This window comes from Acinetobacter towneri DSM 14962 = CIP 107472 (assembly GCF_000368785.1).
GTDB lineage: Bacteria > Pseudomonadota > Gammaproteobacteria > Pseudomonadales > Moraxellaceae > Acinetobacter > Acinetobacter towneri.
Genome location: NZ_KB849690.1, coordinates 400,198 through 488,851, shown reverse-complemented (window position 1 = coordinate 488,851; position 88,654 = coordinate 400,198). Strand labels below are relative to the sequence as shown.

Here is an 88,654-nt window from a genome sequence, read left to right as displayed (position 1 = left end):
TTCACTATGTGCGTATCAACTTTGCCAAAAGAATAAGCCTAAAATTCATGTGATTAAATCTTTGGCTTATCCGTAACTGGGGTTACTTATGTCCATACACAGCTTTATTATCAAAAGCTCCAAAACAGTGAAAATTTTCACCCAAACTCTGAACTAAATGTGTTAAAAATACTTCTCGATCAGGATCTTTATATACAGTACCAAAAAATATAAAATCCCTTAAAAAAAAATCTTTATTAAATTGCTGAAGCTCTTCAATAGATTTTTGAGCAATATTTGGAATATAACCAATTTTATTATTTGGTAATTTAAATTGTGTTAATAACCTCCCACCTGTTGTACAAAAAATAGCATCAACATAAGGAGCAAACTCTCTTATAAAATTTGCTTTGGATTGTTCACATAACCAATCTACAAACCAAAATCCAATCTTGATTGAGGGATAATTTTTGCGAATCGTTTGAAGAGTTTCTTTTTTTAGTAAATCACTATGACCGATCAAAACAAGCTCTGGACATAAATTTTCTACAATTTTTAAAACCTCATTATTAGCTACACCACTCCCTAACTTTTTTGTTTTGAAAATTGTTCCCATTCTTGCCATATCACGAAAACTATAATCATAAACAAAATGACCATTTTCTATTAAACCTGCAGAAATTTTTCGATCTATAGAATAATACCGCTCTCCCAACTTATTAAATGCAAAATTAGCTATATGTAAAATTTTCATAAAATCAAAGCTCTAACTAGATAATATAATTTTAGCAACTCTAGTTGCTTCATTTAGAAATGTATTAGACAATAATTTTTTTTCATTATCAAAAAAAGTTGAAGTTATTAGTTTATCTACGGAATGCGTAATCCGATCCTCTTTCACTCGATCTATCTGAATAAGCCCTACTTTACAACCTGCGGTGAGTCCCTCATATATCATAGACACACTATCTTCAGTCACCCAAACAGCTTCCGCTTTTTGCATTTCTTCAAAAATCCAGCCCTGCGGCGTTTGTTCAACTGGAAAAATTTGCAGTTGTGAAGCAAAACTTTGCTGAGCCAATGTCACTAAAAAATCAGCAGGTGTACGCCTAGAACTCGTCAAAATAATCTCACACTGCTTATTCTGCAGCACAATCTGTTCAATCGCAGACAATACCTTATCTGCATTCCAAAGATGCCGTTTAGATGAACCACCTAATGCAATCAAAATACGGTTTGGAATGTGTCGCTGCTCATTTTCAATTGGATTCAGCGCACCTTGTGTAACAATCACATTTGCCTGCTCTGGCACACCATCATGTTCAGGAATAACCACATGATCAAACCAAGATAATGGAAAATTGGGTTTCATTAAAATTACAGTTTTCGCTTGCGGAAAAACCTTGCCCATCAAAAAAACACGGAATTGTGTATGACTGCCTACCCCAACAATATAATCTGGTGGCTGCGATACTGCAGCATGTTTTTGTTTTTTATATGCAGTCAATAAACTCAACAGTGGTAAATGATCAATTGAAATTTCTTCAAAAGTCAGATCAATATTTGTTTGCTTTTGCATTGCCTTAAAAAGACCCAATGCTTGAGAGCGATGACCTGCCTTACCATCGCTCACATATAAAATATGCATATTCACCCACCAGATCTAAAGCACGAATAGCATCATTTTACTAGATCAAAGCATTTAAAGTAAGCAAAGCTACATATCCTCAATGACTCGAAATATAAACTTCATTGAACTGTCACAGGGCTTGAATCCGCCTTTTCAGATTCAATGAGTAATTGAACCGCTCTTTCTCTAATTTCGGGAGTATAGTTTGGTTTTTTCATCGGAATAGTCTCTCAGAATATTGAGTCTCCGACAAACCCAGTACGGTTCAAATTGCCTTATTGACATACTCCCCCCACTTTCGTTTTCACTCAAGTGGGGGATTCTAAAAGCAAAGCTCTTAGGCGACTTCCTCACGGATTTCGCTTGCTTTCTGCTTCTTAGGGCGACCTTTACCGCATCCACCCTCCACAGACAAAACGGCATGTCCTGCCGACAATATATTACGAGATGCGTTTAAATCCGCATTCGCAACATAACCGCATCCGACACACTCAAATTTAGCTTGAGTTTGTCGGTTTTCTTTTGCTACATGACCACATTCACAGCAGGTTTGACTTGTGTACTTCGGATCAACTTTTACAAGTAATCCACCTCGCCATTGTTGCTTATATTCCAACATACTAACGAGCATGCCCCAACCTTGATCTAGGATTGATTTGTTTAAGCCTGACTTAGCTTTTACATTCTTTCCTTGATTTTCGATTGTGCCACTTGCTGACTTCGACATATTTGCTACTTTTAAATCCTCAACAGCAATCATTGCGTGGTTTTTGCTGAGCGTTGTAGTGATTTTTTGCAAGTAGTCATGACGAATATTGGCAATGTGATGATGTAGTTTATTGATTTTAAAATTCAGTTTTTTCCAATTTTGACTAAATTTAACTTTCTTTCTCTGCTTCCGTTGAAGTCTAGCTAATTTAATCTGATTGGTTTTAAAGCTATTGATCGGGTCAAAGACCTGACCATTTGAGGTAGTGATTAATTTCTTAACACCAAGATCAACACCAATCGCTGATTTTGATGGGTGGATCGGCATTTCACTAAGTTCTGTTTCAGTACAGAATGAAACGTACCAACGTCCTGACACCTTACTGATCGTCACATTTTTTATTGTGCCTAGAATCTCTTGCGACTTCCTGAATTTAATAACACCTACGCCATTAGGGAGTTTGAGTTTATTTCCTTTAACCCAACAGTATTTATCGAATTGTACAAGGCGAATGGAATCATAACCGTCTGATTTTTTCTTAAATCTAGGCATAAGTGGGCGCAACTGAACCTCAGTACCATCAGCCAATTTAAAAAATTTAGGTTTCTTAGGTTTGCGCTTTTTTTCTTTTAGTCGAGCATGTTCTTTAGGGTTGAAAAACTTCCCCCATGCTGATGCAAGATCACGAACTTTTTGTTGAAGTGACACAGCATTTGAATTTCCATCTAAAAAGCTAAACTGAGGATTCTTTTTCAGTGCTGTTATCTTTTTTACTAGATTCACCGCATTAATGTGTTTATTTTGAGCAAACATTTCAAATGAAATTGCTAATATTTGATTCCAAACAAAGCGTGCAGAGCCAACGAGATTATTTAAAATAACCTCTTGCTCGACATTAGGCTCAAGCCTAAATTTATACGCTTTGTTGATTTTCATTAATGAGTGTGTATCTGTTAATATGGTGCTGATTCTAACATTTTAGGTATATTTTTTCAATGAGTGAGATATATAAAAACCGACATTCAGCCTTTAATCTTCATGTTCATTTAGTTTTTATAACGAAATATCGAAAAAAAATACTAGGTGAGTTGCATCATAAATATTTCAATGAGTGTGCAACTGAAATATGTAAAGATTTTGATGCTGAATTAAAGGAATGTAATGGTGAATCCGACCATGTTCACATGCTTATTCAGTATCCACCAACGGTACAGTTAAGCAAATTGGTTAATAATTTAAAGTCTGTAACAAGTAGAAGAATGCGAAATGAGTTTTTAGACTTGAGAGGGAATTATACAAAACCTGTTTTATGGTCAAGATCATATTTTGCAGGGTCTTGTGGTGGTGCGCCTTTGGAAATAATCAAACAATATATTCAGAATCAACAAGGTTGAAATTTGTGAAATTCACCTCCACCCTGACTGACGGGTGGAGTCCTCTTTCACTTGGAGAATAGGCATGGGGTTCAGCGGACGCTTACAGCGCAAGGAGTGAAAACACAGTTCTGAGCGAAGCGCAAGGCACGTAACATCCTTTACTTCACTCATAAAAAAACCCTTATATACAATAAGGGTTTTTTAAAGATTAAACTAAAACTTAGTTTTTCTCTTTGTCTACGATTTTGTTTGCTTGGATCCAAGGCATCATCGCACGTAACTTGTTACCCGTTACTTCAATACCGTGAGCCGCGTTTTGACGACGACGAGCAGTCATTGATGGGTAGTTCAACGCACCTTCTTGGATGAACATTTTCGCATATTCACCAGATTGAATACGTTTAAGTGCATTGCGCATTGCTTCACGAGACTGTTCGTTAATCACTTCAGTACCCGTTACATACTCGCCATATTCAGCGTTGTTAGATACTGAATAGTTCATGTCAGCGATACCGCCTTCGAACATCAAGTCAACGATCAATTTAAGCTCGTGTAAGCATTCGAAGTAAGCCATTTCTGGTGCATAACCAGCTTCAACAAGAGTTTCGAAGCCCATTTTAACCAATTCAACAGCACCACCACAAAGAACTGCTTGCTCACCAAATAAGTCAGTTTCAGTTTCTTCACGGAAAGAAGTTTCGATGATACCTGTACGACCACCACCTACACCTGAAGCGTAAGAAAGTGCAACGTTACGTGCATTACCAGAAGCATCTTGATGAATCGCGATAAGATCAGGAACACCTGAACCACGTTGGAATTCAGAACGTACAGTGTGACCAGGTGCTTTAGGTGCAACCATGATTACATCTAAGTCTGCACGTGGAACAACTTGGTTATAAAGTACAGAGAAGCCGTGAGCAAATGCTAAAGTTGCGCCTTGCTTGATGTTTGGCTCAATCACGTCACGATAAAGTTGTGATTGGAACTCATCTGGAGTCAAAATCATAACTAAGTCAGCTTGAGCAACAGCAGCAGGAACTTCAGAAACTTTAAGACCCGAATTTTCAGCTTTTTTCCAAGAAGCAGAACCAGCACGTAAACCTACAGTTACGTCTACGCCAGAATCTTTAAGGTTAAGCGCGTGCGCGTGACCTTGTGAACCGTAACCAATGATCGCTACTTTCTTAGATTGAATGATAGATAAGTCGCAGTCTTTATCGTAAAAAATTTGCATTGCTGTCTCCGCTAAAATGCTTAGGATTCCTATCTTACTCAAGTACTTGTCTATTCAGTACTTCAGTAAGCTCTCCATCCTTTGAGATGGAATGAATTCGATGAGTAAAATTAACTATGAAATTTAGTTAAATGGTTAAAACTTTTTCGCCGCGTGCGATACCTGACACACCTGAACGCACAACTTCTAAAATGGTGTTTTCAGCAATCGCGTCAATAAAACCATCTAGTTTTTCAGTTGTACCCGCAAGCTGCACCGTATAAGTCGTTGGTGTGACATCCACAATTTGACCACGGAAGATGTCTGCAGTACGTTTAATTTCAGCACGTGCAGCACCCGATGCTTTGACTTTAATCAGCATCAATTCGCGTTCAATATGCGGGCCTTCTGACAGGTCGACCACTTTAACCACTTCAACCAATTTATTCAGTTGTTTGGTGATTTGCTCAATTTTATGATCATCACCATAAGTTGTAAGCGTTAAACGTGAAAGTGTTGGGTCTTCGGTTGGTGCAACGTTTAAAGTCTCAATGTTATAACCACGTTGAGAGAATAAACCCACTAAACGAGAAAGCGCACCTGATTCGTTTTCAACGAGAACGGAAATAATGTGTCTCATTCTGTGCGCTCCCCTTTACCTAACCACATATCTTTCATAGATTGACCCGCAATTTGCATCGGATAAACGTGCTCTGTACGGTCAACCATTACGTTAATGAATACGCATTTGTCATTAATCGCCATCGCTTCTGCAAGCTTAGACTCAAGCTCATCGGCATGGTTAATTTGAATACCAACGTGACCATAAGCTTCCATCAATTTAGGGAAGTCAGGCAATGAGTCAACATAAGAACTTGAGTGACGACCTTCATAGTTCATATCTTGCCATTGTTTAACCATACCTAAAGCTTGGTTATTCAAGCATAAGATCTTAACATTTAAACCATATTGCTTACAGGTAGAAAGCTCTTGGATACACATCTGAATCGATGCTTCACCCGTGATACATACAACCTGTTGATCTGGATAAGCCAGTTTAGCCGCCATAGCATACGGTAAACCTACACCCATAGTTCCCAAACCACCAGAGTTCAACCATTGACGTGGACGCTTGTACTTATAGTAGTTCGCGCCAAACATTTGGTGCTGACCTACGTCAGAAGTAATGATCGCATCACCATTGGTCACTTTGTCTAATGCTTCAACTACTTGTTGTGGCTTCATGCTGCCATCAGTTGGCTTATCATATTTCAGACCATGGACTTTGCGCCATTCATTGATCTGATTCCACCACGCAGCAATCGCTTCAGGGTTTGGCTTGGACACATTTAACTGTTTCAACTGCACTAGCATTTCCTGAAGTACAGGTTCAACCGCACCTACAATTGGAATGTGCGCCATGATAGTTTTTGAAATGGTCGCAGGGTCAATGTCAATATGAATGACTTTGGCATTTGGACAGAATTTTGCAGGGTTATTGGTTACACGGTCATCAAAACGCGCACCAATACATAAAATCACATCAGCATTATGCATGGTCATGTTGGCTTCATAAGTACCATGCATACCCAACATACCAATAAACTGTGGATCATTACCTGGGAACGCGCCCAAGCCCATTAATGTATTGGTTACAGGGAAGCCCAAGATGTGTGCAAGTTCAGTCAATTGCTCAGAAGCATTGCCTTGTACAACACCACCGCCTGAATAAATCACAGGACGTTTGGCATTTAATAGCTCATCAATTGCTTTGCGAATTTGACCTGAGTGACCACGATGCGGCGGTTGATACGAACGCATCTTCACTTTTTCTGGGTATTCGTAAGCAAATTTTTCTGCTGGGTTGGTTGCATCCTTAGGAATATCAACCACCACAGGACCAGGACGACCTGAAGATGCAATATAGAATGCCTTCTTAATCACTGAAGGAATTTCGCTTGCATGACGCACTTGGAAACTGTGTTTTACAATCGGACGTGAAATACCCACCATATCGGTTTCTTGGAAGGCATCTTCACCAATTAAGTGTGTTGCAACCTGACCAGACAAAATCACCATTGGGATTGAGTCCATATAAGCCGTTGCAATTGGAGTTACTGTGTTGGTTGCACCAGGACCTGAAGTCACTAGCACCACACCAGTTTTACCTGTTACGCGCGAGTAGGCATCTGCCATATGACCAGCAGCTTGCTCATGGCGCACGAGGTAATGATTAATTTTGTCTTGTTGAAAGAACGCATCGTAAATATGAAGTACTGCGCCGCCTGGGTATCCAAAAACATGCTCAACGCCTTCGTCCGCCAATGCGCGAACGAGCATTTCACCACCAGATAAAAGTTCCAACGTGATTCACCCTAGTCTTATCACTGCAAAATGGGAGACACCTGCAGTGTTTTGTTCATTAATTCCTGCACTGTTATAGCACACATATTTCATAGTTTTCATGGCAATAGGAAAAATTTCTGATCTGATTACCGTATAAGCAATATGAGATCTAAAACGTGTTGGGGTAAACACATTTTATAAGCTTTGTTCAGCTTCTCGGCTAGAGAAGTTGCCCATTGCATGACATGACACTTATTCGAAGGGTGATCGATCTAAGGCACATAAAACTAAAGTGTGCATTTTTGTAGTTTACCCGACTAAAGTCAAGTTTAAAAATCGGCTTTTTCTGCTTTATTTATAAACTGGGTATTTTTTACGCTTTGTGTCATCCATCACAATTTAATCCCAAGTCCAATATTTCCATATAAAACAAATAACTTTCAGATATTTGCTGAATTTTTTATAATTTTTTCATATCACATACATAAAAATAAAGAATGAATTAAAAAATATATAAATCGCTTGGTTATGATTCACCAACGCATTTCAGCTTATTTTAACTTGCAAATAGACAAGTCAATGCTCCAGTTTTAAATAGGCGATATTGCAGATAAAAATCATCAATAAATTGTCAACAAACCCTAGCTTCATGGGGAATTATTGCTAAAATTTAGCCAACATGATTTTTTGTAATTGGTTTTCTGCCATTTACCCTTTTTGCTCAGGACTTCCAAACATGAAAACGCCAATGATCCGCTTGAGTTGTCTTTCTGCAAGCTTGATTTTAATTTTTGCCACTAGCTCAGTTTCTGCAAAACAATATTACAAGTGGGTCGATGCAAATGGTTCAACCCATTACACCACGACACCGCCGCCAAAAACTGCCAAGAAAAAAGGCAAAGTCGACACCTATGGCTGGAGAAATTCAGCACCAACCGTTGCCACTCCTGCAAATCCTACTGACAACCCTGCACCTACTGCTGCAAATACAACAAACCAACATGCGACACCAACCACAAATCATCCTGCAGGAAATCCAGCTATGGATCAGCAACAACGTGAAGCCAATGCAGCTTTAAATCAGGCACAACAAGAACGTGCCAACCCACAAGTTTTTTAAGTTTTAAGCCATAAAGTACGACTCGCTTAAATTTTCCTGCACAATCCAACGCGCAAAATTCAATTTAGCTGCATTTTGCGCTATGCTGTGTGACACACTTTTTTTAACCGTTTATTCCTGATTTAACCTTATGACTACTCACATTGACCCTGAATATCAAGCCAGTGCGATTGAACCCCAAGTCCAAAGCGACTGGGAATCTCGTAAAGCCTTTAAAGTTGCCGACACAGTCGAAGGTCCACATCGTTATATCCTCTCGATGTTCCCTTACCCAAGCGGCAAACTGCACATGGGTCACGTGCGTAACTACACCATTGGTGATGTAATTAGCCGTTTTCACCGTTTAAAAGGTGAAACAGTCTTACAACCTATGGGTTGGGATGCTTTTGGTTTACCTGCTGAAAACGCAGCGATTGCGCATCAGGTTGCCCCAGCTAAATGGACTTTTGAAAATATCGCCTACATGCGCGACCAATTGAAAAAACTAGGTTTGGCAGTAGATTGGGATCGTGAATTTGCCACTTGCACCCCAGAGTATTACCACTGGGAACAATGGTTATTCGTGCAACTGTATAAAAAAGGGTTAATTTATCGCAAACTCTCGACAGTCAACTGGGATCCTGTCGATCAAACAGTTTTGGCCAATGAACAGGTCGAAAATGGTCGTGGTTGGCGTTCAGGTGCATTGGTAGAAAAACGCGATATTCCAATGTACTACTTCCGCATTACCGATTATGCCCAAGAATTATTAGACGATTTAGAAACTTTAAAAGATGGTTGGCCACAGCAAGTCTTGACCATGCAGCGCAACTGGATTGGGCGTTCGCAAGGGATGGAAATCACATTCCCATCGGCAAATCCTGAAATTTATGCAGATGGTCTGACTGTATTTACAACGCGTGCTGACACGTTAATGGGTGCAACTTATGTGGCTGTTGCTGCAGAACATCCAATGGCGTTAAAAGCAGCAGAAAACAATGCACAATTAAAAGCCTTTATTGAAGAATGCCGCATGGGTTCTGTGGCAGAAGCTGACCTTGCCACTGCCGAGAAAAAAGGTATGGCGACTGGCTTATTTGTGAAGCATCCAGTAACGGGTAAAGAATTGCCAGTGTGGATTGCCAACTATGTATTGATGTCTTACGGTTCTGGTGCGGTGATGGCTGTACCTTCGCACGATGAGCGTGATTTTGAGTTTGCCAATAAATTCCAATTGCCAATTATTCAGGTGATTGATGCCAAAGGTGCAGACGATGCGGACTTTGACACAACCCAATGGCAAGAATGGTACGGTTCTAAAGAAGGTAAACTGGTCAATTCAGGCGAATTTGATGGTTTAGATTTCCAAGCGGCTTTTGATGCACTTTTAGCGAAATTAGAGCCACAAGGCTTAGCCAATGTAAAAGTACAATTCCGCTTACGTGACTGGGGTGTTTCACGCCAACGTTACTGGGGCTGTCCAATTCCGATGATCAACTGTGAAAAATGTGGACAAGTTCCAGTTCCAGAAGATCAGCTTCCTGTCATTTTACCTACCGATGTTGTGCCAGATGGCTCAGGCAACCCGTTAAATAAAATGCCTGAATTCTATCAAACTACTTGCCCATGCTGTGGTGGCGAAGCACGTCGTGAAACCGATACCTTAGATACTTTTGTAGAATCATCTTGGTATTATGCACGTTATGCATCTCCAGATTTTACAGGTGGTATGGTCAAGCCTGAAGCTGCGCAAACTTGGTTACCAGTTAATCAATATATTGGTGGTGTAGAACACGCCATCTTGCACTTATTGTACGCGCGTTTCTTTCACAAACTTATGCGTGATGAAGGCGTGGTACAAGGCAATGAGCCATTTACCAACTTGCTGACTCAAGGCATGGTCTTGGCTGACACCTTCTACCGCGAAGCAGAAAGCGGCAAGAAAACTTGGTTTAACCCTGCCGATATCGAGCTTGAAAAAGACGAAAAAGGTCGCGTTCTTTCGGCTAAATACATAGGCGATGGTCAAGCGGTGATTGTTGGTGGTCAGGAAAAAATGTCGAAATCGAAAAATAACGGTATCGACCCACAAGCCATTATTGACCAATACGGCGCAGATACTGCACGTGTATTTATGATGTTCGCTGCACCACCTGATCAGTCTTTAGAATGGTCAGATGCAGGCGTTGAAGGTGCGAACCGCTTCTTAAAACGTGTTTGGCGTTTGGCGGCAGGTTTCCTTGAAAAAGGCAGCAATGCAACTGCAATTGACAGTAGTAAACTTGCTACAGCAGCGCAGGACTTACGTCGCAAAACCCATGAAACCATTCAAAAAGTGGGCGATGATATCGAGCGTCGTCATGCATTCAACACTGCAATTGCAGCATTGATGGAACTCTTGAATGCTTGCAACAAGTTTGAAGCACAAGACGAGCAAGACCTTGCCGTTGAGCGTGAAGCGATTGTGACCTTATTAACCTTGCTTGCACCTTTTGCACCACACTTAAGCCAGACTTTATTGGCACAGTTCGGAATTGAGTTAACTTCAACCCTCTTCCCAACCGTAGATGAGTCTGCCTTAACCCGCAACACACAAACTATTGTGGTGCAAGTCAATGGTAAATTACGTGGCAAGCTAGATGTAGCTGTAGATGCATCTAAAGAGGACATCCTTGCACTTGCCAAAGCGTTACCAGAAGTACAACCATTCTTGACTGGGCCAACCAAGAAAGAAATTGTTGTACCGAATAAGCTAGTGAATTTGGTGGTTTAAGTGCTTTTAAGCCTCCCTTTTTAAATGGAGGTTTGGAGGGATTTTATAAAACAATCCCCCTAAACCCTCCTACAAAAAAGGAATTAAAACAATTTCCAAACAAAGCCCGTTGTCAGTCAATGGGCTTTGCACCTACAATCAAGATATTCTCAACTTCCGCTTTTAAACTTTCAAGAATATTACAGAGGACAGCACATGCACTTTAGCCAACGTCTAGCAGTCATTGTTTTAACTTGTGGACTCAGTGCTGGCTTAGTCGGCTGTGGTTTTCATCTTAAAGGCACCAATCCAAGCATTGCACCTGTGGCTTATTCAAAAATGAGTCTGGCTTTACCGAGCAATGCTGAAGAATTAGAAGAAAAACTTTCCATTCACATGGGTACAGCGGGCGTACAACTCAGCAATGACCCTAATGCCTATGTACTGCGTGTACTTGACTATACGCCACGTCGCTTGGAATTGAATGGCAAACTGGTAGAAACCTTATTACGTTTGAGTGTGACTTTCCGTATTGAAGATGCGCAAGGCAACCCGATCACCGAACCTCGTACCGTCATGGCAACGCGCAGTTATCAATACGATGTCGCAACTGTGAATACCGATGATCAGGAACAAAAATTCTTAAAAGAAGTCATTATTGATGATGTAGCACAGCAAATTGTGCGTCAAATTTCATCTAATCGTTTACCTTTGGTCAATCCACCTGTGTATTCAAACCCTAAATAAGTTTTCGAGTGCGATTTTTTTATGAAACTTGACTATCTACAAGCCCTCAAACGTGTCGATGAAGCACGCGGCGCATGGATTTTGCATGGTCAAGAACCCTTACTCGAACAAAACTTGTTGGATGCTTTTCGTGCCAGTTGGCAAAAACAGGATATTGAACGTCAGCGTTATGATTTAAATAGCGTTAGCGATTGGAAAAATGTATTCAATGCCTTAAACAGTCTGTCACTGTTTTCGAGTCAATTGGCGGTTGAAGTACACGGCAATATCAAGCCTGATGCCAGCACACTAAAACAACTGAAAAGTTATATTCAGCACAATGAACAAAACTTGCTGTTGGTGGTGATGCCAAAACAAGACAGCAATAGCCTGAAATCCAGTTTTTTTCAGTTGATTGATGCCAATGGGGTCAATGTTGCACTCACGGCGAATTATCCTAAAGATCGGCAGCAGATTTTAGGTTTGGAAGCAGAAAAGCTTGGCATCCAATTGGGACATGATGCGTGGCAATGGTTGGAACAACACCATGAACACAACCTTTTGGCTGCCAAAAACAGCTTGATGCGGGTCAGTGACACCTTTCCTGAAATTCAGCAGATTCAGATTGAACATTTACATGCCTGTTTACAAGATCAATCCCGTTATAGCACTTACGATTTAAATGATGCTTTACTGGCAGGAAATCTGGCGCAAGCTATGAAAATTTTTCAATACCTCATGGCTTCGGGTGAAGCCATGAGTTTAATTTTGTGGAGCATCAGCAAAGAAATGCGCCTGCTGATGCAATTATTTGAACAACCACAAAATGCTTTGCAACTGGGTATCTGGAAAAACAAAGTCAGTGTTTATCAGCAAGCTTTGCGACGTTTAAATCCAAATAGTTTCTTGCAATGGCCCGCCCTGTTATTGCGTATTGATGCCGCCATCAAAGGGATGTCCAAGGAAAACCCTGAACATCTGGTGCTACAAGCCATTACAGAACTCTGTGGTAAAACACTGTTCGCTTCTCACTCGGCTTAATTTAGCAGACTTCATCAAATAATTTTTAAAATCATCTGCTTTTCAGAGGATTAGCTAAAGAAACGTGCAAACCAACTTTTGCCTTTTTTCTGTTCCTGTGAACGCAAATAATGCAGCATATTGTCGCGTACCGCATCGACATAATCCTGATCATCATGCTGAATATGGTTAATCAACCATTTAGACAACAAACGATACAAATCATGTTCTACCGATTCGCCATTGGCAAAACGCTGACGGCAATCATTCAAACGCTTCACAAAGAGTTCGTGAATACCACGATGTGATGGTAAGTATTGATAATTGACCTGTGACAACAAGTTTTCTTCAAAGCTAAAATGCGATTGCGTATAGTCAATCAAGTCATCCAAGACTTCTTTGATTTGCTCCCGCGCACCTGTCGCCCGAATTTTTTCCAGCGCATTAATATAGTCCAGAATTTGTCGATGTTGATTGTCAATCACATCAATTCCGATATTAAATTTCTCACTCCACTCCATGATTTACCCCTCAGATTTTTTGCTTAAAGTCATGTTTTATTGCATCGTCCCGATGCCGTATTATCCTAATGATTAAATCCATAATTATTTTATGGAATTTGATACTAGCTGCTTTTAATTCTTAAATCCATATAGAAAATAAGGTTTTTTAAGCAACTTAGACCATAGTTGTATTTTTCAGCATTTATCATAAAAATTCATAAAATTATCATAGAGATGAAACAAACTACCCCACCTCGTTAACAGATGCTATTTTCACTTTTTTTATGGATGTAATACCGTACTCAGACTGTATTAAATCTAGCTCAAACCACTAATAAATAATTCTCATTTACAGTTTCTTCAAAAAATTCACGATTTATCCTTATTTCACTTCTATAATCCTTTTAATTTCTTTTTCTGTTTTTTGACTCATGCCAAAAATAAAATCGACCAAACTTATTGCGGGAATTATCATTGCGCTGATGCTGGCATTTGCCGCTTGGTATTTTTTAAAACCCAAAGAACAACAACCGCAATACATTACTGCCGAAGTGAGCCGTGGAGATATTGAAAGTGCGGTGTTGGCAACAGGCGTACTTGAAGCCACCAAAATGGTCAGTGTTGGTGCGCAAGTTTCAGGTCAAGTCAAAAAAATGTATGTTCAGTTAGGCGATCAAGTCAAACAAGGACAGTTGATTGCCCAAATTGACTCCGTACGACAGGAAAATGAGTTTAAAACAGCGCAGGCCAGTATTAAAAACCAACAGGCACAATTGGCGGTTCGACAAGCCAATCTCGCCAAAGTCGCAGCAGAATATCAGCGTCAACAAGCCATGTATGCGCAAGATGCGACCTCACGTGCCGAACTTGAAACTGCCTTAGCCAACTATAAAACTGCACAAGCAGAAATTGCTGCCATTAATGCTCAAATTGAACAGTCACGCCTAACTTTAGACACGTCTAAAGAAAATTTAGGTTATACCCGTATTCTTGCCCCAATGGATGGCACTGTCGTTGCAATTGTGACCGAAGAAGGTCAAACCGTGAACGCCAATCAAAGTGCGCCCACGATTATTAAATTAGCCAAACTTGACACCATGACTGTAAAAGCAGAAATTTCTGAAGCGGATGTAATGAAGGTCGAAGAGGGACAAACGGTCTATTTCACCACCTTGGGCAACAGTGAGAAAAAACATTACGCTACTTTACGTCAGGTAGAACCTGCACCCAAATCCATCAATACCGAAAGCAATAACAACACCTCATCATCTTCAAGTTCTGCCGTGTACTACAACGCTTTATTTGACGTACCAAATGAAGACGGCAAGCTACGCATCAATATGACCGCACAAGTGTCCATTGTATTGGCAGAGGCACGCAATGTGCTGACCATTCCTGCTGCTGCGGTACAAGGTGTAAACCGTTCACGCAGTCGTGGCAACAGCAATAATTCAGACAGCAACGTACGTGCTGAGCGCGACAATACCGATGCCAGTTCTAGCAAACGCCCTGCCCGCTTGGAATTGACTACCAATGAAAAAGCCTTGGTTGATCAAGGTAAAGCCTCTTTAGGCATGGTACGCGTGCTGCAAGCCGATGGTTCAGCTCGACCACAATCGGTATTGCTTGGCTTAAACAACCGCGCAACAGTACAAGTCATTCGTGGCCTAAAACTGGGCGATCAAGTCATTATTGCCGATGGTTCCGATACCTCAAACGATGCGGCGAAGCGTGGTGGTCGTGTTGGCCCATCAGTGAGAATGTAAGATGAGTCAGTCACAACCTCTGTTAGAGGTCACCAATCTGACCCGTGAATTCCCTGCGGGTGAATCTACAGTACAGATTCTCAAAGGTATTGATCTGAAGATTTACCCAGGTGAATTGGTTGCAATTGTGGGTCAGTCAGGTTCAGGAAAATCCACCCTCATGAATATTTTGGGCTGTCTGGATCAACCCACCACTGGCAGCTATAAAGTCAAAGGACGTGAAACCCGACAACTTGAAGCCGATGAACTGGCACAGCTACGTCGTGAATATTTTGGTTTTATTTTCCAGCGCTATCACTTATTGGGTGATTTAAGCGCTGCGAGCAACGTCGAAGTGCCTGCAATTTATGCAGGTGCCGATGTTGAAGAACGACAAACTCGCGCAACTGCGCTGCTCAGTGATTTAGGTCTAGCCGATAAAACCCAAAACCGCCCAAGTCAGCTTTCAGGTGGGCAACAACAACGTGTATCCATTGCACGTGCCTTGATGAATGGTGGCGATGTGATTCTTGCCGATGAACCCACAGGTGCACTCGACAAGAATAGCGGTATTGAAGTGATGCGGATTTTGCGTGAGCTGAATGCCAAAGGTCACACCATCATCTTGGTCACACATGACCATAATGTCGCTAAAAATGCCACACGGATTATTGAAATCAGTGATGGGCTTATTATTTCTGATCAGCCCAACACACCTGCCGATCAGGATGATATTACTCAACAAACCTTGCAACATCCGCCACAAAAAAGAACTTCAGCTTGGCGCTCTGTATTTGATCGTTTAGGTGAAGCCTTCCGCATGGCGCTACTGGCGATGAATGCACATCGCATGCGCACCTTTTTAACCATGCTCGGGATTATTATCGGGATCGCTTCGGTTGTATCTGTTGTGGCACTGGGCAATGGTTCACAGAAACAAATTTTAGAAAACATCAGCAGTTTAGGCACCAATACCATCACCGTGTTTCAAGGGCGTGGTTTTGGTGATACCTCGCGCTCATCTCAGCTTAAAACCCTAATTCCTGCCGATGCCGATGCTTTGGCAGAACAACCTTATGTGGATGGCGTCAGCCCATCAGTCAATAGCAACGTCACGGTACGCTTTAAAGACACCGAGGCTTCTGCCACAGTCAATGGGGTGAGTGAAGACTTTTTCTATGTACGCGGCATGAATTTCCAGTCGGGTCAGCCTTTTGACAAACACAGCGTGCTGGAACAAGCGCAAGATGTGGTGATTGATCACAACACCAAAAATACATTTTTTAGTGATGGCAGCAACCCTGTCGGGCAAGTAATTTTATTGGGCAGCGTACCCAGCCGTATTATTGGCGTGGTCGAAGAACAAAAAAGCATGATGGGCAATGCCGACAGCTTAAATGTGTATTTGCCCTACTCTACGGTAATGAGCCGCATGCTTGGCCAAAGCCATGTGCGCAGCATTATTGTACGAGTCAAAGATGAATATCCAAGTGCTGCAGCAGAAAATGCCATCCTAAGTCTGTTGGTACAGCGTCATGGTGCGCAGGATGTATTTACTCAAAATGCCGACAGTATCCGTGAAACCATCCAACAAACTACCGCCACCATGACCTTACTGGTTTCTGCTATTGCAGTGATTTCACTGGTGGTCGGTGGAATTGGCGTAATGAACATCATGTTGGTCTCTGTCACAGAACGCACCCAAGAAATTGGGGTACGCATGGCAGTCGGCGCACGACAAAGCGATATTTTGCAGCAATTTTTAATTGAAGCCATTTTAGTGTGTATTTTAGGCGGTGTACTTGGCGTCTTGCTCGCACTCGGAATTGGGCAATTGATTAATCATGTGGCAGGTGGAACCTTTCAAATGGCGTACTCCACCACCTCGATTGTAGCCGCTTTTGTCTGTTCAAGCCTGATTGGAATTGTGTTCGGTTTTATTCCTGCACGTAATGCTGCCCAACTGAACCCTGTCGATGCGCTATCTAGAGAATAAGGAATTAGAGTAAGGAATGATGATGCGATTTAACCAGAAGTCACGACAATTCAGCCAACTCGTCACTGCGCTTTTTCTTGGCAGCAGCTTAGTGGGTTGTGCAGCCGTAGTCAAAACACCTTATCAGGCACCTGCTGTAAATATTCCTCAACAGTTTGAGCAGCAGCAAAAAAGCCAGCAAGTCCTTGCACAACTAAATACAGACCGTTGGTGGACACTCTTTCACGATGCTGCTTTAAATCAATTGGTTGAACAAGTCTTGGCGCGTAACAGTGACCTCGCGGTTGCAGGACTGAATTTACAACAAGCCAGATTACAAGCAAAACAAAGCCAAAGTCAGCAAGGTGTCCGGATTGGCAATGCAGGTATTTCTACAGGGCATCAATTTAGTTTAGAGGGCAATGGTGATACAGCGCGTGGGATTTCGCTGAATTATCCCGGACTGAGCTATGAATTGGACTTATTCGGTAAACTTGCCAATCAGACTGAAGCTGCACGTTGGGAAGCCTTAGCCACCGAACAAGACTTACAAGCCACCGCACAAAGCCTGATTGCAACCACTGCCAATTTATATTGGCAATTGGGTTATTTAAATGAACGCTATGTTGTCGCACAACAAAACCTTGCCAGTACGCAAAAAACGTATCAATTGGTCAGTGCGCAATATCGCGCGGGTGCAGTTTCAGGATTGGATTTAAACCAAGCCGAACAAGCCCTGCAAAGTCAAAAATCAACCTTGAGCCAAATTGCACAGCAAAAAGTTGAAACACGCACCGCCTTGGCAGTTTTACTGCATCAACCTGTGCAAATGTTGAATATCAATGAACCACAGAGTTTAGCCGCTGTTCGTTTACCGAATATTACTGCTGGCTTACCTGCAGAACTGCTGTCACGTCGTCCCGACTTACGTGCAGCCGAATTACGTTTACGTAAAGCCTTGGCCAATAAAGATGCCAATCGAGCCAGTTATTACCCATCCATCAGTCTTACAGGCACACTCAGTACAGGTGTCGGTACAGGCGCGCATACCTCTTTAAGCGATGCCCTAAAAAACCCAATTGCCACTTTAGGTGCAGGTTTAACCCTGCCATTTTTGCAATGGAATGATATGCAGCGCGATCTAAAAGTGAATGCTTTGGAATATGAAAAAGCCATTGTGCAATATCGACAAACTTTATATAAAGCCTTTGCCGATGTCGAAAATGCACTGTCAGCACGAACCGCGCTGAATCAACAAGTCGCGCTGCAAAGCCGCAATTTAGCACTGGCAGAGAAAACTGAACGCTTAACTGAGGTGCGTTATCGGCATGGTGCGATTGCCTTAAAAAACCTGCTAGATGCACAAGAAACCACCCGCAATGCACGTTTAAGTTTATTGCAGACCAAGCAAAACCAATACAACGCCTATGTGACTTTATTGCAAGCGTTGGGTGGTAGTCCGATTCAAAACATTCAATAATGCAAGAGTTGATCTAAATTGATCACGATAAAAAAAGCCTGTGGATGATTTTAAACATCCACAGGCTTTTGCTTGCTTTGTATATAAACTTTGAAATTAAGTTTTCTCAGATAATAACGCTTCTTTACTTAATACTTGATGGCTACTGGTCGCAATTGGCAAACTGACTTTAAAAGTCGTTCCCACACCTTCTTTCGATTCCACCACAATTTGCCCGTGGTTCAAATCGACAAAACGCTTACACAACACCAAACCTAAACCAATACCCTTTTCACCTGCAGTGCCTTTAAAACTAACAGTAAGTTTAGGCTCGAACAGCGTTTCGAGTTGTTGTGCAGTCATGCCCAAACCCGTATCTTGAATATAAATATCCACACTGGTTTCTGTTTGCTCTGCACGTAAAATGACTTTGCCTGTGCCATCGGTAAAGGTAAATTTCAGCGCATTCGACACCAAATTTTGAATCACCGAGGTAATCATATTGATGTCGGCATAAACTTTAATGCCTTCTTCAACTTGATCAATCAGTTCAATATTTTTCTTGATTGCCAAACTTTTCAACACATCGCAAACAATTTTGGTCGATTGCTTTAACTCAAAATTAATTGGGTGATACACAAAGCGTCCACCCTCTGCCATCGCCCAATTCAATAAACTTTCTAGCAAGTTATAGGTCGATTGTGCTGTGTCGAATAAATAGTCGGCAATATTTTGAATACTAGAATCATCCAAAGTTTCGCGCTCTTGCGCTAAAACTTCCGAAAACCCCAATAAGCCATGAAATGGCGCGCGCAAATCATGCGCAATAATTTGGAAAAATTTGGTTTTACTAAAATTCAATGCAGACTGCTGTTCATACAGTTCTTTTAAGCTTGCATAATCAACTTTTAATTCAATATAACGCACCAAACCTGCAGCAAACTCCGCCACTGTCGGCAAAGCACCTAAACTAAACGCTTCTTCACGATGATCAAATAACAACAACTGCCCAATCGACTCGCCATCGGTTTTGAGTAAATCCAGTGCGATTAGGCGCGCGGCTTCTATCCCCAAACTTGCGATGTGCTGCACAAAATTTGCATATTGAGGATGTTGAGGTTCAATCAGTTGCTGACCTTGAAAGAAAGCGTCTAACCGTGCGTTTGGGTTGGCACGAAAGGCTTTAAAAACTTGATTGGTGGAATACCAGATGTACGGCTCATTTTTAAAAGTCAAAATGGCATGATCTACTTGCAGCATTTGACGGGCAAACTTCAAAAAACCATCAATTTGGTTACTTGGCGTATGTACACCCAATAATAACGAGAGTGTGCAAGCACTGAGTTGCTCCGTTTCAGGACCAATTTCCAGCAACTGTATTTTCATTTTTGCCTCGTTAATTAAAGTGTGCCGCGCCTATGAATTATTTTGTCTACAAAACTCATCCACTGAATTCAGAGTTAACCTACAAACTTTAACACAAAACACAAGCTTTCAAACTAATTTAAAAAACTGCGTAACAACTCGGCATTTCTTCTTTACTACTTGATTTTTTCATCTATGGATTAACAAGGGTTTAGCTCACGCTTGATTATGATTTTTGATGGATCAAACGGTGCTACAAACCCGCTAAAAAATACGCTTATTTTTGTAAAATTTGGACCATAAAATAGATCTAAACTTTTAAAATATAAATCAGGCTTTTTATCTGTAGATTTCCCTCCGTTTTTGAAGAAAATCTCAACTTCTATACAAGAGTTTACATTGCATCACACTGTAAAAAATAGAAGCAACATATTGATAAACATATAAAATAAATAGAATAAATATATCCACCTATCATTTTCATCGGTTATTTATCAAACATTCGACTTAAGTCGAACCCTCAACTGGTTAATTTATAATAAAATATACATATATTTTTGATGTCATATCTTCATCATACGATTTGATTAGTATTTCAACACTAAATACTCAAGGCGATTTTTAGGTTTAAATAGGCTCATTTTTACATTAAGCCGTGTCTTGACTCGCACAAATGCGACACATCATTTCGTAGCGAAATGGCGTCATCACTGTAATTACGTTGACTGAAATGCATTGAGAGTCGATACTCTCAAGGTTAAATTAGGCAAATCGGTTCGCAGGGGCTGAGTCATCATCTCGCTCCTAAAAAACTCAATCAAAGCAAGGGGCTATATATGGCTGGTGGAAAGTCAAAAATCATTTACACACTGACCGATGAGGCGCCATTGTTGGCGACCTACTCTCTACTGCCGATCATTGAGACCTTTACTAAGCCTGCTGGCATCGAGATTGTCAAGAGTGATATCTCTGTAGCAGCACGCGTACTCTCTGAATTCTCGGAATACCTAAGCGAAGAACAGAAGGTAGCCGACAACCTCGCAGAGCTTGGACGTCTCACGCAAGATCCAGATACCAATATCATCAAACTTCCGAACATCAGTGCTTCAGTTGCTCAGTTAATTGCATGTATCAAGGAATTACAAGCAAAAGGCTATGCAATTCCTGACTATCCTGAAAATGCGGATACTGAAGAAGAGAAAGCTTTACTCGCTCGTTTTGGTAAATGCTTAGGTTCAGCAGTAAACCCTGTATTACGTGAAGGTAACTCTGACCGTCGTGCACCTGCTGCAGTGAAAAACTATGCAAAAAAACACCCTCACTCTATGGGTGAATGGAAGCAATGGTCACAAACTCACGTTTCACACATGGATGAAGGTGACTTCTACCATGGCGAAAAATCAATGACGCTTGACCGCGCACGTAACGTAAAAATGGAACTCATCACTCATTCTGGTGAAACCATTGTATTGAAAGAAAAAGTAGCGTTACTTGATGGCGAAATCATCGATTCTATGTTCATGAGCAAGAAAGCGCTTTGCGACTTCTATGAAAAAGAATTGGATGATTGTAAAGAAGCAGGCATTTTGTTCTCTTTACACGTAAAAGCGACCATGATGAAAGTTTCACACCCGATTGTATTCGGTCACTGTGTGAAAATTTACTATAAAGAAGCGTTTGAAAAACACGGTAAATTGTTTGAAGAACTTGGCATTAACGTCAACAACGGTATGGCAGGTCTTTATGAAAAGATCGAAACCTTACCAACTTCTTTACGTGAAGAAATCATCGAAGATTTACACGCATGCCAAGAACACCGCCCTGCACTTGCAATGGTGGATTCTGCAAAAGGCATCACCAACTTCCACTCTCCAAACGACGTAATTGTAGATGCTTCTATGCCTGCAATGATTCGTGGTGGCGGTAAAATGTGGGGTGCTGACGGTAAACCTTACGACTGTAAAGCAGTAATGCCTGAATCTACTTTCGCGCGTATTTACCAAGAAATGATCAATTTCTGTAAGTGGAATGGTAACTTCGACCCACGTACGATGGGTACTGTGCCAAACGTAGGTTTGATGGCGCAAAAAGCTGAAGAATACGGCTCACACGACAAGACTTTTGAAGTTCCTGCTGCAGGTGTTGCAAACATCACCGACATTGACACGGGTGAAGTGTTGATGACTCAAAACGTAGAAGAAGGCGACATCTGGCGTATGTGTCAGGTGAAAGATGCACCTATTCGCGACTGGGTTAAACTTGCAGTAACACGTGCACGTAACTCTGGTATGCCAGCAATTTTCTGGTTAGACCCGTACCGTCCACACGAAAACGAAGTGATCAAGAAAGTTCAAAAATACTTAAAAGATCACGACACGACTGGTTTAGATATTCAAATCATGTCACAAGTTCGTGCCATGCGTTATACACTTGAGCGTGTTGCGCGTGGTTTAGACACCATTTCTGTAACAGGTAACATCTTACGTGACTACCTCACTGACTTGTTCCCAATTATGGAGCTTGGTACTTCTGCGAAAATGTTATCTATCGTTCCGTTAATGGCGGGTGGTGGTATGTACGAAACTGGTGCGGGTGGTTCTGCGCCTAAACACGTACAACAACTTGTTGAAGAAAACCACTTACGTTGGGATTCATTAGGTGAGTTCCTTGCGCTTGCTGCTTCTTTAGAAGAAATGGGTATTAAAGAAGATAATACTCGTGCGAAATTACTTGCATCAACTCTTGATCAAGCGACCAGCAAATTACTGGACAACGACAAGTCTCCATCACGTCGTACTGGCGAACTGGACAACCGTGGCAGCCACTTCTACTTGGCAAAATTCTGGGCAGAAGCACTTGCTGCTCAAGATGAAGATGCTGAGTTGAAAGCGAAGTTTGCACCACTTGCACAAGCTTTAGCTGCAAACGAAGACAAAATTGTTGCTGAACTTGCGGAAGTACAAGGTAAATCGGTTGATATCGGTGGTTACTACGCAGTAGATCAAGCTAAAGTGAATGCAGTAATGCGTCCAAGCGCAACATTCAATGCTGCACTTGAAACTATTTAATGCGATGACATCGCACTGATACGATTCAGTGCCTGTTCTACAAAAAACCAGTGTGAAAGCACTGGTTTTTTGTTGGCAGTAAATTGATAAAGACTGAATAGGTGAGCTATATCTTCACATATATCTTTATTTCTTATTCTGTATACCCATTCTTATCCATGAGTCCCAAAAGTTAAATTGAAGCAAACGACAATCTTCATATAAAAACTTAAGGATATTCAAATCATTGGATAAAGTTCAGACAATAAAAAAAGCCCCCAAGTCTTAATATGCTTGAGGGCTTTTCCTTTATATGGTCCCGAGGGTCGGACTCGAACCGACACGTCATCTCTGACAGCGGATTTTGAGTCCGCCGCGTCTACCAATTTCACCACCTCGGGTAGGTGTTGATGGGTATAATAAACTTTTTTGACAGCTTGTCAACGCAAGTTTTTTGCAATTGTTTAAAATTAAATCAGCTGTCATTTTTTTGATTTATAATCGACCAATTTCATCCATAAAACCTAAAAAAGCATATACTAGGCGCAGTTTTCCCAGTGTTCTAACTTGTTTTTATCATGCAGCTTTCTGACTTTAATTTTAATCTCCCCGATGAACTCATTGCTCGTTACCCACTAGCAAGTCGTAGCGCCTCTCGTCTGCTGCATCTTGATGCTCAAGGTCAGTATCATGACCATCAATTTACCGACTTACTGAATTTACTCGAAGCGGGCGATTTACTGGTACTTAACGATACCAAAGTCATGAAAGCGCGTCTTAAAGGTAAACGTGCCACAGGCGGTGCAGTGGAAGTCTTGGTAGAACGTCTGCAAGATCAATTTATTGCCCATTGCCATATTAAAGCCAGCAACTCACCAAAAGCAGGTGCAGAACTGTTTATTGGGCCTGATGCTGTAAAAGTGACCGTACAAGGTCGCCATGAAAACTTATTTATTGTCGAGTTTTCGCAGCCTATTTTAGACGTATTGGATGCCTACGGTCAGTTGCCGATTCCACCCTACTTTAACCGCGAAGCAGAAGCGATTGATACCGAGCGTTATCAAACCGTATTTAACGACCCAACAAAACTCGCTAGTGTTGCCGCACCCACTGCCAGCTTGCACTTTGATGAAGCCTTACTGCAACAGCTAGCAGATAAAGGCATTCAAAAAACCTTTGTGACCTTGCACGTGGGCGCAGGTACATTCCTGCCTGTACGTACCGATGATATTGCCAATCACATCATGCACAGTGAATGGTGTGAAGTTTCTGAAGCTGCCGTAGCGCTGATTCGTGAAACCAAAGCACGAGGCAACAAAGTTATTTCAGTGGGCACAACTGCCACCCGTGCCGTGGAAAGTGCTGCCCAAGCCCATGCAGGCAAACTTGCAGCGTGGTCGGGTGATACGCAAATTTTTATTTACCCAGGTTATCAGTTTAAAGTGGTGGATCGTTTGATTACCAATTTCCACTTGCCTGAATCCACCTTATTAATGTTGGTATCTGCGCTTTCAAGCCGTGAAAGTGTCATGCAGGCGTATCAACATGCTGTGGCGGAACGCTATCGTTTCTTTAGCTATGGCGATGCCATGCTGATTGATCAAGCTCAGACTTAATTTTCAAACTGTAAAAGAAACCGCCATGCCGCTCGATACCGTGCAACACTCCATTCATATTCGACGCAAGAAGAATCAGCGGGTATTTCGTAATATCGCGCGGTTATGGGATATTGGAAAAAAAGCGCAAAGCCATCAAGATATTTTGGATGGCTTGCACCCTTGGCAAGATGACATCACCCTCAAGTTTGAAAATGTTTTGCCTGTCCTGCTTGGCATTATAGGTGTGTTGTTCTGTTTATTGCTCTTGATTCAACCGAGTAATATTTGGCTGCAATTCTGCTTGCTGATTGGGTTAGGCTGTATCTTCTGGGCATTTATTACCTATGAACAAGACGACCCCATTGAAGAAGTCATCACTTTTTTAGAACAAGAAAGCATTGCTCAACGCTATCAACTGGCATGGCAGCAACCACCGCAACATCTTGCCCGAACCCTACAACCCGTTTATTTGATTGCCCATTTAAAAAGTCTGTTCCCTTTATTTAATTTGGGGAATCTGTCCAATGAAATTCGCCGCTACGCCAGTACAGTTTGGCAAGATCAACAAGGCAAGCAGCATCAGGTTTTGGTATTTGAATATCGCTATGTCAGTGAAACCCGCATTAAAGATCAAAATGGCAATGACTACAAAGTACGTGAAGTGGTGCGACATTTATCGGGCGTATTTGTCTTTGATGTGCAGCTACAAGGTTTAGCCGTTACCTCAAACAATAAAACCTTTGGTGCGCCTTATCATGTGCCGTGGCATACCAGTGACATTCGCCTGAATCAAAAACTCAACTTTTTTGGCAGTGATGCAATTCAACTGGCGCGTACGCTCAGCCCTGCAATGGTGTTAAAACTGGATGATTTTTTTCAGCATCAGCAAGGTGATTTGTTATTTCACCCTGAGCGGAACACGCTCTGTTTTTTAGGCAATCGCAACCTGTTTGAAATTTCCAGTAAAGCAAAAAATATTCAAGATATTTCCGCATTGCGTGGACACTTACGCACTTTTAAATTACCTTATTTAGAACAATTACAGACAGATTTGGTTGATTTTCTGGACTAAGAAAATCATCTTGGGGCAAAACATGGGTATCGCAATTTTTCTTTTGGTTGTCATCATCTTGGTGATGCTGGGCATCATGATTCGTAACAACATCGTACGCCACCACAACGCCACCATCCGCGCTTGGGCAGATGTGACCAGTTTTGAACGACAGAAGTTAAAAACGCTTGAAGAACTTGCGCCAGTGGTCGAACAATATGCAGGTATGGAAAAAGGCACTTTAGAAAAAGTGACTGAACTGCGCCAAAATATTATGAACCTAAACATCAACAATGCCGATGTCAGCCAATTACAACGTGTTGAAGCCTTGAGCAAAGAATTGATGCGCAGCTTGAATGTGGTGGTCGAAAATTATCCTGAACTCAAAGCCGACCAATTGTATTTAAAAATGATGCATGAAATTGATGAGCAGAACGAAAATGTCGGTGCTGCGATTACTATTTATAACCGCAATGTCGAGTTGTTTAATAACTATATTCAGGTCTTTCCCAACAACATGATCAACACTGCAACCACAGCGAAAAAGCCTGTGCGTGCCTTTCGGGACAACGGTGCAGCACAAAGTTTTGATTATCGTCCAAACTTTTAAGCCATTGAATGCTAAGCCACTCATTTAAAATTATTTTTCAATACATAAATAAAAACAGCAAGCACGAAGCTTGCTGTTTTTTTCAGATTTCAACTAAACACATGACTGTGTCAGGTACTGCACCTGATTACGTCCCTTATTTTTTGCCAGATACAACAATTCATCGGCTGAATGCAGAAAATCGACCACATTGTGATATTGCTGATTTTGATGATAGCTATTTACACCAATACTCACAGTGACTTGGGTAATCTCCCCTGTCTTGGTATGTGGAATTTCCAGCGCATATACTGCCTGCCTAAAGTTTTCAGCAAGTTGTACAGCATCTGCCAATGGTGTTTCAGGCAATAGCACCACAAACTCTTCACCACCAAAGCGAGCCACAAAGTCAGATGCACGCGCAAAGTGTTGTTTAAGCAACTGCGCCACACTAATCAAACAATGATCACCCTGTAAATGTCCATAATTGTCGTTATAAGGCTTGAAATGGTCGATGTCGATAAACAAGAGAGACAATGCATGTTGATGACGCACAGCACGTTTAAATTCGTTTTCTATACGCTCACTGAGCGCCTTTCGATTGGCAACCAAGGTCAGCGGGTCTTGTAAGCTCAAAGCCAGATTTTTGCGACTCAACGCTTCGAGTTCCAACTCCATTTGTTTACGCGCAGAAATATCAAACATAAACCCAATAATCGCCACAGTTTCGTTATTTTCACGAATCACATGCACCACATCACGAATCCAGACATAATCTCCTGTAGCGGTTAAGGCACGATAATCCGCTTCGTGGTCTGTGCCTTGATCGGACAGACTCACACACATATTCACGGTCTTGTCCCGATCTTCAGGATGCATCCGATCAATCCAATCTTGTGCAGTTTTCCAGCTGTCTTGCGTCCAACCCAGTAAAGACTCAATTTGTGGGCCAATATAGCTAAAAGCTTTGGTTTTCCAGTTAATCTGCCACGGAATTGCATTCGTGGTTTCCAAAAGTGTTTTATAGAATTGGTCTTCTTTTAGTGCACTGTTTAATTCACTCATAGCCCACCTCTATGAATTGATTTTAATTACAATTTAACAACTTAAGTGAGCTTTGACTACAATTTGTTTTGTCTTATTGACATTTTTCTCAGCTTTGACACAATCATGAGGTTGAGCAAAATATAAACAACAATTGCTCAAAACATAAATCCCAAAATAAAAAGTAAGCCGATAAAATGTTAGAACATATTCAGAACCTGAAAAACACCCTCATTCAAGAGTTTTTCCAACTCTATGAGCAATATGAACAAGACCAAATTTATGCCTGTGTACTGGTCTTTAATGAATATCTTGGGGTCGATTATTTAGCTGTTTCAAGCCAACGCAGCCTGTTTAATGAACAGGAAGATGAAGCACAATATTTATCTGAAGTAAATAAATGGAATATAGAAAAATGGCGTTATCGCACTCAAGCCAACAATTCTAGCGGTCTGCATCAATTTAAAAATATTTTTGCAGATTATTTTAAACAGCGACATATCTATGGCAATCCTCTGCTGAATTCCAATGACACGCTGCAATACAACCATCTTGAACTTTTACTGGATATATTTCAGCAGGCTAAACAATCTTTATCGGGCGCTTATGGCTTAGATTTAAGCCAAATTCTGTTTTTTATTCATGTGCCCAAACAGGTCGATGTAGAAATCCACTCAGCGCAATTTCTAAACGCTCCAAGTGCTTTGCTCGATGAATTCCTGCACAACAAAGCGCCTCAAACCACGATGGAACAATCCACCGCACAACCCAAGCTCAAACTACAACAAGTGGATAAAGACTTGCTGATTGATCTGGCACAACTTTTAGAAGTGGAACCGTATGATTATTTGAGCATTGCACATGAAGCCTATTTGCTCACATTAGAACCGAGTTTTATCACTTGGAGCGTAAAACCTCGTGGTTCAGCACGAGGATATAAGCGACTGGCGTAAGCCATACGACATGGAATGTCGTATTAAATATCTTTGTTGTTCATTACTTAAAATATTATTGTTAAAATAAGCACATGAAAACACTTAAACTCCGCATAAAAGACAAACACGCAAAGGTGCTGATTAAATTAGCATCTGAGGTGAACTTTGTTTGGAATTATGTGAATGATTTAAGTTTTAAGCACCTAAAAAGAAAAGGTGAGTTTCTATCTGCATTTGATATTGCTCAATACACCAAAGGCACATCCAAAGAATGTAATTTACATAGTCAAACCATTCAGGCTGTAACTGAAGAATTAGTCACCCGAAGAAAGCAATTTAAAAAGGCAAAGCTGAAATGGCGTGTCAGCAATAAAAAATCAGCAAGGCGCTCTTTGGGATGGGTTCCCTTTAAAAAGTTGGCTATCAAATATGCCAATGGATATGTCCAGTATGGAAAACACCAATTTAAGCTTTGGGATAGCTACGGTTTAAGCAAATACACGTTAAAAACAGGTTCATTTGTAGAGGATAGCCGTGGGCGTTGGTATGTATGTCTTGTTGTTGAATCGCCTAAGCAAGATAAATCGACAGCAACCAAATCGATTGGTATTGATCTAGGCTTAAAAGATATTGCCACCTGTTCTGATGGCACTGTAATTTCAAATCCAAAATTCTATCGAAAATATGAGCAGAAATTATGTATTGCTCAGAGAGCCAGGAATAAGAAGCGTGTTCGTGCATTACACGCCAAGATTGCAAATTGCCGTAAAGACCATTTGCATAAGGCAAGTACATTACTTGTTAAAAATAATGCACTCATAATTGTAGGTGACTTAAGTGCCAAAAAGCTTGTAAAAACTAAAATGGCAAAGTCTGTTTTAGATACAGGGTTTTCAGCACTAAAAACAATGCTCAAGTATAAATGCGAGAACGCAGGGGTAATGTTTGAAGAAGTCAATGAAGCCTATACCACCCAAATCTGTTCGTGCTGCGGTGAGATCACCTCAAGTAGTCCGAGAGGTAGGACAGGTCTTGGAATAAGAGAATGGTCATGTGAGTGTGGTGTCACTCACGATAGGGACTTAAATAGTGCCATGAACATTCTTGCGCTTGGGCATAAGCGTCTAGCTGTAGGAATCACCTCCGTTTAAGGGAGGTGAGGATGTCAATGACAGTAATTTATATATTCAGCGTTTAATTCAGCACGTTGCTGCAATGGACAATCATGAACAAGGTGAAATTGCCTTACATAAAGAAATTACCCAACGTATTCAGCAATTTTACGCCATGTAAGCACAATGGATTTGAACAAAATATTTACTCGCAATTTTTACCAAGGAAAACGTATCTCAACTGGCAATTCCGTGCAGAATCTAGGAAAATATTGCACTTTTAGCACGAACAATCAGCGAACTGTTTTTTCGCCTTGATTTGGAACATATATGAAGTTTGAGAAATTAGGTCAGTCGGGGCGCGCCCGTCGTGGTCGTTTAACACTTGCTCATGGTGTGGTAGAAACCCCTGTGTTTATGCCTGTGGGGACGTATGGCACAGTCAAAGGCATGCTGCCACGCGATATTGAAGAAATTCAGGCACAGGTTATTTTAGGCAATACCTTTCATTTATATTTGCGTCCAGGGCTAGAAGTGATTCAGCAACACGGCGGTCTACATGAATTCATCAAATGGGATAAGCCTATTTTGACTGACTCTGGTGGCTTTCAGGTGTTTAGCTTAGGCGCAATGCGTAAAATTAAAGAAGAAGGTGTGACCTTCCGTTCGCCTATTGATGGCTCAAAGGTTTTTCTTTCGCCAGAAATCTCGATGGAAATTCAAAAAACCTTGAACTCTGACATCGTGATGATTTTTGACGAATGTACGCCTTATCCTGCAACACATGAAGAAGCGCAAAAATCTTTGCAATTGTCTTTACGCTGGGCAAAACGCTGTAAAACCCATCACCATGATGAACTACAAAACAGCAACGCGCTGTTCGGGATTATTCAAGGCGGTATGTACGAAGATTTACGTGTTGAATCTTTAAACGGCTTACTTGAAATTGGTTTTGATGGTTATGCCATTGGCGGTCTTTCGGTGGGTGAACCGAAAGAAGAAATGATCAAAGTACTGGATTATTTGCCAGCTAAAATGCCAGAAGATAAACCACGTTATTTGATGGGCGTCGGCAAGCCAGAAGATATTGTGGAAGCAATTCGTCGTGGCGTCGATATGTTCGACTGCGTGATGCCAACCCGTAATGCGCGCAATGGTCATTACTTTGTAACCGATGGCTTGGTGCGTATTCGTAACAGTAAGTATCGTCATGACCAAAGCCCGCTCGATCCGCATTGTGATTGCTATACTTGCAAGAACTTTACCCGCGCTTATTTGTTTCATTTAGAAAAATGTGGCGAAATGTTGGGGTCAATGTTGGGCACTATTCATAACTTACGTTATTACCAACGCTTTACCCAAGATATTCGCAATGCCTTAGATAACGGCACTTTCGATGAATTTGTACAGGACTTTTATGCCCGTCGTGGCCTAGAAGTACCGCCTTGTCCTGAAGATTAGTCTTTTCAGTATTTGCGCTGAGTAAAAAGACAAGGTAAATTGCAGAACAAACCCAATTTATTATCAGATCACTGATCGCCAGTTTTTAGTTTAGGAAAATGAAATGAGCCTTTTTATTTCGACCGCTCACGCAGCAGGTGAAGCTGCACAACAACCAAGCCTTGTGGCTAACCTTTTAATGATTGCAGTCTTCATTGCAATTTTCTACTTCCTGATTTGGCGTCCACAATCAAAGCGTGCCAAAGAGCATCGTACACTGATTGAAAGCTTGGGCGTAGGCAGTGAAGTGGTATTCGCAGGTGGTCTTATGGGTAAAATCACGAAAATTGAAGGTGATTTTGCAGTGGTAGAGCTGAACCGTGGTGTAGAAGTAAAAGTACAACGCGCGAGTGTCATTTCAGTTCTTCCTGAAGGCACATTAAACAACCTCTAATCAAAAAGAGTCGTGCTCACGCACGACTTTTTCATTTTAAGAAGAAAATAAATGCGTTACCCAGCATGGAAATATCTGCTCATCCTCGTTGTTCTTGTGGTGAGTACATTATATGCCCTGCCTAGCTTGTATCCAGATGAACCTGCTGTTCAAATTTCAGGTGCCAAAGCTGGTACCCAAATTGATCAAAGCATCATACAAAAAGCAGAGCAAATTTTACAATCAGAAAATATTGCCAGTCATGACAACAGCTTTACCAACAATGCTGCATTGTTGCGTTTAGACACCTCAGAAGCCCAACTCAAAGCCAAAGAAGCTTTACGTCGCGGTTTAGGTGATGACTATGTCGTGGCACTGAACCTTGCGCCAACCACACCAGAATGGCTACAAAAAATTGGTGCAAAACCAATGAAACTCGGTCTGGACTTACGTGGTGGTGTGCACTTCTTATTAGAAGTGGATATGGACAAGGCCATCAGCCAGCGTATGGAAACTTCAGCCACCGATTTACGCCGTCAATTGCGTGACAACAAGCTGAAATTTAATAGCCTTTCGCTGAATAACAACACCATCACCCTACAGTTTGCCAATAATGCAGACCGTGATGCAGTGATGGATTTCTTGCGTCGTAACGGCAATGAATACACACAGCAAGCTGTAGCCACCACAGAAGGTTCTAGCTTACGTCTGAACTATACCGATGTCCGTAAACAGGAAATTCAGTCGTATGCGGTCAATCAGAACTTAACTACTTTACGTAACCGTATTAACGAGTTAGGTGTGGCTGAAGCTTTGGTACAAACTCAAGGTAGCAACCGTATTGTAGTGGAATTGCCAGGCGTACAAGATACGGCTGAAGCGAAGCGTGTACTCGGTCGTACTGCTAACCTCGAATTCCGTTTGGTGTCTGACTTAAATGATCAATATATTGATCCGTACACAGGTCAGGCGACAGGTACAGTACCACCTGGCACAGAAGCGTTTGCCTTTGAATCTTTGGACAGTGGTCGCCAATTATTATTGAACCGCAGCCGTATTTTAACGGGTGAGCGTGTTCAAAATGCGTCGAGTGGTTTTAGCCAAGATACAGGCGGTGCAGAAGTTAACATTACCCTTGATGCTGCGGGCGGTAAACTCATGGCAGATGCGACGCGTAACGCTGTGGGTAAACGTATGGCGGTATTGTTTATTGAAAACAAACAACGCATTAGCTATGTGACCGATGAAAATGGCACACAAACTGAAGTACGTACGCCATACACCGAATCTGTCGTTATTAATGCTGCAACCATTCAGGCAGTATTGGGTTCGCAGTTCCGTATTACAGGTCTAGATTCTCCACAAGAAGCCTCTGAATTGGCCTTAATGCTTCGTGCTGGTGCTTTGGCAGCGCCAATGTACTTTGTCGAAGAACGTGTGATTGGCCCAAGCTTGGGTCAAGAAAACATTGATAAAGGCGTATTGTCGACTCAGATTGGCTTCATTTTGGTCGCAATCTGGATGGTGGTGTTCTTCCGTCTGTTTGGTCTGATTGCCAACTTCGCTTTAGTGTTTAACTTAGCCATGATTTTAACCGTCATGTCTTGGATTGGTGCATCACTTACCTTGCCGGGTATTGCGGGTATCGTAATTACCATTGGTATGGCAGTGGATGCCAACGTCTTGATTTGTGAGCGAATACGAGAAGAAATTAAGTGGGGTGCCTCGCCAAAACAAGCCATTGTGGCAGGTTATGACCGAGCGTATAACACAATTTTCGACTCGAACTTAACCACATTCTTGGTGGCATTCATTCTGTTTGCGATTGGTACAGGCCCAATCAAAGGCTTTGCTGTGACGCTCATGATTGGTATTGTCTGCTCGATGTTTACTGCGATTACAGTGACCCGTGCAATTGTACAAATCATCTACGGCAAAAAACGTAACTTGAAAAAGTTGAGCATTTAAGGAGATCACTGATGACTGAGAATACTCAACTGCCTTCAAAAAAATATGGCCGCCCTGATGATGAGCGCGTGATTCCGTTTATGAAGATTGCTTTGCCTGCGGCATTGCTTTCTATTCTATTAACGGTTGCCAGTATATTCTTCATTGCCACCAAAGGTTTAAACTTAGGTTTGGACTTTACTGGGGGTATTGCTGCAGAACTCAACTATAGCAATCCAGTAAAAGCCACCGATGTTTCTAACGCATTGGTCAAAGCAGGCTTTAACGACCCTGTAGTACAAACGCTTGGTTCAGACCGCGACCTAATGGTACGTATGCCTGTGCAAGAAGATGTTGAAGCAGAAGACTTAACCAAAGCAATTACTGCTGCGGTACAACTACCAAATAACACGGCAACTGTGCCAAAGGTAGATGTAGTGGGTGGTCAAGTCGGTAATGAGCTATACGTGCGTTCTGCGGGCGCTGTGGCTTTAGCACTGTTATTGATGTTGGTTTATGTCACCATTCGCTTTGAATTCAAACTGGCAATGGGAGCGGTACTGTCATTGTTCCACGATATTATTGTGACACTAGGTATTTTTGCCATGATGCAATGGCCATTTGACCTGACTGTATTGGCAGCGTTATTGGCGATTATTGGCTTCTCACTCAACGATAACATTGTTGTATCTGACCGTATTCGTGAAAACTTCCGTAAAATCCGTGGTGCAACACCACTTGAAGTGGTAAACATTGCGCTGACAGAAACTTTACGTCGTACCATTCACACCTCTATGACCCTATTATTGGTTGTAGTCGCGATGATGCTCATGGGTGGTGATGGTCTGAAATGGTTCTCGATTGCGATGTTTGTGGGTGTCTTTGTCGGAACATATTCATCTATTTACATTGGTACAGCCTTTGCCTTATGGCGCGGTTTGAACCGTCAGGACTTCATTGTTCAAGTCAAACCTGAATTTGAAGGTGAAGAGCAAGAAATTCCTTAATGCATTTCTGCTGACACCAACATTCAAGCCTATCTTCGGATAGGCTTTTTTGTGCCTTAGCATTGCGATATTTACGCTGACGTTGCGATGTTAATGCTGAATAATATGAATCTGTGGAAACTGAAAGCCTACGCAAGATGGCGCTGCTCGCCATGCTACGGTCAACATACAATCTGATAAACGAAAGTTTTGATAGGCAAAATGCCCAATCTGTGGATGATGACAAATGCCGCCCTGTGCATTGGGATGCATACGAGTATCCAACTCATTCAGGCTTAAACGAATCCCTAAACCTGATGCTTTCAGCACTGCTTCTTTAGTTGTCCAGACACGAAACCAATAATCAGCGTCGTGTTCCAAATCTTGCCAGTATTGGAGTTCATTGGGATGAAACGCATGCTGTGCCAAAGCATCAAAACGTACCTTACGTTCTAAGTCTTCAACATCTATACCTAGATCTTGCACCTGTAAGCTGCTTGCCAAAGCGTAATGTTGACGGCTATGGCTATGGTTAAACTGCAATTGAGGGAATGCCGTCAAAAATGGTTTACCATGTAGGTTACGCTCAATATCGCTGTTTTGAATATCTTGTGCCAAGTATCCAGACAACAATTGATTCCGATGCCGATAAATCGCCTGTTTTTGCTGTTGAATCTGTTCACTGCGTACAGCACTTGGATCGGGACTAAAAATCTGCTGAATGCGGCTAACATTCACACAAATTTTTTTAGGTGTTTTATTCATCCGCCCTTCTCCATTTTGGCTGAAATACGATAGAAAAAAACCAGCAAACATGCTGGTTTTTTAAAGCGTGCTCGCTTAGCTGCCTTGCACCAAACGACGTGCGCTGATAATCCCTGGTTGCTGCTCTAAACGTGCCAACAAACGAGAAAGTTGCGCCAAGCCTTTAACTTCAATTAACAATTTCATATTGGCGATACCATCACTTTCAGAAATAGTATTCACCTGACGAATGTTAATTTGATCGGCAAAAATCACTTGGGTTAAGTCTTTGAGCAAACCACGGCGGTCATAGGCTTCCACCACAATTTGCACGCTTTGACCACGGGTTGGCTGCATTTCCCAATCGGCTTCTACCGCACGTTCAGGTTCGTTGCCAATCATACGCACATAGTCCGAACACGCCACTTTGTGAATACTCACACCACGGTTCAGGGTAATATACCCCGCAATCGCTTCACCATGCACAGGCTGACAGCATTGTGCGATATGCAGTTCAACGTTATCCAAACCATCAATCAAAATGCCATGTGCCGATAAGGTATGGCTGGCACGTGGGTTCAAGGTTGGCTTCAACACCAGTTCAGGTTCATCCTGATCTAAGTGCATGTGACGATTGACCTGATTAATTAAGGCATGCAGGCTAATATCACCATTCACCAAACCAATCAGAATGTCTTCACCTGTTTTGACGTTAAAGTGATTGCAATAATCATTTAAATCAATACTTTTTGGATGAATCGCCAAACGTGACAATTCTTTATTGAGCACTTCACGCCCAACTTCCAGATTTTTACTGCGGTCTTGCTGTCTAAACCAATGACGCAGCTTATCGCGCGCACGTGCTGTCTTAATATAACCTAAAGAATTCACCAACCAATCACGGTTCGGTTCACGGTCTTTTTTGGTCAAAATCTCGACCTGCTCGCCTGTTTTTAAAGTATAGGTGAGCGGCACATAGCGCTGATTGACCCGTGCGGCATAGCATTTATTGCCGACTTCGGTATGCACATGATAAGCAAAGTCCAGCACCGTTGAGCCACGTGGCAATTCTTTAATATCACCATCACGGCTGAACACATAAATTTTCTCAAAATCTTCAAACTCTTGGATTTGTTCAAAGTTTTCAGAATCATCATCTTCTTTATGTGCGCTGGCATCGTTACGTTCCTGATAATGCTCCAAAACAGAACGCAAAGAATGTAAACGATGATTAAACGAATGGTCTGTGGCTTTAGAACCTTCTTTATAATTAAAGTGTGAACATACCCCAAGCTCGGCTTCTTCGTGCATATCTAGGGTACGAATTTGCACTTCAAGCGACTTGTTTTCTGCAATTACGGCAGTATGCAATGAGCGATAACCATTGGCTTTTGGATTGGTAATGTAATCATCAAACTGGTGCGGAATATGCCGCCACAATTGATGTACGATGCCCAAAGAGTGGTAACACTCTGGAATGGTTTTCACCAAAACACGTACAGCACGAATGTCATAGAGCTGATCGAAGCTGAGGTTTTTACTCTTCATTTTTCGATAAATCGAATAAATGTGTTTCACCCGCCCGCTAATTTCGGCATGAATACCATTATTGCCCAGCTCTGTACGCAATTGCTCAATTACGTTTTGAATGTAGTTTTCACGCTCCAAACGCTTTTCATTCAGTAACGTCGCAATTTCTTTATAACGGTCTGGCGCCAAATAACGGAAGGCTAAATCTTCGAGTTCCCATTTCAGTTGGGCAATGCCTAAACGGTGTGCCAATGGCGAGTAAATGGTTAAAATTTCTCGCGCCACACGCTCCTGACGTTCTTTGGAAGCGGTTGCCAACTCACGTAATGAATAGGTACGTTCTGCCAGTTTAATTAGCACCACGCGCACATCTTCCGTCATGGAAATCAGCATTTTATAAATGCCTGTTAAATGTTCACGCTGGTTATTATTAAAATGGTCTTCTAAACGCTTATTTTTCTCAATCAGTTCAGACAACTTACCCATCGACAAGGTGCCTTTGATCAAGCCATAAACTGCTTCACCAAATTCTTCACGCACTTCATCTAACTGCATGACATTTTCACGCACGCTACGATAGAGCATGGCTGCAGACAAAGTGTCTTCATCGACATGCAAGTGCGCTAAAATATTCGCCATCTCAATACCTGTATATAAGGTATGCGATGGATGACTGACGTCTGTTTCCAGCTCTTTTTTCAGGGTGTAATTGGCAACGCGTTCTAATTGTTCAAGTGCCGCCCCATCGTAAATCCCGCGTACTCGGTCTAGCCATTCTGCTAAATCCTGTCGGGCTTGCTCGGCATGTTCTACAGTCGTTTCCTCAGACAGTTCATTTAAACGTCCAGGAAGTTGTTCACGTACTGTGACCATACCCTTCTCCTACCTCTATGTACTTCATATTATAAATCGTTTATTTGCTTTTCTTTCTCAAACAAGGCAATGGATTCGACATGCCCCGTATGCGGAAACATATCCATCACGCCTGCTTTTTTCAATTGATAGCCCTGCTTGACCAATACACCTGCATCCCTTGCGAGTGTGGCTGGATTACAAGACACATAAACGATTCTATCTGCGCCAAATTTGGGCACATAATACATCACTTCCTCTGCGCCTGAACGCGGAGGGTCAATTAATAATGCCTCAAATCCTTGATTTGCCCAAGAATGATGCGAAAAATCTTTTGTTAAATCTTGTGAATAAAACTTAACATTGTCTAAATCATTACGTTGTGCATTCTCTGCACCACGCTGCACCATTTGCTCTGAACCCTCTACAGCAACCACCTTTCCTGTTGCACCTACACAACGTGCAAGCGGCAATGAAAAGTTGCCTAATCCACAAAACAGATCAAGCACCCGATCACCTGATTTTAAGTTAAGCAAATCACATGCCAGCTTAACCATTTGTGGATTAATTGTAGAATTGACTTGGGTAAAGTCTTGGGGATGAAAGCCAAAATTCACATCAAAATCATCTAAACGATAATGCAAACGCATTGCTGCATGCGGATCATCAACCCGATGCAAACTGTCTGGACCTTCAGGCTGCAAATACAATTGCCAGTGTTTCTTTAACGCAAACTGCTGTAACTGGTTGATATCGGCTACAGATAGTTGTTCTGTATGTCGCACCACCAAAGCAATCTCTTGATCTCCCATCGCCAATTCTATATGACCAATATGGGCCTTGCCTGTTAGACTTTGGAGTAGCTGCTTGATTCGTGTTAACGAACCAAATGCCTGATCCAACACCATACAGCGGTCAATTGAGGTCAGTTTATTGCTATTGCGCTCACGAAAACCGACCACCAATTTGTCTTGACTGGCAATATAACGCACCCCAACACGGGCTTTGCGGCGATAATCTTCACGCTGTGAACGCAAAGGCGCTAACCATTCTTCAGGCTGAATTTGCGCAAAATGTTGCAGATGCGACTGCAACACCTGTTGTTTGAGATGAATCTGCTCATCCAACTGAATATGCTGCATGCTACAACCACCGCAACGCTGATAATGTGGACATTGTGGCGTAACCCGTAATGTCGAAGGCTCACCCAGCACTTCTAGACACTCGGCTTCTTCTAAGCGTTTGTTACTATGCGTAATTTTGGCGCGTACTGTTTCACCAGGCAATGCGCCCTCTATAAAAACTGTTTTCCCCTGCTTCTCGGCTGGATGACCCGACTGAGCTGTGTAGTGTGCAATCCCGCGCCCTTCATGTGACAACGATTCCACCTGAAAGCAATATTCAGCCTGCTGCGTGGTACGGTTTTTACTGCGATGTTTCATATCAGTCTAAATATCGGAAGATGGGGAAGATTGAAAAGGCATCACGGATTCATTTGAAGGCGTGGTGACACTTTGTTCAGGAAAATCTGTACGGGTAAATTCAGTTTGCTGCGAACTATGTTGCCACACGCTTAAAAAGTCTGCATGCTGCGGCTGAGTATGCAAATATTGAATGGTGTGCTGTACCCATAAAGTATGCTCTTCAAGCAGCAATTGCCCTTTGAGCAGCAGCCAACGCAAATAAATCAACCAAGTATTTAAGACATCGCCTTCACAATAACGCGTCAGCCTTGACCATTCGCCGCTTTGCATAAATGCAGGAACATGATAGCCCGCATCTACACGTTTACCCGGAAAACCTAGCAAATACGCAATGTCATCCAACTTTTGAAAATGACGACCATTAAACATTGCCATCACATCCATTAAATCGACATGACGCTGATGGTAACGGTTTTGATAATTGTTATAGCGCTTTTGCTGATCAATCTCGCCCTGATCAAATAAACTTGGTGCAGACAGCCCGTGATACATGGCGCGGAATAAAATCACTGGCAAGTCAAACTGCGAACCGTTCCAACTGACCAAAGTCGGATGACGCTTATCAAAAATAGACAAAAACTTTTTCAGCATTGTCGCTTCGCTGTCATGTTCACGGCTAAAGGAAAACAGCTTCATGCCGTGTTCATCAATCCACAAGCCTGAAATACACACAATTTCATGCAAAGGCAAACGCTGAAAATCGGTGCCCGCTTCTTGGCGACGCAGCTTCATTAAAGCTTGTTCAAGCTCTGCTTCGGGTAAATCAAGTTGATATAAATGCGCGCCTGACTTCAAATCGGTAACGGTTTCTATATCGAAAATCAGCACAGGTAAACGCATAAAATCTTACTCAATGGGTGATAGAAAAATGAATATCACGATTCAGTATCTTGAACAGAGAATAAACCTGTCGATAAATAACGGTCACCACGGTCACAAATAATACACACGATGACTGCATCTGGATTTTCTTCAGCAATTTTTAATGCCGCCCAAACCGCACCGCCCGATGATGTGCCTGCGCTGATGCCTTCTTTTTGCGCCAGTTTACGCATGGTTTTTTCCGCTTCAATTTGCGGAATATCAATAATACGATCAACACGACTACGGTCAAAAATGGTTGGTAAATATGCTTCAGGCCAACGGCGAATCCCTGCAATACTTGAACCATCTGAAGGTTGTAAACCAATAATTTGAATCTCTGGATTTTGTTCTTTTAAGTATTTAGACACCCCCATAATGGTGCCTGTTGTGCCCATAGAGCTGACAAAGTGGGTAATTTTACCGCCCGTTTGCTGCCAAATTTCAGGCCCTGTGGTCAGGTAATGTGCTTCAACATTATCTGGATTCCCAAATTGGTTCAGCACCAAGCCTTTGCCTTCTCTCTGCATTTGCAAAGCCAAATCGCGTGCGCCTTCCATGCCTTGTGCTTTGGTCACTTCAATCAATTCTGCACCATAGGCACGCATGGCATCTTTACGTTCTTGGCTCATATTATCAGGCATGATCAGCTGCATTTTATAGCCACGCATAGCTGCAACCATCGCCAAAGCAATGCCGGTATTGCCACTGGTTGCCTCAATTAAAGTATCGCCTGGTTGAATTTCACCGCGTTTTTCTGCCTGCATAATCATGTTGTAGGCAGGACGATCTTTAACAGAACCCGCAGGGTTATTGCCTTCCAGTTTTGCCAAAACCGTTGCCTGCGTATGACTTGCCAAACGCTGCAAACGCACCAATGGGGTTTTGCCCACATAATGATCTAACAAAAATTCATCACTTTGGAAATCTGATTGGGTATCAAGCATGCTCTGCACCAATATCAAGGTGGGCTTATTGTATGAAAATTTGCACCTTCCTGCACGTTTTTCACAGGCTTTTTATCAAAACAGCAATACTCTGCCGACAATTTATGCATCACTCACTGCCTACACAATTCTAGGCAAGATGAACACAATTTCAGATTGTCTTTTGCGGGATGGATGCAAAAAAATGCACACCGATTGATTGCGAGATGTAGCTGAACCACTCGCACCAAACAGATGAAAACACAGTCAGGAGAATTGACATCCTCCCCCCCCTTAAAAGAGGGTGATTCCTACAGCTAGACGCTTATGCCCAAGCGCAAGAATGTTTAGAGCTGAGTTTATATCTCGATCATGAACTGTACCACAGCTCATGCACTCCCATTCTCTTATTCCAAGATCTGTACTACCTTTGGGACTACTTGAGGTGATCTCACCGCAGCACAAACAGATTTGGGTGGTATAGGCTTCTTGGACTTCTTCAAACAATACGCCTGCGTTCTCGCATTTATACTTGAGCATTGTTTTTAGTGCCGAAAATCCTGTATCCAAAACAGATTTTGCCATTTTGGTTTTTACTAATTTTTTAGCACTCAAGTCACCTACAATAATCAATGCATTTTCATTCACAAGCTTGGTGCTTGCTTTATGCAAATGATCTTTTCGACTATTTGCAATCTTGGCGTGTAATGCACGAACACGCTTCTTATTCCTGGCTCTCTGAGCAATACCTAATGTCTGCTCATATTTTCGATAGAATTTTGGATTTGAAATTACAGTGCCATCAGAACAGGTGGCAATATCTTTTAAGCCTAGATCAATACCAATCGATTTGGTTGCTGTCGATTTATCTTGCTTAGGCGATTCAACAACAAGACATACATACCAACGCCCACGGCTATCCTCTACAAATGAACCTGTTTTTAACGTGTATTTGCTTAAACCGTAGCTATCCCAAAGCTTAAATTGGTGTTTTCCATACTGGACATATCCAGTGGCATATTTGATAGCCACCTTTTTAAAGGGAACCCATCCCAAAGAGCGCCTTGCTGATTTTTTATTGCTGACACGCCATTTCAGCTTTGCCTTTTTAAATTGCTTTCTTCGGGTGACTAATTCTTCAGTTACAGCCTGAATGGTTTGACTATGTAAATTACATTCTTTGGATGTGCCTTTCGTATATTTGGCAATATCAAAAGCAGAGAGAAATTCACCTTTCCGCTTCAAATGCCTAAACCCTAAATCATTGACATAATTCCAGACGAAGTTCACTTCTGATGCTAGTTGGTCTAACACCTTGCAATGTTTGTCTTTTATACGTAATTTAAGGGTTTTCATGTACTTATATTAACAATCAAAACTCAAGGAAAATAGCCCTTAGTTAAATCAAACGACACTTCATGTCGTGTCGCTTATATCTCTGACCTGAAGGACTGAGTTTTACGCTCCATTTGATAAAGCATGCTAAACTGCCAAACATAGGGATTAAACTGCGTTAACCATGTCAAATATCAATAAAAAGTTATTTAAGCGCTTACATTTAAATCATGCTTATGGACAGCTGATTGCACTTATTTTTGTGCCAATTATGGTTTTGGCATGCGTCGGCACGATGCTAGTTTTATCTGAAACCTCGAATGCCGCAAAAGCACAGCAGCGACAAATGGCAATTGCGATTTTGACCCGTTTTGAGTTGCCATCTGAAGCAGCTTTGCATCAACTGGCTAGCTTTCCGTGGAAGTACGAAGAAGCACGTACTTTTATGCAAAACATGATGAACGAAAAGCACTTGATTCGTACTGCACTGATTGATGCTTCTGGTACACGCCGTTTAAGCATGGGCTTTCAAGACCAAGCCGAATGGCCCAAATTCCCTAAAAATGCCGATTTTTTTGGCCCAATTCTGTATAAAAATAATCATGTGTACGGCATGCAAATTCAGCAAGACATCAACCGTCCTGCATGGTTGCTGATTGAACTGGACAATCAGCCATTACAAATTGCCCGTTATCGGGTCATGATTGTATTAATTGCCACAGGCTTGCTGACCCTGTTGTTGTTATTGCTGTGTCTGAATTTCTATTCACGACGCTGGATTGCACCCATGTATGAAATTCGCATGCAGCTACAACGCCTGAATGCCGATACGCTCGATCAACACATGGTCATTAACAGTACTGGCGAATTACGCTTACTGCAGCGGGATATTGCCAATGTGGTAAAACGCCTGCATTTCAGCTTTTTAGAACTCAAAGAACATACCGAACAAACCGAAGATGACTTGCGCCGCACCCTCGATACTTTGGAAGTGCAAAACATCACTTATCGTCAGGCACGTGACCAAGCGATTTCTGCCAACCAGTCTAAATCGGTATTTTTAGCTAACATCAGCCACGAACTCAGAACACCACTGAACAGTATTGATGGCTTTATTCACCTGTTATTGCGTCAGGAAAATCTTAGCAATGAACAGAATTTATATTTACAGACCATTCGTAAATCATCGGCGCATCTTTTAGCACTCATTAATGACGTATTGGATTTTTCTAAAATTGATGCAGGCAAACTGGAACTGGATACCGCACCCTTTGATTTAGAAGAAGCCATTTTTGATGTGATGGATATGCTCTCGCCTTTGGCTGCGCAAAAACACATCAACATGGCCTTTTATTTTGCCGATAACGTGCCGCAATATGTGCTGGGCGATGCTTTACGTTTCAAGCAAATTTTAACCAATTTAATTTCCAATGCGATTAAATTCACCCCCGATGGTGAAATTATTGTACGGGCGCGGGTAGAACATGACGATATTGGACAATGCTTAATTCACTTTAGCGTCCAAGACAGTGGCATTGGCTTAAGCGGTACAGACCGTAAAAAATTGTTTGAGTCTTTCTCTCAAGGTGATACTTCGGTCACGCGTCAATTTGGTGGTACAGGTTTAGGTTTGGCCATTTCCAAACAGTTGGTGCATTTGATGCAAGGTCAAATTGGCTTTGAAGACAATCAGGAACGCGCCCCAACCGAAAAAGGCTCGACCTTCTGGTTTACTGCCATGTTTGCGGTAGATGAAGCGCATGCACAGCAGCATCCAAACTTTAAAGAGATTCAGGTGGTGTCGTATTTGGCGCACCCTGCCACAGCGAATGTCTTGCGTCATTATCTTGAAAATTATGCGGTGCGACATATTGAAGCCGCTTCAATTTTAGATTTATTTAGCCGCTTAAAAGATGTATCCGACCTGCAAGACAATACTTGGTTGATTGTTGATCATAGTGGCGACACCGAAGCTTTATTAAAAGAAATTCGTACCCGTTATCAAGGTAACTTGGCAGTGTATGGCTATCAAATGGCGCTAGACCCAAGTCTGTTAAATGAATATCGTGCGCGGGCTTTGTATCAACCACTCAGTCGTTCCGCCTTAATTGACTTACTTAACAATGAAAACAGTTTTGATGAACAGGATTCTGCATCATTTGATGGTAAAGGCCTGCACATTTTAGCGGTGGATGACCATCTACCAAACCTGATTGTACTCGAAGCCTTGTTAGGCGAACTGAATGTGACCACCACCAAAGCGCAAAGCGGTCAGGAAGCGTTGGGAATTTTGCAGCAACGTATCGAACAGGGACAGCAACCATTTGACCTGATCTTTATGGATATTCAAATGCCTGTGATGTCGGGGGTAGATACCACTCGTGCGATTCGTTCTTTAGAATCAACTTTGGAAAATCACAAACGCTTACCTATTATTGCCCTCACCGCGCATGCTCTTGCCGATGAAAAGCAAAAATTACTCAAAGTCGGTATGGATGACTATGTCACCAAACCGATTCAGATTGAACAAATCATCCAAATTTTAACCCATTGGACCACGCAAAGTTTTAATAAGCCACCTGCAGTCGATAAAGCCATTGTGATTGAAGCGCTAGATCCACAGGTGTTGGATTGGCAACAAAGCCTAATGCTGGCAGCCAACAAAGAAGACCTTGCAGTGGATTTACTGAAAATGCTAGTGGATAGCTTTGCCACAGAATTACATGAAATTGAACAGCTGATTGAACTGGAAGATTTCCCACAACTCGAGCATGTGTTGCATCGTCTGTATGGTGCGACCCGCTATGTTGGCACACCGAACCTGCAAGAAGTAACAGGCTCATTTGAACAGTTTGTTTCGACCTTACGTAAAGAACGTCGTAAAGCCGATGATCTGTTTGTGCAAGAGGTCTTAAACCGTTATCAGGAATTACAAACCTGTATACAGCAAGTTGAACATGCGGCAGAACACATTTTTACCAAACATAATGCGGTGAGTTAGCCAACATCAAAGTGACATTCACCGCGAACGCCTCAACGAGAAGATACAGTTTGTAAGCACGACTCACCCAGCACTATTCACAAAAAAAAGTCACGTAATCAAAGGCAAGGTCGCAAGGCTTTGCCGTGACTCTGCTGTCATTTATCGCACTGCTGCCCATGTTATGCTTTGCCCAGTAAAAACAAGAGCTCACATCATGACCTTACTTCGTATCGAAAAAAATAACGGCATCGCCACAGTTTCCCTGAACCGCCCAGACAAACGCAATGCCATGAGTTTTGCCCTACTTAAAGAATTGGTGCGGACTGCCGAAAAACTTAAAAAAGACCGCAGCTTACGTTGTGTAATTTTAACAGGCGAAGCAAAGGTATTTAGTGCAGGCATTGACTTGGCCGACCTCAACAATCCACAAAACCGTGCATTTGCGGCTTGGGAATTAATTAAGCCAGGGCAAAGCCTGTTTCAAAAAGCATTTCTCGTTTGGCAACAATTGCCTGTACCTGTAATTGCTGCAATTGAAGGGTATTGTTTTGGCGCAGGGATGCAATTGGCTTTGGCTGCAGATATTCGTATCGCGCATCCTGACACGCAAATGTCGATTATGGAAAGCCGTTGGGGCTTAGTGCCTGATATGGGGCTAAGCCGTTCATTAAAAGGTTTAATTGGTTTAGACCTTGCCAAAGAACTGACCTTAACTGCACGTATTTTTGATGCCAACTATGCCAAAGAAATTGGCTTGGTCACGCATTTAGATGCAACACCTTTACAAAAAGCACAAGCTCTTGCCGAAGAAATTGCACAGCGCTCCCCAGATGCATTGGCTGCAGCCAAACAAGTGCTGGATGCTATGGAACATGCGCCAAATAAATCTTTACGTTTAGAAAAAATTTGGCAATTAAAATTATTGCTGGGTAAAAATAGCCAACTGGCACGTAAAAAGGACAAGAACCCTGAAGTGACCTTTGCACCGCGTCAGTTTTGATTCAGTTCAAACACAACAGACTTTGACCAAAGGCTAAATTGACATTTCAAGCCAGACTTGTACTGTAGGCAAAAACGGAGAATCAGCGCTATGCATTTTGATCGTGACACAAAAATCGCTTTTTTAGGTATGGGACTCATGGGTACGCGCATGGCAACCCGCTTAGTTCAGGCAGGTTTTGAGGTCGCGGTGTGGAATCGTAGCCCTGCGGCTTGCGAATCTGTGCTCAGTCTGGGGGCAAAGTCGCTGCAATTGAGCGAGATCGGACAATATCCAGTGATCTTGAGTTGCCTTGCCGATGATCATGCCGTCCAAGCTGTATTAGATCAAATTGAGCCATTTTTGACTGCTCAACAAGTCATTGTCGATTTTTCCAGTTTGTCTGTAGATCAAACCCAAAAGCTAGCGCAGCAAGCCAGCCTCAAACAGGTCACATGGATTGACTCACCTGTATCGGGAGGCACTGCGGGAGCCGAACAAGGTAGTTTGGTGATTTTTGCAGGGGGTGATGCAAACACCATCGAAAAATTAAGCCCGATTTATCATGTGCTGTCACAACGTGTAACCCGTATGGGTGAAACAGGCACAGGACAAGCCACTAAAATCTGCAACCAACTGATTGTTGCTGCCAACAGCACCCTAATTGCCGAAGCTGTTGCCTTAGCAGGACAGGCAGGCGTAGACACCCGTTTACTTGCACCTGCTTTGGCGGGTGGTTTTGCCGACTCGAAACCGTTTCAGATTTTAACTCCACGTATGGCAACTCACAGTTTTGAGCCTGTGCAATGGAAAGTCCAAACCCTGTCTAAAGATTTAAACAATGCCTTACAACTGGCAGCGCAATTTCAGTTACAGATTCCTGTGGCAGAAAAAGCCCTTTCACAACTGCAAGCCCATCAAGCCAAGGGTTTTGCAGAAGCAGATTTAGCCACCATTATTCATCAGGTCGAAGCTTAATCGGCTTGATTCCTGATCCAACCTTTGCCTGCAAGGAGCACCTGCATGTCTAAACTGGCGGTTAATCTGTCGATGATTTTTACCGAAGTGCCTTTAATTGAACGCTTTGCCCTTGCACGCGAACATGGTTTTCAGCATGTTGAAATTCAATTTCCCTATGAGCTGAGTATTGAGCAGATTCAAACCCAACTCACACTCCACCAACTCAGCCTGTGTTTAATCAATGTCCCTGCGGGTGACCTCATGCAAGGCGGCAATGGTTTGGCGGGCGTACCCGGGAAAGAGATTGAATTTCATCATGCCTTAGAGTTAGCCATCCGCTATGCCACGGCATTAAATGTCCCTAGCGTCAATATTTTGGCAGGCAAACAACCTGTCGATGCCGATTTACTGCCTTGCTTAAACACACTGGCAGAAAACCTAAAACTGGCCTGCTCGATGCTCACTCAACATCATATTCAGCCTGTCTTTGAAATGATTAATGGCACCGACATGCCACGCTTTTTAGTACAAAATATTGCGCAAGCTCAAGAGATGCTAGAAGCAGTCAAACATCCTGCTCTTAAAATGCAATACGACTGTTATCACATGGCGATGATGGGTGAAGATGTGCTGAGCGCATTGCAAGAAAACATTCAGGATATTGGTCATATCCAGTTTGCCGACAATCCAGGACGCCATGAACCCGATTCAGGCGAGCTAGACTATACTACTATTTTCAAATGGTTACAGCACAGTGCTTATTCAAGCTATATCGCTGCAGAATACCGCCCAAGTCTGGCGTCAAATCAATCATTTGCATGGAAAGACAAATACTTTCCCTCAAATCAAAGTGGTTAAAATTAAACCGATTTGAAATTTCAGGCTAAAACAGCTATATTAGACGATGAATAATTTTAGGAAATTATACACCCCATGAATTTAGAACCATCGCCCGGCGCTTCTAATTCTCACGATCTTGCAATGAATACCCAAAAGCATGACGTACAAACTTGTCTTAAAGTTGTACATGAAGCTCTCCTTGATGTAAAAGCCAAAGAAATTGTTGAACTTGATGTCAGCAGCATCAGCAATGTTTCAGATGCCATTGTGATTGCTAGCGGTACATCAACTCGCCACGTAAAATCTCTTGCCGACAATGTTGCCGAAGAAGCGCGCAAAGCAGGCTTCCGCCCAATTGGTATTGAAGGTGAACGTGATGCAGAATGGATCTTGGTCGATCTTGGTATGGTAGTGGTTCACATCATGCTACCAACAGCACGTAAATTCTACGACCTAGAAAGCTTATGGCGCACTACGCCTGAGTCTGTTGCTTAATACAACAGCTCACTTGAGCAGCCTTAAAGATACACAATAAGCGACTTTCAAATAAGTCGCTTTTTTAATGCAGATCTTTTGAAGCTCATATCCCTAATCATTTTTATATCGCATTAATCTACCCACCAAATATTGGTTTATATCATCCCCTACCCAATACATTGCTTCAAACCAATCCTATAAAACTCGCCCGAACTCAATCTGCCTGATCTCAATTAACCACTTTACATCAGCCATAAAAAAACCGCCCGAAGGCGGTTTCATATCTGGAAACAGTGTCTTAGTGACCTGTACCGTTGATTGATTTAGTCATATCTTCCACAACTTTCTTGGCATCACCAAAGATCATCATGGTCTTGTCGTTATAGAACAAGTCGTTGTCTAGACCCGCATAACCTGTTGCCATTGAGCGCTTGATGACCATAATGGTACGTGCTTTATGCGCTTCAAGAATTGGCATGCCGTAAATTGGCGAGTTTGGATCGTCTTTTGCCGCAGGGTTAACTACGTCATTTGCACCAATCACCAACACCACATCTGTTGCAGGGAAATCTGAGTTGATTTCGTCCATTTCTAAGATGTCTTCATACGGTACGTCTGCTTCTGCAAGTAATACGTTCATGTGACCCGGCATACGACCTGCCACTGGGTGAATCGCAAAACGAACAGTTACACCTTGCTCTTTTAACAAGTTGGCCAATTCTTTGACCGCATTCTGTGCACGACCTTGCGCCATACCATAGCCCGGTACAATTACTACGCTGTCTGCATTTGACATCAAGAAGCCAGCATCATCAGCAGAACCTGAACGGTAGTTACGTTGCACTTGCGCACCCGCTGCTGCCGTTGGTGCTGCTGCACCGCCCATCGCACCACCAAACAATACGTTGATGATTGAACGGTTCATGGCTTTACACATGATGTAAGACAGAATCGCACCTGAAGAACCGACCAATGAGCCTGCAACAATCAGCATGTTGTTTTCAAGTGTGAAACCAATACCTGCTGCCGCCCAACCTGAGAACGAGTTCAACAATGACACTACAACTGGCATGTCACCACCACCCACTGGTGCAATCCATACCCAACCGAATGCCAATGCTAAACCTGTCATTGCCCAGAATGAAGTCATGTTGCCGCTCAGGAAGAAGTGAATCCCAAAACCGAGCATAGCAAGGAAAATTAACGCCTGAACAGGTTTTACCCATGCACCCGAAATAGTTTTTGCCCATTTCTTCGCCGCCAATTTACCGTATGCAAAAACAGATGCAGTAAAGGTAATCGCCCCCACGAAACAGCCCACAAACAATTCAAATAAATGAACTTTGCTCATTTCATGGAAAGTAATACCATTTGCAGCCAACAAGTCTGGACCAAGTTCGATTAACTTGTTGTTATGAATAATCGCAGCAATCGCAATTAAAACTGCAGCCAAACCGACTAAAGAGTGCATTAACGCTACAGTTTCAGGCATTTGAGTCATTGGCACCGTACGTGCGCGGGCAATACCCACCACCGCACCTGCTGCCATAGCTGCCAGAATCATCCACACAACTGGATTGTCTGCCACAAAGAATGTAGTCAAGACTGCAATCGCCATTGCGATCATGCCGTAACGGTTGCCCGCAATCGCAGTTTTAGGCCCAGACAAACCACGTAAAGTTAAGATAAAGAGCACAGCCCCGATTAAATAGAACCAGTCTGCATATTCACGAATAAATTCCATGCATTAGCCCTCTTTTTTCTTTGCTTTTGGTTTGAACATTTCCAGCATACGTGCAGTCACTGCAAAACCACCGAAAATATTGATGCTTGCCAAGAACACAGCAATCGCACCCAGTACACTCACCACATTAATGGTTTGGAAATCGACACTGCCTTCTACACCCATGATTGGTAGACCAACAGTTTGAATCATCGCACCGACAATAATGATTGAAGAAAGTGCATTGGTTACTGCCATTAATGGCGTATGTAACGCAGGTGTTACCCCCCACACCACGTAGTAACCTACGAAGATGGCAAGGACAAAAATCGTAATTGTTTCAACCATGAGAATTCTCCTTAACCACGCTTTAACAGCACTTGACCGTTATGAGTGACCAGCAACGCTTTCTGAATTTCTTCTTCAGGATTCAATGCGAAGTTCTTGTCGTTATCAAATAATGTTTCAACAAAATTCAACACATTACGCGCATATAGTGCAGATGCTTCTGTCGATACAGTCGATGGAATGTTTGGAATACCCAAAATTTTCACACCATTGGCAGTCACTACAGTTTCACCGCATTGTGAACCTTCGACGTTACCGCCCGTTTCGACTGCCATATCTAAAATCACAGAACCCGGCTTCATTTTTGCCACAGTTTCCGCTTTGATTAAACGCGGTGCATCACGACCCGGCAATAACGCAGTGGTAATCACGATATCCGCATTAGAAACGGCTTTATCGACAATCACTGCTTGGTCTTTAATGTATTGTTCACCAGGCATCCAGCCATAACCATTTTTGGCAGCATCGGCAGCTTTTTGTTGTTCTTCTTCAGACATTGGTACGTCTAACCACTTACCACCCAAAGATTCCACCTGATCTTTTGCCGTTGGACGCAAGTCAGTTGCTTCGACTACAGCACCTAAACGCTTCGCTGTTGCAATGGCTTGCAAACCAGCAACACCCACACCCATGATCACAACACGCGCAGGTTTTACAGTACCCGCTGCCGTCATTAACATTGGGAACATGCGTTGATATTCTGCTGCAGCCAACAACACAGATTTATAACCTGCCAAGTTGGCTTGTGATGACAACACGTCCATATTTTGCGCACGCGACAAGGTACGTGGCAAAAGCTCTAAAGCAAATGCAGACACCTGAGCCGCAGCAAATTGGTCTAATTCAGTATTGCGGTAAGGATCAAACATCGCCACCACAGTGCTGTTCGGTGCAAGTTTTTGAATTTCTTCACCCTTTGGGGCACGAACTTTCAAAATCATTTGGCTACCGCGATAAGCATCATCTGTCATGGTCGCGCCTACTTGTTCATAAGCGCTGTCGATATAAGCGGCTTTTACGCCTGCACCACGTTCAATGACTACGCTATGACCCGCGCTAATCAACTTCTTTACTGTTTCTGGCGTCGCAGCGACACGATTTTCACCGACAACAGTTTCGGTTGGAATTCCGATCTGCATGAGCGTTCCTCAAGCTAGTTTTTCTTAAGTCAACATCGTGGATAACGATGCTTTCCCCTCAGGATAAGTTTTGTTGAATTTTTGGATTCTAATGCAACATTTTTAAATTACCACCCAATATTTATTTAATAAATACCCATATTTTGAACTGATGATTCATAAAAATATTGTTGCGAGATATAATTGATAAGTTTTGCTTCTTGAATATAAGTCTAATTATTCAGCAAAACTTCGATTTGAAGTGTCTAAAAGAAAAAAAGCGATGCTTTGAGCTTGCAGTTGACCACATTTAAATGAATTAAGCATTGATCATTCTGACACGCATTTCACTTAATTGGGAAAATCCGACTTAGCGCTAAAAGATTGCATATCTATACATTTAAGCGCTAAAAGCAAAAACTTAAACACCAAATTGACTTTTTTGACAATTTTTACACCGCACAACATGGTTCAATTTAGAAGTGTTTTGCGCATCTGAAAACCTTAGAAAAACCTACCTTTGCCTTATGAGTAAAACCGAATATTTGAAACAGTAAAACTTTTAAAAGAAGCTTGAATTTATTCAACTCAGGTCTAAGTTAAGTGCTGCTATTTTTTTCATTTTTTTTGTGCGTCATTTTGTCTGATGATGGATTTTCTCTGTTTTGCAACATTTTTAGCTAATTTGCACCATTATCGTGCAAACCCCATTTACTCTACTTTTCACAAAATTTGTGCCATCTCAAGCAGACCATCTGCATAAAATCGGCTATGCTTGCTCAAATACAGCACACACAGCTTGATCCATGCAGTCGCATCTGCCTTTATCTATCATGCAACTTGCATTTGTGTGCGCGGCATGTGTCACTTCTCTTGCATCCACCTTGCTCGACAGCATTTTTCATGATCAGACTTAACGCCACACAATGGGGCTCCATCTTTGCCTTATTTGCAGCCTTTTTGTTTAGTACCAAAGCCATTTTTATTAAACAGGCTTATGCACTTTCACCGTTGGTCGATGCAACCGTACTCATGGCTTTGCGCATGGCAAGTGCCCTGCCTTTCTTCCTACTGATTTGTTGGCTCAATCGCCATCACAGTCGCAACATCTCTACACGCAATTGGCTGCTAATAATATTTGCAGGTCTGATGGGCTATTATTTTTCTAGCTGGCTGGATTTTTTAGGGCTGATGTTCATTAGCGCTTCATTAGAACGCATTATTCTGTTTTTATACCCAACACTCACCGTTCTGGCTTCGAGTGTGATGTATCGGCAGAAACTTAGCTGGTTGAGTCTGTTTGCAATTGCCCTGAGTTATGGCGGAACAGTGATTGTGATGTTACAGGAACAGAGCAATACTCCGCATGACACGTATTTTTGGTTAGGCAGTAGTTTGGTGTTCGCCAGTGCAGTGTGTTTTGCAGGCTATTTATTGCTGACCAAAAGCCTGATTCAGCATTTTGGCTCTTGGAATTTTACAGGTCTGGCTTTAAGTATTGCCTGCATCGGTACGCTTACGCATTACAGTTTGGTCACACCTAATCCGCTCGGACTGGTGCAACAACTGCCTGTAGAAGTGCTGGGCTATGGCATAGCTTTAGGGATATTTGTCACAGTCTTGCCCACCTTACTCATGGCGCACAGTATCGCCCGTTTAGGTGCGGCACAATCGGCCATGATTGCTTCAATTGGCCCCATCTTGACGATTCTATTGGCCACAGCATTTTTAGGTGAACATCTAAATGGCATACAATGGTTCGGCTGCATGCTCAATATTGTAGGCGTGATGATGATCACCTTGTCCAAAAACAAGTTCTCTCATTAAGTTAAAGGCGACATCCTGCCACTAATGAAGTTGAATATTGGATTCAATCTTTGAGCTACTGCAACCCCGTTTTACCATTGACCTTAGGATAATTATGAACACTGCACCCGACATCAGCCAAGATAAAACCCTGCTCTGGTTGATGGCGATTGCCTGTGGTCTATGCGCGGGTGCGAATTATTATTGCCAACCGCTGATTTACTCGATTCATCAATCTTTCCAAATTCCGCAATCCCAAGTGGCATTGACGGTGACTTTTGCACAAGTGTCTTATGCACTGGGTTTATTGTTCATTGTGCCTATGGGCGATATTGTCAATAAAACCAAATTCATTCCCCTATTAATGTTTTTGGCCTCGATTGGCTTATTTTTATGTGCCTTTTCCAGCAATTTAAGCATGTTATGGATTGGCACGATTATCACAGGGCTATTTTCTGTGGCAGCACAAGTCTTAATTCCTTTTGCCACCATGACTGTAAAACCTGAAAAAATGGGTGAAGTGGTCGGTTTATTGATGAGTGGTTTATTGGTCGGTATTTTACTTTCGACCAGTTTGGCAGGTTTGCTGTCCAATTTATTCCACTGGAAAGTGATTTACCTGATTAGTGGCGTGCTGATGCTATGCATTGCCGCAGTCCTCAAAGCGCGCTTGCCGTTTATCTCAACCAGCAAACTCAGCTATTTGGCCGTATTTCAGTCTATGGGCAAACTCATTTTAGAAGAACGTCGTTTGGTCTATCGTGCCTTACTCGGTGCGTTTGCTTTTGCAGCGATGAGCGTGTTGTTTTCCACCATTGCAGTATTACTTAAATCCAGTTTTGGCTTAGCTGACTTTATGGTGGGCATTGTGGCAATGGTGGGTGTATTCGGTGCTCTTTCAACCAAACACGTGGGGAAAATTGCAGATCGTGGCTATGTTACAGCGCTGACGTGGGGTGGTTTGGCGCTATTGGCAATCAGTTGGGTCTTTCTATACAACGGACAATTCAGCTTATGGAGTTATATTCTTGGTTTTGGCTTAATTAACCTTGGGCTTGCCACCGTACACAGCAGCAACCAAAACGTGATTTTCCGTTTACACCCCGATGCCAAATCGCGGATTAACTCAATTTATATGACCAGTTATTTTACTGGCGGTGCTTGTGGTTCTGCTTTGGGGATCTATGCTTGGCAACATGGTGGATGGTTATGGAGTTGCCTAGTTGGTTTGTGTTTTGTTACCGCCGCAATGAGCTTTGCCCTACTCGACTGGCAGCATCAACGTCAACACACCGCCATGCCTTAAACGCTGCGATTACAATCAAGCAAGTCGCTTAAGACATTTGCATCACAGGGTAAAATGGCTGACTCAACTCCACATTTTCTAAATTTTCCAATAAGATTTGGATAAAACACGGCATCAACGCACACAGTAAAGTATTGGCATGGCTGAGTTGTTTGCGGTTGATTGCACTGTTATAAGTTGCACCACCTTGTAAAAGTTGCTGCTGTAACGTCAATAAGCGCTTAAACAAACATGCCAAAATTGTAGCTGAATCATGAATGTGCAATGCCTGCATAATCTGCTGTTTTTCTGCCTCATAATCTGCACGCCATTCAGCTTCAGTCATTTTTTGATTACGCCAATCCCAAAAACTTTGATACAAATAAGGATTGGTCAGCAATACCTCTAAACTTTGTGGATATTTTTCCCAAATGATTCTCGCCATGCGCTGATCGACATCTTTTTGATACATGCGCTGCACAAATTGCTGCAAGGTCTGTTGTGTATGCTCTGCCGTCTGACCTTGCGCATACAAAGCACTCAACGCCACCCATGCTGTCATAAATTGCATATCGACATCATCATGAAACTCAATGGCTTTTTTCCACCAACTTAAACTGCGCTGCATGCGTAAATTAAATGCCGTTGAAAATTCATTTTTCTTAGTGCGATAAATTTCTTCTAATACCAACATTTTATTCTCCCTCTTATGCTGCGTTATCCTTATCTTTTCAACATACTAAAAAACGGCTACGCATACAAATACTGAGCAGTTCCGCTTTAGCGTCTACGGTTGCGCTGCTTTGTTCATGGTTATAAATACAAAGTTAATGCCAATGGATGTGGGTTGGGGATACTGTCGATTTTCACTTAAACCCCGTATAATGCGCGGTCTTGTGCTTTTGTTTTTCAATTCAGGTGGGTTATGACACGTGCCATCCAAACTTTACAACCTCGCATTTCGGTTGCCCCGATGATGGATTGGACTACCCGCGATTACCGTTTTTTTGCACGTTTATTTAACCCCAATATCATTCTGTATACTGAAATGGTAACCACTGGCGCAATTTTATTTGGTGATGCCAAGCGCCATTTAGATTACAGCAAAGAAGAACATCCTATTGTCTTGCAGTTGGGCGGTTCAAATCCGAAAGACCTTGCGACCTGCAGTAAAATGGCACAAGACTGGGGTTATGATGAAATCAACCTGAATGTTGGCTGCCCAAGTGATCGAGTACAAAACAATAAAATTGGTGCGTGTTTAATGGCAGAACCAGACTTGGTTGCAGAGTGTATTGCCGCCATGCGTCAATCGGTTGATATTCCTGTGACCGTAAAACATCGCATCGGGATTGATGACATGCACTCTTATGCAGAGATGCTGCATTTTGTGGATACTGTGGCTCAAACAGGTTGCAATAACTTTATCGTGCATGCCCGAATTGCCTTATTACAAGGTTTATCGCCTAAAGAAAACCGCGAAGTTCCGCCTCTGCGTTATGAGGATGTGTATCGCCTAAAACAAGACCGCCCCGAATTGTTAATTGAAATTAATGGTGGAATTAAAACGTTTGCCGAAACCCAACAACACCTCAAGCATGTCGATGGGGTGATGATTGGTCGTGAAGCCTATCACAACCCTTATTTACTGGCAGAGCTTGGGCAATTATGGGGGCTAGAATTACCTGACCGTTTTGAAATTATGCAGCGCATGTTGCCGTATATTGAACAACGTCTACAACAAGGTGCACCACTTTCTGTCATTACCCGCCATATTTTAGGTTTATTCCAAAACCTGCCAGGTGCACGTAAATGGCGTCAGGCACTAAGTGGCGGCAATGCCAAAACATTTGCAGATGTAGAGCAAGCATTGGTCAATATTCAAGCAGCAATGCAGCGTACGGAAGACTATTTAAAAGAGCAGCAGCTACAACGACCTACTGAATAAAGTCATTGGCGATGTGCAAAATCAAAGAACTTTTTTATAAGCCATGCCTCGCATGGCTTTGATTTATGTATTTTTAGCCTGTAAGGCATCTAACTTTTTCAACACTTCTGCCACAGCTACCATCGCAAAACTGGACGTGACCACCACCGCCGAACCATAGCCGCCACAGCGCAAGCCTGCGCTTGGGCATACATCGGCACTAGAAAATGGATTGTCGATGGAATACACACAGGTAATCCCAAACTTTTCTTTTGGCTTTTTACAAATACCTTTGCTGCGTAATTGGGCGCGCAATTTGGCCAACATTGGGTCTTGTTCGGTTTTAGATAAATCTGCCACTCGAATTTTCAACGGATCAAGTTTGCCACCTGCACCACCCGAAACAATCAGTGGAATCTTGTTAAAACGACAATGCAGCATCAACGCTAGTTTAGCTTTTACGTCATCAATGCAATCTAAAATCAAATCAGGTGCAGTCGCCAATAACGCTTTGACGTTATCTGGACTGAGGTAATCATCGACCAAATTAATTTTGATACGTGGATTAATGGCGCGACAACGCTCTGCCATGACATTAATTTTTTCATGCCCCAAGGTTGAGCTCATGGCAGGCAATTGACGGTTAATGTTAGATGCTGCGACCACATCCATATCCACCAATGTCAGCTCGCCGATACCTGTACGTGCCAACGCCTCAACTGCCCAAGAGCCGACACCGCCAATTCCAATCACCATGACATGACTTTGGGCATAATGCTGAAAAGCACTGTCGCCATAAATCTTGGCCACACCCGCAAAACGGCGTTCATATTCATCATCTTGAAGAAGGTCTGTCATGCTGCAATCAAATCTAATTTCAAAGTGTGGGCATTTTACTGCGTTTCGCAGACTTCGTGTTGTTTCATCTAAAGTTTAGGCAAGTCTAATATTTGAATGCTATTCTGCCAAATCTGTGCGGCTAAAGTTTGCGGTGCAATATCTAAACAATCCGCTAAACCTTCAAGCACATAAATCAGGTTCGCAGGGGTATTTCGGGTTCGTGATTGAGTATCTGTCTGACAACATAAAGGCGTCATATCGGGGCAGTCGGTTTCCAAAACCAAATGTTCAGCACCAATTTCCTGCACAACACGGCGCAGTTTTTTTGCATTGGGATTGGTAATCTGCCCTGTCACACCAATTTTAAAGCCCAATTTGATCAGTGCTTTGGCTTCTTCTACCCCACCGCTAAAAGCATGTGCAATGCCACCAAACTGAAATTGTTGTTGTTTGAGTATTTTTAAGGTTTCGGCATGGGCCTTACGAATATGTAGCAGTACAGGTTTTTGTCGATGGCGTGCGATTTCCAATTGCGCGGCAAAAAAATCTTGCTGCTTTTGAAACGCTTCAGGCTGTTTATGTTCAACCAAAAAAGTGTCTAAGCCAATTTCACCCACCGCGACACAATGCTGTTGTTGCAAAAAATGTTCTAAATCTTGTAAATGTTGGTCTTGATGTTGTTCGATATAAAAAGGATGCAAGCCTGGTGCAAGATGACTTTGTGGCACATGCTCAAGTTGGTTTAAAAACTGTTGTGTAGAGATTAAATCTTGAAAACGTGATTGTACAAAGCCAATCAGTACCAAATGTTCTACGCCTGCTGCCTTGGCCGCATACGCCAATTGCTCCCGATCTGAGTCAAAATCAGGTACATCAAAATGGGTATGCGTATCAAACAGCGCAATGCTCATATTAAGATTTCGCTTTGGTTGTGTTTACTGCACTGGCTTCGGCAGATTTTGCGGTTGCTTCAGAGGCTGCTTCTGTTACAGGCAAATACGCAGCTTTTAAAATTCCCTGCAGTTCTGCATACGGAATGGTTAAGCGCGGTAAACCAACGACATAAGGGCCGATTTCATATTCTGCATATTGCAAAATTAACCCCTGTTGACCTAAATAGTAATTTTCCGACAGCTTAAATTTCCACGCTTGTTCATATTCTTGCACATTGGTGGAAAGTTCAGATGCGATGACCCATTGTTTAAACGCTTCGTAGGCTTTACGCTCCAATTGGGGACGCTGCTTCTCTAACAGAATGTCATTTAACAACACTAATTTTTTCTGCTCTAAATCAAAATTATAGTATTGCTGTGCCGATGCACCATGCGCTCCGCCCAAATAACTGCTGCTATTTAATACCACGGTTGCCAAAGGCTGATCTGCATTCAAAATTTTAGGCTTAATCATCAAACTGATTTTATGATTTGAGCTTAAAGCTTTCAGCTCCTGATCAAGTGCCAAAAAGCTTTGCACATAAGGCACGGTTTGTTTTTCTAATTTTTGCGCCAAAGTTTCCACTTGTGCAATGGCAGCTGCAGTGGGGTTACTGGCAGGTGCATCTGCAGCACTGGCTGCTGTATTTTCACTGGCTGTCTTCTCAATTGCTGCAGCTTCAGAAGCCGCCTGCTGTGGTGCAATTTCTAAAATTTGTGCCAATTCTTGAATAATTTTCTGATCAATAAAATGGTCGATAAAGGCCTGATTACTATTCAAACGCTCAATTGAGATTTCAGGGCAATTTTTCCCTTCACATTTAGGCAACGACAAATTCAGTTTTTCAGTATCCCCGACCAGTTTTAAGCTTTGTTGTTCCGCCTGCGTCTGCTCTGGCTCGACTGTTTCTGGTTCGGTTTTCTTTGGCTGACATGCAGTAATCCCTAGCGTTGTAATTAAAATACTGATCGCCAAAATACTTTTATTTTTCAACATGGATCCAACCTTGATTTCATCTATTTTTGCTTGTCACCGTACTCACCTACTAAAACATAGATGGATAGATGTCTGCTTTTAAAACTTGTTGTGTTTGTGCTTTGCTTAGGTAAATATCTAACTGCGTGCCATCTTTGACAATTTCATGGGTGCGATAATGCAATCCTAAGCCCTGATCATCAAAAAACCAATCTGCCTGCCCCCAGTATAATTTGGCAGGTGCTGCTTTTTGCACGTCACTGCTTTGTGTTTTGAGCCAATCCTGATAGGCCTGCTGTACAAAAGTATTCATACGGGTTTGTTGTTTGGCATCAATCACATCTAAAACAGACAAGGCTTTTTGCTGCTTCCGATCTGCCACAAAGAAATAATAGCGTTCCTTGACTTGCGTGCCTTCCTGTTTGCTATCTACCCCGACTTGCAACAAAACATATTGATTGCGTTGATATGCCATACGGGTGTACATCGCCAATTCATAAGCTTTATTTTGATCTAATTGTGCCTGCCAAGCATCGGATTTTTTCACATAGGCATCTACGGCTTGCTGCAAATTCATGTTTTGTTTTAAGCCAATTTGGTCTTGAATCACCATGGCCTGATTTTTTGCAATCCAACTGTTGAGCCATGTATCTTGGGTATTTAAAGTTTGTACTTCTAATTCAATGCAGTTTTTATTTTCACAAAAAGGTAAGGCAATTTCTGCCGCCTGTTGTTTGATATTCAAATACGGCAAAACATCTGCTTGATCTTTCTGAAAAATAGACGTTTGCTCATCTGAGTTTTGATCTTGTTTAGATGAGTCACAGGCGCTAAGCAAAACCATCCCGCTCAAAATTGCACCCAGATAAACCGATTTTTGCTGCATGATTTCCCCAATTCATTTATCAAAAATAATCTTTAATCTTTTACCGCCCCCATAATAAAACAGCTTCCTAAAGAAGCTGTTTTAATTTTGAAACTTTTAGGCATGCCGAACATTCATCTGCGCTACGCTGATTGCATCTGCCAGATTAAGCATCATCAACCTGAGGCTTAGTGCTCGCGTGTATTTCTAAACTCAATGTCAGGGTAACGCTCTTGCATTAACTGTAAATTCACACGACTTGGCGCGAGATAAGTTAAGTGACCACCACCATCGACAGACAACTGATCGTGGGCTTTTTTCTTAAACTCGTTAAATTTTTTCTCATCAGCACAAGACACCCAACGTACCGTGTTGATGCTGACAGGCTCGTAAATACAATCGACTTTGTATTCTTCTTTCAGGCGATAGGCGACGACTTCAAACTGCAGCACACCAACAGCACCTACGATTAAATCATTGCTGTTTTGTGGCATAAAGACTTGCGTTGCACCTTCTTCTGAAAGCTCTTTAAGACCTTTTTGCAGCTGTTTTGACTTCAATGGGTCTTTCAAGCGTACACGACGGAACATTTCAGGTGCGAAGTGCGGAATCCCTGTAAATTGCAACTTTTCACCCGAAGTGAAGGTATCGCCAATTTGAATCGTCCCGTGGTTATGTAGACCAATAATGTCGCCCGGCCAAGCTTCTTCGAGGTGCTGACGGTCACCTGCCAAGAAGGTCAAGGCATCACTGATACGTACATCTTTATCAATACGCACATGCTTCATTTTTAAGCCTTTTTCATACTTGCCTGAACAGATTCGCATGAAAGCAATACGGTCACGGTGCTTCGGATCCATATTGGCCTGAATTTTAAAAACAAAACCACTAAAGCCTTCTTCATTGGCTTCTACAATACGGTCTTGCGTTGGATGTGCTTTTGGCGGCGGCGCATATTCACTGAATGCATTCAATACATGATCTACACCGAAGTTACCCAAAGCAGTACCAAATAGCACTGGTGTTTGACGACCCGCTAAAAACTCTTCACGGTCTAAAGGCTCATTCGCCATTTGTACCAACTCAAGTGATTCTTCAAATGCCGCCCATGCCAATTCACCTACTTTTTCACGTAAATCTGCATGGTTATAGCCATCACGTACTTCAATTTCAGGAATGGTTGAACCAAAACCTGATTTGTACACATAAAACTTTTCTTCGATGAGGTTAAACACCCCTGCGAAATCACGCCCTGTACCCATTGGCCAAGTGATTGGCACACACTTAATTTTGAGGACATTTTCAATTTCATCCAACAACTCTAATGGTTCACGAATTTCGCGGTCCATTTTGTTGACGAATGAAATGATGGGTGTGTCACGCATACGACACACATCCATTAATTTAATGGTACGGTCTTCGACACCTTTCGCACCATCAATCACCATCAGTGCAGAGTCCACCGCAGTTAGAGTGCGGTAAGTATCTTCAGAGAAATCTTCGTGCCCTGGGGTATCGAGCAGGTTAATCATTTTGTCTTTATACGGGAATTGCATCACCGAAGTTGTAATGGAAATACCACGTTCTTTTTCCATTTCCATCCAGTCAGATGTTGCGCCACGATCTGACTTACGGCTTTTTACCATCCCTGCCACTTGAATGGCTTGTCCCCATAACAGCAGTTTTTCTGTCATGGTGGTTTTACCAGCATCGGGGTGGGAAATAATCGCGAAAGTACGTCGCTGTGCGACCTGCGCCGCTAACTCATCTTTAAAACTCATGCAAGACACCTACTGCAGAACCGCAGTGTATAAGATCAAAATGATCAATATGAAAAATTGGCGTAATTGTAGCAGATTTGAATCAAATTTTATTGATTGTTGATATGTTCTAATTTATCCATAACTGAGAATATAGTTATTTTTTCAATCTATACTTTTGCTTTGGGCTTTTCGGTTTTTCTGGAATCGTACGCTCAATCAAAACTAATTCTATGGCAGGATTCAGATAATTCTTTTGGAATGTTGCGCTATGAGTTAAACCTAACAACTGCATTAACTCAGCCAAGCTATATTCACCTTGTTCCATCACTGAAATTAAACGTTGGACTTGGTCGTTCACTTGTACGCTAGCTTGAGCGGTAGCATGATCGCTAGCTTGAGCGGTTTCATTAGAACTCAAGATTGCATCCAAAATCATTTGCAAAATAAATTCTATAAATGGTGCTGAATCCGTCCGATCAGTGCTTGCTTGTAAGGCTTCGTAATAAGCTTGTTGATTTTGATAGATCAAGCTTTCCACAGGAATATTGGCAAAGATTGGATTCCATTGACTAAGAATCAATGTTTGCCATAATCGCCCCATACGTCTATTACCGTCTGCGAATGGATGAATAAACTCAAACTCATAATGGAATACTGAACTTTGAATGAGTGGATGCACATCACTATCATTCAACCAACCAAGTAGATCAGCCATAAGACGATTGATCTGATTCGCAGGTGGCGCCATATGCACCACACGATCACCTGACATTACACCGACACCACCATGACGATATTGACCGACTTCATCAATCAAGCCTGTCATCAAAACTTGATGTGCTTGTAATAGGTCTGCTTCTTGGCTCGGTTGCCACTGCTGAAATGCTTCATAGGCTTTGATAGCGTTACGCACTTCCTGTACTTCTTTTGGAGGTGCAATTACTGTTTTACCATTAAGGATTGCCGTGATTTGCTCAGTGCTAAGCGTGTTACCTTCAATCGCAAGTGAACCTTGAATGGTACGAATACGATTAGCTTTTCTAAGTTTTAAATTTTCTTGGATTTCTTCTAAAACAGTCAAACGCCCTATATTCTCACTGATCTGAGCAATCAAATGAATGATTTTTGAGGTGATAGTATAAGGCGGTTGGTATTTCATATTCCCTCAGTGCGCACCAGAATTATTCATCAAAACACTAATATTTATAAACTTATTAAAAAATAAAAGAAATTACCGTATAAACTCATTTTTCAAAACAACTTTACCACCTATCAACTGCATATATTCATAAAAATCTTCAATCATCTGTTTTTGATAATAGCTGATTTCATGTTCATGTCAGTGATCATTTTTATATGCCACTAACTTAAGCCGAATGTTTAAACAACTCTTCTAAACGCTCAACATCCATAGGTAAGCCTAATAAATAACCTTGCAACTGCTGACAGCCTAAACGGGTTAAAATCTCAGCTTGCAATGGCATTTCCACCCCTTCAGCGGTCACAGTTAAACCCAGTTTAATGGCTAACTGAATAATACTTTCTAAAATTAATTCTTCTTTGCTGTCCAAACACAAATCTAAAATAAAAGCACGGTCAATTTTCAACTCATCGACTGGCAATTTTTTCAAATACAAGAAACTCGAATGTCCTGTACCAAAATCATCAATCGCAAATTGAATCCCCATTTGACGCAAACGCTCAAAACTACGAATACTCGATTCAATATGATGCATTGCTGTACTTTCAGTCACTTCAATCATCAGGTGATGGGGTTGAATCTCATAGCGTTTAAACAAGTTTTCTAACGTCGAAAATAAGTGTTTATGTTCAAACTGCACTGCCGATAAATTCACAGCCACAGGAAATAACGGTGCACCTGATCTTTCCCAAATTTGAATTTGTTTAAAGGCTTCCTCTAACGTCCAATAGCCAATTTGAATAATCAACCCCGTCTTTTCAGCTCCTTTAATAAACATATTTGGGGTAAGTAAGCCATGTACAGGGTGATACCAACGAATTAAAGCTTCTACGCCACAAATTTTATGGTCAGTGGCTTTAAACTTTGGCTGATAGAACAACGCAAATTGTTGTTGTTCAACCGCTTTATATAAATCATTAATCAACTTACTTTGGCTTTTGGCCTCAAGTAACTCCAGATCATAATTAAATACCGAACTGGTGTTACGCCCCTGATATTTAGAGGTCAGCATCGCCGCATCAGCATTCATTAAAATATCTTGCAAATTGGTGCCATGCTCTGGATACATCGCAATGCCAATACTGCCTGAAATATTAATGACCTTGCCTGCAATTAAGAAACTTTGCTGAATCAGTTCTAATATTTTTTCAGAAATGAGCGTGGCTTCTGCGATATCGGTATGTTCAATCACCAAAAGAAATTCATCGCCACCAATTCTTAATAACTGGGTATTTTCGCCCAAGTGGGATTGCACACGTTTAGACAACTGAATCAGCAATTGATCGCCAACATGGTGTCCAAATACGTCATTCACCGCTTTAAAGCGGTCTAAGTCGATATACAAAAACGCAATTTTAGTATTTTTTTGCCGATGTTCAGAAAAAAGCAATTGTGCATATTCGGCTAAATATAAACGGTTGGGCAATTTGGTCAGGTTATCTTTGACTGCCTGATTGGCCAATTCACGGTTGGCTAAAGACAATTGTCTGCTTTTTTCTTCTAAGCGCAGCTCCAGCAGAGATACGCCCACCGCAGCAGCAAAAATCAGACTGGTCACTAAAATAACCACCAACAGAGCTGGCCCTTGCCCGATCTGGAAGTGCCCTGATTGAGGCAAATCTGCTGTAGAGTAAAAATGCAGTGCTTCCATGCCTATATAGTGCATGGCAACAATGCTCAGACTCATGAGCACCGCAATGAAAATTTTATATTGTGCCTGACGCCCCATTCTGCACTTGGAATGAAACATAAACCAAAAGGTAAGTATTGCACCGCCAATGGCCACTAATACAGACAGCAAAACAATGGTAGGATCATAATAACTACGGTAGCCTTCTACCTGAATTCCCATCATGCCCGTATAGTGCATGCCTGAAATACCCAACCCCATTAAAATGCCGCTCAGGATCAAACGCGCCACAGGCAAGGTCGATTGCGTGGTCAGCCAAACCGCAAACGTAGAGGCGATAAATGCAATAACAAAAGATAGGGTCGTAAAGCTAAGATCAAATTGATACGGTGCAGGTAACTGGCATGCCAACATGCCCACAAAATGCATACTCCACACTGCCGCACCCAGCAGCAAACCACTCATGATTAATGCAATTTTTTTTAGTTGTTGTTGTACATTTTGAAAAAGCATTTGCCCAACAGACACTGCAAAATAGCAGGCCAATACTGAGATTGCTACCGAGCCAATTACCAAGCTCAGATCATAATGTACATGCATCATTAGATGTATCCATCTCTGTCATATTTTATTGTTTTTCGGCTACTCAATCTCACACTCTCTTATAAATAATAACTAAAAAGCAACCTGAACGACGGATTGATCTAGCAAAGACTGCATTGACTTAAGAGTCTAATACTATTCCGCTTTGGTCAATAGTCAAATATATAATATGTCATCATGAAATAATGGCAATTCAAAACTGCTAAAAATAGCTGTCTGACTCAAAGCTATATGCATCTTGTCACTTTACTTTTCGCTTTAGGATGAAAAAAACCAGCAACTTTTCGCTGCTGGTTCTATTTGATTAAGATTCTAACATTGTTTTAAGGTTGATTCGGCTCAGAAACACCTTTTTGTAACATGGCATAGTCTTGCAACACCTGCGCTGCTTCAATCACAAAAGCTTCTTCCTCAGGTAAAGCAGGGCGTTGTGCCGCTTTCATTTTGGCACGCGCTTCTGCCAAAGCATCAATAGATGCCTGATAGCTTTCCCAATTAGCAAATGGTTTCAAACCTGTTTCCTGACGGCGTTTGTTTTCCGCAGTCAGCGTTTGTTGCTCCAAAGCTAACAACTCTGCTCTGCGTTGTTCAATATCTAACACAATGCTTTTGCGATCTTCAGTTTGTTTGGCAATTTGCTTACGTTGTTCCAAATATTGAAATTGTGGATCAAGCGTGACACGTTGCTGTGACAATTGACCCAACTTGGTGATGTACGGCTGTACTGAACCTTCACGCTTAAATGGCGCAGTTGGAATGGTATCCCACTTCAAGGCATTTTTAGCTTTACGCTCACCAAACTCCTCATTGTAAATATCCACCAGTTTAATATCTGGAATCACACCTTTGTTTTGGGTACTTCCACCTGTAATACGGTAGAACTTACGTTGAGTTAAGGTCGCCTGCCCATAAGCTAAGGTGTCTAGTTGTACCTGCGCTGTACCTTTACCTGTGGTGGTGCTACCAATCACAATCCCGCGCTGATAGTCCTGAATTGCAGCAGAGTAAATTTCACTGGCCGAAGCAGAAGCAAGGTTAATCATCACTGCCAATGGGCCTGCATAAGTCTGTGCACCACCATCGTCATCTTCAAATACGCTCACGTTGCCATTGCCATCACGAATTTGCACCACAGGGCCTGATTTGATTACTTGCCCAAGCATACGTGCCACTTCTTCCAATGAACCGCCAGGGTTGTTACGCAAATCGACAATAATCCCTGCGACATTTTTGGCCGCCAAACTTTTCAGGGCATTGTTGGTATCCTCCGACACCGAGCGATATTCATTACCTGCACGACGCGCACGGTAATTCAAATAAAACGATGGAATTTCAATCACACCATAGGTATAAGTTTGACCATCACGTTTGATGTCAATCGTTCGTGAGCGAACTCCCGCATCTTCTTCCTGAATCACATCACGCACAATGGTCACATTACGCGCCTGATTCATCGCCGCACCCGCACCCAACAAACGCACAGTGACTTTGGTGCCACGTTTACCGCGAATCAGCCCCACAATTTCATTGCTCGGCCAACCCACAACATCCACCATTTTTTCGCCATCTTGCGCCACACCAATAATGCGGTCACCCGATTTCACCTGCCCTGTTTTACTGGCAGGGCCACCTTCAACAATGGTTTCAATTTTAGTGTAGTCTTCATTGCCTCGTTCAGGACGAATCGACACCCCAATCCCTTCAAGCTGCAAAGTCGTTTGACGATTCAGCTCCATCGCATCAACAGGTGGGAAATAATTGCTGTGCGGATCATAAGTCAGCATCATCGCATTCAAAGTTTTATCCAGCACGTCATCGCTCTTTAAACGATCCATTCGCTCTAACTGGCGGGTATAACGCTTGGTTAAAGTCTGCACTGGAGTCAAATCTTCTGGACTTGCCAAATCCTGACCATTGGTCAATTCAGGGTTATCTTTAATGGCTTTTTGTTTTGCCAATTCTTCTTCTTTGCTAATGGTCAGGTTAATGAGCTGCGACACCAGCATTTTTTGCCAATGTGTACGCATTTCTGCTTCAGTATTAAAGAATGGTGCTTTTTCCCGATCTGTCTCAATCGTAACATTTGGCTGTTTTAAATTTTGTGGTTTTTTCAGCTCTGCCAACATGAAATGATAAAACTGTTTTAAGCGTTCACGATACTGTGCATGAATTTGATACGGCCCCGCCAAATTGCCTGCTTTTAATGAAGCGCCAAATGTTGCTGCATATTGTTTGCGGTATTGCTCAACTTCTTTAGCCAAAAACAAAGTATGGTCTGGGTCTAAACTGTCGATATAAAAATCAAAAATGCGCTGCGACGTTGCGGCATCTAAACGCTGATTTAAATAATGCTGACGATCGACCAAGGTCGCCAATTGACGCGAAACCAAAGCTTGTTCCTGCGTCGGCACAATACTGTTAGCAACGACAGCGGTATTATTGGCTGCAATTGCCTCGTTAATGGCGTGAGAAAAGAAAAAACCGCCAGTTGCTATTGCAACCGCACAAGCGATGGTTTGAAGTTTCATAAAAATATTTACGTCCTTGGTTTTTGACCAATCTCTGCTTTTCACAATGAATTGAGCAGATTCAAAATCTTATACAACTTAATTTGGGTCTGTCGTGTAGTTTTATCATAATCTGTGCTGTCAAAATGTAGCAAATCATTGCAGAATTCAGGTATTGTTTTTTTATTGATAAAAATCGAATACGGACACCCAATATGATTGGCGCATTGATGCTCGACATCGCTGGCACAGAACTTACTCAAGAAGATATTGAACTATTAAGCGCTCCGCAAGTCGGTGGAGTCATTTTATTTGCCCGAAATATCCAATCTCCTGCGCAAGTACGCGCCTTGACCGACCACATGCGTCAGGTGCGCCCTGATATTTTAATTGCAGTCGATCAAGAAGGCGGACGCGTACAACGCTTAAAACAAGGTTTTACCCTATTACCTGCTATGGGTAGATTTGGCGAGTTATACCAAAACGAACCTGAACGTGCCTTAGATTTAGCCGAAGAATGTGGCTGGTTGATGGCCACCGAAGTATTAGCCGTAGGCATTGATTTTAGTTTTGCACCCGTTTTAGATTTAAATGACATCAGTGATGTCATTGGAGATCGTGCTTTTGCTGCGCGTCCTGTCGATATTATTGCTTTGGCAGATGCTTTTTTACGTGGAATGCATCGTGCAGGAATGGCAACCACAGGCAAACACTTTCCTGGACATGGATCGGTTAAAGCAGACTCTCACGTTGCTGCCGCGATAGATTCACGTTCTTTTGCCGAAATTCAACAACAGGATATGCAAACCTTTATCCAACTGCAAAATCAACTGGATGCGCTCATGCCTGCGCATGTCATTTATGATCAGGTCGATCCGAACCCTGCAGGTTTTTCTGAGTTTTGGTTACAGCAAGTGCTTCGCAAAGACTTGGGCTATGATGGTGTACTCTTTTCGGATGATTTAAGCATGCAGGCGGCTTGTGTAGCAGGCGATGCCGATGCACGTATTCATGCAGCTTTGCTTGCAGGCTGTGACATGGGATTGGTCTGCAACAACCGTGCTGCACAACGATTGGCTTTAAATGCGATTGCCGATTTACCCTTGCCGAATCAGGCACGTTTAGAACGCATGCGCGGTAAAATCCCTGAGCTTAGTGCAGAGTTTAGCATTGCTGAAGTTTTAGACTTGGGTGATGAATGGCGAAGCGTCCGTGATCGTATCTTGGTATTTAAAGAACAAAGTGCCGCGCTACTGGCAGCACAAACTAGTCACGACCCGACCAATTATTCAAGTACCACTAAAAACGCTGCGACTTGAGATCACCACAAACTAACTAGGGTCTGTTGACAATTCGTCTATGTTTGCGACGTGAGAGATATATCTCGCAAGATTTTTTAGCTGATATAAGGCATGGGACAGGAAATTTAGTCATTCTAAATGACTGGCACATAACGCAATAGCAGCAAAAAATATGCTCGTCCTGAAAGGCTGTGGCTAAAACTTTCTCAGATTGCGTTATGGAACTTGAAAATAGGTCCACTATTCCCTGCGTTTTATGCCTGATCTGCTCAGTTTTAGCCTACAGCGCAAGCCATTTATGAAATGTCAACAGACCCTATACGCCTTCACTTTTTCACAGCATTTATACGACAAAGGAACACGACAGCTTATTCCTTTTTGATTATGATAAACTTATTCTATTTTGAGTATATGCCTGACACCGCAGCTTGAGTGTCAAAGCATGCCTAAAAAGACAACGACCACCATACAAACAATTAAGGTCTATACGAAAATGACAAAAACATTGCTGAACAGCAAAATCACGACAGAAAAAAGGACTGAAATGCACAACTCGGATGCCAAGCCAACTCGCTCAGACACGACTGCATTGTCCAAACATCGGCATATTTCTTTTACCGCACATTATACGGGATATATCTGGTATCAAAGGGGGATTTCACATCCTGTATTTGCGACCCGAAAAGGCAAGTTTTTAGCCAAATTGGTACATCCTTTAGAAAACTGGGCAGAACGTCATGTGGGCGGCAGTATGCGCAGCACCCTCAAACAACGTCACCAAATGATTGATGCACACTTAACCGCACTGATTCAGCAACATCCGCAATTACAAGTGCTCGAAATTGCATCTGGGCTGTCACCACGCAGCTGGAACTTTCGACAAAAATATCCTGAACTGAATTACCGTGAACTGGATTTGCCTGATATGGCGCAAATTAAAACTCAAGCGTTACGACAAATTGACCACGACGCACCTGAAGTTCTCACCGCCGATATTTTTAGTGAATCCTTTCAACAGGCCTTTGAATATTTTGATCACTCGCAGCCCTTAGTAATTATTAGTGAAGGTTTAATTAACTACTTCAGCAAAGACATGCTACAACAGCTGTTAAATGGCATGTGTAACTACACCCAAGACTTTCCAGAACTGCATTATTTAACCGATATTTACCCTGAACCCGTCAAAAACAAGCTCGCCAATTTTATTTGGAACTGCAGCCGATTATTGAAATTTATGTCACGCAGTGCTTTCACCTTTCACTTTCAATCTCCGCAGGAATTAACTCAGTTTTTTCAAAATGCAGGTTTTGAGCAAGTGCAGCTACAACAACCACAACTGTATTTTTCCAACAGCTCTTTAGAAAAAACAACCGCAGAACATTTAGGCGATTTAGTCTGGATGGTTCATGCCTACAAAAAAAATAGCGTGGTTTAACACGCTATTTTGATTCTATTTTCTTTGGATAATTTTAAACCAAGCACTGATTTTATCTACTAACGGGCATATTCCAAATTTTGTGCAGCCGCTTTTTGACGTTCCACATAACGCAACAAACGCTCTGCCACCTCAAAACTACCATGCTTAAATAATGCGCGTAGTTGCTGCCCTTGGCTTTCAAAAATTAAACATTCAATGCTAAAACTGCCTTCCTCATCCTGTAATTCTAAGGCCATATCTCGTTCAAACTGTGCTGCTTGTGCCGCCAACGCAGCATTTTCAAAATCAAGCAATACACCAAAGAAGTTTAAATCGACAATGTGCGTGGCAATTTTCAAATCAGAATGACGATACTGCAAATGACTTTGCGGATTTTGCACCCGAATACGCGCTTCTCCACGGCGTTCCATCGTCAATAGTTGCGCACGTGTCATTGGAATAATGCCATCTAAGTCCTGAATAGATTCATCGCTTAAAAAGGTCGCAAATAAATTCATGGTTTCTTTACGGCGCTGTAATTGCGGCACATGATCTGCATTGGCAATCATGGCAAATTCCATGTTCGGGCACTGTAAGGCAAAATTGGCATTTTCATGCGGCAAGGTAAAACTGTCATATTGCCCACACGCCACCAAAACCTTACATTGCGGAATAGGCACATTGGTTAACCGCAATAAACGGTTGCAGTTCACATCGTAGCGATCTTGCTCTGTAGCGGTAAAGTCGGCCATTTGTCGGTAAAACAAACGCTTTGCAGTCGGTGACATACGAGTTTGTTCCATTTTGGCATGATTGACCAAGTATAAAATCACCGCCTGACCAAATTCATCCATGCGCTGCTCTTTCATTAAATGCAGTGATTCTTCAAGCAACATGCGCCAACTTTTACGGGTCTTTTGCATAACCCCCATTAAAATCATGCGATCAATCAATTCAGGACGCTGATCTGCTAGACACGATGCCACCACCGAACCCAATGACATGCCCATGACGGATACTTTATCTAAGCCGACAATATCCAGCCAATCACCCAACATCTGACCTAAATCATGCAGTTCTAGCGTTCCTGCCGACTCACCTGTTTCCACATTGGTCATTTGCTGATTGGCGCCCATAGATGGCATATCAATTAAAATGATTGGCCCTGCACGAAAAAGCTGCTCGACACAATATTTATATGAATTAAAGTTTTGGAATGCACCACCAATAATCACAATTGGAGTTAAATGTGCGGTTTCTGGCTGAGCAATTGCCATGTATTCCACTTTCCAGCCGTTGATCCAAGTGGTACGAGCGGGTTGTTTAAAGCTGTGTTTATCGTAAATATCAAAAAAACAGACATGCGAACTTGCGTCCTGTACATCCGTGTCCATCTGGATCATGGAATTCATATTCCTTACCTCCATGCGCATTTTATTTTTATTGTGCAAGTGTTCGTCATTGAACGATTACCCACTTATCTGAATTAAAGGGGCATCCTGCTTATTGTTGTGAATGACATCAATGTCGTTATCGCATCATTCTATACAGGTGCTGATTTTATACGCAACATTTTCTATGACCGCTCATCTACTTTTAAATCATAAAGCATTTCAAAATATTAATTTTTGTGATGAAAGCATTGAAAAATATGAAAAGATTGAACAATTTAGTCGATTTTCCGCTGAGACGCTTCATTGTGCAGGCACAGACTGTTAATATCGAGTTGAAATTTCTAAGTGATCAAACCGCTATGCAAGAGTCTATTGAACAATATATGCAAACGGTAGGACAACAAGCACGCCAAGCCTCTCGTGTCTTAGCAAGCGCTTCTACCCAATCTAAAAACAATGCGTTATCGGCTATTTATACGGCATTGGAAAATAGCGAGTCCGCTATTTTAGCTGCCAACCAAATTGATATGACCAAAGGTCGTAACAACAACTTGGATAGCGCACTGCTTGATCGCTTAGAACTTAATCCCGCACGCTTTAAAGGCATGTTACAAGGTCTGAAAGATGTGATTGGTCTCATGGATCCAATTGGTGAAATTACCGATATGGCTTACCGTCCATCTGGTATTCAATTGGGCAAAATGCGTGTACCGCTAGGTGTGGTGGGCATGATTTACGAATCACGTCCAAACGTAACCCTTGAAGCTGCGTCTTTGGCATTAAAATCAGGCAATGCGATTATTTTACGTGGTGGTTCTGAAGCACTGGAATCTAACCAAGCGATTGCTGCCGCGATTCAACACGGCTTAAAAGCATCAGGCTTGCCAGAAACATCGGTGCAAGTGATTAACACCTCAAACCGTGCTGCCGTTGGGCAATTAATTACCATGTCTGAATATGTAGATGTAATTGTGCCACGTGGCGGTAAAAGTCTGATTGAACGCATCAGCAATGAAGCGCGTATTCCAGTGATTAAACATTTGGATGGTAACTGTCACGTATTTGTAGAAGCACAGGCCGATTTACAAAAAGCCCTGCCTATTGCCCTGAATGCAAAAACTCACCGTTATGGCGTCTGTAATGCCATGGAAACATTGTTGGTCGATGAGGCTGTTGCCGCACAATTCTTGCCACGTATTGCCGAGCTATATGCAGAAAAACAAGTCGAATTACGCGGCTGTCCTGCAACCCAAAAGATTTTGGGTACAAGTGTTAAAACAGCAACCGAAGAAGATTGGTACACCGAATATTTAGGCCCAATTTTGGCAGTTAAAGTGGTTTCAGGAATTGATGAGGCAATTGAACATATCAATAAATATGGTTCACATCATACTGATGCCATTATTACTGAAAACTTTAGTTTGGCGCGTCAATTCTTGGCTGCGGTAGATTCTAGTTCAGTCATGATTAACGCTTCTACACGCTTTGCTGATGGTTTTGAATATGGTTTAGGTGCTGAAATTGGAATCTCTACCGATAAAATTCATACCCGTGGCCCTGTCGGTTTGGAAGGTTTAACCTCACAAAAATGGATCGTGTTTGGCGATGGTCAAATCCGCCAATAAAATCCATCTGTAATTTTGCAATATCCAAATATAATGTTCAGTTTCACAGGAAGCTGAACATTATTCCCTTCTATTTTTTAGACATTGTTTTAAGACACAGTTCCACTACACATTTCTGCCTCACGCTCACTTAAAATAAAAACACCATCAAGATTAGAAAAATCATCAAAAAGAGTGGCGATGCTTATGTTTTATTATTTGATTATTAGTACCTTTGCTTTAGCACTGTTGGTGTCGTTCATTGTCATGCGTCTGTTTTCCAGCTCCATCAATGCAATTTTGGCGCGTATCATCCACGACCCAATTCATGAAGCATGGGCAAAGTACACCAAATTTGCAGGCATGGTGGTCGGCACATCTTCAGGCATTCGTATTTACGATATGGAAAAATACATTACCCCACTCACCTATGCCGAAAATGACAAAAGAATTGTGATTGAACTGACGCAAGAACGCTGGGTATTGGAAATTTACCGCACCATTATTGAAACCTTACAAGGCTTGGCGTGGATGATGTTGGTGTTTTTTATGGTGGCACTGATTGCTTATGTGATTGTCCGTTGGTCGGAAATTAAATACGCTGCCAAATCAAAATAAACCGACAAAGATTGAGGAAATAATTTAAAACAGTTTGCCACTCGCCTGCAGAATGAAGTGTGCTATGTTAAGAGAATACAACAGGAATTAAGCAGAAATTTTAGACCATCATTTCATGAAAAAATGAAAGTTTCGGGCTGATAAATTTTAATTATTTCTGATTTCATGGTCGATAATGCTTAAGTCTAATCTCCTAAAGTCTATCTAGGAGCAATAAAAAACCCATGATAAAACATACGTAATGATCAAGATTGCAACACAATAGATTGCCGTTTGCCATATCTTGCAATGCAGCTTGATTGACTAGGGATAACTTCAATTAGAATTCGGGTACATAAAAGTGACTACATCAGTATTAGTGATTAACTGCGGATCTTCTTCTATCAAATATGCGCTTGTATCTGAAAGCGTTGGAGATCGTATCTTTGGTTTGGCAGAAAATCTAGGTTCTGCTGATGCGCGCATTAAAGGCATTACCGCAGGTGGTGAGCCGCTCGAACTTTCTATTCCACATGCTGACCATGAAAAAGCATTGGAAACTATTCTTGGTCGCTTATCTCAATATAAGCCTCAAGCCATTGGTCACCGCGTTGTACACGGCGGTACTTTGACCAAAGCAGAATTATTAACAGAAGAAATTGTTCAACGTATTCGTGAAGCAACTCCGCTTGCTCCGTTACATAACCCAGCACACTTGGTGGGTATTGAAGCAACGATGCGTTTGTTCCCAGAGCTTCCGCAAGTGGCTGTATTTGATACTGCATTCCACCAAACTATGCCTGCACACGCTTACCGTTACGCAGTACCTAAATTCTTATATACCGACCACAACGTACGTCGTTATGGCTTCCACGGTACAAGCCATGCTTATGTTTCAGAGCGTGGTTCAGAATTGGCTGGCAGCTTTAAACAAGGTGGCTGGTTAACAGCTCACTTGGGTAACGGTAGCTCAACTTGTGCGATCTGGAATGGTCAAAGTGTAGATACTTCTATGGGCTTAACCCCACTTGAAGGTTTGGTGATGGGTACCCGTAGTGGTGATGTAGATCCAAGCTTACACAGCTTCCTTGCAAGCAACTTGGGTTGGGACATCTACAAAATTGACAAAATGCTGAATAGCCAAAGTGGTTTACTCGGCTTGTCAGGTTTATCGAACGACATGCGTACTTTAATTGAAGCATCTGAACAAGGCAATGAAGATGCAACGCTTGCCATTGAAGTATTCTGCTACCGTTTAGCTAAATCTTTAGCTGCGCTTAGCTGTGGTTTACCACGCTTAGACGGCTTGTTCTTCACTGGTGGTATTGGCGAAAACTCTGCTTATATCCGTGAAAAAACAGTATCTTACTTACCACACTTCGGTTTCAACTTCAGCAAAGAGCGTAACGACAACCTAAAACGTGGTACTGAAGGTCGTATCGATGCTGGTACAGGCCCACAAATTTGGGTTGTACCAACTGACGAAGAAGGCCGTATTGCGAAAGAAACTGCGCAAGTTGCAGAGGAGCTAAAGTCAGCTGCAAAAAAGTCTGAATGTGACGCTGCGATTGCTTAAGCAATCGTAGTGCTCAGCCACTTTCAATCAGTCCCTTTACGATTTAGAAAAAATTATGAAAACAATACTTTTGGTTCCTACAGAAATTGGTGTTGGTTTAACATCAGCATGTTTAGGTTTAATTTACGCTTTGGAATGCCAAGGCGTAAAAGCAGGTTTCTTAAAGCCTTTTTCACAAGAATTACAACCTGAAGCAGACCGCACAACTGCGTTGTATCGTCACCTGTTCAAGCATGAAACAGTTGAGCCGATTTCTTATACTGCGCTGACTGAGCGTTTAAAAAATGATGAAAATGACGAATTGCTTGAAGATGCAGTTCGTTTACATCGTGAAATTTCTAAACATCACGATATCATTATTGTAGAAGGCGTGTTGCCAAACGGACGTGATCCATTTGCAACTGAATTGAATGCAAATTTGGCTAAAGCACTTGATGCAAAAGTCATTATTGTCAGCAATGCCGACATCAACAATGCTGTTAAAACAGCGTCAAAAGTAGACAATCAATTACGTTTCTTTGGTGGTGCAACTTGTGAGCGTACTGCGGGCGTATTGTTTATGCGTACCAAAGGTTTACCAGAAGATTCTGCACAAATTCCTGTTACGCTTGATCCAAACTTACGTTTAATTAGCGACACCAACCAGTTTGTCAGCAAAATTCAAACTACACATCCAATGATTGGTAAAGATTGCATGCCAGTGATTGGCTTGGTGCCATTCAGCAATACTTTAAGTGTGCCACGCATGTCGGACTTGGCTGCACACATTTCTGCAGAATGGATTAACCAAGGTGAAGCAGCGCAGCGCCGTGTATTACACAGCAGCTTAATTGCATCGAATATTGAACACGAAATGCATAAATTCGTTGCAGGCGAGCTGATTATCAGTGGTTCTGACCGTGTCGATGTATTGCTTGCCAGTAGCTTAGCCAGCAGCAATGGTATTCCACTTGCAGGTTTGGTGTTAACTGAACATCAAGCACCAAGCGCACAAGCTTTAGAGTTCTGCCAAGCAGCAATGAAAAATGGCTTGCCAATTTTACATACTAAATTGAGCACCTTTGAAACTGCACAACAGTTATTAAACCTGAGCAACGAAATTCCTGTAGATGATACTGAGCGTGCAGAACAAGTTACCCGCTTTGTGGCCAGTCACATCAATGCAGAATGGTTAACCCAATTAATCAGCGATACGCATAAACCACGTTTATCGCCTTCTGCGTTCCGCCATGAATTGGTGCAAAAATCTATTGCAGCGAAAAAACGTATCGTGCTTCCAGAGGGTGATGAGCCACGTACCGTTCAAGCTGCAGCGATTTGTCAATCACGTGGTATTGCCCACTGCGTATTATTGGCAAAACCAGAAGCGGTAGTCGATGTTGCCAAAGCACGCGGTATTGAGCTTCCACACGACTTAGAAATCATTGATCCTGACTTGATTCGTGAAAACTATGTCGAAAAAATGGTTGCGATGCGTAAAGGCAAACTTACTGACGATCAAGCACGTGAACAGCTGCAAGACACTGTCGTATTAGGTACGATGATGTTAGCACTTGATCAGGTTGATGGTTTGGTGTCTGGTGCTGTGCATACTACAGCCAATACAGTTCGTCCCGCATTCCAGCTCATTAAAACTGCACCTGATTATTCATTGGTATCTTCAGTATTCTTTATGCTGTTACCAGATGAAGTATATGTGTACGGTGACTGTGCGATTAACCCAGACCCAGATGCTGAACAATTGGCTGAAATTGCGATTCAATCTGCTGACTCTGCAAAAGCGTTTGGTATTGACCCACGTATTGCCATGATTTCTTACTCAACTGGTACTTCGGGTGCAGGTGCTGACGTAGAAAAAGTAGCGAAAGCGACTGAAATTGCGAAACAACGTCGTCCTGACTTACTGATTGATGGCCCATTACAGTACGATGCAGCATCGGTTGAAAGTGTTGGTCGCTCTAAAGCACCAAACTCTCAAGTTGCAGGTCGCGCCAATGTGTTCATTTTCCCTGACTTGAACACAGGTAACACGACGTATAAAGCAGTACAGCGTTCTGCTAACGTGGTGAGTGTTGGCCCAATGCTACAAGGCTTGAACAAGCCAGTGAATGACTTGTCACGTGGTGCATTGGTAGATGACATTGTGTTCACGATTGCATTGACTGCGATTCAGGCAGAGCAACAAGCAGCTCAATAATTCGTAAAGTTAAGTTTTACAAACCACCTGATTGAAAAATTGGGTGGTTTTTTTATTCCACACTGTAGATTCACAGATCACTACAAAAATTGATTAGCTCCATCCAATCTATTTTTAAAACCTCTGCACCAACCACACCGTATGCCCTGCACAGTCCTGATCTTCCGCGAGCATTTTCACAACTTTAAAGCCATAATCTTTTAACAATTGCCGATATTCATCCTGCGACAAACTGGCGTGATAAAGTGCTTCACCAAACATTTCCCCAATCGCCTCACCCGCAGCAGGTCCACTGCTAAACATTAAAACTGTATTGGCGGTAGACCATTGCGCAAATTTCTCGAACATGCAGCGCTGATCGTTTGGCGTTAAATGAAAAAAGCTATCCCACGCCAAAATACCATCAAAGCACCGATTCAAGTTCACTGAGCGCATATCGGCTTCAATCCAGCACTGTTCAGGAAAATGTTCACGTGCCATCTCCAGCATGCTGTCTGCGCTATCTACTCCTGTAAGTTGATGCCCATGCTGTAATAGATATGCAGCAATAGGACGCCCCGAACCACAGCCCAAATCTAATATTTTGGCCTGCGCAGGCAAATAAGCAAGAAAACGATCCAGCCAAGTTTTTTCATATAACAACTGACCGCGCAAGTCTGTCCACGCTTTTGCATGCCGTTGATAAATGGGGATAATCTGAGCAGCTAAATGCGTGTGATCATTCATATTTACCCCAAACATCATTCCAAAGAAGTCTTTGAACATAGCTGAATTTGCACCAACAAAACAGCAAAATCATGGCCCGTTTTGACGACATAATTTTATGGATATTTCACAAATTCTCTCAAGCTAACGACTGATATTAAACTTTCGCCCAAAGCTTGATCAAAGTGCCCACAATCGCTGCATTTTATCTTATAATTTAGCCCGCTAGCTATCCGCCCGCTCAAGAGATTTTTGATATGACAACTATTATCAAGCAAGATGACTTGATCACTTCGATCAAAGACGCGCTTCAGTTCATTTCCTACTATCATCCACAAGACTTCATCCAAGCGATGAGCCGTGCTTATGATCGTGAAGAAAACAAAGCTGCGAAAGATGCGATTGCACAGATCTTAATTAACTCACGTATGTGTGCAGAAGGTCATCGTCCAATCTGTCAAGATACTGGTATCGTAAACGTATTCCTTGAAGTGGGTTTAGACGTTAAATTTGATTTAACGATGAGCTTGGACGATGCAATCAACGAAGGTGTACGTCAAGGTTACCTAGAAAACTCAAACGTACTTCGTGCATCGGTATTGGCTGATCCTGCATTTGGTCGTAAAAACACCAAAGACAACACCCCTGCAGTAATTCACTACAAACTCGTTCCGGGTAACAAAGTAGATATTACAGTTGCTGCCAAAGGTGGCGGTTCAGAAAACAAATCTAAATTGGCGATGTTGAACCCATCTGACTCAATTGTAGATTGGGTACTTAAAACTGTTCCAACTATGGGTGCAGGCTGGTGTCCACCGGGTATGCTCGGTATTGGTATTGGTGGTACTGCTGAAAAAGCCATGATGCTTGCAAAAGAAGCACTTATGGAAGAAATCAACATGGACGAATTATTACGTCGCGGTCCACAAAACAAAATGGAAGAACTCCGTATCGAGATCTTCGAGAAAGTGAATGCTCTTGGTATTGGCGCACAAGGTTTGGGCGGCTTAACGACGGTTCTTGATATTAAAATTAAAGACTACCCTTGCCACGCTGCAGGCAAACCAGTGGGTATGATTCCAAACTGTGCTGCAACTCGTCACGCACACTTCCAGTTAGATGGTTCAGGTGTAGCCCATATTCAAGCACCTAAACTTGAAGACTACCCAGAAGTAACTTGGGATTCTTCTAAATCTAAACGTGTAGATTTAGACAACATTACTCAAGAAGAAATGAACTCTTGGCAGCCGGGCGATACGTTGTTATTAAACGGTACGATTTACACAGGTCGTGATGCTGCACATAAGCGCATGGTCGACATGATCAACAATGGTGAAGAATTACCAGTCGACTTAAAAGGCAAATTCATTTACTACGTTGGCCCTGTCGATCCTGTTGGTGATGAGGTCGTTGGCCCTGCAGGTCCAACAACGGCAACCCGTATGGACAAATTCACCCGCCAAGTCTTAGAACACACTGGTTTGTTCGGTATGATTGGTAAGGCAGATCGTGGTCCTGCAGCCATTGAAGCGATCAAAGACCACAAAGCGACTTACCTCATGGCAGTAGGTGGTGCAGCTTACCTCGTATCTAAAGCAGTACGTGAAGCAGAAGTGGTTGCTTTTGAAGACTTAGGTATGGAAGCGATCTACAAATTCAAAGTGGAAGATATGCCTGTGTCTGTTGCAGTTGATGTCAACGGTACATCGATCCACGCGATTGCACCAAAAATCTGGCAAGCTAAAATTGGCAAAATTCCTGTTGTAGATGCAGCAGCAGAATAATATTCCAATTTAGCAATAAGCCAAACCAAAAAGCACCCAAATTTAGGGTGCTTTTTTATGCGTGTTAGAAATGAATGAAAGCGATGCGCGAGATAAAGATACAAGCCTTTACCACGTTCTCGGATCCCACAATTTAAAGGGTTGGGTTAAATGTACATCTTCTGCAGGGTCATATTTTTCATGCTTGATTTTTTGTGGCTTTTTACGCAACTTGCCTGTGGTTTGATCTTCCGCGACAAAGTTATAGCTTTCTGTTTTTAGTTGAGTAAATGCAATTTCCTGTTGTGCCGTACTTGCAGGCATGAGCATTAAAGGCCCAGAAACTTCTTTGCGAGTACTTAGGTTTTCTTCATCATACTTAATAAAATACGACTGCCCTGCCTGCACCTGAAAATCCAAATACTTCGGTTTTTGGAAATGTAATGCCCCCAAAGGACGGCTCACACTCAGACGATACGCACCTGGTGCCAGTTCAACCCAGTAATAATGATTGTGCAATAAACTTGGAATCCGATGTTTGTTGATAAACATACTAGCCGCGACAATTTCCTGTCTATTCCATTTAGAATCTGGACGATATAAATACACGATGGCAGCATCGGCATGTTGTGCCTGAACAGGTTTAAAATTTTGCCCTAGTTTTTGATTGACCCAACCACCAATGGTCATCATGCCCAAACGGTGTTGTTCTACAAAACCAGGTTTTTGTTCTAAATCTAAAACTTTTAAGGTACTAGGTGGTTGCGTTTGTTGCACCACGTTTTTTTTGCCATGACATCCCAGCAACATTAAACTGGTCACGACCAAGATTGCGACACCACGCATGTCTATCCCTCACTGCGTTTCTTATTTTTGTAAATCACGTTTTTGAAATCACGCTGCAAATTCATTTTGCAATTGTTGTTTTGAATAATGGGCATCCACGCCTAGGTCTAAGATTAACACTGCCTTGATTTTTTTGACAATAAAAAACGTGCCGAAACCTAGCGTTTCGGCACGTTTCAGACGAATAGCGTATTAAGCAGTTTTGCTGTCTAATACTTTTAAGTCAATTTTTTCTGCTGCAGGTTCTTCTGTTTGAGGCTGACGTTCGGTCTGAAATTCAGGTTTAGCACCTTCTTCAATCACCGCTTCAGTCACTACCACTGTGCCAACATCGGTACGGCTTGGCAAGTCGTACATGGTTTCGAGCAAGGCATTTTCCAGAATTGAACGCAAACCACGCGCACCTGTATTACGTTCAAGGGCTTTTTTCGCCACTGCACGTAATGCTGCATCTTCAAAGACTAAATCGACATTTTCCATCTCGAATAAGTATTGATATTGACGGGTTAAGGCATTTTTCGGCTCGGTCAGAATTTGCATCAATGCATCTTCATCTAGCTCGTCTAGCGTTGCAATTACAGGCAAACGACCAATGAACTCTGGAATTAAGCCAAATTTCACCAAATCGGTTGCTTCTACCTGACGAAATAAATCAGACAATTTCTTGCCTTCATCTTTTTTCTTCACGTCTGCCGTAAAACCAATGCCGCCTTTTTCTTGGCGTTGCTGCACAATTTTCTCTAAACCAGAGAATGCGCCACCGCAAATAAACAAGATATTTGAAGTATCAATTTGAATGAATTCTTGCTGCGGATGCTTACGTCCACCTTGAGGCGGAATAGAAGCCACCGTGCCTTCAATCATTTTGAGCAAGGCTTGCTGAACACCTTCACCAGACACATCACGAGTAATTGATGGGTTTTCAGACTTACGCGTGATCTTGTCAATTTCATCAATGTAGATAATGCCTTTTTGTGCTTTTTCTACATCGTAATCGGCTTTTTGCAACAGCTTTTGCACGATGTTTTCGACATCTTCACCCACATAACCCGCTTCGGTTAAAGTCGTGGCATCTGCCATTGCAAAAGGCACATCTAATAGACGTGCTAAGGTCTGTGCAAGTAAGGTTTTACCCGAACCCGTTGGACCTACCAACATGATGTTACTTTTTGAGATTTCGACAGCATCGCCTGCTTTATGCGCCTGATTGCTCACTTTTAGGCGTTTGTAATGGTTATATACTGCAACCGATAAGGTTTTTTTCGCAGTATCTTGACCAATTACATACTGATCAAGCGCAGCACGAATTTCATGTGGTTTTGGCAATGGACGTGTTGCCCAATCACCCGACTCAACTTGTTGACTGGTCTGAACCAAGTCTAAGCATACGTCCACACATTCATTACAGATGTATGCGTCCTCGCCTGCAATCAGCTTCCCGACTTCAGACTGCGTTTTACCGCAAAATGAACAATGTTTTTGTCCCTGAGGATGTTCGGACATAGTCACTCCAATATCTCAATCTTTAAAACTTATGGACGTTTTGTTAAAACTTCATCCACAAGACCGTATTCCTTCGCTGCCTGCGCAGTCATGAAGTTGTCACGGTCGGTATCTCTTGCGACAGTTTCATAGTCCTGACCACTATGTTCTGCCATTAAACGGTTCAAACGCTCTTTAATGAATAGAATTTCACGCGCATGAATTTCAATATCTGATGCCTGACCACGGAAACCACCCAATGGTTGGTGAATCATAACGCGGGCATTCTCAAGACAGTAACGCTTACCTTTTGCGCCTGCATTTAACAGGAATGCACCCATAGATGCTGCTTGTCCCATACAGTAAGTCACGACGTCTGGTTTAATAAATTGCATGGTATCGTAAATTGCCATACCTGCAGTCACTGAACCACCTGGTGAGTTAATGTAAAGGTGAATATCTTTATCTGGGTTCTCAGCTTCTAAAAACAACATCTGCGCCACAATTAAGTTGGCCATATTATCTTCGACTTCACCCGTTAAGAAAATGACACGTTCACGTAAAAGACGTGAATAAATATCAAAAGAACGCTCACCACGAGATGATTGTTCGACCACCATGGGTACTAAAGCATTTTCAATTGTTGGAACATACATAATGGTTATTTATTCCTAAATTCTTGTGACACGACTCATGTTCACAATATGAGGGATAATTGTCTAAATTGCAAAATATTCACGGCTTAAATCGTAGATATTTTGAGTTAAATGCGATCAATCTCTGAAAAACTGAAAACCGCGATGCAATAAAAAAGGCGCACGAAGCGCCTTTTTGTATCAAAGCAAATTAGCCTTGTTGACGAGCTTGCTGCTCTTTCAATAAGTCTTCATAGCTTACAGTTGTATCTGTAACTTTTGCAGAAGCTAAGATGTGATCTACAACCTGGTCTTCTAAAACAACAGCTTCAATTTGTGAACGTTGTTGTTTGTCGTTTTTGAAGTATTCAATCACTTCGCTTGGATCTTCATAAGAAGAAGCCATGTCTTCGATGTAAGCATCTACACGCGCTTGATCTACTTCAAGTTTAGCATTTTCTAATACTTTGCTAACCAATACGCCAAGTTTTACAGATTTTTCAGCTTGTTCTTTGAACAATTCATCTGGAAGCATGCTTGAGTCAAATGCTTTTGCACCTTGCGCACCAAACTGCTGTGTGAATTGCTGAATCATTTGTTGACGTTGACGGTCAATTTCTTGAGCAACCATTGCAGACGGAATTTCAACTTCGTTTGCCGCAACGAGTGCATCAAAAGTTGCACCTTTTACTTGGTTACGTAAACCGTTTTTCACTTCACGTTCCATGTTTTTACGAACGTCAGCTTTTAACTTTTCTACGCCTTCTTCTTCAGAAATACCGAAGATTTGTAGGAATTCAGCATCAATTTCTGGAAGTTTTTGCTTTTCAACCAGCTTCAATGTGATTTTGAATTGTGCTGCTTTACCTGCAAGGTTCGCTGCTTGGTAGTCTTCAGGGAAAGTTACATCAATCACTTTCTCTTCGCCTTTTTTCATGCCCACGATACCATCTTCAAAACCAGGAATCATGCGACCAGAACCAAGTACCAGTTTAAAGTCTTCAGCTTCACCGCCTTCAAACTTCTCGCCATCTACAGTGCCTTCAAAGTCAAAAGTCACTTGCATGTCTTTTTTCGCCATGCCTTTGGTTTCAACCCAAGAAGCACGTTGCTTTTGAAGGTTTTCAAGCATTTGTTCAACATCGCTATCATTTACTTCAGAAGACTTGCGTTCAACTTCCAAACCGTCAAATTTCACTTCAACTTCTGGATAAACTTCAACAGTCGCTTCATATACTAAAGCGTCGTCTTTCATTTCAGTTTTTTCGATGTTTGGCATACCCACAGCATTGATTTTTTCTTGTTGGATTGCTTCAAACACGGTGTCACGAATAATGTCGTTGACCACTTCTTGATAAATACCCGCACCGTATTCACGACGAACAACGTTTAGAGGCACTTTACCTGGACGGAAGCCGTTGATCTTCACAGTTTTGGCAGTGCGTTTCAAGCGAGCTTCAAACTGCTCGTTAATACGGCTCGTCGGTACAGATACATTTAAACGACGGGCAACGCCCGAAACCGCTTCAGAAGTTACTTGCATGGCTTCCTCGATATAGTTAGTAATAACAGTTTATAAAAAAGTGCCACATTATATGACAACATTAAAGGATATACAAAATACGTTCTGATCTCGACTGAATTTTTTTAATCGGAGCGCTATTTTCTGTAAATTTTCAACTTTGTGTATATTTCTTGTTGTAAATAAGAATCCTTATCATTATTATTAGCCAACTCCTTCATGAATGATTCTAATTACCATATAGGTCTAAATTAGGATCATTGATTCATATTAGAGATATAATTTTATGGCTAAGTTCAACCTACACCCGCTGTGTCTTGCATTACTTGGGGCAACCTCTACTGCTGTTTTCGCAAATACCTCTACCGATGCGACTTCAACCCACCAACTTTCCACAATTGTGGTTTCAGCGGCAGGTTTTGAACAAGAGCTAAAAAATGCACCCGCATCTATAAGTATAGTCAGTAAAGAAGATATTGAGAAAAAAAATGCGACCAGCATTGCAGACTTACTGGCAGATGTTCCTGGTATCGATATACGTTCTGGTGTCGGTAAAACCTCTGGTCTAAATATAAAAATGCGTGGTCTTGGAAATGATTACAGCTTAATTTTAATTGATGGTCGTCGTCAAACTACCTCTTCAGATGTTACCCCAAATGGTTTTGGAGAAACATCAAACGGATTTTTACCCCCACTGGCTGCAATCGAAAGAATTGAAGTGATTCGTGGACCTATGGCTACTCGCTATGGCTCAGAAGCGATGGGTGGTGTGATCAATATCATTACCAAAAAAGTGTCTGATGAGTGGAATGGGAATGTCACTGTCAGCGGTAATGTCATGGAAAGTAATGCCGAAGCAGACTCATGGAAAACCAGTTTTGTCGTCAATGGACCACTGATCAATGACCGTTTAGGTTTGCAACTACGTGGCAGCTATTTAGACCGTCAACGTTCAGAGCGTATTCAGGGTTCAACAGGTCGTGACCCACGCCCAAGCAAAGCTGATAATTATGATATCGGTGCAAAATTAGACTTTAAACTTGATGATCAAAACTCTTTTTGGATCGATGGTTTTTCATCAACTCAAAAATATGACAATTCAGATCAACGTTTGGGTAACTTCATTTCTCGTGGCGGTATTGCAGGATATGAAGATGAACTTGAGTTTAATCGTATTCAAATTGCTGCAGGTCATGATGGACAATATAACTTCGGTTTGTGGAAAACTTATATCAGTCAGAATACAACTGAGACTAAAGGACGCACCATTCCAACGGATGCATTTCCAGCACTTGCAGGACAACCCCGCAAATTAGAAAATACTGATTTAGTCTTTGACTCACATTTAGTCACTCCAATTGCGAACCACAAACTCACTATTGGCACCGAATATAAAGACACTACTATTGCAGATGATATCGCAGGCATTGGTAAAGAATTTACTCAAGATACTTGGTCACTGTATGCTGAAGATGAATGGCAATTAAGAGATAACCTTTATTTTACCTTTGGTGGACGCTTTGAGGATCACAGTGGTTTTGGTGGACAGTTTAGCCCGCGCGCATATTTAGTATGGAATACAACTGATGACTTAACGATTAAAGGAGGCGTCAGCACAGGCTATAAAACTCCATCAGCCAAAGATTTGTATAACGGTATCAATGGTTATAGTGGACAAGGTGCAACACCAAGTCTCGGAAATCCTGATCTAGATCCAGAAACTTCAGTCAACTATGAACTTGGTTTTAATTATCAACCGACTGATGCTTTAAATTTAACGGCAACAGCATTCTTCAACCAAGTTGAAGATAAAATTATTTCTAAAACATTTAGCTGTCAAACCAATAACTGTTCTAACTTCAGCAACAAAGTTACCTCTTTTAGTAAAAGCTTTAATGCTGATGAAGCAGAAATTTACGGATTAGAAACTTCATTGCAGTACCAAATTATCCCAGAATGGGATATCAAAGCCTCCTACACCTTTACAGAATCAGAAATCACCAAAGGTGATGATAAAGGGTATGCTTTAGAATCAACTGCTAAACATTTACTTAACTTGACTTCAACTTGGCATATTAATGATGCATTTGATATTTGGTTACAACATGAGTACCAATCTGGTCGCCCTCGCTTTACTGCCAAACCAACAGATGCCGGCTCACAAAGCATTGAAGTACAAACAAATAATGAGTTCTCTGGGTATAACCTCTTTAACTTAGGCACAAGCTATCAATTTAACGATCACATTCGTATTAATGCTGCGGTAAACAACTTACTAGATAAAGACTTTACCCAAAATATGGATTACATCGATATCAATGGTGATACACAACAGGCATATAAATATCTATCTATCGGACGCAGTTCTGAAGGTACATATTTAGCAGGTCGTAACTACTGGCTCTCTGTTTCTTATGACTTCTAAGTCTTAAAACTTCATCTCAAACCCTGCTTCGGCAGGGTTTTCTGTCTTTACTCCCAAGCCTTTCACGTTCACATCGTTTTATTAAATAAAAATATTGATAATGATTATTATTTTCAAATAAGAATTAGAAAAAAGTGCCGTTCCGCACATTGTTGTTGATAATGATTCTCAATACAATTAGCAACAATTGTTATAGACGTCATAACAACAACTTCACACTTTATTCATTTTGAACTAAAAACGCTGAATAAAGCGTGGCCTCCTGTTGGTTTACATTTAGGGAAATACCATAAATGGCACAGATCAAAAGCCGCAAACACAATCGCTCTGCGCAACTGATGGCTTTAGCCGCCTCTCTTCCACTACTTGCACATGCCGCAAGCCCTGAAGATGACGTCACCCACTTACCCACCATTACGGTTAAATCAGAAGCCGAAAGCAAATACAAGGCAGACCGTTTAAGTTCTGCAAAATATACACAGCCGTTGTTGGATACCCCACAAACAATTTCTGTGATTAAAAAAGAAATGCTACAAGAACAAGGCGCAACGTCCTTAGTTGAAGCCTTACGCAATACACCAGGCATTACTCTACAATTGGGAGAAAATGGCAATACTAGTGCTGGCGATGCCTTTCAAATGCGTGGTTTTTCCACCCAAACCTCGACCTATGTTGATGGTGTCCGAGATTTAGGCGCAATTGTCAACGGCAATTTAAAACTGACCCCTTTTACCTTAAAAACAGCAAAGTAAAATTGACCCCTTTGATGATTTATTAAGACTCAATTTGTGGTTGAATTCCTACTCTCTTTTTATCTTTTAGACGATAACTTTCCCCAGATATTTGTACAACATGACAATGATGTAATAAACGATCCAACATTGCTGCTGTCAAAGTAACATCATCTGCGAATGATTTAGACCACTGGCTAAATGGTAAATTACTGGTCAAAATCGTACTGCCTTTTTCATAGCGCTTGGCAATAACATTAAAAAATAAATTTGCTTCTTCACGACCAAATGGTAAATATCCTATTTCATCGATAATCAATAACTTTGGAGCAAGTACAACACGTTGCATGTAGTTTTTTAATTTACCTTGTTGATAAGCTAGGCTAAGTTGCAACATTAAATCAGCTGCAGTAATAAACTTAGTCTTAATATTATTCATAATTGCCTTATAGCCTAAAGCCATTGATAGATGTGTTTTCCCAACACCACTTGCACCAATAAATACAACATTTTCAGCTCTTGGAATAAAGCTTAAATTAAATAGTTCAAGCAACTGCGACTTTGGAGCACCTAAAGCATAATTAAAATCATAAGCCTCCAACGTTTTGATTTGAGTAAGACCTGAAAGTTGTAAAAGAATCTGTTGACTACGTTGCTGCTTGGCTGTGTATTCATGTAATAGCATAGCTTCAACGAAATCTGCATAATTGCCATCCTTTGCTAAGGTTTGTTGTGCATGATGTGACCATTGTGATGCCACTGTTTGTAGACCAAGCTGACGGCAAAGCTGTTCAATACGCTCATACTGTAAATTCATTAAGAAACCTCCAGTAATTCATCATAGATTGATAAGGGGTGTTGAACACTCTCATGAGGTATGAG

68 protein-coding genes, 1 tRNA gene and 1 pseudogene are annotated in these 88,654 nt (G+C 42.0%); 35 read left to right on the top strand and 35 right to left on the bottom strand.

Going from position 1 to position 88,654, the window contains the following annotated elements; all coding sequences use genetic code 11:
* Positions 1-82: 82 nt before the first annotated feature.
* The 3 genes from F947_RS09595 to F947_RS09585 form a co-directional block, all read right to left on the bottom strand.
* Positions 83-733 carry a hypothetical protein gene (locus F947_RS09595; protein WP_004974992.1) on the bottom strand — a complete coding sequence of 217 codons (651 nt, stop codon included), beginning with the start codon at positions 731-733 and terminating at the stop codon, positions 83-85.
* 12 nt (positions 734-745) lie between these two features.
* Entirely contained in the window at positions 746-1,627 is an 882-nt protein-coding gene (locus F947_RS09590) for an ELM1/GtrOC1 family putative glycosyltransferase (RefSeq protein WP_004974991.1), read from the bottom strand.
* A 319-nt stretch (positions 1,628-1,946) separates the two neighbouring features.
* Positions 1,947-3,254 carry an RNA-guided endonuclease InsQ/TnpB family protein gene (locus F947_RS09585; RefSeq protein WP_004974356.1) on the bottom strand — a complete coding sequence of 436 codons (1,308 nt, stop codon included), beginning with the start codon at positions 3,252-3,254 and terminating at the stop codon, positions 1,947-1,949.
* A 59-nt stretch (positions 3,255-3,313) separates the two neighbouring features.
* On the opposite strand from F947_RS09585, the gene tnpA reads away from it, so the two are divergent.
* On the top strand, positions 3,314-3,712 hold the full coding sequence (tnpA, locus tag F947_RS09580) for an IS200/IS605 family transposase (protein ID WP_004970281.1): 399 nt from the start codon (positions 3,314-3,316) through the stop codon (positions 3,710-3,712).
* A gap of 202 nt (positions 3,713-3,914) precedes the next feature.
* Here the strand turns inward: tnpA and ilvC are convergent, their stop codons facing one another.
* The 3 genes from ilvC to F947_RS09565 form a co-directional block, all read right to left on the bottom strand.
* Positions 3,915-4,931 carry a ketol-acid reductoisomerase gene (gene ilvC / locus F947_RS09575; RefSeq protein WP_004974988.1) on the bottom strand — a complete coding sequence of 339 codons (1,017 nt, stop codon included), beginning with the start codon at positions 4,929-4,931 and terminating at the stop codon, positions 3,915-3,917.
* 127 nt (positions 4,932-5,058) lie between these two features.
* Positions 5,059-5,550 (bottom strand): acetolactate synthase small subunit, encoded by a 492-nt coding sequence (ilvN, locus tag F947_RS09570; RefSeq protein ID WP_004974986.1) that lies wholly within the window; start codon positions 5,548-5,550, stop codon positions 5,059-5,061.
* Positions 5,547-7,274: an acetolactate synthase 3 large subunit gene (locus tag F947_RS09565; RefSeq protein WP_004974985.1), complete on the bottom strand. Its 1,728-nt coding sequence runs from the start codon at positions 7,272-7,274 to the stop codon at positions 5,547-5,549. The genes ilvN and F947_RS09565 overlap by 4 nt, the downstream gene beginning before the upstream one ends.
* Positions 7,275-8,004: 730 nt before the next feature.
* Here F947_RS09565 and F947_RS09560 point away from each other — a divergent pair.
* The 4 genes from F947_RS09560 (at position 8,005) to holA (ending at position 12,874) form a co-directional block, all read left to right on the top strand.
* Positions 8,005-8,376, top strand: coding sequence for a DUF4124 domain-containing protein (locus F947_RS09560; RefSeq protein WP_373683868.1), 372 nt, complete (start codon positions 8,005-8,007; stop codon positions 8,374-8,376).
* A 130-nt stretch (positions 8,377-8,506) separates the two neighbouring features.
* The gene (gene leuS, locus F947_RS09555; protein ID WP_004974978.1) at positions 8,507-11,128 is read left to right on the top strand and encodes a leucine--tRNA ligase; all 2,622 of its coding nucleotides are present in this window, start codon (positions 8,507-8,509) and stop codon (positions 11,126-11,128) included.
* Positions 11,129-11,323: 195 nt separating this feature from the next.
* Complete coding sequence (locus F947_RS09550; protein ID WP_004974973.1) at positions 11,324-11,854, top strand: LPS-assembly lipoprotein LptE; 531 nt, start codon at positions 11,324-11,326, stop codon at positions 11,852-11,854.
* Positions 11,855-11,875: 21 nt separating this feature from the next.
* The gene (holA, locus tag F947_RS09545) at positions 11,876-12,874 is read left to right on the top strand and encodes a DNA polymerase III subunit delta (protein WP_004974972.1); all 999 of its coding nucleotides are present in this window, start codon (positions 11,876-11,878) and stop codon (positions 12,872-12,874) included.
* A 50-nt stretch (positions 12,875-12,924) separates the two neighbouring features.
* Here holA and F947_RS09540 read toward each other — a convergent pair whose 3' ends face one another.
* Positions 12,925-13,374, bottom strand: a complete 450-nt coding sequence (locus F947_RS09540; protein WP_004974971.1) for a bacteriohemerythrin — start codon at positions 13,372-13,374, stop codon at positions 12,925-12,927.
* 413 nt (positions 13,375-13,787) lie between these two features.
* Here F947_RS09540 and F947_RS09535 point away from each other — a divergent pair, with 413 nt between their 5' ends.
* From F947_RS09535 to F947_RS09525, 3 genes are read left to right on the top strand one after another with little or no spacing between them, the layout of a single operon-like run.
* Positions 13,788-15,122 carry an efflux RND transporter periplasmic adaptor subunit gene (locus F947_RS09535; RefSeq protein ID WP_004974970.1) on the top strand — a complete coding sequence of 445 codons (1,335 nt, stop codon included), beginning with the start codon at positions 13,788-13,790 and terminating at the stop codon, positions 15,120-15,122.
* 1 nt (position 15,123) lies between these two features.
* Complete coding sequence (locus F947_RS09530) at positions 15,124-17,097, top strand: MacB family efflux pump subunit (RefSeq protein WP_004974965.1); 1,974 nt, start codon at positions 15,124-15,126, stop codon at positions 17,095-17,097.
* 22 nt (positions 17,098-17,119) lie between these two features.
* Positions 17,120-18,556, top strand: coding sequence for an efflux transporter outer membrane subunit (locus F947_RS09525; RefSeq protein ID WP_004974963.1), 1,437 nt, complete (start codon positions 17,120-17,122; stop codon positions 18,554-18,556).
* A 96-nt stretch (positions 18,557-18,652) separates the two neighbouring features.
* On the opposite strand, the gene F947_RS09520 is transcribed toward F947_RS09525, so the two are convergent.
* Entirely contained in the window at positions 18,653-19,921 is a 1,269-nt protein-coding gene (locus F947_RS09520; protein WP_004974961.1) for a sensor histidine kinase, read from the bottom strand.
* Between the two features lie 815 nt (positions 19,922-20,736).
* On the opposite strand from F947_RS09520, the gene F947_RS09515 reads away from it, so the two are divergent.
* A complete protein-coding gene (locus F947_RS09515) occupies positions 20,737-22,968 on the top strand; it encodes an NADP-dependent isocitrate dehydrogenase (RefSeq protein ID WP_004974956.1) in 2,232 nt (743 codons plus the stop codon).
* A gap of 293 nt (positions 22,969-23,261) precedes the next feature.
* On the opposite strand, the gene F947_RS09510 is transcribed toward F947_RS09515, so the two are convergent.
* Positions 23,262-23,348 (bottom strand) — tRNA-Leu (locus F947_RS09510).
* 177 nt (positions 23,349-23,525) lie between these two features.
* Between F947_RS09510 and queA the strand changes: the two genes are divergently transcribed.
* Genes queA through F947_RS09495 form a run of 3 tightly spaced genes read left to right on the top strand, consistent with a single transcriptional unit; the run spans position 23,526 to position 26,206 of the window.
* Positions 23,526-24,563, top strand: coding sequence for a tRNA preQ1(34) S-adenosylmethionine ribosyltransferase-isomerase QueA (gene queA / locus F947_RS09505; RefSeq protein WP_004974955.1), 1,038 nt, complete (start codon positions 23,526-23,528; stop codon positions 24,561-24,563).
* Between the two features lie 25 nt (positions 24,564-24,588).
* A complete protein-coding gene (locus tag F947_RS09500) occupies positions 24,589-25,617 on the top strand; it encodes a hypothetical protein (protein ID WP_004974951.1) in 1,029 nt (342 codons plus the stop codon).
* Positions 25,618-25,639: 22 nt separating this feature from the next.
* The gene (locus F947_RS09495) at positions 25,640-26,206 is read left to right on the top strand and encodes a LemA family protein (RefSeq protein WP_004974950.1); all 567 of its coding nucleotides are present in this window, start codon (positions 25,640-25,642) and stop codon (positions 26,204-26,206) included.
* Positions 26,207-26,299: 93 nt separating this feature from the next.
* Here the strand turns inward: F947_RS09495 and F947_RS09490 are convergent, their stop codons facing one another.
* On the bottom strand, positions 26,300-27,250 hold the full coding sequence (locus F947_RS09490) for a sensor domain-containing diguanylate cyclase (RefSeq protein WP_004974949.1): 951 nt from the start codon (positions 27,248-27,250) through the stop codon (positions 26,300-26,302).
* Positions 27,251-27,426: 176 nt separating this feature from the next.
* Here F947_RS09490 and F947_RS09485 point away from each other — a divergent pair, with 176 nt between their 5' ends.
* From F947_RS09485 to secF, 6 genes are all read left to right on the top strand, one after another.
* Positions 27,427-28,182, top strand: coding sequence for a DUF4303 domain-containing protein (locus F947_RS09485; RefSeq protein WP_004974948.1), 756 nt, complete (start codon positions 27,427-27,429; stop codon positions 28,180-28,182).
* A gap of 74 nt (positions 28,183-28,256) precedes the next feature.
* On the top strand, positions 28,257-29,315 hold the full coding sequence (locus F947_RS09480) for an RNA-guided endonuclease InsQ/TnpB family protein (protein WP_004974945.1): 1,059 nt from the start codon (positions 28,257-28,259) through the stop codon (positions 29,313-29,315).
* 291 nt (positions 29,316-29,606) lie between these two features.
* Positions 29,607-30,737: a tRNA guanosine(34) transglycosylase Tgt gene (gene tgt / locus F947_RS09475; RefSeq protein ID WP_004974942.1), complete on the top strand. Its 1,131-nt coding sequence runs from the start codon at positions 29,607-29,609 to the stop codon at positions 30,735-30,737.
* A gap of 103 nt (positions 30,738-30,840) precedes the next feature.
* A complete protein-coding gene (yajC, locus tag F947_RS09470; protein ID WP_004974939.1) occupies positions 30,841-31,170 on the top strand; it encodes a preprotein translocase subunit YajC in 330 nt (109 codons plus the stop codon).
* A 51-nt stretch (positions 31,171-31,221) separates the two neighbouring features.
* Entirely contained in the window at positions 31,222-33,117 is a 1,896-nt protein-coding gene (gene secD, locus F947_RS09465; RefSeq protein ID WP_004974938.1) for a protein translocase subunit SecD, read from the top strand.
* A gap of 8 nt (positions 33,118-33,125) precedes the next feature.
* On the top strand, positions 33,126-34,103 hold the full coding sequence (secF, locus tag F947_RS09460) for a protein translocase subunit SecF (protein ID WP_171062595.1): 978 nt from the start codon (positions 33,126-33,128) through the stop codon (positions 34,101-34,103).
* Between the two features lie 90 nt (positions 34,104-34,193).
* On the opposite strand, the gene F947_RS09455 is transcribed toward secF, so the two are convergent.
* The 6 genes from F947_RS09455 to F947_RS09425 form a co-directional block, all read right to left on the bottom strand.
* A complete protein-coding gene (locus F947_RS09455; protein WP_004974936.1) occupies positions 34,194-34,847 on the bottom strand; it encodes a 4'-phosphopantetheinyl transferase family protein in 654 nt (217 codons plus the stop codon).
* A gap of 75 nt (positions 34,848-34,922) precedes the next feature.
* A complete protein-coding gene (locus F947_RS09450; protein ID WP_004974935.1) occupies positions 34,923-37,229 on the bottom strand; it encodes a RelA/SpoT family protein in 2,307 nt (768 codons plus the stop codon).
* Positions 37,230-37,258: 29 nt separating this feature from the next.
* Positions 37,259-38,650 (bottom strand): 23S rRNA (uracil(1939)-C(5))-methyltransferase RlmD, encoded by a 1,392-nt coding sequence (gene rlmD, locus F947_RS09445; RefSeq protein WP_004974934.1) that lies wholly within the window; start codon positions 38,648-38,650, stop codon positions 37,259-37,261.
* A 6-nt stretch (positions 38,651-38,656) separates the two neighbouring features.
* Entirely contained in the window at positions 38,657-39,532 is an 876-nt protein-coding gene (locus F947_RS09440) for a 3'-5' exonuclease (protein WP_004974933.1), read from the bottom strand.
* A gap of 35 nt (positions 39,533-39,567) precedes the next feature.
* The gene (gene cysM / locus F947_RS09435; protein WP_004974932.1) at positions 39,568-40,500 is read right to left on the bottom strand and encodes a cysteine synthase CysM; all 933 of its coding nucleotides are present in this window, start codon (positions 40,498-40,500) and stop codon (positions 39,568-39,570) included.
* A gap of 273 nt (positions 40,501-40,773) precedes the next feature.
* Positions 40,774-41,835, bottom strand: coding sequence for an RNA-guided endonuclease InsQ/TnpB family protein (locus F947_RS09425; protein WP_004974931.1), 1,062 nt, complete (start codon positions 41,833-41,835; stop codon positions 40,774-40,776).
* 163 nt (positions 41,836-41,998) lie between these two features.
* On the opposite strand from F947_RS09425, the gene F947_RS09420 reads away from it, so the two are divergent.
* From F947_RS09420 to rsfS, 5 genes are all read left to right on the top strand, one after another.
* A complete protein-coding gene (locus F947_RS09420) occupies positions 41,999-44,815 on the top strand; it encodes a GacS-like sensor histidine kinase (RefSeq protein WP_004974930.1) in 2,817 nt (938 codons plus the stop codon).
* Positions 44,816-45,011: 196 nt separating this feature from the next.
* Positions 45,012-45,797 (top strand): crotonase/enoyl-CoA hydratase family protein, encoded by a 786-nt coding sequence (locus F947_RS09415; RefSeq protein ID WP_004974929.1) that lies wholly within the window; start codon positions 45,012-45,014, stop codon positions 45,795-45,797.
* A gap of 90 nt (positions 45,798-45,887) precedes the next feature.
* On the top strand, positions 45,888-46,754 hold the full coding sequence (locus F947_RS09410; RefSeq protein WP_004974928.1) for an NAD(P)-dependent oxidoreductase: 867 nt from the start codon (positions 45,888-45,890) through the stop codon (positions 46,752-46,754).
* Positions 46,755-46,799: 45 nt separating this feature from the next.
* Positions 46,800-47,594 carry a hydroxypyruvate isomerase family protein gene (locus F947_RS09405; RefSeq protein ID WP_004974927.1) on the top strand — a complete coding sequence of 265 codons (795 nt, stop codon included), beginning with the start codon at positions 46,800-46,802 and terminating at the stop codon, positions 47,592-47,594.
* A gap of 75 nt (positions 47,595-47,669) precedes the next feature.
* Positions 47,670-48,071, top strand: coding sequence for a ribosome silencing factor (rsfS, locus tag F947_RS09400; RefSeq protein ID WP_004974926.1), 402 nt, complete (start codon positions 47,670-47,672; stop codon positions 48,069-48,071).
* Between the two features lie 280 nt (positions 48,072-48,351).
* Here rsfS and F947_RS09395 read toward each other — a convergent pair whose 3' ends face one another.
* From F947_RS09395 to F947_RS09385, 3 genes are read right to left on the bottom strand one after another with little or no spacing between them, the layout of a single operon-like run.
* A complete protein-coding gene (locus tag F947_RS09395; RefSeq protein ID WP_004974925.1) occupies positions 48,352-49,797 on the bottom strand; it encodes an NAD(P)(+) transhydrogenase (Re/Si-specific) subunit beta in 1,446 nt (481 codons plus the stop codon).
* A gap of 3 nt (positions 49,798-49,800) precedes the next feature.
* Positions 49,801-50,124 carry a proton-translocating transhydrogenase family protein gene (locus tag F947_RS09390; protein WP_004974924.1) on the bottom strand — a complete coding sequence of 108 codons (324 nt, stop codon included), beginning with the start codon at positions 50,122-50,124 and terminating at the stop codon, positions 49,801-49,803.
* Positions 50,125-50,135: 11 nt separating this feature from the next.
* Entirely contained in the window at positions 50,136-51,263 is a 1,128-nt protein-coding gene (locus tag F947_RS09385; protein WP_004974923.1) for a Re/Si-specific NAD(P)(+) transhydrogenase subunit alpha, read from the bottom strand.
* Between the two features lie 882 nt (positions 51,264-52,145).
* Between F947_RS09385 and F947_RS09380 the strand changes: the two genes are divergently transcribed.
* Complete coding sequence (locus F947_RS09380; protein ID WP_004974922.1) at positions 52,146-53,069, top strand: DMT family transporter; 924 nt, start codon at positions 52,146-52,148, stop codon at positions 53,067-53,069.
* Positions 53,070-53,163: 94 nt separating this feature from the next.
* Positions 53,164-54,354: an MFS transporter gene (locus F947_RS09375; protein ID WP_004974921.1), complete on the top strand. Its 1,191-nt coding sequence runs from the start codon at positions 53,164-53,166 to the stop codon at positions 54,352-54,354.
* A gap of 28 nt (positions 54,355-54,382) precedes the next feature.
* Here the strand turns inward: F947_RS09375 and F947_RS09370 are convergent, their stop codons facing one another.
* Positions 54,383-55,027, bottom strand: coding sequence for a hypothetical protein (locus tag F947_RS09370; RefSeq protein ID WP_004974903.1), 645 nt, complete (start codon positions 55,025-55,027; stop codon positions 54,383-54,385).
* 231 nt (positions 55,028-55,258) lie between these two features.
* Between F947_RS09370 and dusA the strand changes: the two genes are divergently transcribed.
* Positions 55,259-56,281 carry a tRNA dihydrouridine(20/20a) synthase DusA gene (dusA, locus tag F947_RS09365; RefSeq protein WP_004974902.1) on the top strand — a complete coding sequence of 341 codons (1,023 nt, stop codon included), beginning with the start codon at positions 55,259-55,261 and terminating at the stop codon, positions 56,279-56,281.
* Positions 56,282-56,344: 63 nt separating this feature from the next.
* On the opposite strand, the gene F947_RS09360 is transcribed toward dusA, so the two are convergent.
* The 8 genes from F947_RS09360 to F947_RS09325 all read right to left on the bottom strand — a co-directional run bounded on the left by F947_RS09360 (position 56,345) and on the right by F947_RS09325 (position 67,598).
* Positions 56,345-57,118, bottom strand: coding sequence for a tRNA threonylcarbamoyladenosine dehydratase (locus tag F947_RS09360; RefSeq protein ID WP_004974901.1), 774 nt, complete (start codon positions 57,116-57,118; stop codon positions 56,345-56,347).
* A gap of 68 nt (positions 57,119-57,186) precedes the next feature.
* Positions 57,187-58,011 carry a TatD family hydrolase gene (locus tag F947_RS09355; protein ID WP_004974890.1) on the bottom strand — a complete coding sequence of 275 codons (825 nt, stop codon included), beginning with the start codon at positions 58,009-58,011 and terminating at the stop codon, positions 57,187-57,189.
* 1 nt (position 58,012) lies between these two features.
* On the bottom strand, positions 58,013-59,029 hold the full coding sequence (locus tag F947_RS09350) for an RsiV family protein (RefSeq protein WP_004974889.1): 1,017 nt from the start codon (positions 59,027-59,029) through the stop codon (positions 58,013-58,015).
* Positions 59,030-59,078: 49 nt separating this feature from the next.
* Positions 59,079-59,894, bottom strand: coding sequence for a hypothetical protein (locus F947_RS09345; protein WP_004974888.1), 816 nt, complete (start codon positions 59,892-59,894; stop codon positions 59,079-59,081).
* Between the two features lie 167 nt (positions 59,895-60,061).
* Positions 60,062-61,654, bottom strand: a complete 1,593-nt coding sequence (locus F947_RS09340; RefSeq protein WP_004974887.1) for a peptide chain release factor 3 — start codon at positions 61,652-61,654, stop codon at positions 60,062-60,064.
* Between the two features lie 136 nt (positions 61,655-61,790).
* Positions 61,791-62,795, bottom strand: coding sequence for a Fic family protein (locus F947_RS09335; RefSeq protein ID WP_004974885.1), 1,005 nt, complete (start codon positions 62,793-62,795; stop codon positions 61,791-61,793).
* Between the two features lie 208 nt (positions 62,796-63,003).
* Positions 63,004-65,070: a putative bifunctional diguanylate cyclase/phosphodiesterase gene (locus F947_RS09330; RefSeq protein ID WP_004974883.1), complete on the bottom strand. Its 2,067-nt coding sequence runs from the start codon at positions 65,068-65,070 to the stop codon at positions 63,004-63,006.
* Between the two features lie 323 nt (positions 65,071-65,393).
* Positions 65,394-67,598 carry a carboxy terminal-processing peptidase gene (locus F947_RS09325; protein ID WP_004974881.1) on the bottom strand — a complete coding sequence of 735 codons (2,205 nt, stop codon included), beginning with the start codon at positions 67,596-67,598 and terminating at the stop codon, positions 65,394-65,396.
* A 194-nt stretch (positions 67,599-67,792) separates the two neighbouring features.
* Here F947_RS09325 and nagZ point away from each other — a divergent pair, with 194 nt between their 5' ends.
* Together nagZ and F947_RS09315 are read left to right on the top strand one after the other, a co-directional pair.
* Complete coding sequence (nagZ, locus tag F947_RS09320; RefSeq protein WP_004974880.1) at positions 67,793-68,896, top strand: beta-N-acetylhexosaminidase; 1,104 nt, start codon at positions 67,793-67,795, stop codon at positions 68,894-68,896.
* A gap of 526 nt (positions 68,897-69,422) precedes the next feature.
* Positions 69,423-70,313: a class I SAM-dependent methyltransferase gene (locus tag F947_RS09315; RefSeq protein ID WP_004974878.1), complete on the top strand. Its 891-nt coding sequence runs from the start codon at positions 69,423-69,425 to the stop codon at positions 70,311-70,313.
* Between the two features lie 59 nt (positions 70,314-70,372).
* Here the strand turns inward: F947_RS09315 and F947_RS09310 are convergent, their stop codons facing one another.
* Positions 70,373-71,707, bottom strand: a complete 1,335-nt coding sequence (locus F947_RS09310) for an alpha/beta fold hydrolase (RefSeq protein WP_004974874.1) — start codon at positions 71,705-71,707, stop codon at positions 70,373-70,375.
* A gap of 341 nt (positions 71,708-72,048) precedes the next feature.
* On the opposite strand from F947_RS09310, the gene F947_RS09305 reads away from it, so the two are divergent.
* The 4 genes from F947_RS09305 (at position 72,049) to pta (ending at position 77,663) form a co-directional block, all read left to right on the top strand.
* Positions 72,049-73,314, top strand: a complete 1,266-nt coding sequence (locus F947_RS09305; protein ID WP_026438427.1) for a glutamate-5-semialdehyde dehydrogenase — start codon at positions 72,049-72,051, stop codon at positions 73,312-73,314.
* A gap of 186 nt (positions 73,315-73,500) precedes the next feature.
* Positions 73,501-73,911, top strand: coding sequence for a hypothetical protein (locus F947_RS09300; protein WP_026438428.1), 411 nt, complete (start codon positions 73,501-73,503; stop codon positions 73,909-73,911).
* 340 nt (positions 73,912-74,251) lie between these two features.
* The gene (locus F947_RS09295; RefSeq protein ID WP_004974866.1) at positions 74,252-75,466 is read left to right on the top strand and encodes an acetate/propionate family kinase; all 1,215 of its coding nucleotides are present in this window, start codon (positions 74,252-74,254) and stop codon (positions 75,464-75,466) included.
* A 55-nt stretch (positions 75,467-75,521) separates the two neighbouring features.
* The gene (pta, locus tag F947_RS09290) at positions 75,522-77,663 is read left to right on the top strand and encodes a phosphate acetyltransferase (protein WP_004974865.1); all 2,142 of its coding nucleotides are present in this window, start codon (positions 75,522-75,524) and stop codon (positions 77,661-77,663) included.
* Between the two features lie 114 nt (positions 77,664-77,777).
* Here pta and F947_RS09285 read toward each other — a convergent pair whose 3' ends face one another.
* A complete protein-coding gene (locus F947_RS09285; protein ID WP_026438429.1) occupies positions 77,778-78,389 on the bottom strand; it encodes a class I SAM-dependent DNA methyltransferase in 612 nt (203 codons plus the stop codon).
* A 236-nt stretch (positions 78,390-78,625) separates the two neighbouring features.
* Here F947_RS09285 and F947_RS09280 point away from each other — a divergent pair, with 236 nt between their 5' ends.
* Positions 78,626-80,152 (top strand): fumarate hydratase, encoded by a 1,527-nt coding sequence (locus F947_RS09280; RefSeq protein WP_004974861.1) that lies wholly within the window; start codon positions 78,626-78,628, stop codon positions 80,150-80,152.
* A 108-nt stretch (positions 80,153-80,260) separates the two neighbouring features.
* On the opposite strand, the gene F947_RS09275 is transcribed toward F947_RS09280, so the two are convergent.
* The 4 genes from F947_RS09275 to tig form a co-directional block, all read right to left on the bottom strand.
* Complete coding sequence (locus F947_RS09275; RefSeq protein WP_004974859.1) at positions 80,261-80,977, bottom strand: DUF2846 domain-containing protein; 717 nt, start codon at positions 80,975-80,977, stop codon at positions 80,261-80,263.
* A gap of 192 nt (positions 80,978-81,169) precedes the next feature.
* Positions 81,170-82,480 (bottom strand): ATP-dependent protease ATP-binding subunit ClpX, encoded by a 1,311-nt coding sequence (gene clpX, locus F947_RS09270; RefSeq protein ID WP_004974856.1) that lies wholly within the window; start codon positions 82,478-82,480, stop codon positions 81,170-81,172.
* A gap of 29 nt (positions 82,481-82,509) precedes the next feature.
* Positions 82,510-83,115: an ATP-dependent Clp endopeptidase proteolytic subunit ClpP gene (gene clpP, locus F947_RS09265; RefSeq protein ID WP_004974855.1), complete on the bottom strand. Its 606-nt coding sequence runs from the start codon at positions 83,113-83,115 to the stop codon at positions 82,510-82,512.
* A 190-nt stretch (positions 83,116-83,305) separates the two neighbouring features.
* Positions 83,306-84,637: a trigger factor gene (gene tig / locus F947_RS09260; RefSeq protein WP_004974853.1), complete on the bottom strand. Its 1,332-nt coding sequence runs from the start codon at positions 84,635-84,637 to the stop codon at positions 83,306-83,308.
* A gap of 265 nt (positions 84,638-84,902) precedes the next feature.
* Here tig and F947_RS09255 point away from each other — a divergent pair, with 265 nt between their 5' ends.
* Both F947_RS09255 and F947_RS09250 read left to right on the top strand, forming a co-directional pair.
* Entirely contained in the window at positions 84,903-87,041 is a 2,139-nt protein-coding gene (locus F947_RS09255; RefSeq protein ID WP_004974851.1) for a TonB-dependent receptor domain-containing protein, read from the top strand.
* Positions 87,042-87,334: 293 nt separating this feature from the next.
* Positions 87,335-87,742: pseudogene (locus F947_RS09250) on the top strand (TonB-dependent receptor plug domain-containing protein); the annotation flags it as partial.
* A gap of 73 nt (positions 87,743-87,815) precedes the next feature.
* On the opposite strand, the gene istB reads toward F947_RS09250, so the two are convergent.
* Positions 87,816-88,589: an IS21-like element ISEc57 family helper ATPase IstB gene (gene istB / locus F947_RS09245; RefSeq protein ID WP_004972895.1), complete on the bottom strand. Its 774-nt coding sequence runs from the start codon at positions 88,587-88,589 to the stop codon at positions 87,816-87,818.
* Positions 88,590-88,654: the final 65 nt, after the last annotated feature.

Coding starts and splice junctions, on each gene's coding strand:
- F947_RS09595 (WP_004974992.1), bottom strand. CDS start 733: ATGAAAATTTTACATATAGCTAATTTTGCATTTAATAAGTTGGGAGAG.
- F947_RS09590 (WP_004974991.1), bottom strand. CDS start 1,627: ATGCATATTTTATATGTGAGCGATGGTAAGGCAGGTCATCGCTCTCAA.
- F947_RS09585 (WP_004974356.1), bottom strand. CDS start 3,254: ATGAAAATCAACAAAGCGTATAAATTTAGGCTTGAGCCTAATGTCGAG.
- tnpA (WP_004970281.1), top strand. CDS start 3,314: ATGAGTGAGATATATAAAAACCGACATTCAGCCTTTAATCTTCATGTT.
- ilvC (WP_004974988.1), bottom strand. CDS start 4,931: ATGCAAATTTTTTACGATAAAGACTGCGACTTATCTATCATTCAATCT.
- ilvN (WP_004974986.1), bottom strand. CDS start 5,550: ATGAGACACATTATTTCCGTTCTCGTTGAAAACGAATCAGGTGCGCTT.
- F947_RS09560 (WP_373683868.1), top strand. CDS start 8,005: ATGATCCGCTTGAGTTGTCTTTCTGCAAGCTTGATTTTAATTTTTGCC.
- leuS (WP_004974978.1), top strand. CDS start 8,507: ATGACTACTCACATTGACCCTGAATATCAAGCCAGTGCGATTGAACCC.
- F947_RS09550 (WP_004974973.1), top strand. CDS start 11,324: ATGCACTTTAGCCAACGTCTAGCAGTCATTGTTTTAACTTGTGGACTC.
- holA (WP_004974972.1), top strand. CDS start 11,876: ATGAAACTTGACTATCTACAAGCCCTCAAACGTGTCGATGAAGCACGC.
- F947_RS09540 (WP_004974971.1), bottom strand. CDS start 13,374: ATGGAGTGGAGTGAGAAATTTAATATCGGAATTGATGTGATTGACAAT.
- F947_RS09535 (WP_004974970.1), top strand. CDS start 13,788: ATGCCAAAAATAAAATCGACCAAACTTATTGCGGGAATTATCATTGCG.
- F947_RS09530 (WP_004974965.1), top strand. CDS start 15,124: ATGAGTCAGTCACAACCTCTGTTAGAGGTCACCAATCTGACCCGTGAA.
- F947_RS09525 (WP_004974963.1), top strand. CDS start 17,120: ATGCGATTTAACCAGAAGTCACGACAATTCAGCCAACTCGTCACTGCG.
- F947_RS09520 (WP_004974961.1), bottom strand. CDS start 19,921: ATGAAAATACAGTTGCTGGAAATTGGTCCTGAAACGGAGCAACTCAGT.
- F947_RS09515 (WP_004974956.1), top strand. CDS start 20,737: ATGGCTGGTGGAAAGTCAAAAATCATTTACACACTGACCGATGAGGCG.
- queA (WP_004974955.1), top strand. CDS start 23,526: ATGCAGCTTTCTGACTTTAATTTTAATCTCCCCGATGAACTCATTGCT.
- F947_RS09500 (WP_004974951.1), top strand. CDS start 24,589: ATGCCGCTCGATACCGTGCAACACTCCATTCATATTCGACGCAAGAAG.
- F947_RS09495 (WP_004974950.1), top strand. CDS start 25,640: ATGGGTATCGCAATTTTTCTTTTGGTTGTCATCATCTTGGTGATGCTG.
- F947_RS09490 (WP_004974949.1), bottom strand. CDS start 27,250: ATGAGTGAATTAAACAGTGCACTAAAAGAAGACCAATTCTATAAAACA.
- F947_RS09485 (WP_004974948.1), top strand. CDS start 27,427: ATGTTAGAACATATTCAGAACCTGAAAAACACCCTCATTCAAGAGTTT.
- F947_RS09480 (WP_004974945.1), top strand. CDS start 28,257: ATGAAAACACTTAAACTCCGCATAAAAGACAAACACGCAAAGGTGCTG.
- tgt (WP_004974942.1), top strand. CDS start 29,607: ATGAAGTTTGAGAAATTAGGTCAGTCGGGGCGCGCCCGTCGTGGTCGT.
- yajC (WP_004974939.1), top strand. CDS start 30,841: ATGAGCCTTTTTATTTCGACCGCTCACGCAGCAGGTGAAGCTGCACAA.
- secD (WP_004974938.1), top strand. CDS start 31,222: ATGCGTTACCCAGCATGGAAATATCTGCTCATCCTCGTTGTTCTTGTG.
- F947_RS09455 (WP_004974936.1), bottom strand. CDS start 34,847: ATGAATAAAACACCTAAAAAAATTTGTGTGAATGTTAGCCGCATTCAG.
- F947_RS09450 (WP_004974935.1), bottom strand. CDS start 37,229: ATGGTCACAGTACGTGAACAACTTCCTGGACGTTTAAATGAACTGTCT.
- rlmD (WP_004974934.1), bottom strand. CDS start 38,650: ATGAAACATCGCAGTAAAAACCGTACCACGCAGCAGGCTGAATATTGC.
- F947_RS09440 (WP_004974933.1), bottom strand. CDS start 39,532: ATGCGTTTACCTGTGCTGATTTTCGATATAGAAACCGTTACCGATTTG.
- cysM (WP_004974932.1), bottom strand. CDS start 40,500: ATGCTTGATACCCAATCAGATTTCCAAAGTGATGAATTTTTGTTAGAT.
- F947_RS09425 (WP_004974931.1), bottom strand. CDS start 41,835: ATGAAAACCCTTAAATTACGTATAAAAGACAAACATTGCAAGGTGTTA.
- F947_RS09420 (WP_004974930.1), top strand. CDS start 41,999: ATGTCAAATATCAATAAAAAGTTATTTAAGCGCTTACATTTAAATCAT.
- F947_RS09415 (WP_004974929.1), top strand. CDS start 45,012: ATGACCTTACTTCGTATCGAAAAAAATAACGGCATCGCCACAGTTTCC.
- F947_RS09410 (WP_004974928.1), top strand. CDS start 45,888: ATGCATTTTGATCGTGACACAAAAATCGCTTTTTTAGGTATGGGACTC.
- F947_RS09405 (WP_004974927.1), top strand. CDS start 46,800: ATGTCTAAACTGGCGGTTAATCTGTCGATGATTTTTACCGAAGTGCCT.
- rsfS (WP_004974926.1), top strand. CDS start 47,670: ATGAATTTAGAACCATCGCCCGGCGCTTCTAATTCTCACGATCTTGCA.
- F947_RS09395 (WP_004974925.1), bottom strand. CDS start 49,797: ATGGAATTTATTCGTGAATATGCAGACTGGTTCTATTTAATCGGGGCT.
- F947_RS09390 (WP_004974924.1), bottom strand. CDS start 50,124: ATGGTTGAAACAATTACGATTTTTGTCCTTGCCATCTTCGTAGGTTAC.
- F947_RS09385 (WP_004974923.1), bottom strand. CDS start 51,263: ATGCAGATCGGAATTCCAACCGAAACTGTTGTCGGTGAAAATCGTGTC.
- F947_RS09380 (WP_004974922.1), top strand. CDS start 52,146: ATGATCAGACTTAACGCCACACAATGGGGCTCCATCTTTGCCTTATTT.
- F947_RS09375 (WP_004974921.1), top strand. CDS start 53,164: ATGAACACTGCACCCGACATCAGCCAAGATAAAACCCTGCTCTGGTTG.
- F947_RS09370 (WP_004974903.1), bottom strand. CDS start 55,027: ATGTTGGTATTAGAAGAAATTTATCGCACTAAGAAAAATGAATTTTCA.
- dusA (WP_004974902.1), top strand. CDS start 55,259: ATGACACGTGCCATCCAAACTTTACAACCTCGCATTTCGGTTGCCCCG.
- F947_RS09360 (WP_004974901.1), bottom strand. CDS start 57,118: ATGACAGACCTTCTTCAAGATGATGAATATGAACGCCGTTTTGCGGGT.
- F947_RS09355 (WP_004974890.1), bottom strand. CDS start 58,011: ATGAGCATTGCGCTGTTTGATACGCATACCCATTTTGATGTACCTGAT.
- F947_RS09350 (WP_004974889.1), bottom strand. CDS start 59,029: ATGTTGAAAAATAAAAGTATTTTGGCGATCAGTATTTTAATTACAACG.
- F947_RS09345 (WP_004974888.1), bottom strand. CDS start 59,894: ATGCAGCAAAAATCGGTTTATCTGGGTGCAATTTTGAGCGGGATGGTT.
- F947_RS09340 (WP_004974887.1), bottom strand. CDS start 61,654: ATGAGTTTTAAAGATGAGTTAGCGGCGCAGGTCGCACAGCGACGTACT.
- F947_RS09335 (WP_004974885.1), bottom strand. CDS start 62,795: ATGAAATACCAACCGCCTTATACTATCACCTCAAAAATCATTCATTTG.
- F947_RS09330 (WP_004974883.1), bottom strand. CDS start 65,070: ATGATGCATGTACATTATGATCTGAGCTTGGTAATTGGCTCGGTAGCA.
- F947_RS09325 (WP_004974881.1), bottom strand. CDS start 67,598: ATGAAACTTCAAACCATCGCTTGTGCGGTTGCAATAGCAACTGGCGGT.
- nagZ (WP_004974880.1), top strand. CDS start 67,793: ATGATTGGCGCATTGATGCTCGACATCGCTGGCACAGAACTTACTCAA.
- F947_RS09315 (WP_004974878.1), top strand. CDS start 69,423: ATGCACAACTCGGATGCCAAGCCAACTCGCTCAGACACGACTGCATTG.
- F947_RS09310 (WP_004974874.1), bottom strand. CDS start 71,707: ATGAATTCCATGATCCAGATGGACACGGATGTACAGGACGCAAGTTCG.
- F947_RS09305 (WP_026438427.1), top strand. CDS start 72,049: ATGCAAGAGTCTATTGAACAATATATGCAAACGGTAGGACAACAAGCA.
- F947_RS09300 (WP_026438428.1), top strand. CDS start 73,501: ATGTTTTATTATTTGATTATTAGTACCTTTGCTTTAGCACTGTTGGTG.
- pta (WP_004974865.1), top strand. CDS start 75,522: ATGAAAACAATACTTTTGGTTCCTACAGAAATTGGTGTTGGTTTAACA.
- F947_RS09285 (WP_026438429.1), bottom strand. CDS start 78,389: ATGAATGATCACACGCATTTAGCTGCTCAGATTATCCCCATTTATCAA.
- F947_RS09280 (WP_004974861.1), top strand. CDS start 78,626: ATGACAACTATTATCAAGCAAGATGACTTGATCACTTCGATCAAAGAC.
- F947_RS09275 (WP_004974859.1), bottom strand. CDS start 80,977: ATGCGTGGTGTCGCAATCTTGGTCGTGACCAGTTTAATGTTGCTGGGA.
- clpX (WP_004974856.1), bottom strand. CDS start 82,480: ATGTCCGAACATCCTCAGGGACAAAAACATTGTTCATTTTGCGGTAAA.
- clpP (WP_004974855.1), bottom strand. CDS start 83,115: ATGTATGTTCCAACAATTGAAAATGCTTTAGTACCCATGGTGGTCGAA.
- tig (WP_004974853.1), bottom strand. CDS start 84,637: ATGCAAGTAACTTCTGAAGCGGTTTCGGGCGTTGCCCGTCGTTTAAAT.
- F947_RS09255 (WP_004974851.1), top strand. CDS start 84,903: ATGGCTAAGTTCAACCTACACCCGCTGTGTCTTGCATTACTTGGGGCA.
- istB (WP_004972895.1), bottom strand. CDS start 88,589: ATGAATTTACAGTATGAGCGTATTGAACAGCTTTGCCGTCAGCTTGGT.